106 protein-coding genes, 7 tRNA genes and 2 pseudogenes (2 of these 115 cut by a window edge) are annotated in these 112,132 nt (G+C 72.3%); 67 read left to right on the plus strand and 48 right to left on the minus strand.

The window, feature by feature from the left end; all coding sequences use genetic code 11:
- Together LO763_RS29840 and LO763_RS13465 are read right to left on the minus strand one after the other, a co-directional pair.
- Positions 1-451: the 5' end (the start) of a sensor histidine kinase gene (locus LO763_RS29840; RefSeq protein WP_230602928.1), read on the minus strand. Its footprint begins 728 nt before the window's first position; only the first 451 of its 1,179 coding nucleotides appear in the window; it begins with the start codon at positions 449-451; its stop codon lies beyond the left edge, outside the window.
- Positions 448-1,101 carry a response regulator gene (locus LO763_RS13465; protein WP_230602930.1) on the minus strand — a complete coding sequence of 218 codons (654 nt, stop codon included), beginning with the start codon at positions 1,099-1,101 and terminating at the stop codon, positions 448-450. The genes LO763_RS29840 and LO763_RS13465 overlap by 4 nt, the downstream gene beginning before the upstream one ends.
- 275 nt (positions 1,102-1,376) lie before the next feature.
- On the opposite strand from LO763_RS13465, the gene asnB reads away from it, so the two are divergent.
- Positions 1,377-3,326 carry an asparagine synthase (glutamine-hydrolyzing) gene (gene asnB / locus LO763_RS13470; RefSeq protein WP_230602932.1) on the plus strand — a complete coding sequence of 650 codons (1,950 nt, stop codon included), beginning with the start codon at positions 1,377-1,379 and terminating at the stop codon, positions 3,324-3,326.
- A 100-nt stretch (positions 3,327-3,426) separates the two neighbouring features.
- On the opposite strand, the gene LO763_RS13475 is transcribed toward asnB, so the two are convergent.
- The 6 genes and pseudogenes from LO763_RS13475 to LO763_RS13500 form a co-directional block, all read right to left on the minus strand.
- A complete protein-coding gene (locus tag LO763_RS13475) occupies positions 3,427-4,626 on the minus strand; it encodes a DUF418 domain-containing protein (protein ID WP_230602934.1) in 1,200 nt (399 codons plus the stop codon).
- A 410-nt stretch (positions 4,627-5,036) separates the two neighbouring features.
- Positions 5,037-6,260 (minus strand): beta-ketoacyl-ACP synthase II, encoded by a 1,224-nt coding sequence (gene fabF, locus LO763_RS13480; protein WP_255672432.1) that lies wholly within the window; start codon positions 6,258-6,260, stop codon positions 5,037-5,039.
- A gap of 5 nt (positions 6,261-6,265) precedes the next feature.
- Complete coding sequence (locus LO763_RS13485) at positions 6,266-6,502, minus strand: acyl carrier protein (RefSeq protein WP_030159099.1); 237 nt, start codon at positions 6,500-6,502, stop codon at positions 6,266-6,268.
- A 26-nt stretch (positions 6,503-6,528) separates the two neighbouring features.
- On the minus strand, positions 6,529-7,482 hold the full coding sequence (locus LO763_RS13490) for a beta-ketoacyl-ACP synthase III (protein ID WP_230602938.1): 954 nt from the start codon (positions 7,480-7,482) through the stop codon (positions 6,529-6,531).
- Between the two features lie 20 nt (positions 7,483-7,502).
- Positions 7,503-8,411 (minus strand): annotated as a pseudogene (locus LO763_RS13495) (ACP S-malonyltransferase); the annotation flags it as partial.
- Between the two features lie 93 nt (positions 8,412-8,504).
- On the minus strand, positions 8,505-9,674 hold the full coding sequence (locus tag LO763_RS13500; protein ID WP_230602942.1) for a PucR family transcriptional regulator: 1,170 nt from the start codon (positions 9,672-9,674) through the stop codon (positions 8,505-8,507).
- 113 nt (positions 9,675-9,787) lie between these two features.
- On the opposite strand from LO763_RS13500, the gene trxA reads away from it, so the two are divergent.
- Positions 9,788-10,174 carry a thioredoxin gene (gene trxA, locus LO763_RS13505; RefSeq protein WP_230602944.1) on the plus strand — a complete coding sequence of 129 codons (387 nt, stop codon included), beginning with the start codon at positions 9,788-9,790 and terminating at the stop codon, positions 10,172-10,174.
- Between the two features lie 112 nt (positions 10,175-10,286).
- On the opposite strand, the gene aceE is transcribed toward trxA, so the two are convergent.
- Positions 10,287-13,019 carry a pyruvate dehydrogenase (acetyl-transferring), homodimeric type gene (gene aceE / locus LO763_RS13510; protein WP_230602947.1) on the minus strand — a complete coding sequence of 911 codons (2,733 nt, stop codon included), beginning with the start codon at positions 13,017-13,019 and terminating at the stop codon, positions 10,287-10,289.
- Positions 13,020-13,387: 368 nt separating this feature from the next.
- Between aceE and LO763_RS13515 the strand changes: the two genes are divergently transcribed.
- The 3 genes from LO763_RS13515 to LO763_RS13525 all read left to right on the plus strand — a co-directional run bounded on the left by LO763_RS13515 (position 13,388) and on the right by LO763_RS13525 (position 14,960).
- Complete coding sequence (locus tag LO763_RS13515) at positions 13,388-13,804, plus strand: DUF3052 family protein (protein WP_230602949.1); 417 nt, start codon at positions 13,388-13,390, stop codon at positions 13,802-13,804.
- A gap of 58 nt (positions 13,805-13,862) precedes the next feature.
- Positions 13,863-14,327, plus strand: coding sequence for a peroxiredoxin (locus LO763_RS13520; protein WP_230602950.1), 465 nt, complete (start codon positions 13,863-13,865; stop codon positions 14,325-14,327).
- An 84-nt stretch (positions 14,328-14,411) separates the two neighbouring features.
- Entirely contained in the window at positions 14,412-14,960 is a 549-nt protein-coding gene (locus LO763_RS13525) for a hypothetical protein (RefSeq protein WP_230602951.1), read from the plus strand.
- On the opposite strand, the gene LO763_RS13530 is transcribed toward LO763_RS13525, so the two are convergent.
- Together LO763_RS13530 and LO763_RS13535 are read right to left on the minus strand one after the other, a co-directional pair.
- Positions 14,947-15,927, minus strand: coding sequence for a cation diffusion facilitator family transporter (locus LO763_RS13530; RefSeq protein ID WP_230602952.1), 981 nt, complete (start codon positions 15,925-15,927; stop codon positions 14,947-14,949). The genes LO763_RS13525 and LO763_RS13530 overlap by 14 nt on opposite strands.
- 36 nt (positions 15,928-15,963) lie before the next feature.
- Positions 15,964-16,542, minus strand: a complete 579-nt coding sequence (locus LO763_RS13535) for a TetR family transcriptional regulator (protein WP_230602953.1) — start codon at positions 16,540-16,542, stop codon at positions 15,964-15,966.
- Between the two features lie 93 nt (positions 16,543-16,635).
- Between LO763_RS13535 and LO763_RS13540 the strand changes: the two genes are divergently transcribed.
- A complete protein-coding gene (locus LO763_RS13540) occupies positions 16,636-17,484 on the plus strand; it encodes an SDR family NAD(P)-dependent oxidoreductase (RefSeq protein WP_230602954.1) in 849 nt (282 codons plus the stop codon).
- A gap of 16 nt (positions 17,485-17,500) precedes the next feature.
- Here LO763_RS13540 and LO763_RS13545 read toward each other — a convergent pair whose 3' ends face one another.
- Together LO763_RS13545 and LO763_RS13550 are read right to left on the minus strand one after the other, a co-directional pair.
- Complete coding sequence (locus LO763_RS13545) at positions 17,501-19,258, minus strand: ABC transporter substrate-binding protein (RefSeq protein ID WP_230602956.1); 1,758 nt, start codon at positions 19,256-19,258, stop codon at positions 17,501-17,503.
- A gap of 191 nt (positions 19,259-19,449) precedes the next feature.
- Positions 19,450-20,229 (minus strand): protein phosphatase 2C domain-containing protein, encoded by a 780-nt coding sequence (locus tag LO763_RS13550; RefSeq protein ID WP_230602958.1) that lies wholly within the window; start codon positions 20,227-20,229, stop codon positions 19,450-19,452.
- A gap of 118 nt (positions 20,230-20,347) precedes the next feature.
- Between LO763_RS13550 and LO763_RS13555 the strand changes: the two genes are divergently transcribed.
- Positions 20,348-20,776: a hypothetical protein gene (locus LO763_RS13555; RefSeq protein WP_230602960.1), complete on the plus strand. Its 429-nt coding sequence runs from the start codon at positions 20,348-20,350 to the stop codon at positions 20,774-20,776.
- Positions 20,734-21,099 carry a hypothetical protein gene (locus LO763_RS13560; protein ID WP_230602962.1) on the plus strand — a complete coding sequence of 122 codons (366 nt, stop codon included), beginning with the start codon at positions 20,734-20,736 and terminating at the stop codon, positions 21,097-21,099. Before LO763_RS13555 ends, LO763_RS13560 begins: the two co-directional genes overlap by 43 nt.
- Before the next feature lie 2 nt (positions 21,100-21,101).
- Here the strand turns inward: LO763_RS13560 and LO763_RS13565 are convergent, their stop codons facing one another.
- Positions 21,102-21,632: a sigma factor gene (locus LO763_RS13565; protein ID WP_230602964.1), complete on the minus strand. Its 531-nt coding sequence runs from the start codon at positions 21,630-21,632 to the stop codon at positions 21,102-21,104.
- Positions 21,633-21,986: 354 nt separating this feature from the next.
- Here LO763_RS13565 and LO763_RS13570 point away from each other — a divergent pair, with 354 nt between their 5' ends.
- Positions 21,987-22,379 (plus strand): STAS domain-containing protein, encoded by a 393-nt coding sequence (locus LO763_RS13570; RefSeq protein WP_230602966.1) that lies wholly within the window; start codon positions 21,987-21,989, stop codon positions 22,377-22,379.
- Entirely contained in the window at positions 22,376-23,344 is a 969-nt protein-coding gene (locus LO763_RS13575) for an anti-sigma factor RsbA family regulatory protein (protein WP_230602968.1), read from the plus strand. Before LO763_RS13570 ends, LO763_RS13575 begins: the two co-directional genes overlap by 4 nt.
- A gap of 7 nt (positions 23,345-23,351) precedes the next feature.
- Here the strand turns inward: LO763_RS13575 and LO763_RS13580 are convergent, their stop codons facing one another.
- On the minus strand, positions 23,352-23,987 hold the full coding sequence (locus LO763_RS13580; protein WP_230602970.1) for a hypothetical protein: 636 nt from the start codon (positions 23,985-23,987) through the stop codon (positions 23,352-23,354).
- 179 nt (positions 23,988-24,166) lie between these two features.
- Between LO763_RS13580 and LO763_RS13585 the strand changes: the two genes are divergently transcribed.
- The 3 genes from LO763_RS13585 (at position 24,167) to LO763_RS13595 (ending at position 27,153) form a co-directional block, all read left to right on the plus strand.
- Positions 24,167-24,898, plus strand: a complete 732-nt coding sequence (locus LO763_RS13585) for a MerR family transcriptional regulator (RefSeq protein ID WP_230602972.1) — start codon at positions 24,167-24,169, stop codon at positions 24,896-24,898.
- 111 nt (positions 24,899-25,009) lie between these two features.
- A complete protein-coding gene (locus tag LO763_RS13590; protein WP_230602974.1) occupies positions 25,010-26,527 on the plus strand; it encodes an alpha/beta hydrolase in 1,518 nt (505 codons plus the stop codon).
- Positions 26,528-26,676: 149 nt separating this feature from the next.
- Positions 26,677-27,153: a hypothetical protein gene (locus LO763_RS13595; protein ID WP_230602976.1), complete on the plus strand. Its 477-nt coding sequence runs from the start codon at positions 26,677-26,679 to the stop codon at positions 27,151-27,153.
- 38 nt (positions 27,154-27,191) lie between these two features.
- Here the strand turns inward: LO763_RS13595 and LO763_RS13600 are convergent, their stop codons facing one another.
- A complete protein-coding gene (locus tag LO763_RS13600) occupies positions 27,192-27,824 on the minus strand; it encodes an FMN-dependent NADH-azoreductase (RefSeq protein WP_230602978.1) in 633 nt (210 codons plus the stop codon).
- A gap of 124 nt (positions 27,825-27,948) precedes the next feature.
- On the opposite strand from LO763_RS13600, the gene LO763_RS13605 reads away from it, so the two are divergent.
- Positions 27,949-28,581 (plus strand): TetR/AcrR family transcriptional regulator, encoded by a 633-nt coding sequence (locus LO763_RS13605; RefSeq protein WP_230602980.1) that lies wholly within the window; start codon positions 27,949-27,951, stop codon positions 28,579-28,581.
- Positions 28,582-28,689: 108 nt separating this feature from the next.
- Here LO763_RS13605 and soxR read toward each other — a convergent pair whose 3' ends face one another.
- The 3 genes from soxR to LO763_RS13620 form a co-directional block, all read right to left on the minus strand.
- The gene (gene soxR / locus LO763_RS13610) at positions 28,690-29,145 is read right to left on the minus strand and encodes a redox-sensitive transcriptional activator SoxR (RefSeq protein WP_230602982.1); all 456 of its coding nucleotides are present in this window, start codon (positions 29,143-29,145) and stop codon (positions 28,690-28,692) included.
- A 26-nt stretch (positions 29,146-29,171) separates the two neighbouring features.
- The gene (locus LO763_RS13615; protein ID WP_230602984.1) at positions 29,172-30,653 is read right to left on the minus strand and encodes an MFS transporter; all 1,482 of its coding nucleotides are present in this window, start codon (positions 30,651-30,653) and stop codon (positions 29,172-29,174) included.
- A 348-nt stretch (positions 30,654-31,001) separates the two neighbouring features.
- Positions 31,002-31,076: transfer RNA gene (locus LO763_RS13620), tRNA-Val, on the minus strand.
- Positions 31,077-31,207: 131 nt separating this feature from the next.
- Here LO763_RS13620 and LO763_RS13625 point away from each other — a divergent pair.
- The 5 genes from LO763_RS13625 (at position 31,208) to LO763_RS13645 (ending at position 36,863) form a co-directional block, all read left to right on the plus strand.
- The gene (locus LO763_RS13625) at positions 31,208-31,924 is read left to right on the plus strand and encodes a DsbA family oxidoreductase (RefSeq protein WP_230602987.1); all 717 of its coding nucleotides are present in this window, start codon (positions 31,208-31,210) and stop codon (positions 31,922-31,924) included.
- Between the two features lie 72 nt (positions 31,925-31,996).
- Positions 31,997-33,163 carry a VLRF1 family aeRF1-type release factor gene (locus tag LO763_RS13630; protein WP_230602989.1) on the plus strand — a complete coding sequence of 389 codons (1,167 nt, stop codon included), beginning with the start codon at positions 31,997-31,999 and terminating at the stop codon, positions 33,161-33,163.
- Between the two features lie 213 nt (positions 33,164-33,376).
- On the plus strand, positions 33,377-34,792 hold the full coding sequence (locus LO763_RS13635) for an FAD-dependent monooxygenase (protein WP_230602991.1): 1,416 nt from the start codon (positions 33,377-33,379) through the stop codon (positions 34,790-34,792).
- 203 nt (positions 34,793-34,995) lie between these two features.
- Positions 34,996-35,910, plus strand: coding sequence for an endonuclease/exonuclease/phosphatase family protein (locus LO763_RS13640; protein ID WP_230602993.1), 915 nt, complete (start codon positions 34,996-34,998; stop codon positions 35,908-35,910).
- Positions 35,911-36,014: 104 nt separating this feature from the next.
- Positions 36,015-36,863 carry an endonuclease/exonuclease/phosphatase family protein gene (locus LO763_RS13645; protein WP_230602995.1) on the plus strand — a complete coding sequence of 283 codons (849 nt, stop codon included), beginning with the start codon at positions 36,015-36,017 and terminating at the stop codon, positions 36,861-36,863.
- Here the strand turns inward: LO763_RS13645 and LO763_RS13650 are convergent.
- On the minus strand, positions 36,844-37,923 hold the full coding sequence (locus tag LO763_RS13650) for an NAD(P)-binding domain-containing protein (protein WP_255672378.1): 1,080 nt from the start codon (positions 37,921-37,923) through the stop codon (positions 36,844-36,846). The two genes, LO763_RS13645 and LO763_RS13650, sit on opposite strands and share 20 nt — an antisense overlap.
- Before the next feature lie 68 nt (positions 37,924-37,991).
- Positions 37,992-38,447, minus strand: a complete 456-nt coding sequence (locus tag LO763_RS13655; protein ID WP_230602999.1) for a DUF3291 domain-containing protein — start codon at positions 38,445-38,447, stop codon at positions 37,992-37,994.
- Positions 38,448-38,618: 171 nt separating this feature from the next.
- On the opposite strand from LO763_RS13655, the gene LO763_RS13660 reads away from it, so the two are divergent.
- Both LO763_RS13660 and hepT read left to right on the plus strand, forming a co-directional pair.
- Positions 38,619-39,038 (plus strand): nucleotidyltransferase family protein, encoded by a 420-nt coding sequence (locus LO763_RS13660; protein WP_230603001.1) that lies wholly within the window; start codon positions 38,619-38,621, stop codon positions 39,036-39,038.
- Complete coding sequence (hepT, locus tag LO763_RS13665) at positions 39,029-39,460, plus strand: type VII toxin-antitoxin system HepT family RNase toxin (protein WP_230603003.1); 432 nt, start codon at positions 39,029-39,031, stop codon at positions 39,458-39,460. The genes LO763_RS13660 and hepT overlap by 10 nt, the downstream gene beginning before the upstream one ends.
- A gap of 276 nt (positions 39,461-39,736) precedes the next feature.
- Here hepT and acnA read toward each other — a convergent pair whose 3' ends face one another.
- Complete coding sequence (gene acnA / locus LO763_RS13670) at positions 39,737-42,457, minus strand: aconitate hydratase AcnA (protein ID WP_369431988.1); 2,721 nt, start codon at positions 42,455-42,457, stop codon at positions 39,737-39,739.
- Positions 42,458-42,837: 380 nt separating this feature from the next.
- On the minus strand, positions 42,838-44,301 hold the full coding sequence (locus LO763_RS13675) for an aminopeptidase P family protein (RefSeq protein WP_230603007.1): 1,464 nt from the start codon (positions 44,299-44,301) through the stop codon (positions 42,838-42,840).
- A 189-nt stretch (positions 44,302-44,490) separates the two neighbouring features.
- Between LO763_RS13675 and LO763_RS13680 the strand changes: the two genes are divergently transcribed.
- The 13 genes and pseudogenes from LO763_RS13680 to LO763_RS13740 all read left to right on the plus strand — a co-directional run bounded on the left by LO763_RS13680 (position 44,491) and on the right by LO763_RS13740 (position 55,305).
- Positions 44,491-44,793, plus strand: coding sequence for a hypothetical protein (locus tag LO763_RS13680; RefSeq protein ID WP_230603009.1), 303 nt, complete (start codon positions 44,491-44,493; stop codon positions 44,791-44,793).
- Positions 44,790-45,185, plus strand: a complete 396-nt coding sequence (locus LO763_RS13685) for a hypothetical protein (RefSeq protein WP_091028872.1) — start codon at positions 44,790-44,792, stop codon at positions 45,183-45,185. Before LO763_RS13680 ends, LO763_RS13685 begins: the two co-directional genes overlap by 4 nt.
- Before the next feature lie 29 nt (positions 45,186-45,214).
- Positions 45,215-45,685 (plus strand): PH domain-containing protein, encoded by a 471-nt coding sequence (locus tag LO763_RS13690; RefSeq protein ID WP_230603011.1) that lies wholly within the window; start codon positions 45,215-45,217, stop codon positions 45,683-45,685.
- A 349-nt stretch (positions 45,686-46,034) separates the two neighbouring features.
- Complete coding sequence (gene infC / locus LO763_RS13695; protein ID WP_230603013.1) at positions 46,035-46,643, plus strand: translation initiation factor IF-3; 609 nt, start codon at positions 46,035-46,037, stop codon at positions 46,641-46,643.
- A gap of 75 nt (positions 46,644-46,718) precedes the next feature.
- Positions 46,719-46,913, plus strand: coding sequence for a 50S ribosomal protein L35 (gene rpmI / locus LO763_RS13700; RefSeq protein WP_230603015.1), 195 nt, complete (start codon positions 46,719-46,721; stop codon positions 46,911-46,913).
- A gap of 51 nt (positions 46,914-46,964) precedes the next feature.
- Positions 46,965-47,348: a 50S ribosomal protein L20 gene (rplT, locus tag LO763_RS13705; protein WP_230603017.1), complete on the plus strand. Its 384-nt coding sequence runs from the start codon at positions 46,965-46,967 to the stop codon at positions 47,346-47,348.
- A 13-nt stretch (positions 47,349-47,361) separates the two neighbouring features.
- Positions 47,362-48,171 carry a TrmH family RNA methyltransferase gene (locus LO763_RS13710; protein ID WP_230603019.1) on the plus strand — a complete coding sequence of 270 codons (810 nt, stop codon included), beginning with the start codon at positions 47,362-47,364 and terminating at the stop codon, positions 48,169-48,171.
- A 276-nt stretch (positions 48,172-48,447) separates the two neighbouring features.
- The gene (gene pheS, locus LO763_RS13715) at positions 48,448-49,509 is read left to right on the plus strand and encodes a phenylalanine--tRNA ligase subunit alpha (protein ID WP_230603022.1); all 1,062 of its coding nucleotides are present in this window, start codon (positions 48,448-48,450) and stop codon (positions 49,507-49,509) included.
- A gap of 3 nt (positions 49,510-49,512) precedes the next feature.
- The gene (gene pheT, locus LO763_RS13720) at positions 49,513-52,008 is read left to right on the plus strand and encodes a phenylalanine--tRNA ligase subunit beta (RefSeq protein WP_230603024.1); all 2,496 of its coding nucleotides are present in this window, start codon (positions 49,513-49,515) and stop codon (positions 52,006-52,008) included.
- Positions 52,009-52,318: 310 nt separating this feature from the next.
- Entirely contained in the window at positions 52,319-53,731 is a 1,413-nt protein-coding gene (locus LO763_RS13725; protein ID WP_230603026.1) for a penicillin-binding transpeptidase domain-containing protein, read from the plus strand.
- A gap of 56 nt (positions 53,732-53,787) precedes the next feature.
- Entirely contained in the window at positions 53,788-54,135 is a 348-nt protein-coding gene (locus LO763_RS13730; protein WP_230603027.1) for a DUF4190 domain-containing protein, read from the plus strand.
- 260 nt (positions 54,136-54,395) lie between these two features.
- Positions 54,396-54,686, plus strand: a pseudogene (locus LO763_RS29850) (phosphatase PAP2 family protein); the annotation flags it as partial.
- Between the two features lie 178 nt (positions 54,687-54,864).
- Complete coding sequence (locus LO763_RS13740; protein ID WP_230603029.1) at positions 54,865-55,305, plus strand: DUF4190 domain-containing protein; 441 nt, start codon at positions 54,865-54,867, stop codon at positions 55,303-55,305.
- Here the strand turns inward: LO763_RS13740 and LO763_RS13745 are convergent.
- Positions 55,289-55,711, minus strand: coding sequence for a YrdB family protein (locus tag LO763_RS13745; protein ID WP_230603031.1), 423 nt, complete (start codon positions 55,709-55,711; stop codon positions 55,289-55,291). The genes LO763_RS13740 and LO763_RS13745 overlap by 17 nt on opposite strands.
- 115 nt (positions 55,712-55,826) lie before the next feature.
- On the opposite strand from LO763_RS13745, the gene LO763_RS13750 reads away from it, so the two are divergent.
- The 10 genes from LO763_RS13750 to argH all read left to right on the plus strand — a co-directional run bounded on the left by LO763_RS13750 (position 55,827) and on the right by argH (position 66,455).
- Positions 55,827-57,062 carry a sensor histidine kinase gene (locus tag LO763_RS13750; RefSeq protein WP_230603033.1) on the plus strand — a complete coding sequence of 412 codons (1,236 nt, stop codon included), beginning with the start codon at positions 55,827-55,829 and terminating at the stop codon, positions 57,060-57,062.
- Between the two features lie 188 nt (positions 57,063-57,250).
- Complete coding sequence (locus LO763_RS13755; RefSeq protein ID WP_230603035.1) at positions 57,251-57,892, plus strand: response regulator; 642 nt, start codon at positions 57,251-57,253, stop codon at positions 57,890-57,892.
- Positions 57,893-58,023: 131 nt separating this feature from the next.
- Positions 58,024-59,037, plus strand: a complete 1,014-nt coding sequence (argC, locus tag LO763_RS13760) for an N-acetyl-gamma-glutamyl-phosphate reductase (protein WP_369431989.1) — start codon at positions 58,024-58,026, stop codon at positions 59,035-59,037.
- On the plus strand, positions 59,034-60,188 hold the full coding sequence (gene argJ / locus LO763_RS13765; protein ID WP_230603038.1) for a bifunctional glutamate N-acetyltransferase/amino-acid acetyltransferase ArgJ: 1,155 nt from the start codon (positions 59,034-59,036) through the stop codon (positions 60,186-60,188). Before argC ends, argJ begins: the two co-directional genes overlap by 4 nt.
- A complete protein-coding gene (gene argB, locus LO763_RS13770) occupies positions 60,185-61,087 on the plus strand; it encodes an acetylglutamate kinase (RefSeq protein ID WP_230603040.1) in 903 nt (300 codons plus the stop codon). The genes argJ and argB overlap by 4 nt, the downstream gene beginning before the upstream one ends.
- Complete coding sequence (locus LO763_RS13775) at positions 61,084-62,364, plus strand: acetylornithine transaminase (protein ID WP_230603042.1); 1,281 nt, start codon at positions 61,084-61,086, stop codon at positions 62,362-62,364. Before argB ends, LO763_RS13775 begins: the two co-directional genes overlap by 4 nt.
- Positions 62,365-62,402: 38 nt before the next feature.
- Positions 62,403-63,320 (plus strand): ornithine carbamoyltransferase, encoded by a 918-nt coding sequence (gene argF, locus LO763_RS13780; RefSeq protein WP_230603044.1) that lies wholly within the window; start codon positions 62,403-62,405, stop codon positions 63,318-63,320.
- On the plus strand, positions 63,317-63,853 hold the full coding sequence (locus tag LO763_RS13785; RefSeq protein ID WP_230603046.1) for an arginine repressor: 537 nt from the start codon (positions 63,317-63,319) through the stop codon (positions 63,851-63,853). The genes argF and LO763_RS13785 overlap by 4 nt, the downstream gene beginning before the upstream one ends.
- Positions 63,850-65,055: an argininosuccinate synthase gene (locus tag LO763_RS13790; protein WP_230603048.1), complete on the plus strand. Its 1,206-nt coding sequence runs from the start codon at positions 63,850-63,852 to the stop codon at positions 65,053-65,055. The genes LO763_RS13785 and LO763_RS13790 overlap by 4 nt, the downstream gene beginning before the upstream one ends.
- Entirely contained in the window at positions 65,055-66,455 is a 1,401-nt protein-coding gene (argH, locus tag LO763_RS13795) for an argininosuccinate lyase (protein WP_230603050.1), read from the plus strand. The genes LO763_RS13790 and argH overlap by 1 nt, the downstream gene beginning before the upstream one ends.
- A 49-nt stretch (positions 66,456-66,504) precedes the next feature.
- On the opposite strand, the gene LO763_RS13800 is transcribed toward argH, so the two are convergent.
- From LO763_RS13800 to LO763_RS13835, 8 genes are all read right to left on the minus strand, one after another.
- Positions 66,505-66,990 carry a hypothetical protein gene (locus tag LO763_RS13800; RefSeq protein WP_230603052.1) on the minus strand — a complete coding sequence of 162 codons (486 nt, stop codon included), beginning with the start codon at positions 66,988-66,990 and terminating at the stop codon, positions 66,505-66,507.
- An 85-nt stretch (positions 66,991-67,075) separates the two neighbouring features.
- Positions 67,076-67,618 (minus strand): HdeD family acid-resistance protein, encoded by a 543-nt coding sequence (locus LO763_RS13805; protein ID WP_230603054.1) that lies wholly within the window; start codon positions 67,616-67,618, stop codon positions 67,076-67,078.
- A 114-nt stretch (positions 67,619-67,732) separates the two neighbouring features.
- Entirely contained in the window at positions 67,733-68,029 is a 297-nt protein-coding gene (locus LO763_RS13810; RefSeq protein ID WP_230603056.1) for a hypothetical protein, read from the minus strand.
- Positions 68,026-68,250, minus strand: a complete 225-nt coding sequence (locus tag LO763_RS13815; RefSeq protein ID WP_230603058.1) for a hypothetical protein — start codon at positions 68,248-68,250, stop codon at positions 68,026-68,028. Before LO763_RS13815 ends, LO763_RS13810 begins: the two co-directional genes overlap by 4 nt.
- 111 nt (positions 68,251-68,361) lie before the next feature.
- Positions 68,362-70,491: an MMPL family transporter gene (locus LO763_RS13820; protein ID WP_230603060.1), complete on the minus strand. Its 2,130-nt coding sequence runs from the start codon at positions 70,489-70,491 to the stop codon at positions 68,362-68,364.
- A gap of 195 nt (positions 70,492-70,686) precedes the next feature.
- Positions 70,687-71,361 (minus strand): response regulator transcription factor, encoded by a 675-nt coding sequence (locus LO763_RS13825; protein WP_230603062.1) that lies wholly within the window; start codon positions 71,359-71,361, stop codon positions 70,687-70,689.
- Positions 71,358-72,491, minus strand: a complete 1,134-nt coding sequence (locus tag LO763_RS13830) for a sensor histidine kinase (RefSeq protein WP_230603064.1) — start codon at positions 72,489-72,491, stop codon at positions 71,358-71,360. Before LO763_RS13830 ends, LO763_RS13825 begins: the two co-directional genes overlap by 4 nt.
- Positions 72,492-72,544: 53 nt before the next feature.
- Positions 72,545-74,875 (minus strand): Tex family protein, encoded by a 2,331-nt coding sequence (locus LO763_RS13835; protein ID WP_369431982.1) that lies wholly within the window; start codon positions 74,873-74,875, stop codon positions 72,545-72,547.
- 132 nt (positions 74,876-75,007) lie between these two features.
- Between LO763_RS13835 and LO763_RS13840 the strand changes: the two genes are divergently transcribed.
- From LO763_RS13840 to LO763_RS13850, 3 genes are all read left to right on the plus strand, one after another.
- Positions 75,008-75,080 (plus strand) — tRNA-Gly (locus tag LO763_RS13840).
- 24 nt (positions 75,081-75,104) lie between these two features.
- Positions 75,105-75,176, plus strand: a tRNA-Val gene (locus LO763_RS13845).
- A gap of 48 nt (positions 75,177-75,224) precedes the next feature.
- A tRNA-Cys gene (locus LO763_RS13850) sits at positions 75,225-75,298 on the plus strand.
- A 396-nt stretch (positions 75,299-75,694) separates the two neighbouring features.
- Here LO763_RS13850 and LO763_RS13855 read toward each other — a convergent pair.
- Positions 75,695-77,899 carry a heavy metal translocating P-type ATPase gene (locus tag LO763_RS13855; protein WP_230603066.1) on the minus strand — a complete coding sequence of 735 codons (2,205 nt, stop codon included), beginning with the start codon at positions 77,897-77,899 and terminating at the stop codon, positions 75,695-75,697.
- 427 nt (positions 77,900-78,326) lie between these two features.
- The gene (locus tag LO763_RS13860) at positions 78,327-78,647 is read right to left on the minus strand and encodes an ArsR/SmtB family transcription factor (RefSeq protein WP_230603068.1); all 321 of its coding nucleotides are present in this window, start codon (positions 78,645-78,647) and stop codon (positions 78,327-78,329) included.
- Between the two features lie 57 nt (positions 78,648-78,704).
- Between LO763_RS13860 and LO763_RS13865 the strand changes: the two genes are divergently transcribed.
- Positions 78,705-80,612 carry a heavy metal translocating P-type ATPase gene (locus LO763_RS13865; RefSeq protein WP_230603070.1) on the plus strand — a complete coding sequence of 636 codons (1,908 nt, stop codon included), beginning with the start codon at positions 78,705-78,707 and terminating at the stop codon, positions 80,610-80,612.
- Here LO763_RS13865 and LO763_RS13870 read toward each other — a convergent pair.
- On the minus strand, positions 80,609-82,015 hold the full coding sequence (locus LO763_RS13870; protein WP_230603071.1) for an MFS transporter: 1,407 nt from the start codon (positions 82,013-82,015) through the stop codon (positions 80,609-80,611). The two genes, LO763_RS13865 and LO763_RS13870, sit on opposite strands and share 4 nt — an antisense overlap.
- An 85-nt stretch (positions 82,016-82,100) precedes the next feature.
- Complete coding sequence (locus tag LO763_RS13875) at positions 82,101-82,460, minus strand: ArsR/SmtB family transcription factor (protein WP_230603073.1); 360 nt, start codon at positions 82,458-82,460, stop codon at positions 82,101-82,103.
- Between the two features lie 283 nt (positions 82,461-82,743).
- Between LO763_RS13875 and LO763_RS13880 the strand changes: the two genes are divergently transcribed.
- The 4 genes from LO763_RS13880 to LO763_RS13890 all read left to right on the plus strand — a co-directional run bounded on the left by LO763_RS13880 (position 82,744) and on the right by LO763_RS13890 (position 84,088).
- Entirely contained in the window at positions 82,744-83,028 is a 285-nt protein-coding gene (locus LO763_RS13880; protein WP_230603075.1) for a hypothetical protein, read from the plus strand.
- Between the two features lie 95 nt (positions 83,029-83,123).
- Positions 83,124-83,255, plus strand: a complete 132-nt coding sequence (locus LO763_RS28965; protein ID WP_255672384.1) for a hypothetical protein — start codon at positions 83,124-83,126, stop codon at positions 83,253-83,255.
- Positions 83,256-83,414: 159 nt separating this feature from the next.
- Positions 83,415-83,488: transfer RNA gene (locus tag LO763_RS13885), tRNA-Cys, on the plus strand.
- Between the two features lie 171 nt (positions 83,489-83,659).
- Positions 83,660-84,088 carry a hypothetical protein gene (locus LO763_RS13890; RefSeq protein ID WP_230603077.1) on the plus strand — a complete coding sequence of 143 codons (429 nt, stop codon included), beginning with the start codon at positions 83,660-83,662 and terminating at the stop codon, positions 84,086-84,088.
- A gap of 73 nt (positions 84,089-84,161) precedes the next feature.
- On the opposite strand, the gene LO763_RS13895 is transcribed toward LO763_RS13890, so the two are convergent.
- The gene (locus LO763_RS13895) at positions 84,162-84,653 is read right to left on the minus strand and encodes an Hsp20/alpha crystallin family protein (RefSeq protein ID WP_230603079.1); all 492 of its coding nucleotides are present in this window, start codon (positions 84,651-84,653) and stop codon (positions 84,162-84,164) included.
- A gap of 208 nt (positions 84,654-84,861) precedes the next feature.
- Between LO763_RS13895 and LO763_RS13900 the strand changes: the two genes are divergently transcribed.
- The 3 genes from LO763_RS13900 (at position 84,862) to LO763_RS13910 (ending at position 88,694) form a co-directional block, all read left to right on the plus strand.
- On the plus strand, positions 84,862-86,835 hold the full coding sequence (locus tag LO763_RS13900; RefSeq protein WP_230603080.1) for a TPM domain-containing protein: 1,974 nt from the start codon (positions 84,862-84,864) through the stop codon (positions 86,833-86,835).
- A 44-nt stretch (positions 86,836-86,879) separates the two neighbouring features.
- Positions 86,880-87,593, plus strand: a complete 714-nt coding sequence (locus LO763_RS13905; protein WP_230603082.1) for a PspA/IM30 family protein — start codon at positions 86,880-86,882, stop codon at positions 87,591-87,593.
- A gap of 126 nt (positions 87,594-87,719) precedes the next feature.
- A complete protein-coding gene (locus LO763_RS13910) occupies positions 87,720-88,694 on the plus strand; it encodes a phosphotransferase family protein (protein WP_230603084.1) in 975 nt (324 codons plus the stop codon).
- Between the two features lie 15 nt (positions 88,695-88,709).
- On the opposite strand, the gene LO763_RS13915 is transcribed toward LO763_RS13910, so the two are convergent.
- The 4 genes from LO763_RS13915 to LO763_RS13930 form a co-directional block, all read right to left on the minus strand.
- Positions 88,710-89,189, minus strand: a complete 480-nt coding sequence (locus tag LO763_RS13915; protein ID WP_230603086.1) for a DUF4188 domain-containing protein — start codon at positions 89,187-89,189, stop codon at positions 88,710-88,712.
- A 125-nt stretch (positions 89,190-89,314) separates the two neighbouring features.
- Positions 89,315-91,729 (minus strand): phosphoketolase family protein, encoded by a 2,415-nt coding sequence (locus LO763_RS13920; RefSeq protein WP_230603088.1) that lies wholly within the window; start codon positions 91,727-91,729, stop codon positions 89,315-89,317.
- A gap of 86 nt (positions 91,730-91,815) precedes the next feature.
- The gene (locus LO763_RS13925; RefSeq protein WP_230603090.1) at positions 91,816-92,061 is read right to left on the minus strand and encodes a hypothetical protein; all 246 of its coding nucleotides are present in this window, start codon (positions 92,059-92,061) and stop codon (positions 91,816-91,818) included.
- Positions 92,058-92,432, minus strand: coding sequence for an ArsR/SmtB family transcription factor (locus LO763_RS13930; protein WP_230603091.1), 375 nt, complete (start codon positions 92,430-92,432; stop codon positions 92,058-92,060). The genes LO763_RS13925 and LO763_RS13930 overlap by 4 nt, the downstream gene beginning before the upstream one ends.
- Before the next feature lie 108 nt (positions 92,433-92,540).
- Between LO763_RS13930 and LO763_RS13935 the strand changes: the two genes are divergently transcribed.
- From LO763_RS13935 to LO763_RS13950, 4 genes are all read left to right on the plus strand, one after another.
- Positions 92,541-93,212 (plus strand): GNAT family N-acetyltransferase, encoded by a 672-nt coding sequence (locus LO763_RS13935; RefSeq protein ID WP_230603092.1) that lies wholly within the window; start codon positions 92,541-92,543, stop codon positions 93,210-93,212.
- Complete coding sequence (locus LO763_RS13940) at positions 93,209-93,871, plus strand: GNAT family N-acetyltransferase (RefSeq protein WP_230603093.1); 663 nt, start codon at positions 93,209-93,211, stop codon at positions 93,869-93,871. Before LO763_RS13935 ends, LO763_RS13940 begins: the two co-directional genes overlap by 4 nt.
- A gap of 114 nt (positions 93,872-93,985) precedes the next feature.
- Positions 93,986-94,058 (plus strand) — tRNA-Gly (locus LO763_RS13945).
- Between the two features lie 66 nt (positions 94,059-94,124).
- Positions 94,125-94,221 (plus strand) — tRNA-Gly (locus tag LO763_RS13950).
- A gap of 37 nt (positions 94,222-94,258) precedes the next feature.
- Here LO763_RS13950 and LO763_RS13955 read toward each other — a convergent pair.
- The 4 genes from LO763_RS13955 to LO763_RS13970 form a co-directional block, all read right to left on the minus strand.
- Positions 94,259-94,906, minus strand: a complete 648-nt coding sequence (locus tag LO763_RS13955; protein WP_230603095.1) for a TetR/AcrR family transcriptional regulator — start codon at positions 94,904-94,906, stop codon at positions 94,259-94,261.
- Positions 94,907-95,001: 95 nt separating this feature from the next.
- Positions 95,002-96,492 carry an MFS transporter gene (locus LO763_RS13960; RefSeq protein WP_230603097.1) on the minus strand — a complete coding sequence of 497 codons (1,491 nt, stop codon included), beginning with the start codon at positions 96,490-96,492 and terminating at the stop codon, positions 95,002-95,004.
- Between the two features lie 250 nt (positions 96,493-96,742).
- Positions 96,743-96,925: a hypothetical protein gene (locus LO763_RS13965; RefSeq protein WP_230603099.1), complete on the minus strand. Its 183-nt coding sequence runs from the start codon at positions 96,923-96,925 to the stop codon at positions 96,743-96,745.
- A 117-nt stretch (positions 96,926-97,042) separates the two neighbouring features.
- Positions 97,043-98,710 (minus strand): serine/threonine-protein kinase, encoded by a 1,668-nt coding sequence (locus LO763_RS13970; RefSeq protein WP_230603101.1) that lies wholly within the window; start codon positions 98,708-98,710, stop codon positions 97,043-97,045.
- Positions 98,711-99,054: 344 nt separating this feature from the next.
- On the opposite strand from LO763_RS13970, the gene LO763_RS13975 reads away from it, so the two are divergent.
- The 3 genes from LO763_RS13975 to LO763_RS13985 all read left to right on the plus strand — a co-directional run bounded on the left by LO763_RS13975 (position 99,055) and on the right by LO763_RS13985 (position 103,946).
- Positions 99,055-100,200 (plus strand): citrate synthase/methylcitrate synthase, encoded by a 1,146-nt coding sequence (locus LO763_RS13975; protein ID WP_230603103.1) that lies wholly within the window; start codon positions 99,055-99,057, stop codon positions 100,198-100,200.
- A gap of 470 nt (positions 100,201-100,670) precedes the next feature.
- A complete protein-coding gene (gene pta / locus LO763_RS13980; protein WP_230603105.1) occupies positions 100,671-102,725 on the plus strand; it encodes a phosphate acetyltransferase in 2,055 nt (684 codons plus the stop codon).
- Positions 102,726-102,761: 36 nt separating this feature from the next.
- Positions 102,762-103,946: an acetate/propionate family kinase gene (locus LO763_RS13985; protein ID WP_230603106.1), complete on the plus strand. Its 1,185-nt coding sequence runs from the start codon at positions 102,762-102,764 to the stop codon at positions 103,944-103,946.
- A gap of 170 nt (positions 103,947-104,116) precedes the next feature.
- Here LO763_RS13985 and LO763_RS13990 read toward each other — a convergent pair whose 3' ends face one another.
- Positions 104,117-104,551, minus strand: coding sequence for an SsgA family sporulation/cell division regulator (locus tag LO763_RS13990; RefSeq protein WP_091028717.1), 435 nt, complete (start codon positions 104,549-104,551; stop codon positions 104,117-104,119).
- Positions 104,552-104,936: 385 nt separating this feature from the next.
- Here LO763_RS13990 and LO763_RS13995 point away from each other — a divergent pair, with 385 nt between their 5' ends.
- From LO763_RS13995 to LO763_RS29400, 3 genes are all read left to right on the plus strand, one after another.
- Positions 104,937-105,605 (plus strand): O-methyltransferase, encoded by a 669-nt coding sequence (locus tag LO763_RS13995; protein ID WP_230603110.1) that lies wholly within the window; start codon positions 104,937-104,939, stop codon positions 105,603-105,605.
- 107 nt (positions 105,606-105,712) lie between these two features.
- Positions 105,713-106,879 carry a glycosyltransferase gene (locus tag LO763_RS14000; RefSeq protein WP_230603112.1) on the plus strand — a complete coding sequence of 389 codons (1,167 nt, stop codon included), beginning with the start codon at positions 105,713-105,715 and terminating at the stop codon, positions 106,877-106,879.
- Positions 106,880-107,435: 556 nt separating this feature from the next.
- The gene (locus LO763_RS29400; protein WP_230603114.1) at positions 107,436-108,428 is read left to right on the plus strand and encodes a glycosyltransferase family 9 protein; all 993 of its coding nucleotides are present in this window, start codon (positions 107,436-107,438) and stop codon (positions 108,426-108,428) included.
- A gap of 234 nt (positions 108,429-108,662) precedes the next feature.
- Here LO763_RS29400 and LO763_RS14010 read toward each other — a convergent pair whose 3' ends face one another.
- Positions 108,663-109,481, minus strand: coding sequence for an SDR family NAD(P)-dependent oxidoreductase (locus tag LO763_RS14010; RefSeq protein ID WP_230603116.1), 819 nt, complete (start codon positions 109,479-109,481; stop codon positions 108,663-108,665).
- Between the two features lie 119 nt (positions 109,482-109,600).
- Here LO763_RS14010 and LO763_RS14015 point away from each other — a divergent pair, with 119 nt between their 5' ends.
- Positions 109,601-110,911, plus strand: coding sequence for a sensor histidine kinase (locus LO763_RS14015; protein ID WP_230603117.1), 1,311 nt, complete (start codon positions 109,601-109,603; stop codon positions 110,909-110,911).
- A 61-nt stretch (positions 110,912-110,972) separates the two neighbouring features.
- On the plus strand, positions 110,973-111,614 hold the full coding sequence (locus tag LO763_RS14020; protein ID WP_230603119.1) for a response regulator: 642 nt from the start codon (positions 110,973-110,975) through the stop codon (positions 111,612-111,614).
- Positions 111,615-111,680: 66 nt separating this feature from the next.
- On the opposite strand, the gene LO763_RS14025 is transcribed toward LO763_RS14020, so the two are convergent.
- Positions 111,681-112,132, minus strand: partial view of a TetR/AcrR family transcriptional regulator gene (locus LO763_RS14025; RefSeq protein ID WP_230603121.1) — the 3' portion only. It continues 112 nt past the right edge of the window; only the last 452 of its 564 coding nucleotides appear in the window; the start codon falls outside the window, past its right edge; the stop codon is at positions 111,681-111,683.

Genomic DNA, 112,132 nt, shown 5'->3' on the forward strand with positions numbered 1-112,132 from the left:
CCATGACCGTGTAGGAGAGCACCAGCCGCAGGAAGGGCTCGACGGGCGTGACATGGAAGTGCAGCTGGTCCAGGGCCTCGTCGAGCGGCAGCCGCCACGGGCCCAGGAACAGGTGGTAGAGCTGCGTTCCCTGGAGGACGAAGCACACCGCCAGCATCGCCGTGGCGAGCAGCGGCGGCCACATGCGCCGCGACTGGCGGGTGAGCGTGTACAGCGCGATCATCGACGCGACCTTCTCGAACACCATGAACGCCGCCGGCAGCGTGATCAGGAAGACCAGGAACGGCCACCGCCTGCGGAACACCAGGACCGCGACGCCGATGACCGCGAACGTCGCGACCGGCTGGTTGGCGATGTCGATGACGAACAGGAGGTGGGCGACCGCCAGGACCATGGCCCCGGCGTCCCAGGCCCACTGCGGCACCCGCTCCAACCGGTCCGACCAGATCACTCGCCGTCCCTCTTGAGCAGGCCCGCGTCGTGCGCGGCCAGCGCCGCCTGCACCCGGTTGGACACCTGGAGCTTGGTGAGGATCGAGCTGACGTGGTCCTTGACCGTGCCCAGCCCCAGGAACAGCTCCGCCGAGATCTCCCCGTTCGACTTGCCCTCGGCCAGCAGCAGCAGGATCTGGAGCTCCCGCTCGGTGAGCCGCTCGACCCGCGGGTTCGGCCTGTTCCCGGCCGAGCGCTCCAGGTACCCGGCCACGACCGCCCGCGTGACCTTCGCCGAGAGCACCGCGCCCTCGGTCACCAGCGCCCTCACCTGGTAGGCCAGGTGCTCGGGCTCGGTGTCCTTGAGCAGGAACCCGGCCGCGCCCAGGCGCAGCGCCTCGTGCACGTACTCGTCGGTGTCGAACGTGGTCAGCGCGGCGGTGATCGGCGGATGCGAGAGGTTCTTGAGCCGCTTGAGGACCGTGAGCCCGTCGACGTCCGGCATCCGGATGTCCAGGAGCACCACGTCCGGGCGCAGGGACAGGACGCGGTCCATGGCGTCGGCGCCGGAGACGGCGTCCACGACCTCGATGTCCGCCGCCGCGCTCAGGATGTGGGTGAACCCCGAGCGGATGAGGGCCTCGTCGTCGACGATCAGCACTCGGATCACGTGGACCTCCAGGTGGCCTATTCGTTATATGAGGGCCCATCATCCATGCTCGCCCCCGACCGGCCGACCGGGGGGTCGACAGGCATCCGATCGGCGGGTGTGCGACCCCGACCGACGGCAGTGAGATTCAGGACCATCGGTGGCCCCAGGGCTAGTCCATCGGTCCTTTTCGGAGAGGGACCTCCACCGGACCGGTTCCGGCGGTTCGAGGGAGGCGGGGCCGCCCCGCGCACGCGAGGCTTGACTCCCACCCGAACCACGCCCCTGGAGGCACCATGTGCGGCTTCACCGTCCGCGCCGGAACGAGCGCCGGGTCCGACGCCGAGCGGTTCGCCGCGTCTCTGGAGCTCCTGGCCCACCGCGGCCCCGACGAGACCGCCGTCCACGCCTCCGGCGAGCGCGTCCTCATGGGCTTCAAGCGCCTCGCCGTCGTCGACCTCGAAGGCTCCCACCAGCCGATGCGCCGCGGCGACGACGTCGACCCCGAGCGCTACGCCATCGTCTTCAACGGCGAGATCTACAACTACCTCGAACTGCGGGAGGAGCTCTCCCGCGTCCACGGCGAGACCTTCACGACCGAGGGCGACACCGAGGTCCTCCTCGCCGGCTACCGGCACTGGGGCCCCGACGTCCTCCACCGCCTCCGCGGCATGTTCGCGTTCGTCGTCCACGACCGCGTCGCCGACCTGCTCTTCGCCGCCCGTGACCCCTTCGGGATCAAACCCCTCTACTGGACCCAGTGGGACGGCGGCACCTGGCTCTCCAGCGAGAAGAAGGCCCTCCCCGGCCTGTCCCACCCCGACCTCGTCGACCCCGACCAGGCCGCCCACTACGCCACCTTCCAGTACGTGCCCGAGCCCGCGACCCTCCACCGGCACGTCCACCGCCTCGAAGCCGGCCACTTCGCGCTCTTCCGGCCCGGCGACAAGCCCCGTCAGCAGCGCTACTTCCAGCCGATGTTCCGGCCCCGCCCCGTCGACGACGCCGACCGCCTCGGCGCCGAGATCCTCGCCGCCCTGCGCGACTCCGTGCGCGTCCACATGCGCTCGGACGTGCCGGTCGGGGCGCTCCTGTCCAGCGGCATCGACTCCACGGCGGTCGTCGCCCTGGCCCGCGAGATCAACCCGGCGCTCCTGACGTTCACCGCCCAGTTCACCGACCCGGGGCTGTACGACGAGCTCGAGGTGGCCGCCGCCTCCGCCGCCGCCCTCGGGGTGCGCAGCATCGCCGCGCCCGTCTCGGTCGAGGACGTCATGGCCGAGCTGCCCAGGATCATCTGGTACCTCGACGACCCGGTCGCCGACCCGGCCCTGGTGCCGCTGTACTTCGTGACGAAGAAGGCCGCCGAGCACGTCACGGTCGCCCTCGGCGGCGAAGGCGCCGACGAGCTGTTCGGCGGCTACACGATCTACCGCGAACCGCACTCCCTGCGCCGCCTCGAAGCCCTCCCCGGATCCGCGAAGGGCCTGCTGCGCAAGGCCTCCGCGGCCCTCCCCGACGGCGTCAAGGGCAAGAGCTTCCTCGAGCGGGGGACCGCCGAGCTCCAGGAGCGGTTCGTCGGCAACGCGAAGATCTTCACCGGCGAGGACAAGCGGCGCCTGCTCCACCGCGAGGTCGCCTCCTTCCGGGAGGTCACCGACCCGTTCTGGGAGGAGACGGCGCACCTCGACCCGACCACGCGCATGCAGTACCTGGACCTGAACACCTGGATGAAGGGCGACATCCTCGTCAAGGCCGACCGCATGTCCATGGCGCACAGCCTGGAGCTGCGGGTGCCGTTCCTCGACCGCGCCGTGTGGGAGGTCGCCTCCCGCGTCCCGGTCGAGCACCGGCTGCGCGGCGCGCAGACGAAGACCGCGCTGCGCCGGGCCGTCGCCGGCATCGTCCCGCCCACCATCGTCGAACGCCCCAAGCTCGGGTTCCCGACCCCGCACCGGCAGTGGCTGGCCGGGCCCATGTTCGACTGGGCCGACCACGTCATGGCCACCGTCGGCTGCGGGCACCTGCTCGACCTCCAGTACGCGCGCGGGCTGCTGCACGCCCACCGGGCCGGGGAGGCCGACAACGCCCGCAAGGTGTGGGCGGTCATGGCCTTCTGCCTCTGGTACGGCCAGCTCGAGCGCCCGCCCGCCGGCGTCGAACTCGTCCGCCCGCCCCGCATTGCACAGGCCCCGGCACCGGTCCCGGGACCGGGCCCGGCCGCGCACGACCTCGCCACCGCCTGAGCGGTTCCGGAGACGCCGCCGGGGCCCGTGCCGATCCGACGGACCCCGGCGCGGACGCGGCGACGCCCCCGCACCGAAGGCGCGGGGGCGTCCGCCGACGTCAGGCCCTGCGGGGCCCGTAGGTGAGCCGGCGCAGCAGGACCTCGAAGGGCCCGCGCCTCCCGGCCCTGTCGAGCATGACCGCGATCCCGACCGTGACCAGCCAGGTCCCGAACGCGACGCCGAACGCCGCCAGGTAGCCCATGTCCTCGCCGAGGCCGAAGCCCCAGGCGGTGAGCAGCGGGGCCATGATGATCGACTGGAGCAGGTACGACGTCAGCGACCGCTCGCCGACCGCCGCGAGCGCGCCGGGCACGCCGCGGCGCCCGAACCGCCGCAGCCGGTGCGCCAGGAGCGCGAACCCGCAGATGTAGCCGAGCCCGGCGTACATGCCGCCCAGGAGCGTCAGGTAGATCGAGGAGACGTACGGGACCGTCGACGGCTCCCACGTGCCGAGCGCGACGAGCGCGTACGGCAGCGAGCTGAGCACGTTCACGGCCATGCCGGTGACGAAGACGCGCTTCAGCCCCGGCAGGTGCCGCTCGGGGTGGTCGATCCAGCCCGAGCGCTGGAGCACCATGCCGGCCGCGACGAGCGGCAGGAACATGGCCAGGAAGACGCTCACGAGCATGACGGTGATCGAGGCGGACGCGCCCATGATCATCTGCTCGGCGTAGAGCGGCAGGTCGCCCATGGCGGGCGGGGCGCTGCCGCCGCTGTAGGCGTAGGCCAGGAGCGGGAGCCCGATGAGGACGAGGTAGAGCGAGGAGCCCCACAGCCACTTCTTGAGCGCCTGGTCCGAGAGGTGCACGAAGAACAGGGCGATGAGGCCGGTGATGCCGTAGGGGGCGAGGATGTCGCCGAAGAACAGGAACGTCGCGTGCAGGAAGCCGAAGGCGACGAGCCACCAGGAGCGGCGGCGCAGGACCTTGCGGACGCCCTTGGGGTCCATGCCGCGCGCGAACATGCGCGAGGCCATGACCGCGATGCCGAAGCCGTACAGGATCGCGAACATCGGCCGGGAGCGCTCGGCGATGACGAGCTGCTCGATGAACAGCGCGATGTGGTCGGCGGTCGACTGCCCGGTGTTGTGGTTGTACTGGTCGGTGGTCATGCCCCACAGGTGGATGGGGACGTTGGCGAGGGCGATGAAGAGCAGCATCCCGCCCCGCGCGATGTCGGGGGCGAGGGAGCGCTCGGCCTTCGTGATGGACGCGGGCGCGCCCGGCGGGCGGGCCGCCTGCTGCGTGGCCGTGGACATGAGGGGACTCCTCTGCGGTGATGAGCGGGTTCTGGTGGTTTCCGCCCTCAGTGTAGGCAGTTTCGGCACTTTCCACGGTGACGCCGACTCCCGATGAGCGCACCCGCCCGTGGTGCCGTCCGACTCGTTCCGAGGGAGGATCACGTTCGGAAGGACGTCGTACCCCGGGGGTATTTTTAAGCCAGGGGTCCCTCTTGTGTCCGTTTTATGGTAGACGCGCCGAGGCGCTCCGTGAACCTCCCGAAACGACGAAGGGCCCCACCGCTTTGCGGTGGGGCCCCTCGAACGTCTTCGTCCTGCTCCGGTTACGCCTTCGTACTGCGCTTCAGGTCCACTCCGGCTACGCCTTCGTGCTGTCCTTCACGTTCACTCCGGCTACGCCTTCGTGCTGCGCTTCAGGTCCACTCCGGCTACGCCTTCGTGAACAGCAACGCCGCATTGTGGCCGCCGAAGCCGAACGCCGTGTTGAGCGCGGCGTTCAACTCGACCTTGCGGGCCTCGTTCGCGGCCACGTCCAGGTCCAGGGCCGGGTCGGGGTTCTCCAGGTTGATCGTCGGCGGGATGACCCCCTCGACGATCGCCAGGATCGCCGCGATCGACTCGACCGCGCCCGCCCCGCCGAGCAGGTGCCCGGTCATGGACTTGGTCGCGGTGAGCACCACGTGGTCGCCGACCTCGCGCTTGATGCCCTTGACCTCCGCCATGTCGCCGACCGGCGTGGAGGTGGCGTGGGCGTTGACGTGTCCGATCTCCTTCGGGTCGATGCCGGCCTGCCGGATCGCCGCCGCCATCGCCCGGCCGCCGCCCTCGCACTCCGGCTGGGGCTGCACGATGTCGAACCCGTCGGAGGTCAGGCCCGAACCGGCCACGACCGCGTAGATCCTCGCCCCGCGCGCCTCGGCGTGCTCGCGGCGTTCCAGGATCAGCGCGCCCGCGCCCTCGCCCATGACGAACCCGTCGCGGTCGCGGTCCCAGGGCCGGGAGGCGTGCTCGGGGTCGTCGTTGCGGGTCGACATGGCCTTCATCGAGGAGAACCCGGCCATCGGCAGGCCGCCGATGACCGCCTCGGCGCCGCCCGCGACGACCACGTCGGCGCGGCCGACGCGGATCATGTCGGCGGCCCAGGAGATCGCCTCGGCGGAGGTGGCGCACGCGCTGGTGGGGGCGTGCACGCCGGCCTTGGCGTGGAACTCCAGGCCCACGACGGCCGCGGGGCCGTTGGGCATGAGCATGGGGACGGTGAACGGGGAGACCCGCCGGGCGCCCTTCTCCTCCAGGATGTCGTCCTGTTCGAGCAGTGTGAGCGCCCCGCCGATCCCGGAGCCGAAGACGACGCCGAGCCGTTCCGTGTCGAGGTCGTCGCTCAGCCCCGCGTCGTCCCACGCCTGCTGAGCCGCGACCAGCGCGATCTGCTCGGAGCGGTCGAGGCGGCGCAGCCGGACCCGAGGCAGCACCTCGGAGGGCTCCACCGCCAGCTCGGCGGCGATACGGCAGGGGAGTTCCCGCGCCCACTCGTGCTCGAGCAGGTGCACGCCCGACCGTCCGGCCACGAGTGCCTCCCAGGTCGACGCCACGTCCCCGCCGAGGGGAGTGGTCGCGCCGAGCCCGGTCACGACTACCTCAGTCACATTCAGCCCTTTCAGCCCTTTTCGATGTAGGAGACGGCGTCGCCGACGGTCTTCAGGTTGGCGACCTCGTCATCGGGGATCTTCACGCCGAACTTCTCCTCGGCGGCCACGACGACCTCGACCATGGCGAGCGAGTCGACGTCCAGGTCGTCGGTGAACGACTTGCCGTCGGCGACGTCGTCGGGGTTGACGCCCGCGACCTCTTCGAGAATGTCGGACAGGCCTTCGCGGATCTCGTCACGAGACAGAGCCATGAGTTATTTCCTCTCGATAGTTACGGGCAGCGGATGACCTGCCCGGCGTAGGTGAGCCCGCCGCCGAATCCGAACAGGAGGATCGGAGCGCCGGAGGCCACCTTGCCACTTTGTACCAACTTCGACAGCGCCAGCGGCACCGATGCCGCGGAGGTGTTGCCGGAGTACACGATGTCCTCGGCGACGATGCAGTCGTCGCTGAAGTCGAGCCGCTTGGCGATGCCCTGGATGATCCGCAGGTTCGCCTGGTGCGGCACGAACGCCGCCAGCTCCGAGATCTTGACGTCGGCCCTCTCGGCGACCTTCTCGATGAGCGGGGCCAGCTGGGTGGTCGCCCAGCGGAAGACGGTCTGGCCGGCCTGCTTGATGTACGGGACGTCCTCCTCGATGCGGATGACGTCGGCCATGGACGGCTCCGAGCCCCACACGACCGGGCTGATCGCCAGCGCCGGGTCGTCGGTGCCCTCGATGACGACCGCGCCCGCGCCGTCGCCGAACAGGACGCACGAGGAGCGGTCCTCCCAGTCGGTCACGGCGGTGAGCTTCTCGGCGCCGACCACGATGGCGCGCTTGGCGCTGCCGGTGCGGATGGCCATGTCGGCCTGGGCGACGGCGTACTCGAAGCCCGAGCAGGCGGTGTTGACGTCGATGGCCGCCGGCACGCTCAGGCCGAGCGCCTCGGCGACGCGGCAGGCGGTGTTGGGACACACGTCCTTGGCGGAGACCGTCGCGACGATGACCATGTCGATGTCGCCGGGGCCGTAGCCGGAATTGGCGAGGGCCTGGCGGGCGGCGTGGACCGCCATGTCGGCGACCTTCTCGTCCGCGGCGGCGATGCGGCGCTCCTTGATGCCGACCCGCGAGACGATCCACTCGTCGCTGGTGTCGACCATCTCGGCCAGCTCGTCGTTGGTGAGGATCTTCTCCGGCTGGTAGTGGCCGACGCTGACGACCCGCGATCCGTTGACGCTCACTCGACTCCTTCGATGCTTGCGAGTTCGGCGGCGGCCGCGAGGTCCCCAGGGGTGTTCACGTTGACACGCTCGACGCCCTTGAGTGCACGTTTGGCCAGCCCGGTGAGCGTCCCCGCCGGCGGCAGCTCGGTGACCGCCGTGACGCCCAGTTCTCCAAGCGTACTCATGCACGCGTCCCATCGGACCGGTGAGGTGACCTGAGCCACAACCTGCTGCAAGGCGGCGGCGCCGCTGGTGACGGGCTTCCCGTCCCGGTTCGACAGGAGGGTCCGCACCGGGTCGGCGGGCTCGATCGCGGCGGCGGCCGCCTCGAGGGCCTCCTTCGCGGGGGCCATGTGCGGGGTGTGGAACGCCCCGGCGACCTTGAGCGGGATGATCCGCGCCTTGGCGGGCGGGTTCCCGGCGAGCTTCTCGACGGCGGCCACGGGCCCGGCGGCGACGATCTGGCCGGCGCCGTTGCGGTTCGCGGGCCAGGCCCCGGCGCTCTCGATCGCGGCGAGGACCTCGTCCTCGTCCCCGCCGAGGACGGCGGCCATCGTGGTCGGCTCGATGCCGCAGGCCTCGGCCATCGCGCGGCCGCGGACGGCGGCGAGGCGGACGGCGGCCTCGGGCTCGAGGACCCCGGCGATGGCGAGCGCGGTGAGCTCGCCGACCGAGTGGCCGGCGACGGCCGTGTACCGCTCGGCCGCGGCGGCGTCGGCGAGCAGGTGCTCGGCGGCCAGCAGCCCGGCGGCCACCAGCAGCGGCTGCGTGTTGGCGGTGTCGGTGATCTCGTCCTGGCCCGCCTCAGTGCCGAGGCGGACGAGGTCGAGGTCGATCAGGTCGGACCAGTCGCGGAGGCGGCGCTCCATCGCGGGGTCGGACTCGATCCACGGCGAGAGGAACCCGGGCTTCTGCGAGCCCTGCCCGGGAGCGAGAATGGCAAGCACAAGAGAACTTTCGCATCGGCGGCATGGGATACGGGAGCCGTCAGGGGACTGAAACCCCGTTCGGTTCTTGTAGGGAATCTACAATACTCGTTGTCAACTGCGGGAACGCCGGGCGGCCGGTGCGTTCTCCAGGCGCCCTATGGTCAACCCCACACGCAGGACGAAAGCTTCATGGGGATCGGTGGGGGAGAAACCGGTCACCTCCTGGATGCGGCGGAGCCGGTACCGGACCGTGTTGGGGTGGACGTACAGCTCCCGGGCGGTGCCCTCCAGGACGCCGCCGGAGGCGATGAACGCGTCCATGGTCTCCAGCAGCTCGCCCCCCGCGCGGCGCAGCGTCATGAACACGCCCTCGCGCAGCCCCTGGCGGGCCGCCTCGTCCCCGGCGATCGCCCGCTCGGGCAGCAGCTGGGTCGCGGTCACGGGCCGGGGCGCGTCCGGCCAGGCCGGGGCCGACCGGTGGCCCGCGACGGCCGCCAGCGCCGACGCCGAGGCCTCGGCGAGCCCGTTCACGGTGGGGCCCACCACGATCGGGCCGTCACCGAACTGCCCGGTGAGCTTCTCGACGATCTCGACCGGCTCCTTGACGCCCCCGAGCAGCAGCACCAGGCGGGCGCCGTGGACGCCCGCGAGGATGTCGAGCCCCAGGCGCCGGGCGGCCCGCTGGACCGAGTGGAGGACGAGCGTGGCCTCGCCGCCGGGGGTCGCGCCGCAGACCACGGTGATCGTCTGCGTCTCGGACCAGCCCAGGGCCGCGGCGCGGCTGATGAGCTCGTCGGAGTTGTCGCCGCGCAGCAGCGCGTCCACGAGCATCGCCTGGAGGCGCGCGTCCCAGGCCCCGCGGGTCTCGGCGGCCCGCGCGTACACGCGGGCCGCCGCGAAGGCGATCTCGCGGCTGAAGCGCAGCACCGACTCGCGCAGCTGGTCCTCCTCGCCGTCGGCGGCGAGCTGGGGGACCTGCTCCTCGACGACGTCGATGACGACCTGGATGAGGGCCACGGTGTGCTGGAGGCTGATGGCGCGGGCCAGCTCCACGGGGGCGGCCTCGAACACCATGTCCGAGGAGCCGAGGTCGTCGCCGGAGTGGCGCAGCCATTCGAGGAACTGCCGCACCCCGGCCTGGGCCACCAGCGTGACCATGGAGCGCTGCTCGGCGGGCAGGTCGCGGAACCAGGGGAGGCGCTCGTCCATCCGCGTGAGCGACTGGGTCGTCAGCGCCGACGAGGAGCGCTCGATGTTCTGAATGGTGGTGGCCAGGTCCATGCCCTATAGCCTGCCAGACGTGGCGCGCGCCGCGCACCGACGTCTGACGGAATACCGGGGCCGCCACTACTGTTGGCCCCAATAGCACCGAAAGTCGACAGAGAGGCGGCCACATGGCCACGGTTGAACTGACCAAGGACAACTTCGAGGAGACCGTGACCGGCAACGGCATCGTGCTGGTCGACTGGTGGGCCGACTGGTGCGGCCCGTGCAAGATGTTCGCGCCGACCTTCGAGTCCGCCAGCGAGCAGCACGCCGACGTCGTCTTCGGCAAGATCGACACCGAGGACCAGCAGGAGCTCTCGGCCGAGGCCGGCATCCAGTCGATCCCGACGCTCATGGCGTTCCGGGACGGCATCCTCCTCTACAGCCAGCCCGGCGCCCTCCCGGCGGCCGCGCTGGAGGAGATCATCGGCAAGGTCAAGGAGCTCGACATGGACGAGGTCCGCAAGCAGATCGAGGCCGAAGAGGCCGGCGACCACGACGGGCACCAGCACTAGACCCGGTCACACGGCCTTCGAGGGGCGGGACGCGCGGCGTTCCCGCCCTTCGCCGTCCCCGGGGACGGCGAAGGGGGCCGCAGGCGAACGCCTGCGGCCCCCTCTCCGCTGCTTACGAGTCGCCGCCCGCTTCGCCCGCCTCGGCGGCCGTCGGGTCGGTGATCTGGTACTTCGCGGCCGCCTGCGCGGCCAGCTCCGGCTTGACCTCGCCGCGCGCGGCGAGCTGCTGGAGCGCGGCCACCGCGATCGACTCGGCGTCGACGTTGAAGTGGCGGCGCAGCGCCCCGCGGGTGTCGGAGTGGCCGAAGCCGTCCGTGCCCAGCGAGGTGTAGTCGCCCGGCACCCAGCGGCTGATGAGGTCCGGCACGGACCGCATGTAGTCGCTGACGGCGATGAACGGCCCCTCGGCGCCCGAGAGCTTCTCGGTCACGTACGGGACGCGCTTCTCGGCCTCGGGGTGGCGCAGGTTCTGCCGCTCGGCCTCGACCGCGTCGCGGTTGAGCTCCGACCACGAGGTCACCGACCACACGTCGGCGGCCACGCCCCAGTCCGAGGCGAGCAGCTCGACGGCCTTCTGCGCCCACGGCATGCCCGAGCCCGACGCGAGCAGCTGCACTCGCGGGCCCTGCGCGTCCGAGGCCGAGACCCGGTGGAGGCCCCTGAGGATGCCCTCCACGTCCACGCCCTCCGGCTCGGCCGGCTGCACGATCGGCTCGTTGTAGACGGTCAGGTAGTAGAAGACGTGCTCGCCGTCGGCGTACATCCGCTTGAGGCCGTCCTGGACCAGGTGCCCGATCTCGTAGCCGAACGCCGGGTCGTAGGAGACCACCGCCGGGTTGGTGTGCGCGATCAGGATCGAGTGGCCGTCCTCGTGCTGGAGGCCCTCGCCGTTGAGCGTGGTCCGCCCGGCGGTCGCGCCGATGAGGAACCCGTTCGCGAGCTGGTCCGTGGCGGCCCAGATCGCGTCGGCGGTCCGCTGGAACCCGAACATCGAGTAGAAGATGTAGAACGGGATCATCGGCTCGCCGAGCGTGTCGCCCGAGGTGCCCGCCGCGGTGAACGCGGCCACCGAGCCGGCCTCGTTGATGCCCACGTGCATCAGCTGGCCCTGCTCGGACTCCTTGTAGGACAGGAACAGGTCGCGGTCCACCGACAGGTACTGCTGGCCGTGCGGGGACCAGATCTTCGCCGTCGGGAACATCGCGTCCATGCCGAACGTGCGCGCCTCGTCGGGGATGATCGGGACCCAGCGCTTGCCGATCTCCTTGTCCCGCATGAGGTCCTTGAGCAGGCGCACCAGCGCCATGGTGGTGGCGACCTTCTGCTTGCCCGAGCCGCGCTTGGCCGACTTGTAGGCGTCGTCGCCGGGCAGGTCCAGCGGGACCACCGTGTTGCGGCGCGAGGGGATCGAGCCGCCCAGGGCGCGGCGGCGCTCCTGGAGGTACTCGTGCTCGGCCGAGCCGGGCTCCGGCTTGATGTACGGCGGCAGGTACGGGCTCTGCTCGAGCTGCTCGTCGGTGACGGGCATGTCGAGCGCGTCCCGGAAGCCCTTGAGGTCCTCCAGGGAGAGCTTCTTCATCTGGTGCGTCGCGTTGCGGCCCTCGAAGGTCGAGCCGAGCTTGTAGCCCTTGACGGTGTGCGCGAGGATCACCGTCGGCTGGCCCTCGTGCTCCATCGCGGCCTTGTAGGCGGCGTAGATCTTGCGGTCGTCGTGGCCGCCGCGGCGCAGGTCCCAGATCTGGTCGTCGGTGAGGTTCTGGGCGAGCGCCTTCGTGCGCGTGTCGCGCCCGAAGAAGTGCTCGCGGACGAACGCCCCGGACTCGGCCTTGAAGGTCTGGTAGTCGCCGTCGGGCGTGGTGTTCATGAGGTTCACCAGCGCGCCGTCGTGGTCGGCGGCGAGCAGCGGGTCCCACTCGCGGCCCCACATGACCTTGATGACGTTCCAGCCCGCGCCGCGGAAGTACGACTCGAGCTCCTGCACGATCTTGCCGTTGCCGCGCACCGGCCCGTCGAGGCGCTGGAGGTTGCAGTTGACGACGAACGTCAGGTTGTCGAGCTCGGCGCCCGCCGCGAACTGCAGCGCGCCCCGCGACTCGACCTCGTCCATCTCGCCGTCGCCCAGGAACGCCCACACCTGCTGCCGCTTGGTGTCGGCCATGCCGCGGTCGTCCATGTAGCGGTTGAACAGCGCCTGGTAGATCGCGTTGATCGGGCCCAGGCCCATCGACACGGTCGGGAACTGCCAGTAGTCGGGCATCAGCCGCGGGTGGGGGTAGGAGGGCAGGCCGCCCTGCGGGCGCGACACCTCCTGGCGGAAGCCGTCCAGGTCGTCCTCGCTCAGGCGCCCCTCGATGAAGGACCGGGCGTACATGCCGGGGGAGGCGTGGCCCTGGAAGAAGATCTGGTCGCCGCCGCCGGCGTGGTCGCGGCCGCGGAAGAAGTGGTTGTAGCCCACCTCGTACAGGTTCGCCGCGGAGGCGTACGTGGAGATGTGGCCGCCCACGCCGATGCCGGGTCGCTGCGCGCGGTGCACGGTCATCGCCGCGTTCCACCGCACGAAGCTGCGGATGCGTTGCTCGACGGCCTCGTCGCCGGGGTAGTGCGGCTCGGCCTCGACCGGAATGGTGTTCACATAGTCGGTGCTCGTGGACGCCGGGACGCCGATCTGGCGGTTGCGGGCGTGCTCGAGCAGCCGCTGGATGACGTAGCGGGCGCGGCTGCGCCCGCCGGCGTCGAGGAGGCCGTCGAGGGATTCCAGCCACTCGCTGGTCTCCCCCGGGTCAGTGTCCGGTACTTGGGTCGGCAATCCGTCACTGATGGGCGGCCGGTTCTGTTCCGTGGTCACGGGCGATCCCTCGTTCTAAGACTGCGGCTTTGCAGGGTTTCTCGTATGGCAGCAGAGTGTCATCGTTTTCTACCATCCTCCCTTGAATCTACCGCGAGCGTCGCCGACCCACCCGGGTTGATGCGACCGCGCCCACACTCCCCGCGACCTCGAACGCCGCTCACCTGCGCCCCCGCGCGTCAAGCGCTATCAGAAGAGATGACGGCCACGTGAACGTGTGCTCATCTCCGCGTTCGGAGGCCGTGCGGTCCTTCCTCCGCGCGTGCGCGCGCGGGCGGCGCATATGCCGCACCGCATATGCCGTACCTCATATGCTGTGCAGAGCAGGGCGGTACGCTCTGGCCAGTCGACACCCATGGAGGGACGAATTGAACGCTCCGAGCAGCCAGGTGGACGTCTCCAGCGTCGTGCAGCGACTCGGGCTCGACGGTGTCGAATCCGTGATGGAGATCGGGTTCGACACGGACGTCGACGCGACCCTGCGCACCGCCGTCATCGACGCCGTCGGCGAACTCCTGGGGGAGGACTCCGACGAGATCGTCGGGGCCGTCCTCCTGTGGTGTCGCGAGGAGGACGGCGACCTCGTCGACCTCCTCCTGGACGCCCGCGACCCCCTCGCCGACGACGGCGTGGTCTGGCTCCTGACCCCCAAGGCCGGGCGGAGCGGCCACATCGAGCCGGCCGACGTCGAGGAGTCGGCGGCCCTGGCCGGCCTCAAGTCGACCAAGACGCTCAACGCCTCCCCCGACTGGGTCGCCTCGCGGATGGTCGTCGCGCGGCGCTAACGTTCAGCGCGTCCGACCACCGAGGCCCTCCCGCGAGGGCCGCACCCAAGGAGCGCAGATGCCGATCGAGACCGGAACCAAGGCCCCCGGCTTCACCCTGAAGGACCAGAACAACCAGGAGGTCGCCCTCGCCGACTTCGCCGGCGAGAAGCACGTCCTCCTGGTCTTCTACCCGTTCGCGTTCACCGGCGTGTGCGAGGGCGAGCTGTGCGGCATCCGCGACAACCTCGACGCCTACCAGACCGACGAGGTCCAGGTCCTCAGCGTCTCCGTCGACTCCCCGTTCGCCCACAAGGTCTGGGCGCAGCGCGAGGGCTTCGAGTTCCCGCTGCTGAGCGACTTCTGGCCGCACGGCGAGGTCGCCCAGGCCTACGGCGTGTTCAACGCGGAGAAGGGCATGGCGAACCGCGGCACCTTCGTCATCGACAAGGCCGGCGTGGTCCGCTTCGCCGAGATGAACCTGCCCGGCGAGCCCCGCGACCAGGGCGCCTGGCAGAAGGCCCTGGCCGAGCTCCAGGCCTGAGACCGCACGGGGCGCAGCGGCCGGCCGCCGCTGCGCCCTTGGCGTTCAATGGGTTGAACGCCCCCCCCACGATCGGATCAGCCCGTGCGCCACCGCCTCGCCGCCCTCGCCCTCCTGCCGCTCGCCGCCGGCTGCTCCCTGATCGGCGGGCAGGAGGAGGACCTCGACTTCGACGCCTACGCCGGCGACCTCACCGACATGCACAACGAGGGCGTCCGACTGGACCGGGAGCTGACCGCGGCCGAGGGCCGGATCATCCAGGACTGCCTGGAGGACCGGGGCTTCGGCGGCTGGGAGCCCCACCGCGGGCACCTCCGCGTCCACGACTACCTGTTCGAGGCCGGCGAGGCCGGGCACCCGTACCACTCCTTCGAGGGCGGCGGCGGCGCCTGGCCCGACCCTCCCGAGGACGTCCCGGACGCCGACGACGCCCAGGGCTGGCTCGACTTCGAACGCGGCACGGCCGTCCGCATCGCCGAGTGCGGCGACGAGACCGGCTACCGCGAGGCTGCCGGGCACGCCTGGGAGCAGGCGCAGCTGCGGTACTACCTCGACATCGAGCAGGAGACGTACGCGTGGCAGGAGGAGATGCGCCGCCACCTCGAGGCGGCCCAGGAGGTCATCGAGGGCTGAGGCCCCCGTCGCCGCGCTCCAGCGGGGCGGCGCCCCACGGGCTCAGGAACACGAACCGGATCATCGGGAACCGCTCGCGCAGCCGCGCCTCCACGGCCCGGCTGGTGCGCTCGATCGCCTCGCCGCTCGCGCTGTCGCGGTAGTCGATCTTGGCGGCGACGAGCACCGACTCCGGCCCCAGGTAGAGCGTCAGGAGCTCCTGGACGGCCGCGATGTCCTCGCCCGCCTCGATCTCCGCGAGCACCGCCCCGCGGAACCGCGGCGGCAGGCTCCGTCCGATCAGGAGCGAGAGGTTCGCGTGGCCGAGCAGGACCGCCACGATCAGCAGCAGCACGCCGATGAGGACGGACGCGCCGCCGTCGTAGAACGGGTCCCCGGTGATCTCGGTGAGCGCCAGGCCGGTCGCCGCCAGGATCAGGCCGGTGAGCGCGGCGAAGTCCTCCAGGAACACCGCCTTGACGCTTGTGTCCGCGGTGTGGCGCAGGAACCGGCCCGGCCGCACCTTCCACTTGCGGGACTCGTCGCGCAGCTGCACGATGGTGCGCGTGAACGAGACGCCCTCCAGCACGAACGAGATCGCCAGGACGATGTAGGCGACCAGGTAGTTCGACTCGGTCCCGCCGTGCATCGAGTGCACGCCGTGGGTGATGGAGAACAGGCCGCCGGCGACGAACGTGAACGCCGCGGCGAGCGCCGCCCACATGTAGGCGGTGGAGCCGTAGCCGAACGGGTGCGCCTCGTCGGGGGCCTTCTCGCTGTTGCGCAGCGCGATGTACAGCATGAACTGGGTGACGGTGTCGGCCGCGGAGTGCGCGGCCTCCGAGACCATCGCGGCCGATCCCGACAGGAGCCCCGCGACGAGCTTCGCGATCGCGATGCCCAGGTTCATCAGGCCCGCGACGATCACGGTGAGGATGCTCTCCGCGTTCGCGGGTTCCTCCGGCTGCGCTTCGGCCGCTTCGCTCACGCCCTCGAGCTTAGCGAGGCGGGGCCGGTCGCCGGTTCAGTTCGGGCGGAGCGCCGCGAACGCCTCGTCCACGAGTGCCGGGAGGTCCTCGCGCCCGCCCCCGGCAGTCCACCGGTCGGCGGCCAGCTCGACGCAGGCGATCGCGGCCGCGGCGAGCACGCCGTCCCGCAGCGAGGCCTCGCCGCGGCCCGCCCGCTCGGCGAGCACGGCGGCGACCAGCCGCTGCCAGGAGTGCTGGTGCTCCATCCGGCAGGCGGCGAGCGAGGGGCTCTCCCTGACCATGCGCGCCAGCGCGAGCGCGCGGTCGGCGTCTTGGCGGAACTCCTCCACGAAGCCGTCGACGCTCTGCCGCAGGGAGACCCACTCGTCCTCGCCCGCGGGCCGCGAGCGCAGGGCGTCGGCGAGCTCGAAGCCCTTCGCCTCCAGGGCGCCCAGGACGGCGTCCTCCTTGGTCTTGAAGTAGCGCAGGAAGGTCGAGCGGGAGACGCCCGCGGCGGCGGCGACGTCGTTGACCGTGGACCGGTCGAAGCCCTCGCGGTTGAAGACCTCCAGGGCGGCCTCGGCCAGCTCGGCGCGCACGGCGGCGCGGGCGATGTCGCGGGTGCCTCGGTTCACGGGGCCGATCCTACCAATCCTCGCTCCGGGGTTGTCATATGTGAGACTCAGGCTCTAACATGAGACTGAGTCTCATAAAGAGGAGTTGATTCCATGAGCGTTCAGGGAGCCCCTGACCTCGACGGGAGGACCGTCGTCGTCACCGGCGCCAGTTCGGGCATCGGCGCCGCCGCGGCCCGCCGCTTCGCCGCGCTCGGCGCCGAGGTGGCGGTCGTCGGCCGCGACCCGCGCAAGACCGCCGCGGTCGCCGATTCCGTCGGCGGCCCGGCCTTCACCGCCGACTTCGCGGACCTCGGCGACGTGCGCGCCCTCGCCGCCGACCTGGCCGACCGCTTCCCGCGCATCGACGTCCTCGCGAACAACGCCGGCGGCTACCGCCCCGAGCGCGTCCTCACCGCCGACGGCCACGAGTGGACCTTCCAGGTCAACCACCTGGCGCCGTTCCTGCTCACGAACCTGCTGCTCGACCGCCTCGCCCGGAGCCCCGACGCGCGGGTGATCTCGACCGGCAGCATGGCCTACCGCGGCGCGGCGCTCGACCTCGACGACCTCGACGCCGCCGAGGGCAGGTACCGCCCCATGAAGGTCTACGGCGCCGCGAAGCTCGCGACGATCCTGTTCACCCGCGAACTGGCCCGCCGCACCGAGGGCACCACCGTGACGGCCTCGGCGTTCCACCCCGGCGGCGTCGCCAGCGACGTGTTCCGCGAGAAGCAGGTCCTCAACCGGCTCATCGGCTCGCCCCTGGGCCGGCTCCTGCTCACCCCCGAGCAGGGCGCCGAACCGCTCGTCATGCTCGCGACCGCGCCGGAGGCGGCCGACGGCGCCTACTTCCACCGGCTCAGGCGCGAGTCGCCCCGAGGCCGGCACGCGACCGACCCCGGCCTCGCCCGCGCGCTGTGGGAGCGCTCGGAGCGGATGACCGGGGTCGCGGCGCGCTGACGGAGGCGCCGGTCCGCTACGACTCCTCGGCGAAACCCCACTCGCCGACGTTGTAGAACACCCGCATCGTGGTCGCCCAGTTGTCGCGGACGTTCACGACGTCCTCGTTCAGCATGACCAGCGCCGGGGTCCACGCGAGCGGCAGCTGCACCGACTGGTCCAGGGAGATCTGCGCGGCCCGGTTGTTGAGCTCGGCGGCCCGGTCGCGGTCCATCGTGGTCGCGAGCTCGTCCACGATGGCGTCGACCTCGTCGTCACGGAACCCGGTGTGGCCCCCCTCGCCCCAGTAGTCGGCCGCGGAGGAGGCGAACAGCGGCGTCTCGATCCAGCTGAACTGGACGAGGTCCCAGTCCTTCGCCTCCAGGACCGAGTTCAGCTCGCCCGCCGGGATCGGGTCGGCCTCGACCTCGATGCCGATCCCCTCGAGGTAGGTGATGACGAGGTCCTGGATGATCGGCGTGAAGGCGTTGCCCTCCAGGCCGGTGCGGTAGCGCAGGCTCACCGGCTCGCCCTCGGGGGTCAGCAGCCGCCCGCCCTCCCAGGTGTACCCGGCCCCTTCGAGGATGCCGCGGGCCGCGTCGGCGTCGCCCGAGCCGAGGCCGCCGTCCCCGATCTGGTCGGTCCAGTACGCCGAGCCGGGGCGGAACAGCACGCTCCGCATCGTCTCGACGTCCTCGTAGGCCGTGCCGTAGGCGCGCTCGTTGATCTCGTCGGCGTCGATCGCCGTGAAGACGGCCCGGCGCAGCGGTTCCTCGGCGAGGAACGGGTTGTCGAAGTTCGCGTCGATGTGGGACCAGCCCGACTGGGGCGCGACCGAGTACTTCAGGTGCTCCTCGCCCGCGATCCGGTCGAGCACCTCGGGGTCGAAGCTGGAGGGCGCGCCGCCGTCGACCGTGCCCTGCCGCAGCTCGGTGGCCATGGCGTCGGCGCCCTCGATGTACTTGAGCGTCAAGGAGTCGAGCGTGGACCGCTGGGAGCCGGTCCACTCCTCGTTCGGCACGTACTTCGCGTAGACCCCGAGCTCGCCCTCGACCATCCGGAACGGGCCGGCGCTGTAGTCGAGCGGCGGGTTCTCGGAGAAGTCGGCGACGGAGGCGGCCATCGCGACCGGGTCGGTGCGCCAGTCCGGGTGGCCGCGGGCCTCGGCGATGTGCGCCGGGTGGGTGATGACCCCGGCGGCGTACCACTCGGCGTCGAGGTAGCCCTCCTCGTAGGTCACGACGATCGCGCCGTCCTCGGCCTCCTCGATGCTCGCGACGTGGGAGCCGTAGTCGCTCGCCGGGGCGCACTCGGCGCACCGGGCCTGGTCGCCGGAGGTCGCGTGCCAGTGCCAGACGAAGTCGTCGATGCCGATCGGGGTGCCCTCGCCCCAGGTCGCGTCGTTCTTGAGGCGGTAGGCGACGGTGAGCGGCGCTTCGGCCAGCAGCTCGGGGGCCTCGGCGTAGATCCCGTCGTTGTAGTGGATCTCGCCGTCCTGGTCGAAGGTGAGGACCGAGGGCCGCAGGGGCTGGTTGATGATCGAGGTGGCCAGGCTGGAGCCGTAGACGTCGGCCTGGCCCCAGGCCTCCCACTTGCCGTCCACGGCCCACACCAGGTCGCCGCCGTCGGCGCGCTCCCCGGCGTTGCAGGTGGTCGGCTCGGTCGCGCAGTCCTCGAAGCCCGCGTTCGTGTCGGCCGCCTCGCCGCCGCACGCGCCGACCGCCAGGGCGAGGGCGGCCGCGACGGCGGCGAGGGATCTCGGTGCGCCGCGACCGGGCGCCTTGGGCTGGGGCATGGCAGTGCCTTTCGCGAAGTCCGGGGGAAGTGCCTCGTGGGCACGCCCCACAACGTAGTGCCGCGGCCGAAGAAAGTCAACTAAAACGATAGGATTACTCGTCTATCTCGCGTCGGCGGTTCGCGTCGGTCGCGGACCACAGCGGAGGCGTCCTCGCGGTGCCGTCCGTATGGGATGAATCCTCCCGTATCCTACCGGAATCCGAGGTGGACGCCGGTCGCGTCGTCATGGGGCTTGGCGGAGGCCATGGCGACCGGGTCGCCGCGCTCGTGCTCGCGGACCAGGGCGCACAGCGCCGCCACGCCCTCGCGCCCCGCGCGGTCCAGCAGGTGCTCCCACCGGTGGCCGTAGCGCTCGGTCAGGCGCGTCAGCCCGTCGGTGCACAGCATGGCGTCCCGCAGCCCCGCGGCGTCGACCTCGCCGGTGAGCGCCTCGGCGGCCGCGCCCGGATCGGCCGAGGCCACCCAGAAGCCGTGCGGCCGGTTGCGCACCGCCGCGATGTAGCCGACCGGGTAGCGGCGGTACCCGCCGACGTCCTCGACCGCGGGCGCGCCCGTCAGCCGGGCCAGCCGCTCGTCCGAGACGGCCCGCACCGCCCCGCCGCCGTCGCGCCACGCGACGGCGCTGTCGCCCAGCACCAGCCACGCCAGGCGCCCCGCCGAGAGGCGCACCATGGCGACCGTCGCACCGGGGGTGACCGGGTTCGCCAGGTCGCAGCCGCGGTGCCCGTCCGCGGTCGCCTCGATGGCCCCGCCGAGGACGGCCCGCAGACCGAGCGCCCGGTCGCCGATGCGCGCGGCGATCGCCGCGCCGAGCCGCTCCACGTACCAGGGCACGTCGTGGACGCAGCCGTCGTCCGGGTAGCGGGTGATGCCGTCGAGCACGAGGGCCCAGGCGTCGCCGGTGCGGTAGTGGTCCTCGTTGGGGCCCGCGCCGCCGGGCGCCGAGTCGGCCGAGATCCGGATCGTCATGCCTCCAGTGTGGCCGCGGCCGCTCGCCGACGGCGTGCCCGGTCGCGGCGGCGCGGGCCCGACCGGCGCCGAACTCCTCACCGCCTTCGCCCGGGACCGGCGCGGCTGAGCTGCCGCCATGCCGAACTCCTCATACCTCTGCTCGACCGACCTGCGGTCCCTCTACCCCTCGACCACCGACCGGGGCTTCGACCCGGCGAAGGGCGTCGTCGCGTTCGACGTGCGCTGCGTGCCCCTGCTGTGGCTCGCGATGTTCCGCCCGGCCGACCTCTCGACCCAGGCCGTCACGGTCGAACCCGACCCCGACGCCGTCTTCTTCGCGTTCGACGAGGGCGGCGGCGACCTCGTCGAGGCCGAGGCGCCCCGGAGGAGACCGAGACGCAGGTCGTCGAGGCGACCGCGCCGCTCGTCGCCAAGGACCGCGCGCTCGCCCAGCTCGACGCCGCCGTCCCGGTGCTCGGCCGGCTCTTCGCCGCCGAAGGCCTCCTCGACGAGCATGCGGCGATGCTGCGCCGGGCGGCCGCCGCCGCCCCGGGCGCGCACCTGACGATCGAACTCGACGAGATCGAGGGGCTGTGGGAGCCGGGCGCCTTCCAGCCCGCGCTCCGCGCCGCGCCGGCGAGCCTGGACGGCGGGACCGACCCCGAGGCCGACCGGGCCCGCCTGGTCGAACTCGCCCAGCTGCGACCCGGCAGGCCCTTCCCGGCGGCGCGGCTGCTTTTTGACGACGGCGGTGCCGAGAACGGCGCTGTCGAGAACGGCGCTGTCGAGAACGGCATCGTCGAGGACGACGACTACTGGAACCTGGTCCGTCTGCTGGGCGCGAGCTTCAGCGCCGAGGTCCCCTGGGAGCCCTCCGCGGCCGGATGACGCTACGGCGCGCCGGGCCCCGGCTCGTCGAGCGCGACCGCCCGCTGCGCCGGGCCGTCGCCCGCCGCGGCGTCGGATCCGGCGCCGAAGTGGTCGGCGAGCTCCTCGTCGGTCGGCAGCCGGCCCAGCCGGCGCGCGAGCGCCGCGCGCACCTGGCCCAGCGCCGGCCGCGGCGTCCGGAGGGGACGCCGCGTCCGCGCCGGCCACGTGGTGTCGCGGAAACGGCGCCGGACCTCCGCCGAGATCGTCGGGATCGCGAAGGACAGGAAGTCGGCGCCCTGCGCCGGGTCGAATCGGTCGATGGCGTGGATCAGGCCGACCGAGGCGATCCGAAGGAGGTCCTCGTCCGCGAAGCCGGTGACGGCGTACCGCCGGGCGAGGTGCCCGACCAGCGGCAGGTATCCGACGATGAGGCGGTCCCTGATCTCGGAGCGCCGGGGCTCGTCCACGTCGAGGCCGCTCATCTCGGCGAACAGCGGCGCCAAGTGCCCGTACTCGTCGGGTCCGCCGCTCGGCGGGGTCGGGTCTGTCATGCGATCGCCGTTCTGCAGGGCCGGCGCCGCCGATGGGCCTCCGACCGCCTGGTCCGCGGTCCGACCGCGTCTCACGTACCGATAGTGCAGCGTCCCTGCCGCGTTCCAACGTGTGCCCAACGTAGCAGCATCCGCAGGCGGCGTCACCCGTCGCATGCGCTGATGATTTTCGAACGCGCATATGATGGTCTCCCCGGCCGCGACGGCCGGGCCGCCGTCCGGATCTTCTGCTTATAGTGGGAGCCCTTGTCGCGTCATCCGCGATTCGGCGGGCGGCATCCGCCGCGAGAGCGCACCAGCGGCGGCGGCCCAGGGGCGTGTGAGTCGGGATCGACGCCGCACGGAGGTGGAGCGATGGCAGCGATCGAGGACGACGGTGCGCGGGAGACCGACGCCCCGTCCGAGCCGCTCGAGCCAGGGCCGCCCGAGGGGCCGCTGCGCGCGACGGAGACCACGGGGCCGCTGCCGGTCCTGCACGTCTCCGGATCGGTCGACCTCAACAGCCACGACGACTGGGGGCGGGTGCTGCGGCAGGCGACCGTCAGGCACGGGGAGCTGCACGTGGACCTCGCCGGACTGGCGTTCATCGACATGCGGGGCGTCAGCGTGCTCGTCGACGTCGCGCGGGGACTCCCCGAGGGGGCCCGGGTCGTGGTCCACCGCGCCCCGCCCTGCATGCGGCGCATGATGGAAGTGCTCTGGCCCGCGGGCCTGGACGCGATCACGATCAAAGGAGACGCGCGATGACCGCAGCTCCCGGCCGCGAGGCCGAGGATCCGTTCGACCACCCCGCCCTGCACTACTCCGGCGACCGGGAGTACCTCGACGGCACGCTCCCGTTCATCGAGCAGGCGCTGGCCGCCGAGGGGCCGGTCGCGGTGGCCGTTCCCGGACCGAACCTGAAGCTCCTGCGGGACGCCCTGGGCGAGCGGGCCGGGCGCGTCCTCATGCTCGACATGACCGAGGCGGGCGCCAACCCCGGGCGCATCATCCCCGGCGTGCTGCGCGCCTTCGCCGACGCGCACCCCGACCGCCGCGTCCGCATCGTCGGCGAACCGGTCTGGCCCGCCCGCACCGAGGACGAGTACCCCGCCTGCGCTCAGCACGAGGCGCTGATCAACCACGCGTTCGCCGGCCGCGACGTCGCCATCCTCTGCCCGTACGACCTCGACGGGCTCGACGCGCGGGCGATCGACGACTCCCTCGCCACGCACCCGGTCCTCATCGACCGCGCCGGGCGCCGCGCCAGCGACGGCTACGACCCCGACCGCATCGTGGCCGAGTACAACCGGCCGCTCGAGGCCCCGCCGCGGACCGCCATCGAGCGGGAGTTCGACCGCTTCACGATCGACAACGCGCGCTGGTTCGCGACCTCTTACGGGCGCAAGACCGGGCTGACGGCCACCCAGCTCGTCGACTTGGAGATCGCCGTCACCGAACTGCTCACCAACAGCGTCTGCCACGGCGGGGGCGCCGGGACGCTCCGGATCTGGGCCGAGGAGGACCGGCTCCTCTGCGACGTCAGCGACGCCGGCCGCATCGCCGACCCGCTCGCCGGGCGCCGCCCGGCCGACCCCGACCGCATCGACGGGCGCGGCCTGCTGCTGGTCAACCACGTCGTCGACCTCCTGCGCACGCACACCGGCGCCCGCGGGACCACCATGCGGATCCACATGCGCCTGCCGCGGCGGCGCCCGCCGGCGGGGGAGTGACCCCGCCTCAGACGTTCGTCCAGAGCGTCTCGAGGTCGACGAGCCTGTTGTGGCGGAACGTGAGGACCCGCTCGACGGCGGCGGCCGCGCCCGCCAGGACCAGGGCGGTGTCGAGCCACCACGGCAGCCGGACCGGCGAGGTGAACGTCCCGAACCGCTCGGCGACCCTCGGCAGCTCGGTGACCAGCTCCAGCGCCTGGGGCGCCGCCACCGCGAGGTTCACCAGCAGGACCGCGACCGCCGCCCGGCCGATCATCCGACTCCAGCGCGGGTGGCGGCGCGCGAAGCGGCCGCGCACGTCCTCGAGGGTCCCGCGCACCGGCGCGAGCCGCCGCTCCCGGCCGTCGGCGGACACGAAGTGGACGCGGCTGATCCCGTAGAGGGAGGAGTCGACCTCGATGGCCCCGCCGGGGACGGCGAAGCGCGCGGGCAGGTCCTTCCCGCCCACGCGGCGCCCGTCCGCGTACAGGACCGCGCGCCAGTCCGCGGCCGCGTCGACCTCGGCCGTGTACCGGACGGGCGCGCCGTCCCCGCCGGGGAGGTCGATGCAGTAGAGCGCCCGGTGCAGCACCTCGTAGCGGCGGAACGGCCGCAGCCGCTCCCCGGTCCGGTCGGATTCGCAGGTGTCGTCGAGGTCGGTCACGGCGCTCACTCCTCGGGTGCTCCGGCGGGCTCTCCGCCGCCTCCCATCACAGACCATGCCGCAGCGGCATGCTCAAGGTCGTTCCGGCGTGATATGTCCCATAGAGGGCGTCATGCCGCCGCGGCATGGTCTTGACTGGGGGCCGCGGCGCGAGGGCGCCGGGGAACGAGGTGACGACGATGGCATGGAGCACCCGCGAGATCGCCGAGCTCGCCGGCACCAGCCTCCGGGCGGTGCGCCACTACCACGAGGTCGGCCTGCTCGAGGAGCCCGAGCGGCTCCCCAACGGCTACAAGCAGTACGGCGTCGCCCACCTCGTCAAGCTGCTGCGGATCAAGCGCCTGTCCGACCTCGGCTTCTCCCTGCCCCAGATCGCCGCCATGGGCGAGGAGGACGACCACCCCGAGGAGGCCCTGCGCGCCCTCGACGCCGAACTCGCGGCCACCATCGAACGGCTCCAGCGCGTCCGGGCCGAGGTCGGCGTGCTCCTGGACCAGTCGGGGCCCACGGACCTGCCCCTCGGGTTCCCGGCTGCCGCCGCCGACGCGGAGCCCTCCGACCCGGGCCGCTCCCTCGTGGTGGTCCTGACCCGGCTCCTCGGCCCCAGGACCATCCAGGCGTACGCCGACATCCTGCGCGACCCGCCCGCCGAGCCGGCGAACGACGAGTTCGAGCGCCTGCCCGCCGACGCCGACGAGGCGACCCGCGCCGCGCTGGCCGAACGCCTCGCGCCGTTCGCGCGCGACCTCCACGAGCGGCACCCGGAACTGAACGACCTCACCGACGCCCCGCGCGGCGAGGCGTTCGTCAAGCGCTCGATCGGCAAGGCCCTCAAGGACCTCTACAACCCCGCGCAGCTCGACGTCATGCGGCGCGTCCACGACCTGATCGTCCGGCCGCCGACCGACTGAAGCGGTGTGATCCCGTTCACCAAAGCGCGGAAAACCTTGACCGTGCCGCTGCGGCATGGCCTGGACTGTGCCCCATAACCCCCCAAAGGGGGCGACAGGGAAGGGAACGAGATGCGACTACGACGAATCATCGGGCGCAGCCTGGCGCTGACGGCCGCGGCGGGACTCGGCGCCTCGCTGATGACCACCCCGGCGCTCGCCGCCGACGACGCGGCAGGCACCGTCGACTGGGGCGCCTGCCCCGAGGACGCGGCGGCCGCGCCCGACCTCGAATGCGCGACCATCGCCGTCCCGCTGGACCACCGCGCACCCGAGGGCGACACCATCGACGTCATGATCTCCCGGCTCACCGGCGCGAACCCCGAGGAGCGCCGCGGCGTGCTGCTGCTCAACCCCGGCGGACCCGGCGGATCGGGACTGGCGCAGCCGGGCCAGATGCGGGACCTCGGACTGCCGAGCAGCGTGCTCGACGCCTACGACCTCATCGGCATGGACCCGCGAGGCGTCGGCCACTCGACCCCGGTGAGCTGCGGCTTCACCGTCGAGCAGCACTACCGCGGCAACCTGCCGCCGTACGCGGTGGACGAGGCGGCCGTCGCCGAGCAGGCCGAGGCCGCCGAGGCGGTCGCCGACCAGTGCGCCGCGAACGACCCCGAAGGCCTCATGCCGCACATGACCACGGCCAACACCGCGCGCGACATGGACGTCATCCGCGAAGCCCTCGGCGAGGACGCCATCAGCTTCTACGGCGCCTCGTACGGCTCCGCCCTGGGATCGGCTTACGCCTCGCTCTTCCCCGAGCGGAGCGACCGGATCGTCCTCGACAGCAACCTCGGCGACACCGCGCTCGGCTACGAGCAGCAGCGCCTGTGGGGCCCCGGCTTCGAGGACGGCTTCCCGGCCTTCGCGGCCTGGGCGGCGCAGCGCCACGACAGCTACGGCCTCGGCGAGACCCCCGAGGAGGTCGAGGAGCACTACTTCGCGCTGGCGGAGCGGCTCGACGAGGAGCCGCTCGCGGAGTTCGACGGCCCGCTGTTCCGCTTCCTCGTGTTCGGCGGTCTCTACAGCGAGGCCTCCTACGGGATGACGGCCGGGATCTGGCAGTCGCTGGCCGCCTCCGACGAGCAGGCCGCCCGCGAGCGGTTCGAGGAGCACGACCTCCCCGCGGCCGCCGGGCAGGACGCCTCGGGGCTCTCGCCGTACGACAACGCCTGGTCCTCCTACCTGGCCGTCGCCTGCAACGACACGGACTGGCCGGAGGACCTCGCGACCTATCAGGCCGCGGTCGCCGAGGACCGCGAGCGGTACCCGAAGTTCGGCGCGGCGGGCGCCAACGTCTCGCCGTGCGCGTTCTGGCACAACGACCCGGTCGAGCCGCAGGTCCCGATCAGCGACGAGGGCCCGCGGAACGTCCTCATCGTGCAGCACCTGCGCGACGCGGCGACCCCGTACGAGGGCGCCCTCGCGGCCCGCGAGGCCTTCGGCGACCGGTCCCGCCTGGTCACCGTCGACGGCGACGGCCACGGCGTCTACGTGTACGGCGACAACCCGTGCGCCCTGAACACCACGACGCGGTACCTCGTCGACGGCGAGATGCCCGAGTCCGACGTCTTCTGCGAAGCCGCCTGACACCGCAGGTCCGCCGGGCCGGGGCCGACGCCCCGGCCCGGCGGCCGTGCCCGTTCCAGCTCGACCGTCGCGTCCTCACGGACCTGGTGGCGAGCATCCCAGGGGCCGGGCGTTGCGGCAACCGCTCACGGAGCGGTTACCGTTCAAGAATGAACTACCGTTATCTCCGCGACGATGAGGCCGAGGCCGTCGTCCGCTCCTCCTATCCGCAGGCGCAGCGGCTCCCCGCGCTGTCGGACCTGCTCGAGGGCGACCTGCTGTGGGACGGCCCGGCCCGGACGATGGTGTACCTCGTCGACGCCTGGATCGAGGGCACCGGTTACGGGCGCCGCCTGCACACCTGCGCCGCCTGGAGCGTCACCGGCGACAACGACCTCGCCTACGGCTTCTCCCGGGCGTCCAAGACCGCCGATCCCGCGCTCGTCAGCGCGGCCGCCGACGAGATCCTCGACATGGTCACCGCCGGTGTGACGGCCGCCGACGACGCCGCCGCGTCGATCGCGATCACCGCGGTCCTCCACGGCGGCCTGGCCGAGTCCCCTTCCAGGAAGCCGATGTTCACGGCGCTCCGGGCCCGGCAGGCCGAGCGGACGCCCGCGGCGGCCGCCGACCCGAAGCGCCGATAGCGGGAGCCCGCCGGGCCGCGGCCCGGCGGGCCCCGTGATCAGTTCCCCGCGATGGCGCGGCCGGCCTCGCGGCCGGCGGCCAGCGCCTGCCGGTGCTGCTCGGCGGCGAGGTCGCGCAGGCCCTCCATGCCCGGCGTGGTCGCGGCGAGGGTGAGCTCGCGCTTGACCACCGTGAGGTCGGCGCCCCAGATGTCGCCCAGCACGCGCTCCAGGTACGGCGTGGAGTGGTCCCAGCCGTGGCGGGGCGCGCCGGGGCCGTAGCCGCCGCCGAGCGAGGTGACCAGGACGGTGGGCGTGCCCTTGAGGACCGGGGTGGTCGGGCCGGCGCCGGAGATGACCAGGTCGGTCCAGGTCTTGAAGTGCTGCGAGACGCCGTAGTTGTAGAGCGGGACCGCCAGGATGGCCGCGTCGGCGCTCTGGAGCTCCTCGGCCAGCGCGGCGGCGAGCTCGAGGGCCCGCCGCTGCGCCTCGTCGTGCTGCTCCTCGGGCGCGAACCCGGCGAGGGTCGCGTTCGTCCAGGCCTCGGCGGGCAGCGGGTCGGTGCCGAGGTGGCGGCGGACGACCGTGCCGCCGGGGTGGGCCGCGGTCCACTCGGCCTCGGCGAGGTCGGCGATCTCGGCGCTGGTGGAGGCGCCGGGCAGGATGCTGGCGTCCAGGCGGAACAGGTTCATGGATGAAGCTCCTCAAGCGGTGGACCGCGGTCGCGGTCGCGGGTGGGCGGGTCGCGTCGGCGGGACCCTCGCCCTCATAAACGGACTTCACCCCGTTTATATTTCCGGCGGGTAGATTGCATTTGTGGAACGACCGCTCGTGCCCTTGGGCAGACCCCGCGCCGAACGCGCCGACGCCAAACGAAACCGATTGCGGCTCTTGGCAGTCGCTCGTGAGATGGTCGCCGAGCACGGCACCGCGAATGTGACGATGGACGCACTCGCCGAGCGGGCCGGACTGGGCAAGGGCACGGTCTTCCGCCGCTTCGGCACCCGCGCGGGGATCTTCAAGGCCCTGCTGGAGGACGAGGCGAGCCGGTTCCAGGAGCTGGTGCTGGCCGGCCCGCCCCCGCTGGGGCCCGGCGCCGGGCCGGCCGAGCGCCTGATCGCCTACGGCCGCGTGCGCATCGAGTTCCTGATCGACAACCTCGCCGTGGCGCAGGCCGCGATGGAGCGCGACCGGGGGCTCCCGGTCGCCGAAGTGGACATGACGCACACCCACTTCCGGATGCTCCTGGCGCGGGCCGACCTCGGCATCGCCGACCTGGACAGCCTCGCGCTCCAGCTCAGCGCCGCCCTCGAAGGGCCGCTGCTGCTCTTCCTGTCCTCGCCGCAAGACGCCGAGCCGCCCGCCGCCGAGATCGAACGGCGCCTGGCCGACGCCTGGCAGGCCCTGATCGAACGGCTCTTCCGCATGGACGCCCCGCCGGAGTCCTGAGCGGCATGGCCGCCCAAGCCGTCCGAAGTATCGGCGCCACCGCCTCGACCGCTGTGCGACCGGCGAACGACCCGGCGGTCGGCCCCGCGAGCGCGGGGCCGACCGGGTTCACGCCTCGTCGGCCTGGAGGCGGACCGGGCCGGGGCCTCGGCCGCGCAGGGCGTCGTCGGGGTTGAGCAGGAGGCAGGCCTTCATGGAGAGGCAGCCGCAGCCGATGCAGCCGGTGAGTTCGCGTTCGAGCTGCTCTATGGCGAGGCGGCGCTCCTCCAAGTGGCGCTTCCAGATCCGGGACACCTGCTGCCACTCTTCGTGCGTGGGGGAGCGGTCGAGGGGAAGGGCGGCGAAGACGCGGCCGACATCGCCGAGGGGGACGCCGAGCCGCTTGGCGACGATGATCAGCGAGATGCGCCGGAGCATGTGCCGGGGGTAGCGGCGCTGGTTGGCACCGTTGCGCCGGCTCGCGATGAGACCCTGGCGCTCGTAGAAGTGGAGCGCGGAGGCGGCGACGCCGGTACGGCGGCCGACCTCGCCGATCGTCAGTTCGTCGTCGGGACTGAACTGCATCGCCCTCGCCTCCTTCCCCGCCGGGCTCATTCGGCCCGGCGTGCTCCAGTCTTCCCTCCGAAGATCAGGAGCGCCACGATGATCGCGAGCACCAGGCACAGCAGTCCGACGCCGAGCTGCGTGACGCGCCACGACCACGTGAACGCCTCGAGTTCCGAGGCCCGCCCGTCGGCGGAGGTCCGACCCGCGCTGACGGCCGCCGCCCGCGCCCCGTCGCCGAGCCGACCGGTGAGGAGTCCGATGAGGGAGGCGCTGAACGCGGCGATCACGAGCGCTTCGGCCGCGCCGCGCAGCGTGTTGATGAACCCGGCGGCCATGCCGACCGATTCGGCCGGCACGAGGGCCATCGCCTGCCCGTCGGTGATCCCGAACGACGCGCCCATGCCGATCCCGATCAGCAGCAGCGGCACGGCGGCTGTCGCAAGCGCCCGCTCGGAGTCGAGGGCCGTGAGCCACAGGTTGCCCGCGGTGACGAACGCGAGTGCGAGGGTGATGAGCAGGCGCGCTGAGACGCCGCGGTTGACCAGCCCGGAGGCGGCGAGCGGGGCGGCGAGCACCGGTGCGGTGAGCAGCAGCATCGCGGTGCCGGAGAGCGCGGGGGACATGCCGCCGGCGGCCTGGAGGTAGGTGGGCAGGAAGACCAGCACCCCGAGGAAGCCGATCGAGGTGGTCAGCGTGGCCATGCTCCAGCCCATGAAACCGCGGTTGGCGACCAGGGACGGCGCGAGCACGGGTGCGGCGCTCCGGCGCTGCACGAGGGCGAACACCGCGAGGGCCGCGAACCCCGCGACGGCGGTCGCCAGGACCGCCGGGTGCGTCCAGCCGAGCTCGGGGGCTTCGATGAGCGCGTACATGAGCAGCGTCAGCGCGGCGACGAACAGTCCGCTGCCGAGCCGGTCGGTGCGCGAACCGCTCGCCCGCGACTCGCGGATCCTCGTGCCGCCGAAGACGATCAGCAACCCGACGACGGTGAAGACCGCGAAGCCGCCGCGCCATCCGGTCACCGCGATGAGCAGGCCCGACAGCGTCGGCCCGATCGCGATGCCCACGCCCGCCATGGTCCCCATGAGCGCGAACGCGCGGTTGCGCGCGGCCCCTTCGTATTCGGACGCGAGGATCGCGCCGCCGGCGGCCATGATCCCCGCGCCGCCCGCGCCCGAGACGATCCGTGCGATGTCGGTGAGCACGATCGACAGGCTCGCCGCGGTGACGGCGAACCCCGCGGCGAACACGAGCGCCGAGAACACGAAGACGCGCCGCCGCCCGATCCGGTCCGCAGTGGACCCGGCGACGAGCGTCATGGCCGCGAACGCCAGGTTGTACCCGGCGACCACCCAGTTCAGCGGTGATCCCGACGCCCCGAGGTCGCGCCCGATGCTCGGCAGCGCCACCGCCGTGCCCGAGATCGACATCGCCACCAGGACGACGCCGACCAAGACCACCGGCAGGGTCAACGGGGAAGTGCGCTGCGCCGCCTCGGGCGCAGCATCGGGAACGGTGAGGTCCATGAAAGCCGCTTTCTGAACGGAAGAACTGGTCATGGCCACCACACCACCTCAACCGAAGTTGAGGTCAACCCCCGATGTCCCACATCACAGCGGCGGAAGGCGGCAGCGGCCTTGAGGCGGGGCCGATCCGCCTGGTGACCTCGCTCTGCGCCTCGTCGACGGCAAGGCCGCCGAGGGCCGCGGCGGTAGAAGCGACCACGATGGGGTCGCCTCCAGGGTCAGGCCCAGGCGCGGACGTGTCCACGCTGAACCGGAGGCGGAATCGCCGAGAGGCTCAAGATGCGGCCGGTGGTCTCGGTCGTGACCCGGCACGGATCTGTCATGAAGTGTCACGGCCTGAACGGCCGTTGGTGGGTGCTACAGGGATCGAACCTGTGACCACCTCCTTGTAAGGGAGGTGCTCTACCGCTGAGCTAAGCACCCTGGGGCGCGTTGCGGGCGCTCCGAGCCTGAGAAAGGGTACCTGAACGGGGGCTTGGGCGCGAGTGCAGGGTCTCGCGGCTGAGCTGGGGCGGCGCGGGAATTCAGGTGAAGCTTCAAGTGTTCGCAGTGGGGTGACGAAACTTCGAGTCGACATCTGGTCCGACATCGCCTGCCCGTGGTGCTACGTGGGGAAGGCCCGCTTCGACAAGGCCGTGGAGGGCCTGGAGGGGAAGGTCGACGTCGAGGTGCGGCACCGCTCCTTCGAGCTGGACCCGCACCGCGACCCCTCCGACGTCGTCCCGGTGGTGCCCATGATCGCCCAGAAGTACGGCATCAGCACCGCCCAGGCCCAGGCCAACGAGTACAAGCTCGGCGACCTCGCGAAGCTCGAGGGCCTGGAGTACCGGACCGAGGGCCGCGACCACGGCAACACCCTCGACCTGCACCGGCTGCTGCACCTGGCTTCGGAGCGGGGCCTCGAGGCCGAGGTCTGGCGGGCCTTCTACGCCGCGAACTTCGCCGAGGAGGCCTCGGTCTACGGGCGCGAGCGCCTCGTCGAGGTCGCGGTGGGCGCCGGGCTCGACCGCGCCGAGGTCCTCGCGGTGCTGGACGACCCCGAGGCCTACCGCGAGGCCGTCCGCGCCGACGAGGCCGAGGCCGCCGCGCTGGGGGCCACCGGCGTCCCCTTCTTCGTCATCGACGAGAAGTACGGCGTCTCCGGCGCCCAGCCCACTGCGTTGTTCACTGAAGTCCTCGAAAAGGCTTGGGGCGAAAAGAAACCGACCCTCACCACCATCGACGGCACCGAGGGCGGGGAGGCCTGCGGGCCCGACGGCTGCCCGATCTGAGTCAAACCCTCACGAGCGGGCAACGCCGGGAATATCCTGAGGCGAATTCCGCTCAACGAGGAGGCGATAGCCATGCCGATGGACCGCGAGACGCAACTGAGGCTGGTGAACCTGCGCGACGAAGCCGGCGTGCTCTCGCTCTACGTCAACGCCGACCCCCGGCAGGAAGGTTCGACACCGCCCTGGAAGACCCGGCTCGACCAGGGCCTGAAGCAGCTCCTCGAGGCCGTCGACAACGGGACCCGGTCCCTGCTCGGCCGGCGCGTCGAGGAGATGAAGCTCGACCTCGAGCAGCTGGTGCGGCCCGGCGCCCCCGGGATCGGCCGCGCCCTCTTCACGGCCCTCGCCACCGGCGAGACCTACACCGTCGAGATGCAGACCCCCCTGGTCGACCGCGTCGCCCTCGCCCCCCGCTCCCACATCGTCCCGATGCTCGGCGCCTGGGCCGAGGGCTCCCCGGTCGGCGTCGCCGTCGTCGACGGCAAGGGGCTGCGGCTCCTCGACAGCCGCTTCGGCCGGTGCGAGGAGGTCTCCGGGCTCTCCTTCTCGCTGGACACCGCCGAATGGCGGGTCATGAAGGGCCCCGCCGCCGTCCGCAGCGCCTACGGCAGCCGGGACGGTTTCATCTCCTCGAACCAGCAGGACTTGTTCGACTACCGGGTCGCCGAGCACCTCCAGAAGTTCCTCGCCGCCGCCCACTCCACACTGGAGGAGCACGTGAGGGCCTTCGGCTGGGAGCTCCTGGTGGTCACCGGCGAGCCCGAGCTGGTCGAGGCCGCGTCGAAGTCGCTGGGCAACGGCCTGAAGGCCGACGTCGTGGCCTCGCAGCTGGTCCTCAGCCAGTCCACGCCCGCCCAGATCCAGCAGGCCCTCGCGCCCGAGATCGCGGCCGCCAGGCGCGAGCGCGATGAGCGCCTCGTCGCCGACTTCGCCGAGTCGCCGCGCAAGACCGCCGCCGGTTCGGAGGCGGTGCTCGACGCGCTCCAGGGCGGGCGGGTCGACCGCCTGCTCATCGAGCGCGACTCGGTGTGGAGCGGCCGCCGCATCCCGGCCGGCGCGGTCCTCGCCGACGCCATCGCGCCCGGCGAACCGGAGGTCGCCGCGGCCGTGGCGGACGCCCAGCTCGGCGAGGCGATGATCGAGATGGCGCTGGCCTCGGACGCCCGGGTGTCGATCCTCAGCGACGGCACGTGCCTGGACGAGGAGGCCGGGGGCGTGGGGGCGTTCCTGCGGTGGTGAGCCACCGCTTGAGCGTGAAGTTAGGTTATGCTAACCTTTCTTCGGCAGTACGATTCAGGGCCGCGGGCTACTCACCTCCCGCGGCCCTGAGGCCTTTCCGGGCCTTGGTCTCCGTCACATTCGGTCGCAGGACTTCCCTTCGCGCGAAATTCACCGTACATTGAATTCATCAAGTGATGAATTATTCGCCTCGGCCACTCCAGGGAGACCACCATGTCGGACCAGCAAGCCGAAGTCGTCATCGTCGGCGCCGGGCCCACCGGCCTCATGCTCGCCGGCGACCTCGCCGAAGCGGGCGTCGAGACGCTCGTGCTCGAGAAGCGCGGCGCCGGGATCTCGAACCTCTCCCGCGCCTTCGGCGTCCACGCCCGCACCATGGAGATGTTCGACGCCCGCGGCATCGCCGAGGAGCTCCTGTCCCGCGGCGGCGCGCGGCTGCCCGGGATCCGCCTGTTCAACCGGGTCTCGCTCCACCTCGCCGAACTCGAGACCCGCTTCCCCTACCTGCTCATGGCCCCGCAGTACGACGTCGAGCGGGTCCTGCTGCGCCGCGCGACCGACGCCGGCGCCCGAATCCGCTACGACTGCGCGGTCACCGATGTCGAGCAGGCCGACGGACGCGTCGCCCTCACCACCGGCCGGGGCCGCTTCACCGCGGCCTACGCGGTCGCCGCCGACGGCGTCGGCTCCGGCGTGCGCAAGGCCATCGGGATGCCCTACCCCGGCGAATCGGTCCTCGAGTCGATCATGCTCGCCGACGTGCGACTCGCCGAGCCGCCCGCCGAGAGCCCCGCGATCCACGGCGTCAACGGCGCCTTCTGCTTCGTGGCCGACTTCGGCGACGGGTACTGGCGCGTCTTCGCGTGGAACAGCGCCGACCAGCGCGGCGACGACGAGCCGGTCGAACTCGACGAGCTCAAGGAGGCGGCGCGCCTGGCGTTCGGCACCGACTTCGGCATGCGCGACCCGCGCTGGATCTCCCGCTTCCACTCCGACGAGCGCCAGGTCCCCGAATACCGCGACGGCAACGTCTTCCTCGCCGGCGACGCCGCGCACTGCCACTCGCCCGCGGGCGGCCAGGGCATGAACACCGGCATCCAGGACGCCGCGAACCTGTCCTGGAAGCTCGCCGCGGTCCTGCGCGGCGCCGACCCGGCCCTGCTCGACACCTACCACGCCGAGCGCCACCCCGTCGGCAAGGCCGTCCTGCGCTCCAGCGGCGCGATGATCCGCCTCGCCGCCGAGCGCTCGAAGCTCAAGGCCGCCATCGGCGGCCTGGCCGCCGCTGCCGCCCTGAGCGTCAAGCCGATCGAGCGCAAGGCCATGGGCATGATCAGCGGCGTGGGCATCCACTACGGACACGGGAAGGACGAGGACGCGCTCGTCGGCACGCGCGCCCGGGACACCGCCCTCGCCGACGGCACCCGCCTCTACGAGGCCCTGCGCCGCGGGCGGTTCGTCGTCCTCGACAGCGCCGAGGCGGCCCCGGCCGCCGCCGTGGGCGCGGCCTCGGCCGCCCCCGACGGCCTCGCCAGGGTCGTCCGCCCCGACGGCTACATCGGCTGGGCCGGCCCCGACGACCCCGCGGCGATCCGCGACTACCTGGAGACCCGCACGGGCGAACGCTGAACACCACCACCACGGCGGCGGGCTCCGGCCCGCCGTCCCTCAAGGGCCCCAACCGCATCGCCGCCTGCTTCAGTGCGCGTCCGGGGCGGGCGCCCGCGCCCCGCGCGAATTCACCCGGGGTTCACGGCGTGTCGGTTGTCCGAAGGCGGCTTTTGTCGTGAACTTGCTTTCCACCCGGTTTCCTCCTTCGGTATAGAGGTTTCATGTCAAACGTCCTCAGTCGACGCAACGTCCTCGGCGCGGGCCTCGCGGCCGGTGCCACCGCCATCGCCACCGGAGCCCTCTCCGGCACCGCGCACGCCCAGGAGACCCTCGGCGGGCCGCTCATCGGCGCCCCCCGAGGCGACCAGCTCCACCTGCTCACCTTCAACATCCGCTACGAGGGCGGCGACGCCTCCCCGCACACCTGGGACGAGCGCCGCCCGCTCGTCGCCGGGGTCCTCAAGCGCGAGAAGCCCACCGTCCTGTTCACCCAGGAGGGCCTCTACGGCCAGAACCAGGACCTCCTCGAGGACCTCGACGGCTACGACTGGATCCACCTCGGCCGCCTCGGCGGCTCCAGGAGCGAGGCCACCGCCGTCTTCTGGAACGCCAAGCGCCTCAAGGCCCTCGAGTACGACCACCAGTGGCTCTCCGACACCCCGCTGCTCATCGGCTCCAAGGGCTGGGGCAACAACGTGGTCCGGATGCTCACCTGGGTCCGCTTCGCCGACCTGCGCACCGGCAGGGAGTTCTACGTCGTCAACAACCACTTCGACCACCAGTCCGAGGAGTCCCGCCAGAAGGGCGCGCAGATGAACCTCGACGTCATCGAGCCCTGGACGGCGCCGGTGATCCTCGCCGGGGACTTCAACAACACCCCCGACACGCCGATCTACCAGATCTTCGCCGACGGCGGCCTCGTCGACACCCTCATCGAGGCCGAGGAGCAGGTCACGCCCGTCTACGGCAGCTGGAACGGCTGGGACCCCGTCCCCACCGAGGCGGAGCGGCGCATCGACTGGATCCTGTCCACCCCGGACGTCCGGACCCTCAAGGCCGGGGTCAACACGTACGCCGAGGACGGCCTGACGCCCTCGGACCACTGGCCGGTCCAGGCCCTCGTCGAGCTCCCGTAGCCCGCCGGGCGGCGATGCCCCTGCACGTTCGAGCGGCGAGGCCCCTGTGCATTTTGGTCGGCAAAGCCGAGCGGGACGGCGGACCCGGGTCTAACCTCGCGTTTGTGAGCCAGACTGCGACCGCCGTCCCCGACCTGCCGCTCATCGGCCCGGTCGAACCCCCGTTCGTCCAGGTCATGACCTACAACCTCAAGTCGGCCTCTGGCCGGGCCCCGCACTCGTGGTGGAAGCGCCGCCCCCTCGTGGAGGCCGTGCTCCGCGCCGAGCAGCCCACCGTCCTGTGCACCCAGGAGGGCCGGTTCCGCCAGCTCGTCGAGTTGCGCGAGGAGCTCGACGGCTACGACTGGATCCACCTCGGACGCGGCGGCGGCTCCCGCTCGGAGTCCACCGCGATCCTCTGGGACGCTTCGCGCCTGGCCCCGATGGAGTACGACCACGTGTGGCTCTCCCGGCGCCCCAGGGTGATCGGCTCGCGCGCCTGGGGCGCGGGCACGGTCCGGATGCTCACCTGGGTCCGCTTCGAGGACAAGGCCACCGGCAAGGACTTCCACGTCGCGAACGTCCACCTCGACCACCGCTCCGAGAAGGCCCGCCGCAAGGGCGCCCGGATGTGCCTCGAGCTCATGCGCGGCTTCCTCGGCCCCGCCGTGCTCGCCGGGGACTTCAACAGCGGGCCCGGCGACGAGGCCCACAAGCTGCTCACCGGCGGCGGCCTGGTCGACGCCTGGAGCGCCGCCGAGGAGCGGGTCACCCCCGACTGGTCCACGTTCAACCGCTGGCGGACCCGGCCCGTCGAGGGCGGCGACCGCATCGACTGGATCCTCGCGAAGTCCGGCGGCCGCCGCCAGGAGGTGCGGGTCCACCGGGTGGGCGTGAACGCCCACAGCGAGTTCGACCTCGCGCCCTCCGACCACTGGCCCGTGCAGGCCGTGCTCACCGTCGGCCGGCGCTGACCGGATCGTCCCTCTTCAGCAGCTCCCGGATCTCGCGGACGGCCGCGCGCCCGGCGCGGTTCGCGCCCACGGTGCTCGCCGAGGGCCCGTAGCCGACCAGGTGGACGCGGGGATCGGCCGCGACGCGGGTGCCGTCCATGACGATCCCGCCGCCGGGCCCGCGCAGCCGCAGCGGCGCGAGGTGGTCGAGCGAGGCCCGGAACCCCGTGGCCCACAGGATCGCGTCTACGGATGCGAACCGGCCGTCGTCCCAGCGCAGGCCTCCGGGCTCGATGCGGTCGAACACCGGCAGCCGCTCCAGGACCCCCGCCTCCCGCGCCGCCCGGATCTGCGGCGTCTGCGGGATCCCGGTGACGCTGATGACCGACTGCGGGCGCAGTCCCCTGCGGACGCGCTCCTCGACCATGGCGACGGCCTCGCGGCCGCGGTCGGGGTTGAACTCGCCGTCGCGCCACTGCGGAGGGCGGCGGGTGACCCACGCGGTCGCGGCGGCGAACGGGTGGATCTCCATCAGGTGCTGGATCGCGGAGATGCCGCCGCCGACCACGGCGACGCGCTCGCCCGCGAACTCCCGCGGGCCCCGGTACTGCGCGGTGTGGAGCTGGCGGCCCGCGAAGGACTCCTGGCCGCTGTAGCGAGGCCAGAAGGGGCGCTCCCAGGTGCCGGTGGCGTTGACGAGCGCCTTGGCGACCCATGCGCCGCGGTCGGTGCCGACCTCGAGGCGCCCGTCCGGCAGGGACCGGACGGAGCGGACCGAGACGGGCCGCTGGACGCGCAGGTCGAACTCGCGCTCGTAGGCGGCGAAGTAGTCCGAGATGACCCCGGCGACGGGTGTGGACGCCTCGGGCTCGGGCACGGCCATCCCGGGGAGCTGGTAGACGCCGTTGACCGTGGCGAAGGTGAGGGTGGGCCAGCGGAACTGCCACGCGCCGCCCGCGTGCGGGGCGTGGTCGAGGACGGCGAACCCGGTCCCGGGCTCGTAGAAGCGGCGCAGGTGGTACGCGGCCGCGAGACCGGCCTGACCGGCGCCGACGACCACGACTTCCACTTCGCGCACCATGCCGGGTGCAACGGTCCCGCCGAGGCGGGGATTCCGCGAGGTGAGGCCGCTCACCGGGCCGCGGCGCCCTACGCCGGCGGCGGGAACGGCGCCTTCATCGTGAACGCCTCCGCGGTCGGGCCCTTCTCGCGCAGGAGCGTCAGGCGCTTCTCGCCGTCCTGGACCGCGGGCCGCTCTCCGGCGGGCACCCACCACAGGGCCGTGGCCGCCTCCGCGAGGTGCTCGAACCACTCGCGCCGCCGCTGGAGGAACGGCCGGTGAGCGGGACCGAACACGTAGGCCCTGAACGCCTCCGCGTCGGTCCACACCGACATGTTCACGATGATCCACTCGTCGCCGTAGAACCGGAGCGCGGTCGCGTTCGCCCCGCCCTCGTCGATGAGGCGCCACACGAACCCCTCGGCCGCTTCGGCGGCGGCGTTGACCGCGTCGAGGTTGTCCATGAAGTCCTTCATCACCGGCGAGTCCAGGGGCGCCCGCATCCGGGCGATGTTCACCTGTGCCAGTTCGTGAGCCGCAGTCATGCCCCGAGCCTGCCAGCGGGCCCGGCCGCCCGTCAACGCCTGCGCCGCAAACCCAGTCGACCCCAGTCGACTGGGTTTTCCCGAACCAGGCGGGCCCGGTTCCACGCCGAGGTGCAGCTCGAGCGGAAAACGCTGCGACCCGCACGGGGCACTGCGGGTATAGTTTCGGCGATGGACGACCAGCGTCGCGCCTACCGGCGGCTCAAGGAGATGGCCGGGAACGGCCGCCTCCAGTCGCTGTGCGACGAGTACGGCATCGAGCTGCTCGTGGTCTTCGGCAGTGCGGTGCGAGACTCCGGACGCCCCGCCCGCGACCTCGACCTGGCTTTCCGGCTCCGGCACGAGCCCCAGAGCCGCCTCCTCGGCTTCATCGACGCCCTCACGCAGGCCACGGGGACCGATGCCCTCGACTTCATGAACCTCGACCAGGCCGCGCCCGTGGCACGCGAACAGGCGCTCGCCTACGGCGAAGCGCTCTTCGAGCGGCGCAGGGGCGACTTCGCGCGAGCGCAGATGACCGCGATCAGCGCCCGCATGGACACCGAATGGGTTCGCGAGCTGCAGCGAAGGCAACTGACCCAATGGCAGTGAACCCCGACATCGTTCACGAGCGACTCGTCCTCATGCGGGAGATGCTGGAGGCCCTCGACGCGATCGGCCCCGTGACGCTCGATCGCCTCCAGAGGGACATCACGGTGCGCCTCGCGACCGAGCGCGTCTTCACCCAGCTCGTCGAACTGGCGGTCGCCGTCAACAATCACCTCATCGCGCAATCCGGCAGCGTCATCCCGAAGTCCTATCGCGAGACGTTCCCGAAGACCGCCGAACTCGGCGCCATACCGGAAGACCTCGCCGCCGAACTGGCGCCCAGCGCGGGGCTTCGCAACATCCTGATCCATGACTACGTCGCCGTGGACCGCAGGTTGTTCGCCGAGGCGATGCCGATAGCGGCGGACTTGTACAAGCGCTATGTCGCCGCGATCGCCTCGTACCTGAGCGAGCACGCGGACTGACCATGGCCTTGACCCGGTCGACCGGGTCTTCACCAGCCCAGTGAGCTCCGGCGGCCTGGGCGCCTCGGTCATGCCCAGCACCTCGACGTAGAAGGCGCGGGCGAGGTCCTCGCACCCGGGCCGGACGGCGAGCTGCACGTGGTAGCCCGTACCCGAAGGGCGAGGCCCCGCGGGGGTCGCGGTAGCGGGCGGCTGCCGTGGTCCGCTCCGATTTCGCTCGCGGGCGGTTGAAGAGGGGCGGGCCGCAGACGGCCCGCCCCTCTGTCGAACCGGTGCCTACTTCGCGAGCAGGCCGCGCAGCACGTACTGGAGGATGCCGCCGTTGCGGTAGTACTCGGCCTCGCCCGGGGTGTCCAGGCGGACCACGGCCTCGAAGGTCTTCTCGGACCCGTCGGGGCTCACGGCGGTCACCGTGACGGTGGCCGGGATGCCGTCGTTGATCGCGGTGACGCCCGAGATCGAGACGGTCTCCTCGCCGGTCAGCTCCAGGCTCTGGTGCGACTCGCCCTCCGGGAACTGGAGCGGCAGCACGCCCATGCCGATGAGGTTCGAGCGGTGGATGCGCTCGTACGACTCGGCGATGACGGCCTTGACGCCCAGCAGGGTCGTGCCCTTGGCCGCCCAGTCGCGGCTGGAGCCGGTGCCGTACTCCTTGCCCGCGAACACGACCAGCGGCGTGCCCTCGGCGGCGTAGTTCTGGCACGCGTCGTAGATCGTCGTCACCGGGCCGCCGGCCTGCGTGAAGTCGCGGGTCCAGCCGCCTTCGGTGCCCGGCGCGAGCTGGTTGCGCAGGCGGATGTTCGCGAAGGTGCCCCGGACCATGACCTCGTGGTTCCCGCGGCGCGAGCCGTAGGAGTTGAAGTCCGCGGGCGAGACGCCCTGGGCCTTGAGGTACTCGCCCGCGGGCGAGTCGGCCTTGATGGACCCGGCGGGGGAGATGTGGTCGGTCGTGACCGAGTCGCCCAGCTTCGCCATGACGCGCGCGCCCGCGATGTCCTCGACGGCCGCCGGGGCCGCCGGCATCCCCTCGAAGTACGGGGCCTTGCGCACGTAGGTGGAGGCCTGGTCCCACTCGAAGGTGTCGCCGGTCGGGATCGGCAGGGACTGCCAGGTCTCGTCGCCGTCGAAGACCGAGGCGTACTCGGTGAGGAACATGTCGCGGCCGATGTGGCCGTCGACGACCTCGCGCACGTCCTCGGAGGAGGGCCAGATGTCGCGCAGGTACACGTCCTGGCCGTCCTTGCCCTTGCCGATCGGGTCGGACGTGAGGTTCACGTCCATCGACCCGGCGAGGGCGTACGCCACCACGAGCGGAGGACTGGCGAGGTAGTTCATCTTGACGTCGGGGTTGATGCGCCCCTCGAAGTTGCGGTTGCCCGACAGGACCGCCGCCACGGCGAGGTCGCCGGTCTGGACCGCCGCCGAGGTCTCCTCGGGGAGCGGACCGGAGTTGCCGATGCACGTGGTGCAGCCGTAGCCGACCAGGTTGAACCCGAGCTTGTCGAGGTACGGGGAGAGCCCGGCGCGCTGGAGGTAGCCGGTGACGACCTGCGAGCCCGGCGCGAGCGAGGTCTTCACCCACGGCTGGGACGCCAGGCCCGCCTCGACGGCGTTCTTGGCGAGGAGCCCGGCGCCGACCATGACGTACGGGTTCGAGGTGTTGGTGCACGAGGTGATCGCGGCGATCACGACCGCGCCGTGGTCGAGCTCGAACTCGCCGTCGTCGTTCTTGACGGTCTGCGGGTTGTGCGGGCGGGCCCCGTTCGGGGACTCCGCGGGCGCGTCCGAGCCCGGGAAGGACTCGAGGCCGGCCTCGTCGGCGACGTAGTTCGCCACGTCGCGGCGCCACTGCGAGTCCGCCCGGTCGAGCTGGATGCGGTCCTGCGGGCGCTTGGGCCCGGCGATCGAGGGCACCACCGTGGAGAGGTCGAGCTCGAGGTACTCGGAGTACTCGGCCTCGCGGGAGGCGTCGTGCCACAGGCCCTGGGCCTTGGCGTACGCCTCGACGAGCGCGATCTGCTCGTCGGTGCGCCCGGTCAGGCGCAGGTAGTCCACGGTGCGGTCGTCGATCGGGAAGATCGCGCAGGTGGAGCCGAACTCGGGGCTCATGTTGCCGAGCGTGGCGCGGTCGGCCACGGGCACGGCCGAGACGCCCTCGCCGTAGAACTCGACGAACTTGCCGACCACGCCGTGCTCGCGGAGCATCTCGGTGATGGTGAGGACCAGGTCGGTGGCGGTGGTCCCGGCGGGGAGGTCCCCGGCGAGCTTGAAGCCGACGACGCGGGGGATGAGCATCGAGATCGGCTGGCCGAGCATCGCGGCCTCGGCCTCGATGCCGCCGACGCCCCAGCCGAGGACGCCGATGCCGTTCTCCATGGTGGTGTGCGAGTCGGTGCCCACGCAGGTGTCGGGGTAGGCCACCCCGTCGCGGGTCATGACGACGCGGGCCAGGTGCTCGATGTTGACCTGGTGGACGATGCCGGTGCCGGGCGGGACGACCTTGAACTCGTCGAACGCGGTCTGGCCCCAGCGCAGGAACTGGTAGCGCTCGCGGTTGCGCTCGTACTCGCGCTCCACGTTGCGCTGGAAGGAGTCCGGGCGGCCGAAGAAGTCGACGATGACCGAGTGGTCGATGACCATCTCGGCGGGCGCGAGGGGGTTGATCTGCGACGGGTCGCCGCCGAGGTCGCGCACGGCCTCGCGCATGGTGGCCAGGTCGACCACGCACGGGACGCCGGTGAAGTCCTGCATGATGACGCGGCCGGGCGTGAACTGGATCTCGGTGCTCGGCTTGGCGGTCGGGTCCCACGAGCCCAGGGCCCGGACGTGGTCGGCGGTGATGTCCGCGCCGTCCTCGTTGCGCAGCAGGTTCTCGAGGAGGACCTTGAGGCTGTACGGCAGCCGGTCGTGTCCCTCGACCCTGTCGATGCGGAAGATGTCGTAGTCGTGTTCGCCGACCCGCAGCGTCCCGCGGGCGCCGAAGGAGTCCGTACTCACCATGAGAGCTCCTCGATTCTGAACTGCGTCAGTCGGTCTCAGTCTGCCGCGACCGGAAGGGTCGTGCACCGGGGTCGGGCAGAGCCGCCGACTTCTAAACAGTACGTCCGTCTTATTTAACGGTTCCAACTGTAGCACTCGGCTTCCCGCGGGCACCGCTTAGCCGAGCCTAAGGAGCGGCCGGCGGGCGGCGATGATTCGAGGAGGTTCGCATCCGGGCCGCGGCGAGGGGTTTGAAGGCCGGCGGCGGCTGGCGGTTGTGTGCGGTGATGCTCGCCGCCGCCGGCCCGGTGCGGTGGATATAAGTCTTAATTCGGACTATACGCGGTGGGCGTCCAGGACCTTCACCGGCCCTGCGACATCCCTCGCGAACTGCGGTTTCACGCCGGCAGCGCGAGACGGGGCCCCGCCTCGCGCTGCTCGCCCAGCCACGCCTCGACGTCCTCGGCCGAACGCGGCAGCCCCGCCGAGAGGTTCTCGCAGCCGTCGGTGGTCACCCGCACGTCGTCCTCGATGCGGATGCCGACCCCGCGCAGCTCCTCGGGCACCAGCTCGTCGTTGGCCTGGAAGTACAGGCCCGGCTCGACGGTGAGCACGAAGTCCTCCTGCACCGCGCCCTTGTAGTAGTGCTCGGGGCGCGAGTTCGCGCAGTCGTGCACGTCGAGGCCGAGCATGTGCCCGAACCCGTGCAGGGTCCAGCGCCGGTAGATCAGCGAGTCCTTGTCGAGCGCCTCCTCCACCGAGCCGGGCAGCACCCCCAGGTCCTTGAGCCCCTCGGCCAGGACCCGCATGCATGCCTGGTGGATGTCCTGGAACCCGGCGCCCGGCCTGACGGCGTCCATGCCCGCCTGCTGCGAGGCGTGCACGATGTCGTAGACCTGCCGCTGGAGCGGCGTGAAGGTCCCGCTCACCGGCAGCGTCCGCGTCACGTCGGCGGTGTAGAGGTGGTCGTTCTCCACCCCCATGTCCATGAGGATGAGCTCGCCCGGCGCCGTCGCCCCGTCGTTGGTGATCCAGTGCAGCGTCGTGGCGTGCGACCCGGCGCCCACGATCGAGTCGTAGCCCAGGCCGTTGCCCTCCACGCGCGAGCGCGCGGCGAACACGCCCTCGAGCACCCGCTCGGGGATCGGCCCGTCCGCGGGCAGGACGCGCGCGACGTCCTCGAAGCCGCGCACCGTGATGTCCACGGCGTCCTGGAGCTGCGCGAGCTCCCACGCGTCCTTGACCAGGCGCAGCTCCGAGAGCACCGCGGCGAGCTCGCCGTCGCGCGAGAGCCCCCCGTCGGCCTCCTCGGCGGCGAAGCGCCCGTCGAGCGCCGCGTCGAAGCCGCGCAGGACCCGGGCCTTGCCGCGCTCGACGCCCGTGAGCTCGCCCTCGAGGCGGTCCACGTCGCGGACCTCGACGCCCAGGCGCACGCTGGTCTCCTCCAGGGAGTGCTTGCGCCCGATCCACAGCTCGCCGTACTTCGCGGAGCGGAAGAACTCGTCGGAGTCGGTGCCCTTGCGCGGGCGCCGGTACAGCACCGCGTCGTGCCCGGCCCCGTTCGGGTGGAGCACGAGCACGCCCTCGGGGTCGAGGTCGCCGGTGAGCCACGCGAAGTCCGAGCCCGCGCGGAAGCGGAAGAACGTGTCGTTCGAGCGGGTCTTCTCGGCGCCGGACGGGACCACGACCGTCTCGCCGGGGAAGGCCGCGGAGACCGCCTCGCGGCGCCGGGCGGTGTAGGCCGCCTGGGGCAGCTCGGCCACGTCCAGGTCCGAGGCGCCCCAGCCGGTGCGCATGAAGTCCAGGAACTTCTCGGGGAACTTCGGGTCGTGGGGCCGCTCGCCGGACTTCTTCTCAGCCATCACAGGTCCTTCCAGGCAACGGTTGCGGATGCTCGGCCGACGCGCGGTTCGCGTGCGCCGCCGAGAGTGAGGACGCGCCTCACCACGAAGGTACCGCAGCGCCCTTTTACGGCTCGCAAGCTTCGCCGAGACGCGGCGGACCGACATGGCGGCTCCACTCCGCGGCCCCCGCCCGCTACGCTGAGAATCGTGACCGATCGCGCCAATTCGTCGCTCAACCCGCCCGCCGCCGGGTCGGGCCCCCCGCGTTCGGGCGTCACCCTCTCCGGCACCCAGCTCGAGCAGATACGCCGCCTCGTCGCGGTCGGCCGCGCCTCGTCCGTCGACGAGTACGTCGAGGCCGCCGTCGCCGAGCGCCTCGAGCGGGACCGCTCGCTCACCGAACTCCAGGACCTGTTCGAGCGCAAGGGCCACGCCCCCAGCGCCGAGCACCTGGCGTGGGCCCGCGAAGTCCTCGGCGTGGACGACCGAGAAGGAGAGGGCAAAGCGTGATCGGAGGCCGCATCCTGGACGTCTCGGCCATCGTCGGTTTCGCCACCTCCATGCCCTACCCCCAGGCAGTGGTGTTCACCGCCCTCGAGCAGAACGTGGTCCTCGCGATCCCCTCCGGCGCGCTCACCGAGGCCTGGTCCCAGGCCCGCCGCCGCGACCGCGACGCCCTCCTGGTCCTGCTGGGGCTGCCCGTGACCGTCATCATGGACCTCGACCAGAAGTCCGCCCGCGACGTCGGCCTCATGCTCTCGCGCTCGCGCCAGCACGGCAACATCGCCGCCGGGCACGTCGCCTGGTGTGGCCTGAACCGCCCCGGCTGGCCCATCGTGACCGGCGAACCCAAGACGCTGCTTGCATTCGACTCGAGTCTCGAGATCGACCAGCTGCCGTGAGAGCCGGCGACCGACGATAGGGGAGCAGCGTGACCGCCCTGCAGGAGCAGACCATGACCGAGATCGGCAAGTTCGAGTACCAGCCGCGCAAGTCCCGCATCGGGGCCTGGATCGGCGCCGTCGTCGCCTTCGGCGGCTTCACCGCCCTGTCGTTCACCCTCGGCTCCCAGACCGCCGAGGGCGGCGCCGTCACCTGGGCCGACCAGGCGGGCATGATCGGCCTCGGCGTCATCGGCGCCGGGATCGCCCTCAGCTTCCTGCGGCTGCGCGTGCGCGCCGACGAGAAGGGCATCGAGGTCGTCAACGTCACCGCCAAGCGCTACTTCCCGTGGCAGATCGTCACCGCGATCAACTTCACCGACAAGATGACCTGGGCCACCGTGGAACTCGCCGACGACGACGAGATGTCGATCATGGCGATCCAGGTCAGCGACAAGGAGCGGGCCGTGGCCGCGATCAAACACCTGCGAGCGCTCATGGAGCAGTCGCGCAAGTCATAGGCACCTTGTGAGGGGCCTCCTGTAGCACATAGCTATACTTGCGAACTGTGCGCTCGCTACGCGACGCACCCGCAAGCGGAGTCCAGCTCCCACCCTCAGCCGGGTCCTTCACCGGATCGACTGGCGAACGGGTCAACCCACGGCGAACGCGTTCGCCGTGCTTTGGAGTGGACCCCAGCCTAGGCCGGGGTCTTTTCTTTTGGGGACCTCTACCTGTGAGGCCTGCTGGGTCACGCTTGCGCGACGAGCCGCCGGAGCACCCGCCCCGGCGACGCCCACAGCCACAGGGGCGCCGATGCCCGCATCGGCGAGAATCGCGAACCAAGGAGGCCCCATCAGCGATTTGCGCGTGAACGACCAGATCCGGACCAAGGAAGTGCGCCTGGTCGGCCCGCAGGGAGAGCAGGTCGGCATCGTGTCGATCGACAAGGCCCTGCAACTGGCCGCCGACGTCGACCTGGACCTGGTCGAAGTCGCACCCACCGCCCGTCCGCCGGTCTGCAAGCTCATGGACTACGGCAAGTACAAGTACGAGTCCGCCCAGAAGGCCCGCGCCTCGCGCCGCAATCAGCAGCAGACCGTCATCAAGGAGATGAAGCTCCGGCCGAAGATCGACAAGCACGACTACGAGACCAAAAAGGGTCACATCGTGCGGTTCCTCACGGCCGGGGACAAGGTCAAGATCACCATCATGTTCCGCGGCCGCGAGCAGTCGCGCCCGGAGCTGGGCCGCCGCCTGCTGGACAAGCTGGCGGAGGAGCTCGCCGACCTCGCGGTCATCGAGTCCGCGGCGAAGCAGGACGGCCGCAACATGATCATGGTCGTCGCCCCCATCCGCCCCAAGGGCGAGATCAAGGGCGGCGGGCGCAAGAGCGGGCGCGACCGCGGCGAGGCCGCGGCCCCCGCCGAGGAGGTCCCGGCAGCGGCCGAGGCCCCCGCCGAGACGCCCGAGTCCTAGACCGAGCACGACCCGGCCCGGAGCGGGCGCCCGCGCGCCCGCCACGGCCGGGATTGAACACATAGGAGAACCACGATGCCGAAGATGAAGACCCACAGCGGTGCCAAGAAGCGTTTCAAGGTCACCGGCTCGGGCAAGCTGATGCGCCGCAAGGCCGGCAAGAACCACCTGCTGGAGCACAAGACCTCCAAGCTCAAGCGCGGCAAGGACGGCCGCACCGAGGTGGCGCCCGCCGACGTCAAGCAGGTCAACAAGCTGCTGGGCCGCTAGCCTCGCCCCCCGTCTGACTTCCATCCGCCTTTAACGCAAGGAGACTGAACTGTGGCACGCGTCAAGCGTTCGATGAACGCCAAGAAGAAGCGCCGCGTCGTACTCGAGGAGGCCAAGGGCTACCGCGGCCAGCGCTCGCGCCTGTACCGCAAGGCCAAGGAGCAGCTGCTCCACTCGTACACCTACTCGTACCGCGACCGGAAGGCCCGCAAGCGCGAGTTCCGCAAGCTCTGGATCACCCGCATCAACGCCGCGGCCCGCCAGAACGGCATCACCTACAACCGCTTCATCCAGGGCCTGGCCCTGGCCGAGGTCGAGGTGGACCGCAAGATCCTCGCCGAGCTGGCCGTCTCCGACCCGGCGGCGTTCACCGCCCTGGTCGACGTCGCCCGCAAGGCCCTCCCCGAGGACGTCAACGCCGCGGTCGAACAGTAGAGGCGAGCAGTAGATGACCGCTGAGACCCCCGGGACGGGCGTGCTCACCGCGCGATCGTCCCGGGTCGTCGCCGCCCGGAAGCTCCAGCGCCGCCGCGGCCGCGACAAGGCCGAGCGGTTCCTCGCCGAAGGCCCCCAGGCCGTCCGCGAGGCCGTGGCCGCCGGCGCGGTCGAGGACCTGTTCTACGACCTCGACGCCGACACCCGGCACTCGGAGCTCATCGACACGGCCGTCGCCGCGGGCGCCCACGTGCACCCGTGCGCCGACGAGGGACTCGCCGCCCTCGCCGAGACGGTGACCCCGCAGGGGCTCGTCGCCGTCTGCCGCTACCTCGACCAGCGGCTCCCCGAGGAGGCGAACCTGGTCGCGGTGCTCCACGGCATCACCGACCCGGGCAACGCCGGGACCGTGCTCCGCGCGGCCGACGCGGCCGGGGCCGACTGCGTGGTCTTCGGGACCGACTCGGTCGACCCGTACAACGGCAAGTGCGTGCGCTCCTCCGCCGGGAGCCTGTTCCACCTGCCGGTGATCCGCGCGGCCGACACCGCCGACATCCTCGACGTGTTCCCGCACGCCCAGATCCTGGCGGCCGCCGCCGGCGGGGAGGACCTGTACGCGCTCGACGCCGCCGGGGACCTCGCCGCGCCCACGGTGTGGCTGCTCGGCTCGGAGGCGCACGGCCTCGACGAGGCCACGGCCGCGCTCGCGCACCGCAAGGTCGGCGTCCCGATCTGGGGGAGGGCCGAGAGCCTGAACCTCGCCGTCGCGGCGGGCGTGTGCATGTACGCGAGCGCAGCCGCGCAGCGGCGAGCAGTGTCATGAGCGCGGCTGCGAGCGCAGCCGCGCGGCGGCGAGCAGTGTCATGAGCGCGGCTGCGAGCGCAGCCGCGCGGCGGCGGTCGTGAGCGCCGCCCGCCATATGGAGGCGACCGGCCGCACCGGCGGCCGGTACCATCGAGTCATGTCTCACGGCTATCGCGAATTTATCCAGCCCGCCGGGTGCGGGCTGTGGCCTTAGCCGTCCACATCCTCCTGGCGGGCTGCGGCCGAGCCGCGCGCCTTCCTTAGACTCCTACAGGTCCCGCCAGGAGAGAAGACGATGAACGCAGAGAACGAGGCTGGCCTGCTCCAGCCCGAGGCCCTCGCCAGGGCCGTCAAAGACGCCGCCGCGGCCGTCGAAGCCGCCGCGAACCTCGGGGAGCTCGCCGCCGCCAAGACCGCCGTACTCGGCGACAAGGCCCCGGTTTCCTTGGCCCGCAGGGCGATCGGTTCGATCCCCGGCAAGGAGCGCGGCGAGGCCGGGCGCAACGTGAACGCCGCCCGCACCGAGATCACGGCCGTCTACGAGGCCCGCAAGGAGCTCCTGGAGGCCGCCGAGGCCGCCCGGGTCCTCCGCGAGGAGACCGTCGACGTCACCGCCCGCACGCCGCGCCGCCGCCAGGGCGCGCGCCACCCGATCAGCGTCCAGATGGACCGCATCGCCGACCTGTTCACGGCCATGGGCTACCAGATCGGCGAGGGCCCCGAGGTCGAGCTCGAGTGGTTCAACTTCGACGCGCTCAACATCCACCCCGACCACCCGGCCCGGACCATGATGGACACGTTCCACATCGCCGACGGCGAGGGCGGGTACGGCTCGAACATGGTGCTGCGCACCCACACCTCGCCCGTGCAGATCCGCACCATGCTCGCGCAGGAGCCGCCGATCTACACGGTCGCGCCCGGCCGCGTGTACCGCACCGACGAGGTCGACGCGACGCACTCGCCGGTGTTCCACCAGACCGAGGGCCTCGTCGTGGACCGGGGCATCACCATGGCCGACCTCAAGGGCACCCTCGACCACTTCGCGAAGTCGGTCTTCGGGCCCGGCGCGGTCACCCGCCTGCGGCCCTCGTACTTCCCGTTCACCGAGCCCAGCGCCGAGGTGGACGTCTGGTTCGCCGCGCACAAGGACGGCGCCCGCTGGATCGAGTGGGGCGGCTGCGGCATGGTCAACCCGCGCGTGCTGCGCGCCTGCGGGATCGACCCCGACGTCTACTCGGGCTTCGCGTTCGGCATGGGCGTCGAACGGGCGCTCATGCTGCGCCACGGCATCACCGACCTGCGCGACATCATCGACGGCGACGTCCGGTTCCCGGCCGGACTGCGAGTGGAGGAGTAACCGATGAGGATTCCCGTCTCTTGGCTCGCCGAGTACGCCGCGCTGCCCGCCGACCTGACCACCGAGGCGCTCGACGCCGCGCTGGTCGAGGCCGGCCTCGAGGTCGAGGAGGTCGACGACCTGCGCGGCCGCGTGACCGGTCCGCTGGTGGTCGGCCGCGTCGCCTCGATCGAGGAGCTGACCGAGTTCAAGAAGCCGATCCGCCACTGCTGGGTCGAGGTCGGCGAGGCCGAGCCGCGCTCGATCATCTGCGGCGCGAGGAACTTCGCCGAAGGCGACCTCGTCGTGGTCGCGCTGCCGGGCGCGGAGCTGCCCGGCGGCTTCCAGATCGCCTCCCGCAAGACCTACGGCCGCCTCTCCGACGGCATGATCTGCTCGGCCCGCGAGCTCGGCGTCTCCGACGACCACGAGGGCATCATCGTCCTGCCCGAGGGCACCGTGGGCGAGGATGCGCGGCCGCTGGTCGGCCTCGACGACGTCGTGTTCGAGCTGGCGATCACCCCGGACATGGGCTACTGCTTCTCGGTGCGCGGCGTCGCCCGCGAGGTGGCGCACCGCCTCGGCACCGCCTTCACCGACCCGGCCGCGAAGGCCGCCGAGCCCGAGGCCACCGAGTACCCGCCCTACCCGGTGCGCGTGGAGACCGACGGCTGCACCCGCTTCACGCTGCGCGAGGTGCGCGACGTGGACGCGAACGCCGAGGCGCCCGAGTGGATGGCCAAGCGCCTCGTCCAGGCCGGGATGCGCCCGCTGGGCCTCGCGGTCGACGTCACGAACTACCTGATGCTCGAGCTGGGCCACCCGCTGCACGCCTTCGACCGCGACGCGCTCGAGGACGTCCTCGTGGTGCGCCGCGCGAAGGCCGGCGAGACGCTGCGGACGCTCGACGACGTCGACCGGATGCTCGACCCCGAGGACATGGTCATCTGCGACGGGACCGGACCGCTGTCGCTGGCCGGCGTCATGGGCGGCCAGACCTCCGAGGTCGGGCCCGCCACCCGCAACGTGCTCATCGAGGCGGCGCACTGGGACCCGGTCTCGATCGCCCGCACCTCGCGGCGGCACAAGCTGACCTCCGAGGCCTCGAAGCGCTACGAGCGCGGCGCGGACCCGGCGCTCTCGCTGCTCGCGGCCCAGCGCGCGGCCGACCTGCTGGTCGAGTACGGCGGCGGGACCCTCGTCGCGGAGGTCGCCGACGTCGACCGCCGCGAGCCGGTTGAGCCGGTCGTGATGCCGGTGGACCTGCCGTCGCGGACCATCGGCGTCGAGTACGACCGCGACCTGGTCGTGGCGATGCTCGAGGCGGCCGGGTGCGAGGTCGTGGGCGGCAAGGTCAAGGAGGGCACGGTGGAGGGCGGCGACGTCCTGACCGTGGTGCCCGCGTCCTGGCGCCCCGACCTGACCGACCCGGCCGACCTGGTCGAGGAGGTGGCCCGGCTCCACGGCTACGGCCACATCCCCTCCAGCGTCCCGCGGGCGATCGCCGGGACCGGCCTGACGTCCGCGCAGCGGCGCCGCCGCCGGGTGGCGCGCGCCTTGGCGGACAACGGGTTCACCGAGGCCTACACGTTCCCGTTCGTCTCCCGCGAGCGCGCCGACGAGTTCGGCCTGGACGAGAAGGACCCGCAGCGCGAGGCCGTCGCCGTGCTCAACCCGCTCGACGACGCCGCGCCGCTGCTGCGCACCACCGTGCTGGCGACCCTGGTGAACGCCGTCAGGACCAACCTGGCGCGCGGCGCGAGGGACCTCGCGGTGTTCGAGGAGGGCCTGGTCTTCCAGCCCGCCGAGGGCTGGACCGGGCTGGACGCCGTGGCGCTGCCGGTGTCGCGGCGGCCCGAGGACGAGGACATCGCCGCCGCCGTCCGCCGCCTGCCGGCGCAGCCGCGCCATGTGGCCGCCGTCCTGTGCGGGCAGGCCGTGCCCGCCGGGGTCGACGCGCCCGGCCGGGCCGTGGACTGGGCCGACGCGGTCGAGGCCGCCGAGGTCGTCGCCGAGGCCTCGGGCGTGAAGCTCGAGACGGCCCAGGGCGAGGCCGCGCCGTGGCATCCGGGGCGGTGCGCGGAGCTGCGCGTGGGCGGCCTGCCGGTCGGCCACGCGGGGGAGCTGCACCCGGAGGTCTGCGACCGCCTGGGCCTGCCGAAGCGCACGGTCGCCATGGAGCTGGACCTGACGGCGCTGCCGCTGCCGGACCTCGCGCCCGCGCCGGTGATCTCGCACTTCCCGGCCGTGCTCATCGACGTCGCGGTCGTGGTGGCCGAGGCCGTCCCGGCCGGCGAGGTCGAGGCCGCGCTGCGCGAGGGCGCCGGGGAGCTGCTCGACGGCCTGCGGCTGTTCGACGTCTACCGGGACGCGAAGCTCGGCGAGGACCGCAAGTCGCTGGCGTTCAAGCTGGAGCTGCGCGCGGCCGACCGGACGCTCACCAACGAGGAGGGCGTGGCCGTGCGCGACGCGGCCGTCGCCGTCGCGGCCGACCGCTTCGGCGCCGCGATCCGCGTCTGACACTGCGCGAACCCTTGGGGCGCAGCCGCACACCCGTGCGGCTGCGCCTTTTCGCATTGTCCGTGTCGCCCGGTGACACACGGTAGGGCCGGAGCCGCGGCTTGTCGTATGGTCCGCGCCTTTTAAGGTACGTGGTGTGAATAACGGGAACCCCTCTCACGTTGGCAGGCGGCGGGGGCGGACCGGCTCCGAGGGCGGACCCCCGCCCGGCAGTCACCGGGCCGGTGCCCGCGGCTCCTCGTACAGCGGCAAGCGGCGCGCGGGGCCGGCGCTCCCCTTCGCCGTCCCCCTCCCCGGCCGGCTCGGCGACGTGCGCTTCAACAAGCTGCACCTGGCCGTCGCCGGGGCGGTGAGCCTCGTCGTCGCCGTCGGCGTCTCCATCGTCCTGGGCAACCTCCCCGAGGAGGCCTCCGGCTCCGGCGGCGAGGAGCACGCCGCGCTCCTGTACGCCGACGGCCAGGCCCTCCCCGCCGACTTCGCCGACACCCACCCCGCCCTGGCCGCCGGCGTCCACGCCGAACTCGCGGCCCGCTACGGCCTGGACCCCGACGAGCTCTACGACGCGGCCGCCCGCCCGGACGGCCCCCGCGTCGTGCTCACCCTCGACCGGGCCCTCCAGGAGGCCGCCGAGGAGACCTCCGGCGAAGCCGGGGTCGTCGCCGTCGAACCCGGCACCGGCGCCGTCCGCTGCTACTACGGGGCCGAGGCCGAGACCGGCGCCGACCAGCTCGGCCCCGACGCCCCGCACCCGCCGTCCTCGGTGTTCGACATGGTCACCGCCGCGACCGCGCTCGAAGCGGGCGCCTCCCTCGAGTCCTGGTGGAGCGACGCCGAAGCCGACGTCACCCTCGTCCAGGCGGTCCGCGAGTCGCGCACCGCGGCCATGGACGCCGTCGCCGCGGAGTACGGCGTCGCCGAGGTGCTCGAGACCGCCGGCGCCATGGGCCTCACCGCGATCGCCGACGACGAGGGCGTCCTCCGCGACGTCGCCGCGGGCGACTTCGACGGGCTCGACGCCGCCGGCCTCGGCAGCTACCCCGTCAGCGTGGTCGACATGGCCGGCGTCTACGCGACCATCGCCGCCGACGGCGTCCACGCCGACACCCACTTCATCGAGCGGGTCGTCGACGGCGAGGGCCGCACCGTCGAACCCGCCCAGGGCATCCGCACCGATCAGGCCATCGCCGAGACCACCGCCCAGGACCTCCAGTTCACCGGCCTCGGCGAGAGCGAGGCCATCGAGGACCGCGACTTCTTCGGCGTCGCCGCCGACTTCCACGGCGAGACCACCCAGTCCTGGTTCGTCGGCGCCATACCGCAGCTGAGCGTCGCCGCCTGGGCCAACGGCTCGGCCGCCTCCGAAGGCGGCGTGCCCTTGTGGCGCAACGTCATCGACACCGCCATCGAGGTCAACGACTACGAGGCCGAGGAGCTGCCCGGCGCCTCGGGCGCCGGCGACGACCTGACCGACGGCATCGCCGACGAGGACGGCCGGATCGACCCCGACAGCGAGTACTGCCAGGCCAACCCCGACATCGAGGGCTGCACCGAGGCCGAGTCGCCGAGCGAGTCGCCGACCGAGACCGAGCAGGAGGAGGAGACCTCCGAGGAGCCCGAACCCGAGCCCGACCCGACCACCTCCTCAGAGGAGGAGCCGGACCCGCCCACGACCTCCTCCGAAGAGGAGACCACCACTGAGGACTGCGGCTGGCCTTGGTGCTGATCGCCGCCGACCGCGTGGGCTACCATGCGACCACACCCTGACCGAGGAGGACCCGCATGTCCGCTCCCGACCCGTACCAGCAGCCCGTGCCGCCGCCGCCCCCTCCACCGCCCGGACCGTACTACCAGCCGTACCAGTCCGGCCCCGAGATCAACGGCAAGGCCGTGGCGGCGCTCGTGTGCGGCATGCTGTTCGTGGCCTCGCCGCTGGGCATCATGGGCCTCGCGTTCGGCAAGACCGCCGAGCGCCAGATCGACGCCGGCATGGGCATCGGCCGCCCCCTCGCCAAGGCCGGGCGCGTCCTGGGCTGGGTCTCGGTGGGCTTCACGGTCTTCTGGGCCCTCTACTTCCTCATCGTGATCATCGCCGTCATCGGCGCCGCCAACGCCGCCTCGAACCTCTAGCCTTGACGCCCAACCGCTTCCCCGCCTCCCGGACCGCGCTCGCGCTGGCGGTCCTCGTCCCGCTCGCCGTGCTCGGCGACGCCCTGTGGATCCGGGCCGACCCGGCCGGGCCGCCCTGGCAGGCCATGGACGACGGGTGGAACGGCCTGGTCGGCGGCCCCGACTCGGGCCTGTGGTGGCACCTCGCCGAGGGCCTCAACCGCTTCGGCGCGGAACCGGGCCTCGCCGTCCTCGCGGTCGGCGTGGTCGTCCTCCTGCTCATGCGCCGCTGGCGCTCGGCCGTCTACGCGTGCGCGGCGGTCGCGGCCACCTCGCTGGTGGTCGACGTGGTCAAATCCGTCCCCGAGCGCCCGCGCCCGGCCGACATCATGGTCGACACCGCCTCCTTCGCGTTCCCCTCCGGGCACAGCGCCCGCATGGCCGCGTTCGTGGTGATCATCGCCGTGGTCGCGATCCCGGCCCGGCGCCTGCGGCTCTGGTGGCCCGCCGCGGTGCTGCTCACCATGGCGATGATGTGGGCCCGGACCTGGCAGCACGCCCACTGGCTGAGCGACACGATCGCCGGGGCCGCCCTCGGCTGGGCCGTGGCGACGCTCCTGTGGCGGGTCCTGTCGCCGCTGCTCGACCGCGAGCGCGCCCTGCGCGAGTCCGCGCCGACCGGCCAGGACCCCGGGGCGGGCACCGGCCGCTTAAGCTGGTGGGGCCCGGACCTCCCGAAAGGTTGCCCCCATGTCGACGCCCGACCCCGACCACCAAGAGCCCCAACCGCAGCAGGTGCCGCCGCCGTACGCGCCGTACCCGCCCTACGGGTACCCGTACATGCCGCCGCGGCCCACGAACGGCCTGGCGATCGCCGCGATGATCATGGGCATCGTCGGCGTCTGCAACCCCATCTCGATCCTGGGCCTCATCTTCGGCATGATCGCCAAGCGCCAGATCGCCGAGCGCGGCGAGCAGGGCGAGGGCTTCGCGACCGCGGGGATCGTGCTCGGCTGGATCGGCGTCGCCTCGGTCGTGTTCTGGGCGATCTACCTCGTGGCCGTCATCGGGCTCTTCAGCACCGCCGTCAACGAGATCGAGGACTGGCCCACCGGCTACCCCACCGACGACCCGACCTGGTCGATCGAGCTGATCGGCGCCCTGCTCCGGCAGCTCAGCGCGGGCGCCTGACGTAGGCCGCCACGGCGGTGTTCGCGACCGCGACCACCGCGAACGCGATCGCCGCCGCCGGGAGGCCCAGGTCCCACAGCGCCGCCGTCCCGGCCCCGAACGCGATCGCCTTGACCGCCAGGGACCCCCACAGCGGCAGCGGTATCCGCGCCTTCGGGGCCGCGAACGCGCCCCACAGGACCACCAGTGCGCCCACGGCCGCCGCCGCGACGAGCAGGCGCGCCCACCAGCCGTCGAGGTCGAGCTCCAGGGCCCACCAGGCGACGAAGACGAGCATGGCCATCTCGAGCGCGAACGCCAGCAGCGCGTTCAGCATCACGAAGGTCCGCAGGACGCCCGAGTACCGGTCCCATTCCGGCCGGTCGTGGGAGGGGCTCGCAGCCGAGGATTGCTTCGGTTCGTTCACGGGACCATGATGGTCCCTCGCCCGCGGCGCCCGCAACGGGGTGCGACGAAAGTCGGAGGGCCCCTTCCGCACCAGGACTGAGGCCGCCGCGCCCCGGACGTGATGGGATGGGGGCATGAGCCGCCCGCCCCGCCGCATCGACCGCGTCAAGCGCGCCGACGTCGTCGCCGCCGTTCTGCTGTTCGCCGCGGGGTCCTCGCTGTTCGCGCTCGGCAGCTACGAGCGGTTCGGCATCGAGGTGCCGCACCTCGTGCGGTACGTGCCGCTGGCCCTGGTCTGCACCGGCGTGGTGCTGCGCCGGGCCTGGCCCGGCGTGACCCTCGCCCTCGGCACCGTGGGCTTCGGCATCGAGATCGCGATCGGCTTCTCGATGGCGGTCGTGTTCGTCTACACCGACAACCTGTACGCCTACGCCCGCTACGGGTCCCGGCGCGGGCTGCGGATCATGGTGCCGGTCGTGATCGCGTTCGTGCTGGCGACCGGGGCCTACATCGGGATCATGGACGGCAGGGCCGCGGCGGTGATCACCATGCTCGCGATCGCCGCGCTCGTGCTCGTCTCCCCGGTGTTCACCGCGATCATCGTGCGCCAGGGCCACGACCGGGCGATGCTGGAGGCCGAGCGGGCCGAGCAGGCCGTGCGGCTGGCGGACGTGCGCCGCCGCGAGGCGGTGCTGCGCGAGCGGACCCTCATGGCGCGCGAGCTGCACGACACCGTCGCCAACTACCTGTCGGCGATCGCCCTCCAGTCCACGGCCCTCCAGGCCCGCAAGGACCTCGACGCCGAGACGATGCGGAGCTCCGTGGCCGCGATCCGCTCCTCCAGCGTCGAGGGCCTGGCCGAGCTGCGGCGCATCATCGGCCTCCTGCGCGCCGCGGACAACGGGACCGGCGAGGGGGAGGAGCTGGCGTCCTTCCGACTCGACCAGGTGGCCGGGCTGGTCGAGCGGATGCGCAAGGCCGGCCTCGTCGTGGACTTCGCGGTCGACGGGCCGGCGCGGCCGCTGCCGGGCGAGGTCGAGCTCACCGCCTACCGGGTGGTCCAGGAGGCGCTGACGAACGTGCTGAAGCACGGTTCGGACGCCGCCGTCGCGATCCGCTACGAGGAGCGGCGGGTCGTGGTCGAGGTCGAGAACGCGGTGCGCCCGGGCGGCGGCCACGTACCCGGCGGGGGAGCGGGGCTGGTCGGGATGACCGAGCGCGTCCGGCTCCTGGGCGGCGACGTGCGGGCGGGGCCGGAGGGCCGCCGCTGGCGGGTCCGCGCCGAGATCCCGACCGGCGGCCTCGACGATCCCGCACCGCAGCCCGGGCCCGCCGCCCACCGCTTCCCGAACCGGAGTGAGCACCGATGACCCGCACCCGTCGCCCCGCCCAGCCGGCTCGCTGCGCTCGCCTTCCCCGAACCGGAGTGAACGCTGTGTGGTCCGCACCCGTCGCGCCCACCCGTCGCCCGCCGCCGCCCGACACCGAAGGCGCACCGCGCCTGCTGCGGCCAATCCGGCTCGCTGCGCTCGCCTTCCCCGAACCGGAGTGAACACTGATGATTAGGGTCCTGCTCGCCGACGACCATGCCGCCGTTCGCGCCGGCCTGCGCATGCTGCTCGACAGCTCCGAGGACATCGAGGTGGTCGGGGAGGCCGCCGACGGCGTCGAGGCGGTCGACCTCGCGAGGGAGCTGTCCCCGGACGTGGTCGTCATGGACGTGCGCATGCCCCGCAAGGACGGCATCGCCGCGGCCGCCGAGCTGCGCGGCACCGCCGACGTCCTGGTCCTCACCAGCTACGGCGAGGACGGCTTCGTGTTCGACGCCCTGCGCGCCGGCGCCAGCGGGTTCCTGCTGAAGGACGCCGACGCCGAGACCCTGGTCGAGGCGGTGCGCACCATCGCGCGCGGCGACGGCCTCATCTCCCCGGCCGTCACCCGCGGCCTCATCGCCGAGTTCGCGCGCTCGCGTCCCGCGTACGCCCCCATCAGCGTCGACGACGCCGGCCTCGCGAGTCTGACCCCGCGCGAGACCGAAGTCCTCGCCCTCATCGGCGAGGGCATGTCGAACGCGGAGATCGCCGCCGAGCTGGGGATGGCCGAGGCCACCGTGAAGTCCCACGTCACCCGCGTGCTCGCCAAGCTCGGCCTCGCCAGCCGCGTCCAGGCCGCCATCTTCGCCCGCGAGCAGGCGCGCTGAGAGCAGTACTTCCGGTGGCCGACGACCACGAACAGGGGCGACAGTCACATCCCACACACCGGAATATCGCTTCCGGCCTTCCATTGAATGCTGATACAGTTCTCTGCATAGTCATTCAAATGGAGGTTCCAGTGACGTACCAGGTCGCCGTGGCGGGCGCCAGCGGCTACGCGGGAGGCGAGGTGCTGCGGCTGCTCGCCGACCACCCGCAGCTCGACGTCGTCGCCGCGGGCGCGCACAGCAACGCCGGTGAGCACATCACCGCAGTCCACCCCCACCTCACCGCTTACGGCGACCGACGCTTCACCCCGACCACCCCGGAGGCCTTCGCCGAGGCCGACCTGGTGATCATGACCCTCCCGCACGGCCAGTCCGCCGCGCTCGCCGCCCAGCTCCCCGCCGAGCAGAAGATCGTCGACCTCGGCGCCGACCACCGGCTCGAGGACGCCGCGGCCTGGGAGGCCTACTACCCCGGCCCCCACGCCGGGACCTGGACCTACGGCCTCCCCGAACTGCCCGGCCAGCGCGAGGAGATCGCCGCCGCGACCCGGGTCGCCGCGACCGGCTGCTACGCCGTCGCGACCATCCTCGGCCTCCGGCCGCTCCTGGACGCCGGGATCGCCTCCCCCGAGGACGTCGTGGTCGTCGCGGCCTCCGGCACCACCGGCGCGGGCAACGCCCCCAAGAAGCACCTGCTCGCCTCCGAGGTCGCCGGGTCGATCAGCCCCTACAAGGTCGGCGCCCACCAGCACGTCCCCGAGATCAAGCAGGCCACCGGCGCGACCTCGCTCTCGCTGACCCCGCTGCTGGCCCCCATGCCGCGCGGCATCCTCTCGACCGTGACCGCCAAGGCCGCCGGCGAGGCCACCGCCGCCGACGTGCGGGCCGCGCTCGCCAAGGCCTACGACGGCGAGCACTTCGTCCACGTCCTGCGCGAGGGCCAGTGGCCCGCGACCGCCTCGACCCTCGGCACCAACGCCGTCCAGCTCCAGGGCGCCGTCGACAAGGACTCCGGCCGGATCATCGTGACCGCCGCGATCGACAACCTCGGCAAGGGCGCGGCCGCGCAGGTCGTCCAGTGCGCCAACCTCATGCTCGGCCTCCCCGAGGCCGCGGGCCTCACCGTGAACGGAGTGGCCCCGTGACCGTCACGACTCCCAAGGGCTTCCAGGCCTCCGGCGTCACCGCCGGGCTCAAGCCCTCCGGCAGGCCGGACGTGGCGCTGGTCGTCAACGACGGCCCGCTCCAGGTCGCCGCGGGCCGCTTCACCGGCAACCGCGTCAAGGCCGCCCCCGTCAAGTGGTCCCAGCAGGTCCTCACCTACGGCCGGCTCAAGGCCGTCGTCCTCAACTCCGGCGGCGCGAACGCCTGCACCGGCGCCGAGGGCTTCCAGAACACGCACGCCACCGCCGAGAAGACCGCCGCCCTCCTCGGCTGCGGCGCGGCCGAGGTCGCGGTCTGCTCGACCGGCCTCATCGGCGAGCAGCTCCCGATGGACAAGCTCCTGCCGGGCGTCGAGGCCGCCGCCGCCGCGCTGGCCGCCGACGGCGGCGAGGCCGCCGCGACCGCGATCATGACCACCGACACCGTCGCCAAGAACGCGGTCGTGACCAGCCCCGCGGGCTGGAGCGTCGGCGGCGTCGCCAAGGGCGCCGGGATGCTCGCCCCCGGCCTGGCGACCATGCTCGTCGTCCTCACCACCGACGCCGTGGTCGACCACCCGCTGGCCGACACCGCGCTCGGCACCGCCTGCCGGTACTCGTTCGACCGGCTCGACTCCGACGGCTCGATGTCCACCAACGACACCGTGCTCCTGCTCGCCTCCGGCGCCTCCGGCGTCGAAGCCGAGGCGGACGAGTTCATCACCGCGCTCACCGACCTGTGCAAGGACCTCGCGCACCAGCTCCTGAGCGACGCCGAGGGCTCCACGAAGGACATCGCGATCACCGTCTCGGGCGCCGCGACCGAGGACGACGCGGTCGAGGTCGGCCGCTGCGTCGCCCGCGACAGCCTCGTCAAGACCGCCATGTTCGGCGGCGACCCCAACTGGGGCCGCATCCTCGCCGCCGTCGGCGTCGCCAAGGCCCCCTTCGACGCCGACGAGGTCGACGTCGCCGTCAACGGCGTCCAGATCTGCAAGGCCGGCGCCGCCGGGGAGCCGCGCGACCTCGTGGACCTGAAGGACCGCGCCGTCGCGATCGACATCGACCTCCACAACGGCGCGGCCTCGGCCACGATCTGGACCAACGACCTGTCCCACGACTACGTCCACGAGAACTCGGCGTACAGCACATGAGCGCGATAGACGACCTCGCACCGAACCTCCAGAAGGCCCTCGGGAAGGCCGAGACCCTCATCGAGGCCCTCCCGTGGCTCCAGCGCTTCACCGGCTCCATCGTGGTGGTCAAGTACGGCGGCAACGCCATGATCAACCCCGAGCTCCAGGCCGCGTTCGCAGCCGACATGGTGTTCCTGCACTACGTCGGCATCAAGCCGGTCGTCGTGCACGGCGGCGGCCCCCAGATCTCCTCCATGCTCGCGAAGCTCGACATCGCCTCCGAGTTCAAGGGCGGCCTGCGGGTCACCACCCCCGAGACCGCCGACGTGGTCCGGATGGTCCTGGTCGGCCAGGTCGGGCGCCAGCTCGTGGGCCTCATCAACAACCACGGCCCCTTCGCCGTCGGCATGTCCGGCGAGGACGCCCAGCTGTTCACCGCCAAGCGGCGCTGGGCCGAGGTCGAGGGCGAGCGGGTCGACGTCGGCCGCGTCGGCGACGTCGCGTCCGTCAACACCGCCGCCGTCGACGACCTCATCGCCGCCGGGCGCATCCCCGTGGTCTCCACGGTCGCGCTCGACCACGACGGCATCCTCTACAACCTCAACGCCGACACCGCCGCGGCCGCGCTCGCCGAGGCCCTCGGCGCGCAGAAGCTCATCGTCCTCACCGACGTCGAAGGGCTGTACGAGAACTGGCCGGACAAGGACTCGCTCCTGCGGCAGATCTCGACCGACCGGCTCGCCGAGATGCTGCCCTCCCTCCAGGCGGGCATGGTCCCGAAGATGGAGGCCTGCCTGCGCGCGGTCAAGGGCGGCGTCCCCCAGGCGCACGTCATCGACGGGCGCGTCCCCCACTCGACGCTGCTGGAGATCTTCACCTCCGACGGCGTCGGCACCATGGTCATGGAGGAGCAGTGAGTTACTCCCAGCAGCTCAAGGACCGGTACGCCAAGGCCCTCATGGGCAACTACGGCCTGCCGCCCGTCGCGATCCGCGAAGGCGAGGGCCGCACCGTCACCGACGTGGACGGCAACACCTACCTCGACATGATCGGCGGCATCGCCGTCTCCAGCCTGGGGCACGACCACCCCGCGCTGGTCGAGGCCGTCGCGGGCCAGGCCGCGCGGCTCGCCCACACCTCGAACCTCTTCCTGCACGAGAAGGAGGTCGAGCTCGCCGAGAAGCTCCTCGAGCTGTGGGGCCACCCCGGCCGGGTCTTCCTGTGCAACTCCGGCACCGAGGCCAACGAGGCCGCGCTGAAGCTCGCGCTGCTCCACGGCAACGCCTTGGGCCGCACCAGGATCGTCGCCACCGAGAACGGCTTCCACGGCCGGTCCCTCGGCGCCCTGTCCATCACCGGGAAGGCCGCGATCCGCGAGCCGTTCGAGCCGCTGGGCCGCGACGTCGTGTTCGTGCCCTACGGCGACGCCGACGCCCTCAAGGCCGCCGTCGACGACTCGGTCGCCGCGGTGTTCCTCGAACCGACCCAGGGCGAGACCGGCGTCGTGCCCTCGCCCCCCGGCTACCTCGAGGCCGCGCGGGAGCTCACGACCGCGAGCAACGCCCTGCTCGTCCTCGACGAGATCCAGTCCGGCTTCGGCCGCACCGGCGCCTGGTTCGCCCACCACGCCGAAGGGATCGTCCCCGACGTCGTGACCCTCGCCAAGGGCCTCGGCGGCGGCGTCCCGATCGGCGCGGTCCTCGCCACCGAGGAGGCCGCCGCGCTGTTCACCAAGGGCGTGCACGGCTCCACCTTCGGCGGCAACCCCATCGCGTGCGCGGCGTCCCTGGCCGTGATCGACACGATCGAGCGCGAGCACCTGTTCGCGAACGTCCTCGCCCTCGGCGAGCACCTCGACGCCCGGCTCGCCGCCGACCCGCGGGTCACCGAGGTCCGCGGCCAGGCCCTGTGGCGCGGCATCAACCTCGCCGAGCCCGTCGCGGCCGAGGTGGTCGGCCACCTCATCGGCCTCGGCGTGCTCGCCAACGCGCCCCGGCCCGACACGGTCCGGATCGCCCCGCCGCTCACCATCACCCGGCCCGAGCTCGACGCGTTCTGCGACAAGCTCATCGAAGCCCTCGACGCCATCGTCCCGCACCCGTCGCCCCGCCCGCCGGCGCCGCTTCGCGACGCCTCTCCCCGAACCGGAGGGGCTGCGCCCCACGGAGCTCCGCACCCGGGAGGTCGACCGTGACTCTCAACGCAGCTCAGCAGCACCAGGCTCTACCGGGCGTGAGGCACTTTCTCAAGGACGACGACATCACCCCCGCGCAGCAGGCCGAGATCCTCGACCTCGCCGCCAAGATGAAGGCCGACCGCCACGCCCACCGCCCCCTCGCGGGCCCCAAGTCCGTCGCGGTCGTCTTCGAGAAGCCCTCCACCCGGACCCGGCTGTCGTTCGACGTCGGCATCGCCGAGCTCGGCGGCCACTCCGTGGTCATCGACGCCCAGTCCACCCAGCTCGGCCGCGGCGAGTCCGTCGCCGACACCGCCCGGGTCCTGTCCCGGTACGTCAGCGCCATCGTGATCCGCACCTTCGGCGACGACCGGATCGCCGAGCTCGCCGAGCCCGCCACCGTTCCGGTCGTCAACGCGCTCACCGACGGCTGGCACCCCTGCCAGCTCCTGGCCGACCTCCAGACCATCGCCGAGCACCGGCCGCTCAAGGGCACGAGCATCGCCTACCTCGGCGACGCCGCCTTCAACATGGGCAACTCCACGGTCATCGCCTCCTCCCTCGCCGGGATGCACGTCCGCGTCGGCGCCCCCGAGGGCTACCAGCCCGCCGCCGAGGTCCTCGAGCGCGCCGCGCGGATCAACGCCGCCACGGGCGGGTCGGTCACCGTCACCGCCGACCCCGTCGAGGCGGTCGCGGGCGCCGACGTGGTCTCCACCGACGCGTGGGTCTCGATGGGCATGGCCGACAGCGCCAAGCGCTTCGGCGAACTGCACGCCTACCAGCTCAACGCCGGCCTGCTCGCCCACGCCGCCGACGACGCGATCGTGCTGCACTGCCTCCCGGCCCACCGCGGCGAGGAGATCACCGACGAGTGTCTAGACGGCCCGCAGTCGCGCGTGTTCGACCAGGCCGAGAACCGCCTCCACGCCCAGAAGGCCCTCCTCGCGTGGCTCGTGAAGGAGTCGCAGTGAACCAGCCGACCACCAAGGCCGCCAGGCAGGCCCGCATCGTCGAGCTGATCTCGACCCGCGCGATCCGCTCCCAGACCGAGCTGGCGAACCTCCTCGCCGCCGACGGCATCGAGGCCACCCAGGCGACGCTCTCGCGCGACCTCGAGGAGCTCGGCGCGGTCAAGGTCCGCGGCACCGACGGCGGCTCCGCGGTCTACTCGATCTTCGCTGAGGGCGAACGGCCCCTGCGCGACGCCGAGGCCGCCCCCGACCGGCTCCAGCGCCTCCTGCGGGAGCTGCTCGTCGGCGCCGACCACTCGGCCAACATGGCCGTCCTGCGCGTCCCGCCCGGCGCGGCCCAGTACCTCGCCAGCGCGATCGACCGATCGGGCCTGGCCGACGTCATCGGCACCATCGCAGGGGACGACACGATCGCCGTGATCGCCCGCGACGGCGTCACCGGCGGCCAGGTGGCCGAGCAGATGCTTCATTGGGCCGGCAAGGCGCCAGACCCCTACACGACCACCCAGGGAATAAAGGAGAACCAGCAATGACCGAGAAAGTAGTGCTCGCCTACTCGGGCGGCCTCGACACGTCCGTAGCGATCCCGTACCTGGCCGAGCAGCTCGACGCCGAGGTGATCGCCGTGGCGATCGACGTCGGCCAGGGCGGCGAGGACATGGACGTCATCAAGCAGCGCGCCCTGGGCTGCGGCGCCGTCGTCGCCGAGGTCGTCGACGCCCGCGAGGAGTTCGCCGCCGACTACTGCTTCCCGGCCGTGGCCGCCAACGCGCTCTACATGGACCGCTACCCCCTGGTCTCCGCCCTGTCCCGGCCGCTCATCGTCAAGCACCTCGTGGCCGCCGCCGAGAAGCACGGCGCCACGATCGTCTCCCACGGCTGCACCGGCAAGGGCAACGACCAGGTCCGCTTCGAGGCCGGCCTCGCCGCCCTCGCCCCGCACCTCAAGGTCGTCGCCCCCGCCCGCGACTTCGCCTGGACCCGGGACAAGGCCATCGCGTTCGCCGAGGAGAAGGGCCTCCCGATCGACGTGACCAAGAAGTCCCCGTACTCGATCGACCAGAACCTGTGGGGCCGCGCCGTCGAGACCGGCTTCCTCGAGGACATCTGGAACGGCCCCATCGAGGACATCTACGACTACACCCAGGACCCGGCCGAGGCCCGCGAGGCCGACGAGGTGGTCGTCACCTTCATCGGCGGCAGGCCCGTCGCCCTCGACGGCGTCGAGAAGTCCGCGTTCGACCTCGTCAAGGAGCTCAACGAGCGCGCCGGCGCCCAGGGCATCGGTCGGATCGACATGGTCGAGGACCGGCTCGTGGGCATCAAGTCCCGCGAGGTCTACGAGTCCCCGGCCGGCATCACCCTGATCGCCGCCCACATGGAGCTCGAGAACGTCACCGTCGAACGCGAGCAGGCCCGGTTCAAGCGCACGGTCGACCAGCGCTGGGGCGAGCTCGTGTACGACGGCCTGTGGTTCTCGCCGCTGAAGCAGAGCCTCGAGGCGTTCATCGCCGACGCCCAGACCCACGTCACCGGCGAGGTGCGGCTCTCGCTCCACGCGGGCAAGGCCACCGTCACCGGCCGGCGCTCCGAGACCAGCCTCTACGACTTCGACCTGGCCACCTACGACGAGGGCGACGCGTTCGACCAGTCGAACGCGCGCGGCTTCGTCGAGCTGTGGAGCCTCCCGGCCAAGCTCGCCGCCGCCCGGAACGAGCGGGCCAAGGCCGAGTAATGGCGAAACTGTGGGGGGGCCGCTTCACGGGCGGCCCCGCCGCCGCCCTCGAAGCCCTGAACGCCTCGATCGGCTTCGACTGGCGGCTGGCGCCGTACGACCTCAAGGCCTCCAAGGCCCATGCGCGCGTGCTCCACCGCGCGGGGCTGCTGGACGCCGGCGAACTCGCCGCGATGCTCGGTGCGCTCGACGCCCTCGGCGAGGACGTCGCCTCCGGCGCGTTCACCGGGACGATCAGCGACGAGGACGTCCACACCGCGCTCGAGCGCGGCCTCGTGGAGCGCCTCGGCGACCTGGGCGGCAAGCTCCGCGCGGGCCGCTCGCGCAACGACCAGATCGCCACGGACCTGCGCCTGTACTGCCGCGACCACGCCCGCGGTCTGGCCGCCGACGTGGCCGCGCTGGTGCACGCGCTCGCCGAGCAGGCCGCCGCGGTGGTGGACGCGCCCGCGCCAGGCATGACCCACCTCCAGCACGCGCAGCCGGTCACCCTGGGACACCAGCTCCTGGCCCACGCGCAGGGCTTCCTGCGGGACCTGGAGCGCCTGCGCGACTGGGACCGGCGCGCCGCCGTCTCGCCGCTCGGGTCGGGCGCCCTGTCGGGCTCCTCGCTCCCGCTGGACCCGGTCGCCGTGGCCGAGGAGCTCGGCTTCGACGCGCCCGCGGCGAACTCGATGGACGGCGTCTCGGACCGCGACTTCGCCGCCGAGCTGCTGTTCGCCTGCTCGATGATCGGCGTGCACCTCTCCCGCCTGGGGGAGGAGGTCATCCTCTGGTCGAGCCACGAGTTCGGCTGGGTCGTGCTCGACGACGCGTTCTCCACGGGCTCCTCGATCATGCCGCAGAAGAAGAACCCGGACGTGGCCGAACTGGCCCGCGGCAAGGCGGGCCGCCTGGTCGGCAACCTGACGGGCCTCCTCGTGACGCTCAAGGGCCTGCCGTTCACGTACAACAAGGACCTCCAGGAGGACAAGGAGCCGGTCTTCGACTCCCTGGACAACCTGGCGCTCCTCCTGCCCGCCGTCACGGGCATGGTCGAGACCATGCGGTTCAACGCGGAGGTGCCGCGCGCGAGCGCCCCGAAGGGCTTCAGCCTGGCCACGGAGATCGCGGACTGGCTGGTGCGCAAGGGTGTTCCGTTCCGCAGCGCCCACGAGACCGCGGGCGCGTGCGTGGCGCACTGCGAGGCGCGGGGCATCGAGCTCCACGAGATCGCGGACGCGGACCTGGCGGCCATCTCGGCCGACCTGGACCCGTCGGTGAAGCAGGTGCTCGACGTGGACGGCGCGCTCGCCGCCCGCACCACGCCGGGTTCGACGGGCCCGAAGGCCGTCGCCGACCAGCTCGCCCGGGTCCGCGAGCAGGTCGAGGCCTGGAACGACTGGGCCGCGCAGCGCTGAGACGCAGCGGAGCGGCCCGCGCCTTCGCGCGGGCCGCTCCGCGTCGCCGCTAGGAACCCGGCTGGAGCAGGACGGGCTCGTCGCAGACCTCGACGGGCCCGGTGCCGAGGTCGTCGGTGAGGCAGACGGCCACCGTCACGTAATCGATCGACGCGCCCGCCTCGGCGTTCAGCTCGAAGTCGAACGCGAAGGACGACTCCGTGTCAGGCAGCGCCACGCGGTGCTCGGCCACGGGCCAGTCGTGCGAGTGGGCGGTGAACCGGACGTGGCGCGGGAACGGCACCACGTCGAGGCAGGGCCGGTCGTCGGCGATCGTGGTCGAGGCCTTGCCGGTGATCGCCACGGTCGGCTGGACGACGAAGTCGGGCCACTCGGCCTCCCCGGTGGCCTCGTAGAAGGTGCAGTAGTCCTCGCCGGTGTCGCTCACCGTGAAGGGGACCGGTGCGGCCGCCGCCGGTGCGGCGGCCGCGAGCGCGAACAGGACGCCCGCGACGAGCGCGATGGCGCCGCGCAGCAGGCTGGGAAGTCGTGTCATGGGACTCCGATCAGGGGTGTGCGGAGCCGCGCCCAACCTCGCGCTCCGTCGCCGGACATTTACAAGAGTAAATATCCAGGAAGCCTTACCACGCGTCAAGCTCCTTGGCGAGCCTGCGGAGCCGCACGCTCGTCATGACGGTGATGATCCCCCAGATGATCGCGAAGAACCCGATGGTCACCACGAGCGCGACCGCCCCCGAACCGGGATCGGCGAGCAGCAGGATCCCGAGCACCACGCCGGCGAGCCCCGAGAGGATGAAGAGCCAGCGCCCGCCCGCATCGCGGGAGAGCCCGAGACCGGAGACGATCGAGCCGACGCCGGTGACGATCGCCCAGATCGCGATGACGTACAGGAGCACGAGCGCGGTGATGTCGGGCCAGAGCAGCGCGACCAGCCCGGCGATGATCCCGAGGGCGCCGACGACGATGAGGAATCCGCGCCCGGAGGACCGCCGCAGGCCCATGGCCAGGATGCCGGCCCCGTCCACGATGGCGTAGGCGCCGAACAGGATGACGAGGGCGACCAGCGTGATCTCGGGCCAGAAGACCGCGAGGGCCCCGAAGAGGACGGTGAAGATACCGCGGGCCAGCACCCAGGCCCAACTCCGAGCGAGCAGTTCGAGCACCGCAACCACCCCGTTCCACCTGCGATAACACTATGCATCCGAGGCTAGCCCCAACACGACGAACCGACGCGGTTTCCTTGAAAACCCGACACGATGCCGCACACTCGAAGCGGGTCAGGCGAGCTTGGCGGACAGGATCACCCGGCAGACTTCCACGGGCCCGGCCTCGGCCTGGCCGAGGTGATCGCCGAGTCCGTTGGTGGGGAACGCCGTCACATGCCCTGGGCTGATCCAGGCCGGCTCGGGCGTCATGACCTGGAGCGAGCGCGGCGCCGAGTTCGCGAACTCCAGGGAGGCGATCAGGGGAACGACCAGGACGCGGCCGGGAACGATCTCTCCGGTGGAGAGAATGACGACGCGGCGGCCGGGACGGTCGCCGCGCTCGTAGATCGCACCACGCTCGAAGATCACTCTCGGCCCTCGCCGTCCAGGGCCGCGACATCGGCGTCCCATTCGGCCGTGAAGCCGACGGCGTCCGCCGCGGCTTGGACGGCCGCGGCGTCGGCGAGGTAGGCCTGGAGATTCGCCTCGACGAGGGCTTGGCGGATGTGCTCGGTGACAGGCACGCCGTGCGCCTCGGCTATGCCCTTCGCTCGGTCGTACTCGTCCTTGGGTATGCGTACTGAGATCATGTCCATACTGCTTTTGTAGCATGCAATTCTGTAGGCGAACAACGCCTACAGAATTTGATGCGGTGTTATCAAGGCCCCGGCGCGCTGCGCCGGGGCCTCGCTGTCTCGGGTTTAGCGGACCGCGGCCGGTTCGCGGCCGGTCTCCGTCCGCTCCGGCTCGGGTTCCACCGTCACGTGCGGCAGGACCCTGTCCAGCCATTTCGGGATCCACCACGCGCCCCGGCCCATGGCCTTCATCAGCGCCGGGACCAGCAGGCAGCGGATCACGAACGCGTCGATGAAGATCGCCGCGGCCATCCCGATCCCGAACTGCTGCATCATCCGCGACTCGCTGAACATGAACGCCCCGAACACCGCGATCATGATCGCCGCCGCCGCGGTCACCACGCTCCCGGTCGACGCCAGCCCCTTGCGCACCGCCTCGACGGCGTCGCCGGTCCGCACCCACTCCTCGCGCATCCGCGACATCAGGAACACCTCGTAGTCCATCGACAGCCCGAAGATGATCGCGAAGCTCATCACCGGCACGAACGCCTCGATCGGCCCCGGCTGCGTCCCCAGCAGCCCCTCCTGGAAGATCCAGGCGACCAGGCCCAGGCTCGCGCCGATCGTCAGCAGGTTGAGCACCGCGGCCTTGAGCGGGATCAGGACCGAGCGGAACACCGCCATCAGCAGCAGCATCGACAGGCCCACCACGATCACCAGGAACAGCGGCGCCCGCTGCTCGATGATGTCGCTGAAGTCGATCGCCGCGGCCGTCGGACCGCCCACGAGCTGGACCCCCTCGACCCCGTCGAGGTCCTCGCGCAGCTGGTGCACCAGGTCCACCGTCGCCTCGTCGCTCGGCCCGCCCGTGCCGATCACGAACGACATCCACAGCTGCGGCGCGACCTCGACCGCCGGGGAGGCCTGCTCCACCGCGTCGAGCGCCCCGACCGCCTCGTACGCGGCCGCCGCCTCGGCCTCGGTGCCGTCCGTGACCACCATGAGCGGGCCGTTGAAGCCCTTGCCGAACCCGTCGCTGAGCATGTCGTACGCCTGGCGGCTCTGCAGCTCCTCGGACTCGGTGCCCGCGTCGGCGAAGCCCAGCCGCAGCCCCGTCAGCGGCGCCGAGAGCGCCACCAGCCCGACGGTGACCAGCACGATCGCCAGCCAGGCGCGCTTCTCGACGAACCGCGACCACGCGTTCCAGCGCCGCCCCGGCACGCCCTTCGCCTTCGCGGCGTGCCTCCGGACCCGCTTCTCGATCCGCTTCCCGAACAGCGCCAGCAGCGCCGGCAGCAGCGTCACCGAGGCGATCATGGTCACCAGGACCACCAGCGCCACCGCGATCGCGACCGATTGCAGCGCACCGAGACCCAGCGCGTACAGGCCGATGAGCGCGATGATCACCACGGAGCCGGCGAACAGGACCGAGCGCCCGGCCGTGTCCAGCGCGGCGGCCGCCGCGGCCCTGCGGCTCGCGCCGCCCAGCAGCTCGGAGCGGAAGCGCGCGAAGATGAGCAGCGCGTAGTCGACCCCGACGCCCAGGCCCACCAGGAACAGGATCGGCGTCAGGAAGGTCGGCAGCGTCACGACGTGCGAGACGAGCACGGCCAGGCCGAACGTGGTCCCCACGGCGAACACCGCGGTGATGAGCGGCAGGCTCGCGGCCAGGAACGACCCGAACATGAGCACGAGGATCACCAGCGCCGCGAGGATGCCGACGCCCTCGGCGGCCCCGCCGCCGCCCTCCTCGACCTCGCGGATCGGGTCGCCGCCCAGCGCGACCTCCAGGCCGTCCCCGGAGGCCTCCTCGGCGAGCGGCAGCAGCGCCGCGGCCTCCTCGGCGGTGCCGTCGAAGACCGCCGTCGCGTACCCGACGGTGCCGTCCTCGCCGATCGCCCCGTACTCGGCGTACGGGTCGTTCACCGACGCGACCCCGGGCATCCCGGCGATCTCGGCCAGGAGCGCGTCGACGCGGTCCCGCTCGGCCGCGACGTCGTCGGCCGCGAAGACCACCTGCACCGAGACGTCGTTCGCCTCGGGCGCGCGCTCCTCGAGCAGGTCGGCCAGCTCCTGGGACTCGGTCCCGGGCATGGAGAAGTCGTCCTCGAAGGCCGAGCCGACCGCGCCGGAGGCGCCGATCGACGCGCCGAACACGAGGACCCAGAGGAGGATCGCGATCCAGGGGCGCCGCTGCGTCCAGTGGGACAGCCGGGCCATCGCCGAACGCGGTTGTGAGGCAAGGTGTGGTTCCATGCGGTCCACTGTCGGCGCGGCGAACGCCCGGCCGCATCACCTTCACGGGGCGACCGCCGTACGCCCGGGGGACCACACCCGGGCCGGGCGACTACACCCCCGGTCGCACCGGCCCGCCGGCGAGCTGCGGCGCCGGCTCCGAGGAGCGCCCGCCGAAGGCCCCGCCCTTCTGCGCGGCCGGGCCCTCGACCGGTCTCAGGACTCCCCGTCGGTCCAGGTCGGACGGACCAGGCCCGACTCGTACGCGGTCACCACCAGCTGCGCGCGGTCGCGCGCCGACAGCTTCGACATGATCCGGCTGACGTGCGTCTTCGCCGTCGCGGGCGACAGGAACAGCGTCCCGGCGATCTCGTCGTTGCTCATGCCCGTCGCCACCAGCTTGAGCACCTCGGTCTCGCGCTCGGTGAGCGCGTTCAGCCTCGAGCTCGGCTCGGGCCGGGCGACGCGCCCGGCGAACTCGCCGATGAGCCGCCGCGTGACCTTGGGGGAGATGAGCGCCTCGCCGATCGCGACCACCCGGATCGCGTGCAGGAGCTCGTCCGGGTCGGTGTCCTTGAGGAGGAATCCGCTCGCGCCCGCGCGCAGCGCCCGGTACACGTAGTCGTCCTCGTCGAACGTCGTCAGGATCACCACCTTGACGCCGTCGAGCTTCGGGTCGGCGCCGAGCCGCTCGGTCGCCTCCAGGCCGTCCATGCCGGGCATCCGGATGTCCATGAGCAGCACGTCCGGGCGGTGCCGCCGCGCCAGCTCCAGCGCCTCGCGCCCGTCGCCGGCCTCGGCGACCAGCTCGATGTCCTCCTCGTCGCCGAGGATCGAGGCGAACCCGGCCCGCACCAGCCGCTGATCGTCCACCAGCATCACGCGGATCACTCGACCACCTCCAACGGCCATGTGGCCTCCACGGTGAAGCCGCCGTCGTCGAGCGGCCCCGCGTAGAAGGTACCGCCGAGCCCCTCGGCCCGCTCGCGCATCCCCATGAGGCCGTTCCCGGGAGCCTTGGCGCCCTTGGCGACCCCGTCGTCGACCACTGAGACCGCCAGTGTCGACGTCCCGGTCACCACCTTCACCTGGACGCGCTTCGCCTTGGCGTGCCGCAGCACGTTCGTCAGCGACTCCTGCACCACCCGGAACGCGGCCGCGTCCACCGTCGCCGGCAGCTCGGCCCGCCCGTCCACCCGCAGGTCGACCTCCAGGCCCGATTCGCGCGCGGCGTCCACCAGCGACGACAGCTGGTCCAGGCTCGGCCCCGGCCCGGTCGGGGCGTCCTCGCCGGGATCGCGCAGCACCCCGACCAGGGCCCGCAGCTCCCGCAGCGACAGCCGGCTCGTGTCGGCGATGACCTGGAGCGTCTCATGCGTCGCGAACCCGGGGTCGCGCCGCAGCCTGCGCAGCGCCGCCGCCGTCTGCACGTTGATGAGCGACAGGTGGTGGCCCACCGCGTCGTGCAGCTCCCGGGCGATCCGCAGCCGCTCCTCGGCCACGCTGCGCCGCTGCGTCTCGGCGAGCGCCACGGCCGTCTCGGCCCGGTACCGCCGGTGGTGCGCCACGACCGCGCCGATCGCCGGGATCGCGATGATCCAGCCGCCGAGCATGAACGTCTCGCTCGCGGTGATGTGCGCGAAGTCGGCGATGACCTCCGAGACCACGATGATCAGGAACGTGCAGGCCGCGATGATCCCCGCCGCGACCACCCGGCCCAGCGCCGCGAGCGTGTACAGCGCGATGGCGAAGCCCATGAGCGTCGGCCCGTCGATCGACGAGGCCGGGAAGTACACCAGGGTCGCCACCAGCGTCACGAGCGTCACCGTGAGCGGGAACGAGGAGCGGAAGAACACCGCCGCGACCGACACCGCGAGCATCGCCCACGCCAGGTCCTCGTTGAGCCCCTCCGTGTCGTTCCGCTTCACGGCCCACTGGATCAGCGTCCACGTCAGGACGATCACCGCGTTGACGGAGCCGACGATCAGGTCGACGGCGCGCACGGAGTAGCGGTTCAGCACGCCTCCCAGCCTAGGCAGGAGCGCCCGGCCGCGGCCGGGCGCTCCTCGGTCCGCTACTTCGTCAGGCCGGCCCGGCGCAGCGCCTCGGCCATCGCGCTCTGCGGCGCGGCCTGCTGCCCGCCGCGCTGGCGCGGCTGCTGACGGCCGCCGTTCCCCTTGCCGCCCTTGCCGCCGCCTTGCTGCTGCCCACCGCGTCGGCCTCCACCGGCCTCGGGCTCGTCCTCCAGCCGCATCGTCAGCGAGATCCGCTGCCGCTGCAAATCGACGCTCAGCACCTTCACCTTGACGACGTCGCCGGGCTTGACGATCTCGCGCGGGTCCTCGACGTAGCGGTTCGCCAGCGCCGAGATGTGCACCAGGCCGTCCTGGTGGACGCCGATGTCGACGAACGCGCCGAAGGCCGCGACGTTCGTCACGGCCCCTTCGAGGAGCATCCCCGGTTCGAGGTCGGCGACCTTCTCGACGCCCTCCTTGAACGCGGCGGCCTTGAACTCGGGCCGCGGGTCGCGGCCGGGCTTCTCCAGCTCGGCGATGATGTCGGTGACCGTCGGCACGCCGAAGCGCTCGTCGGCGAAGTCGCCCGGCCTGAGCCTGCGGAGCGTCTTCGCGTCCCCGACGATCCCGCCCACCGTGGCCCCGGTGGCCGCGAGGATCCGCTCTACGACCGGGTACGCCTCGGGGTGGACCGCGGAGGCGTCGAGCGGGTTGGCCCCGCCCGGCACCCGGAGGAACCCGGCGGCCTGCTCGAACGCCTTGGGGCCCAAGCGGGGCACGCCGAGCAGCGCCTTGCGGTCGGCGAAGCGGCCGTGCTCGTCGCGGTAGGCGACGATGTTCGCGGCGACGCTCTCGGAGAGCCCGGAGACCTGCGACAGGAGCGGCGCCGAGGCGGTGTTGAGGTCCACGCCGACGGCGTTCACGGCGTCCTCGACGACCGCCTCGAGCGAGCGGGTGAGCTTGGACTCGGTGAGGTCGTGCTGGTACTGGCCGACGCCGATGTGCTTGGGCTCGATCTTGACCAGCTCGGCCAGCGGGTCCTGGAGGCGGCGCGCGATGGAGACGGCCCCGCGCAGGGACACGTCCATGCCCGGGAGCTCCTTGGTGGCGTAGGCGGACGCCGAGTAGATCGACGCGCCGGCCTCGGAGACGACGATCTTCGACAGCTCGGCGGTGCCCGCGAACGCCTTGACGAGGTCGGCGGCGAGCCGGTCGGTCTCGCGGGAGGCGGTGCCGTTGCCGATGGCGACGAGCTGCACGCCGTGCTTCTTGACGAGCGCGCCGAGCACCGCCAGCGCGTCGTCCCAGCGGTTCTGCGGCTGGTGCGGGTAGATCGCGGTGGCGTCGAGCACCTTCCCGGTCGCGTCCACGACGGCGACCTTGACGCCGGTGCGGTACCCCGGGTCCAGGCCGAGGACGGCCTTCGGGCCGGCGGGGGCCGCGAGCAGGAGGTCCTTCAGGTTCGCCGCGAAGACCTTCACGGCCTCGTCCTCGGCGAGCTGCCACAGCCGCATCCGCAGGTCCACGCCGAGCTTGACGAGGATGCGGGTGCGCCAGGCCCACGAGACGGTCTTGGCCAGCCACGCGTCGGCGGGCCGCCCGGCGTCGCGGACGCCGAACTTGGCGGCGATCACGTCCTCGCAGTCGGCCCCGTCGGCCTCGGTCTCGCCCGGCTCCAGCGCGAGCGAGAGCGCCTCCTCCTTCTCGCCGCGGAACAGCGCGAGCACCCGGTGCGAGGGGAGCGTGGTGAACGTCTCGGCGAAGTCGAAGTAGTCGGAGAACTTCGCGCCCTTCTCCTCGGCGCCGTCGCGGACCCTGGAGACGATCCTGCCCTTGCGCCACATGCGTTCGCGCAGGTCGCCGATGAGGTCGGCGTCCTCGGAGAACCGCTCGGTGAGGATCGCGCGCGCCCCCGCGAGGGCGGCGGCCGCGTCGGCCACGTCCTTCTCGGGGTCCAGGTACGCCGCCGCGGCGGTCTCCGGGTCCTGTGAGGGATCACTCAGCAGGAGGTCGGCGAGCGGCTCCAGGCCGGCCTCGCGGGCGATCTGGGCCTTGGTGCGGCGCTTGACCTTGAACGGCGCGTAGAGGTCCTCGAGCCGGGCCTTGGTGTCGGCGGCGTCGATCTGCGCGGTGAGCTCCGGGGTGAGCTTCCCCTGCTCGCCGATGGATTCGAGCACGGCCTTGCGGCGGGCCTCCAGTTCCCGCAGGTACCCGAGGCGCTCCTCGAGGGCGCGCAGCTGCTCGTCGGAGAGGCCCTCGGTGGCCTCCTTGCGGTATCGGGCGATGAAGGGGACGGTGGAGCCGTCGTCCAGGAGCGCGACGGCCGCGCGGACTTGATGGGAGCCGACCGAGAGTTCTTCGGCGATGCGTTGATCGATAGCTTGAGCCACGGGAGGATTCTGCCAGAGCGCTGCGACAACATGGCCCCAAGCCGGTAGCCCCCACCCCCCGGTGGACGCTTGGTTCGGCATTGGGTAAAGTTCTATCCCGTCGCCAGGGAATGAAAAACCCCTGGAAGACATGCGGACGTAGCGCAGTTGGTAGCGCGACACCTTGCCAAGGTGTAGGTCGCCGGTTCGATCCCGGTCGTCCGCTCGGAGCTCGAAAGAGCGCCTTCCCGGACGATTAGCTCAGCGGGAGAGCACTCCCCTGACACGGGAGAGGTCACTGGTTCAATCCCAGTATCGTCCACCGCAGTGAGGGCCCAGGCTCACAAGGCCTGGGCTTTTCTCGCATCATGGTGGGTTGGCCGAGTGGTTAGGCAGCGGCCTGCAAAGCCGTCCACACGGGTTCGACTCCCGTACCCACCTCCATCGATATGTCAGAGGATCAGAGCCCGGGCGACCGGGCTCTTTCCGCACCCACGCAAGCTTCGTCCGGTCCGTGAGGCGCAGGGTCTTGTAGGTTTCAGGCTGCCACGACGAACGCCCAGCTCAGCAGACATGTCACCTGATCGGTGAAGATTGATTCAGGTCTCTCGGGTGCCAGCTCTCTTCCAGCGCGGCACTGGCGCCCCCGGACGCAGGTGAGACCTCACCCCATTGAACTGCGAAAATGCGAGATCGATCGGCCAAAACGCCCATACCTGCGCAGACCGGGTACGCCGGGACGCCCGCGGCGAACCGGCTGCGGCAGCGCGACGACATCCAGGGCTGTTGGCGCATTGCGGTGAGGGCCGCAGACCGTCGCGGTCTGCGGCCCTTCGCCTTCTAGGATTCCGGTGTCAGCCGGACGCGGCGCAGGAGTTGCGCGTTGAGGGCGACCACGATGGTGGAGGCGGACATCAGCACGGCGCCGACCGCCGGACTCAGCGTGAACCCGGCCCAGGCGAGCGCACCGGCCGCGAGCGGGATCGCGACGATGTTGTAACCCGCGGCCCAGCCGAGGTTCTCGATCATCTTGCGGTAGCTCGCCTTCGAGAGGCGCCGGACGCCGCCGACGCCGCGCGGGTCCGAGGAGGCCAGGACCACCCCGGCGGACTCGATCGCCACGTCGGTGCCCGCGCCGATCGCGATGCCGACGTCGGCCCGCGCGAGCGCGGGTGCGTCGTTGACGCCGTCGCCCACCATGGCGACCCGCAGTCCGCGGGCCTGGAGATCGGCGACGGCCTGGTCCTTGTCGGCGGGTAGCACCTCGGCGAAGACCTCGTCGTCTTCGGTGAAGCCGAGATCGGCGGCGACGGCCTCGGCGACCGCGCGGGCGTCGCCGGTGATCATCGCGATCTTCTGCACGCCTTGGGCCCGCAGGTCGGCGATGGCCTGCTCCGCCTCGGACCGGACCTCGTCCTCCAGCGCGATCGCACCGAGCACCTTTGCCTCGCCTTCGAGGGCGATGAGGTGGAGGACGGTGGCGCCGCGCCCCGACCAGGCGTCGATGTCGCCCTCCAGCTCGCTCGGCGGCGCGACGCCGAGTTCGCGCAGCAGGGCCGGCCCGCCCACCGCGTAGCGGTGGCCGTCGACGGCGGCCTCGACGCCCTTGCCGGTGCGGGAGCGGAAGTCGGTGGCGTGCGCGCCTTCACCGTGCTCGTGGCCGTGGTGGGCGACGATCGCCCGAGCCAGCGGGTGCTCGGAGTCGGACTCGACCGCCGCGGCCAGGCGCAGCACCTCGTCGCCGTCGACGCCTTCGGCTCCACTGACGCCGGCGACGGTGTGCTCGCCCTTGGTCAGCGTGCCGGTCTTGTCGAACAGGACGGCGTCCACAGTGCGCATCCGCTCGATGGCGAGCCGGTCCTTCACCAGGATGCCCGCCTTGGCCGAGACCGCCGTGGTGATCGAGATGACCAGCGGGATGGCCAGGCCGAGCGCGTGGGGGCAGGCGATGACCAGCACGGTCACCGTCCGGACGACGGCCGAGGCGGTGTCGCCGAGGAGCGACCAGACCGCGAAGGTGACCACGGCGGCGGCCATGGCGACGTAGAACAGCATGGCAGCGAACCGGTCGGCCAGGACCTGGCCCCTGCCTCGAGACTGCTGCGCCTGGGAGACGAGGCGCTGGATGCCCGCGAGGGCGGTGTCGTCGCCGACCGCGTCGATGCGCACCCGGATCGCGGAGTCGGTCGCGACCGTGCCCGCCACGACCCGCTCACCTGGTTCCTTCGGCACGGGCCGGGACTCGCCGGTGATCATCGACTCGTCCATCTCCGCGGCGCCGTCGGTGATCTCGCCGTCGGCGGGGACGCGGGAGCCGGAGCGGACCAGCGCCGTGTCGCCGACCGCGAGGGCGCTCGCGGGGACGGTCTCGGTGGAGCCGTCGGCGCGGACGCGCTCGGCCTCGTCGGGCAGCAGCGCCGCGAGGGCGGCGAGGGCCCCTCGGGCCTGGCCGATGGCCTTCATCTCCTGCCAGTGGCCGAGGAGCATGATCGCGACCAGCGCGCCCAGCTCCCACCAGAAGTCGAGGTCGAACACCCCGAACGCGGTCGCCAGCGACGCCGCGAAGGCGACGGTGATCGCGGTGGCGATCAGGAGCATCATGCCCGGGGCGCGGTCCCGGATCTCGCGGACGCCGCCGACGAGGAAGGGCCAGCCGCCGTAGAAGAACACGAACGTGCCCAGTACAGGCCGGACGAGGTCGATGCCGGGGAAGTCCAGTGTGTACCCGAACCAGTCCATGACCATGTGACTGGTGGCGACCAGGGGGATCGTCAGGACCAGGGTGAGCCAGAACTTGCGGCGGAACGCCTCCGGGTCGTGCCCGGCGTGCTTGTCATGACCACCGTGGTCTTCATGTGCGTCGTGGCCGCCGTGCGCTCTCTCCGCGCCGTGGGCTCGACCTGAGGGTTCTGCGTTGGCGGCGGCCGCGCCGTGTCCGGCGTGGTCCGTGTGTTCGTCATGAGCGGGGGCGCCGCTGTGGCCGCCGTGGTCGTGGTGGTGCTCGTGGCGCCTCGCGTCGTCACCGTGGGCGTGGTGGCCGCTCATCGGAGGCTCCTTCCATATCGTTGGCCGTCGCAATGACCATATACCCCTGGGGGGTATGTGGGCAAGCGGATCCAACGCCGTCGTCCGCTCCGGTATTCCCCGCCGCGCTCGAATGGAACGAGCAGTCGGTCCTCGCTGAGCGAACTGGTCGCAGTCCCCAGGTCTCCGCGGTGCGGGCCGGTGACCACCGGCCCGCGCCGCGGGGCGGAGGGCTGCAACCGGGCTTGGAGTTCCCGCGGCGTCGCGATCTCGGCGGTCCGCGTCTCGATGATCGTGCGATCGGCTGCGGCAAGGCATGCGCATCGGCGACGGCCTGATCGCGCACGCCCCGAACTCCCGCATCGTCGTCAAGGTCGTCGAGCTCGACCACGGCAACGTCTGGTGCGGCGCGACCACCGTCCTCCGCTAGGACACTGACACGTCTTTCTCAGCGCCTGGTCGTGCTCGCGTGGCCGAAGGCCTCCTCGATGAGGGGCCTGAGGTGGGCGTCGGCGACGGAGTAGTAGACGAAGGTGCCTTCGCGGCGGGTGGTGACCAGTCCGGCCAGGCGCAGTTTCGCGAGGTGCTGGCTGACGGCGGTGGGGCGGGCGCCGGTGAGGTCGGCGAGGCAGGCGACGTTCTCCTCGCCCTGGAGCAGCGCCCACATGAGTTTGAGGCGGGTGGGGTCGGCGAGCATCCGCAGTGCGTCGGCGGCGGCCTTGACCTGGTCGTCGTCGGGCATCGTGAAGTCCGGGATGCTCTCGTGCATGGGGCCGAGCTTACCCTGGCTTGATACCTTCGCAATTGCGAAGATACGATCATGCGCATGTTCACACGGATGTTCCGGCTGTCCGACGTGCGCTGGGCCGCCGCCGCCCTCGCGCTCTTCGCCCTCGGCGCGGCCGCGCAGTTCGGCGGCGCCCCCGCGTGGGCGTGGATCACCGCCTACGCCGCCTGCTACGTCGCGGGCGGCTGGGGCCCGGCCTGGGAGGGCGCCAGCGCCCTCGCCAAGCCGCGCTTCGAGGTCGACTTGCTCATGGTCCTGGCCGCGCTCGCGGCCGCCGCGATCGGGCAGTGGTTCGACGGGGCGCTGCTCATCGTCATCTTCGCGACCTCCGGCGCCCTGGAGGCGGTCTTGACCGAGCGGACCGCCGAGTCGGTGCGGAGCCTGCTCGAACACGCGCCCGAACGGGCGGCGCGGCTGGTCGACGGCCGCGAGGAGATCATGGACGCCGCCGCACTCGCTCCCGGGGACCTCGCGCTGGTGCGACCTGGCGAGCGCGTCCCGGCCGACGGCACCGTCGAGGGCGGCGAGTCCGAAGTAGACGAGTCGACCCTCACCGGGGAGGCTCTGCCCGGCCGCAAGGCGCCCGGCTCGGCGGTGCTGGCCGGGACGCTCAACGGCACCGGGGCGCTCGAGGTGCGGGTGGCCCGCTCGAGCGGGGACACGGTGCTGGCCCGGATCGCCCGCCAGGTCGAGGAGGCCTCGGAGGCGAAGTCGAAGACCCAGTTGACGATCGAGAAGGTCGAGCAGCCCTACTCGCTCGCGGTCGTCGGCGCCACGCTCGCGCTCATCGCCGTCCCGCTCGCGTTCGGGGCCGCGTTCGAGTCGACCCTGCTGCGGGCCATGACCTTCATGATCGTCGCCAGTCCGTGCGCGATCGTCCTCGCCACCATGCCCCCGTTGCTGGCCGCGGTCGCCCTCGCCGGCCGCCACGGCGTGCTCGTCAAGAGCGCCTTGATGATGGAGCGCCTCGCCGAGGTCGACGCGGCGGCCTTCGACAAGACCGGGACGCTCACCAACGGCGAACCCGAGGTCGAACGCATCGAGGTCCTCCGCGGCGACGAGGCCCGGCTGCGGAGGCTGGCGGCCTCCGTCGAGGCTCGCAGCGAGCACCCGATCGGCCGTGTCCTGGCCCGGATCGAACCGGTCTCGCCGGTCGCGCGGTTCGAGGCGGTCCCGGGGCGCGGGGTCCGCGGCGCGGTCGACGGCGTCCTCGTCGAGGTCGGCCATCCCGTGCTGCTCGATGCCGACGACGACGCCCATGGGACCGTCGCCGCGTTCGAAGCCGAGGGCCTGACCGTCGCCGTCGTGCTCGCTGACGGGCGTGCGATCGGCGTCATCGGCCTCACCGACGCGGTGCGGCCCGAAGCCGCCGCGGCCGTCGCGGACCTGAAGGCCCGCTTGGGGACTGAGCCGCGCCTGCTCACCGGCGACCATCCTGCCGCGGCCCGCCGCGTCGCCGACGCGGTCGGCATCGGCGCCGTCGAGGCCTCGCTCCTGCCCGGCGGCAAGGCCGACCGCCTCGCAGGGACCCGGGCCCTCTACGTCGGCGACGGCGTCAACGACGCCCCCGCCCTCGCCGCCTCGCACGTCGGCGCGGCAATGGGCGGCACCGCCTCGGACCTGGCGCTCCAGGCCTCGGACGTCGTCCTGGTCGGACGGCGCCTGACCGCGCTCCCGGCCGCGGTCGACCTGGCCCGCCGCGCGCGGCGCGTCGCCCGGGTGAACCTGGCCTTCGCCGCGGCCGTCATCCTCGTGCTCGCGGCCTGGGACCTGTTCGGCACCCTGCCGCTCGTCCTCGGCGTCGCCGGCCACGAGCTCTCCACGGTCGTCGTGGGGCTCAACGGCCTCCGGCTCCTGAGCCGCCGCCACTGGAACGAGCGCCGGACGCCCGCCGAGCGCGCCGTCGCCCCGCTCGCCGCGGCCCGGTCCGGGGCAGACGTCCGTTAGGAGCGGGTCGCGGCCGCGCTCGACGCGGCCGGGACCTTCCTCTCGGCGTCGCGCGGCTCCGGGGAGTCGCGCGCGGGCCAGCGCCGGTGGAGGCCGTCGATGACGAAGGCGTGCTGGTGGACCCAGCCGGACCCGACGGGATGGGCGCCGGTGAGGTGCGGGTCGTCCGGGCCGAGTTCGGTGTGGACGTGCTCGACGGCGGTGGTGTCGCTGGAGGGCCAGACGAGAAGTCCGGTGACGGCGGCGGCGACGGCGACCGCGGCCAGCGCCCCGGCGGCCGCTCCCGTGCCGGCCTGGGCGGCGAGCCAGCCCGCGGCCGGGTAGGTGATGAGGAACCAGCCGTGGGAGAGGGAGAACTGGGCGGCGAAGGCGGCGGGCCGGTCGTTCGGGGTGGACGATGCGGTCACGATCCGCCCGGTGGGGGTGAGGATCGCGCCGGTCGCGATGCCGAGGACGGCCCACAGCGCGAGCAGGCCCGCCCAACCGAAGGCGCCGGCGGCGAGTGCGGCGGTGAGCGCGACCAGGCCTGCGGCCAGCGTGAACGCGGCGGGGACCATGACGGCGCGGTCCTCGACCCGCCTCAGCAGCCGCGGCAGGGCGAGCGCGGCGGCCATCGAACCCACGCCGTAGGCGCCCAAGGCGATAGCCACGTCGCCGCTGCCGCGCCCGAGGACGTCCTGGACGAGGACCACGGTGTCGACCACGACCATCGCGGTCGAGGCGGCCACGGCCAGGTGCATCAGCAGCAGGCCCCGCAGCCGGGGCGTGGCCGCGTACAGGCGGAACCCGCGGGTGGTCTTCGCCCACCGGTCCTCGTCGGCCTCGGCGGGAGTGCGCTTCGGCAGGACGACCGAGACGACCAGGACCGCCGAGGCGAGGAACCCGGCGGCGGTGCCGGTGAACAGCCAGTCGTAGGACACGAGCGACAGCAGCGCCGCGGCCAGCATCGGGCTGCACAGGTTCTCCAGGTCGTAGGCGAGGCGCGAGAGCGACAGCGCCTTCGTGTAGTCCTCTTCGCGGTCGAGGACGTCGGGGATCGCGGCCTGGAACGTGGGAGTGAACGCCGCCGAGGCGGACTGGAGCACCAGCACCAGGACGTAGATCTGCCAGACCTCGGTCACGAACGGCAGCGCCAGCGCCACCGCCGCGCGCGCCGCGTCCATCGCGACCATGAGGGTGCGGCGTGAGAGCCGCTCGGCGAGGGCGGTGGCGACGGGCCCGATGAACAGGTACGCGAGCATCTTGACCGCCAGCGCCGTGCCGAGCACCGCCCCGGCCCGGGCCCCGGCGAGGTCGTAGGCCAGGAGGCTGAGCGCCACCGTGGCGAGGCCGGTGCCGACGAGGGCGATGGCCTGGGCGGCGAACAGGTGGCGGTAGGTGCGGTGGCGCAGCACGGAGAGCACGGCGGGATCCTCGGGCAGAGTGCGATGACACCCTGACCGTAACATACATGTGCGCAGGTGCGCACATGTCGACTATATTCCTGGGCTACTGGTGCCAGGGCTCCCCGGTGACCTGGTGGTCGGCGCGGCTGAGCGCTTCGGTCACGAGTCGGCGCAGGTGCCCGTCGGTCAGCGAGTAGACCGCGCGCCGCCCTTCCCGCCGCGGCTGCACGAGCCCGGCGAGCCGCAGCTTCGCCAGGTGCTGGCTGACGGCCGGCCTCGCCGCCCCCGTGGCCTCGGCCAGCGCGGTCACGTCGGCCTCTTCCTGAGCGAGGACCCACAGCAGGTGGAGCCGGGTGGAGTCGGCCAAGAGCGCGAACACCGAGGCGGCGTTGGCGAACTGCTCGCCCGAGGGGGAGGCGTGGTGCAAGGTCTTTGCAGGAGCCGGTGTTTCGCGTTCGGGCATGGCCCCATTCTACGTGCGGCATCGTCGCCGGACCCTGAGCTGCACTGCACCGCTCTCGCATCCGTGTGGGGCCGCGCTCGGATCCGTGGTGGTGCGGTGGCGGGGACGACGACGGGGAATGAGCGGGTCCGCTTGGCGGCGTGCGGTTCAGCCACGGCCCCGTCGACGAGCGCAAGCTCCGCATGACCCTGGACTCGATCCGACCCATCGGAGCGTGAAGTGCAGTACCTGCTGCCGCTGCTCGGCTGCGCAGCCGTCCTGCTGCTGATGCCGGGATCGACGGGTGGCCGCGAGCGAGTTGCGTGCTGAACTGTCGTTCTTCCGCGACCGGGATGGTCGTGAAGTCGACTTCGTCCTCGAACGGCGCGACGACGCGTTCAAACACCTGCGGTGGATGAAAGAACGCCTGGGGGACCGGTTCAAGGCCGGGTACGTCGTCTACCTCGGCGACCAGATCCGGCCTTTCGGCCCGGACCTGACCGCGCTTCCGCTCTCGGCGCTCTGGGCGGCGCGTCACTCTAGCGAAGGCCACCGCCGGTGTAGTGGGCCCGCGACCGCGGCCATTTGATCGGGTCGCTCATGACTCCGCGGCCTCCTTGGGCTCGACCGCCTTCGCGAGCTGCGCGTGGAGGCTGGAGATCTGGCCGAGGAGGTCCGGGCTCGGTGAACCCGAGCGCGGCGATGTCGATGCCCGCCAGGGTGCTCAGCGGTGCCGGCGGAGCGTTCGACGCCAGCGTGGACGGCGGTGAACCGGTCGCCCTTCTTGCGGTGGCGCAGCTTGACGTAACCCATTGACCGGGAACGCTACTGCTGCACGGGGTGGTTTGCTCCAGTTCGGTCCTCAAGACCGAAGCGGCGGTCCCGCCTGATGCGGGAGAGGTACTGGTTCAATCCCGGTATCGCTCACCGCGGTGGAGGCCCAGGTTCACGAGGCCTGGGCTTTTCTCGCATCATGGTGGGTTGGCCGAGTGGTTAGGCAGCGGCCTGCAAAGCCGTCCACACGGGTTCGACCCCCGTACCCGCCTCCACAGGTACCTCACCGGATCAGAGCCCGGGCGACCGGGCTCTTTCCGCATCCCCTGAACGCCACCCGCTCCGCCGACGGCGCGCAGGCCGCCGCATCGGCGGCAATCCGATGGCAAGTGCGCCCGCATAGCGTGTCCGACGACGCGTGCTGCCCACATCTGCGGGAGGAACCCATGACCACTGAACCCACGCGCAAGAACACCGCCGGTCTCGGTTCTCTGAGCGCGGCCGGACTCGTCGCGGCACTCGCGCTCGCCGGATGCTCCGGCGGCGGGGAGCCCGGAGGCGACGAGTACGTGCTCCGCGACGGCTCCACCATGAGGGTCCTCACGGTGGACGGCGTGGACATGATCGCCGAGACCATGGACTGCGGGGAGGAGCGGGACGAGGACCGCAGCGAAGGCAAGATGAACGAGTCCCGCACGTACGTCTCATGGCACGTCGAGGACGGCGTCTACAGCGCCGACGACGACATCGAGTTCAGCGCCGACGACGAGACGCTGACGTTCGCGACCAGTCGCGGAACGAAGGTGTACTTCCAGGACGGCACGGACCTCGCCCAAGTCGAGTGGGACGAGTGGACGGAGCGGTGCGCGGAGTAGCGGCGCACGCGAAAGGCCCCGGATCGCTCCGGGGCCTTTCGCATCGCAGTAAGCGAAGCGGCGGTCGCCGCTCCTACTCGTCGCCGTCCCGGGCCTCGGCGGTCTCGGCCTCGATCACGGGCTGGGCGCCCTTGACCTCGATGGCCTGCGCCTGCGGCGCGGGCTTGACGGCGTTCGCGACGCGGACGGTCAGGAGCCCGTCGGCGACCTCGGCGCTCACCTGCGCCGCCTCGGTCCCCTCCGGGACGGTGAACTCGCGGCGGAACGTGCCCGCCGTGAGGCCCCGGACCAGGTACCGGTCGCCTTCGGCCGCCTCGCGCTCGCGGCGCTCGGCGGTCACGGAGAGGCGGCGCCCCTCCAGGGTCACGGTCACGTCCTCGGGGGCGATGCCCGGGACGGCGGCGGTGATCACCGCGTCGGGGCCTTCGGTGTAGACGTCGGCGCGAAGCGACGGCTGGGCGGCGGCGCGGCCGAAACCGCGGCGGACGAGGCGCTCGAACTCACGGTTGAACGTGCGGTCGAACTGCCGGAACGCCGCGTAAGGGTGCTGGTAGCGAACGATCATGGTGGCGGTCTCCTTCCTCAGGATTAGCACTCGAGCCTTGAGAGTGCTAACGACCTGTATGACGCCCGGCCGCCTCCGAATATTTCAGGAGTGAGGCGGGACACTCCGCCTCACCGCTGCGGGCAAATCCCCGAACGCCCCCTGCGACCTGGGGCTCGCTCCTAGACTGACAGCGTTTTCGAGCTACGGGGGTGCGCGGATGCGGTCGGTGCGGACTTCGCTGGCGGTCCTGGCGGCCGCCGCCCTCGCCCTGGTGCCCGGCCCCGCCTCGGCCGCGGCCCCGCTGCTCCTCTCCGGCCCCGTCACCGACCGGGCCGGCGCCGTCGGCGACCGCGAGGACGACGTCCTGGCGGCGATCGGCGACCTCGAGGAGGACACCGGCATGGGCCTCTACGTCGCCTACATCGACGACTTCGGCGGCTACGACCCCCAGGACTGGGCCGACACCACCGCCGTCGACAGCGACCTGGGCACCGACGACCTCCTCCTCGCCGTCGCGATCGACGAGCGCCGCTACACCTGGTCGGTCGCCGCCGGATTCCCCTTGACCGACAGCCAGCTCAACCGGGTCGCCGCCGACCGGATCGCCCCCGAGCTCGCCGACGGGAACTGGGTCGAGGCCGCCATCGGCGCCGCCGAGGGCTATCGGGCCGCCTACCGCGGCGAGGGCGCCTCGGGCGGCTCGTCCTTCGTCTGGATCCTCGTGCTGCTCCTGGCCGCGGCCGCCGCGATCGGCCTCTACCTGTGGTTCAGGAATCGCCGCCGCGGCGGTGGCGCTGCCGCGCCCGTGCCCTCGCCCGCGAAGCGGCAGAAGATGACCACCGAGCGGCTCAACGCCGAGGCCAACCGCCTCCTGGTCGAGACCGACGACGCGATCCGCACCAGCGAGCAGGAGCTCGGCTTCGCCGAGGCCGAGTTCGGCGCCGAGCACACCGCCGCCTTCACCGCCGCGCTCGCCGCCGCCAGGACCGGCCTCACCGAGTCGTTCAAGATCCGCCAGGAGCTCGACGACGACGTCCCCGAGACCGAACCCCAGCGCCGCCAGATGCTCTCGGCGATCGTCGACCGCCTGGTCGAGGCCAACCGGGAGCTCGACGCCAAGGCCGACGACTTCGACCGGCTCCGCGACCTCGGCCGCCGCGCCCCCGAGGCCGTCGCCGCGCTCAAGGAGCGCGGCGGCGCCCTGCCGCCCCGGATCGCCGAGGCCCGCGCCGCGCTCACCTCCCTCCAGGACCGCTACGCCGAGTCGGCGTCCGCGACCGTGCGGGACTTCCCCGACACCGCCGAGGACCGGCTGCGCTTCGCGCAGACGAGCCTGAACGGCGCCGACCAGGCCGTCGCCGCCGACGACCGGGGCCGCGCCGCGCTGCTCCTGCGCGCCGCCGAGGAGGCCACCGCCCAGGCCGAGCAGGCCGTCGACGCGGTCGCCCGCCGCTCCGGCGAGCTCGACGCGGCCGCCGCCCAGCTCGGCGCCGTCCTCGACGAGGCCGAAGCCAACGCCGGCGAGGCGGGGCGGGCCGCCGCGGGGGCCCCGGACGGCGAGGCCGTCGCGGCGCAGGCCGCGCACCTCGAGGCGGTCGTCGCCGAGGTCCGCGCCGCCGAGGGCCCCGTCGACCCCCTGGCGGCCACCGCGCGCGTCGAACGCGCCGCCGCCGAGCTCGACCGCGGGCTCGAGGCCCTGCGCGGCGCGGTCGCCGGCGCGCGCCGGGCCCGCGCCCAGCTCGACCAGGTGCTGCTGAGCGCCCGGAGCACCACCGCGGCCGTCGAGGACTACGTCAACACCAACCGCGGCGCAGTCGGCCCCGAGGCCCGCACCCGCCTCAACGAGGCCAGGATCCAGCTGGACCGGGCCCTGGCGCTCCAGGAGGACGACCCCGCCCGGGCCCTGCCGCTGGCGCAGCGCGCCGACGAGCTCGCGAACGCGGCCGCCGCGGCCGCGCAGCAGGACGTGCAGGGCTACCTCGCGCCGACCTACACGGGCGGGGGCGGCTCGCCCCTGGGCGGCAGCGCCGGCGCCATGCTCGGCGGCATCCTCCTGGGCGGCATGTTCGGCGGCGGCGGGGGCGGGGGCGCCTACCGTCCCGGAGGTTTCGCCGGCGGGGGCCGCCGGCGCAGCGCGGGCCCGGGGTCGTTCGGCGGCAGCGCGACCCGCGGACGGCGAGGGGGCGGCGGCCGATTCTGAACCACCACCGCGACCGGGAACCGCATCGAACCAAGGAGTGACCAATGACCAAGAAGCAGTCGATCTTCGGGCGCATCAGCCAGCTCGTGAGGGCCAACGTCAACGACGTCATCGACAACGCCGAGGACCCCGAGAAGATGCTCGCCCAGATGGAGCGCGACTACAGGAACAGCATCGTGGACGCCGAGAACTCCATCGCCGAGACCATCGGCAACCTGCGGCTCATGGAGGACGACCACGAGTCGGACCGCCAGGCCGTCGAGGAGTGGGGCACGAAGGCGCGCAACGCGAGCCAGAAGGCCGACCGGCTGCGGGCGGACGGGAACGACGCCGAGGCCGACCGCTTCGACAACCTCGCCAAGGTCGCGCTCGGCAAGCAGATCGGCTTCGAGAAGGAGATGAAGGCCAGCGAGCCGGTCATCGCGGGCCAGCGCGAGGTCGTCGAGAAGCTCAAGCAGTCGCTCGCGACGATGAAGGACAAGCTCGAGGAGCTCCGCTCCAAGAAGGCGAGCCTGACCGCCCGCCAGAAGACCGCGCAGGCGCAGCAGCAGGTCAACGAGGCGCTCGGCGCCGTCGACGTCATGGACCCGCTCAGCGAGGTCAACCGCTTCGAGGAGAAGGTCCGCCGCGAGGAGGCGAAGGTCCGCGGGCAGCAGGAGCTCGCGATGTCCTCCCTGGACCGGCAGTTCGAGGACCTCGACAGCCTCGGCGACGAGGCCGAGATCGAGGCCCGCATGGCCGCGCTCAAGTCGCAGTGAGCCCCGCCGGACCGCCCGCCCGGCCGGCGGTCCGGCGGGAGCCCCTGCCGCCTCCGCGGGCCGCGAGGGCGCGGCCCCGGTGGATACCCTCTTGCGGGAGCGCCCCCCAGCGGCCACACTGGCGCGATGGAGATCGCCATCCGCCCCAGGCTCGACCGCGCCGACGTCGAGGCCCTCGTCCGCGACCGCCTCGGCGGCGACCTGGAGTTCACCGGCCACGAGGAGTTCACCGACGGGTTCTTCAACGCCGCGCACGGGCTCGACCTCGCCGACGGCCGCCGCATCGTCGTCAAGGTCGCCCCCGACAAGGGCCTGAAGCTCCTCACGTACGAAGTGGACCTCATGGCCACCGAGATCGAGTGCTTCGAGCGGGCGATCGCCGTCGGCGTCCCCATGCCGCGGCTCTGGCACGGCGACGCCGAGCACGGCCTCATGATCATCGACCGCCTCGCCGGCCACTCCCTGCCGAGCGTCCGCGACGACATCCCCGCGGCCGAACGCCTGGCCCTGCGCCGGGAGATCGGGGCCATGAGCGCCCGCTTCGCGCTGGCGACCGGCGAGCGGTTCGGCTACCCCCGCGCGAGCGGCCGGACGGCCGCCGACACGTGGGGCGAGTCCTTCCTGGCCATGGTCGGCGACGTCCTCGACGACATCGCCGGGCAGGGACTGGTCCTGCCGCTCCCGATCGGCGAGGTCGCGGCCCTGTTCGCGGCCGAACGCGGCCTGCTCGACGAGGTCGACCGCCCCGCCCTCGTCCACTTCGACCTGTGGGACGGCAACATCTTCGTCCACCGCACCGGGACCGGCTGGGGCGTCGAGGCGTTCATCGACGGCGAGCGCGCCTTCTACGGCGACCCCATCGCCGAGCTGGTCTCCCTCCAGCTCATCCCCGAAGAGGAGTTCCCGGCCGTCGTGGACGGCTTCCTGGGCCGCGGCCTGACCCCGGGGGAGGAGCGGCGGCTGGCCCTCTACCGCATGTACCTCATGTTCATCCTCATCGCCGAGTGCGGCGTGCGCGGCTTCGACGCCGAGCTGACCGAGCACCAGACGACCTGGGCCACCGAGACCCTCGTGCGGGAACTCGCCCGGTTCACCGCCTGACCGCGCGGCGCGGGGTCAGTGGACCCCGTGGTGGTGGTCGTGGTCGTCCGGGTCGGTGCGCGTCGCGTCCTTCTCCTTGGTGGCGCGCGCGAGCCCGTAGGGCGGCATGTTGACGTAGGAGGTGTCGTACTCGCCGGCGCGGACCTTGTACAGCTCGTGCCACAGGCCGACGTCGCCGTTGCTCTTGACGTTGCGGTTGAACCACTTCCAGAAGCCGCGGTGCGCGTGGGCCTGGGAGTGGGCGTACCGCTCCAGGTGGTCGTCGCTGCGCCAGTACTGGACGACCATGACCACCCTGCCGCCCACCACGGTGCGCGAGTCCAGCAGGCCCAGCTCGGGGTCGGCGGCGAGCTCGCGGAGCATCCGCGGCAGCGAGGCGAGGACCGGCCACCACTTGTGGACCTTCCAGAACCTGTTGATCCGCATGCCGACCGTGAAGACCACGAGGTCCTCGTCGTGGTCGACCACCACGCGTCCGGGTCTGACCTTCGCCACGTGCAGTCCTCCCAGGGGTCGCGAGTAAGGCTCCCCTAAGAGATTAACGAAGCGCACGCGTGTCGCGCCACAGCGGCGGCCGGAACCGTCTAGGGCGCCTTCGACTGCGCCCCAGGCGGTTCGTCCTAGCCGGGCCAGCTCCAATCGGCCACGTCGGGCAGGTCCTCGCCGTACGCGCGGGTGTGCTCGCGGGCGGCGTGGCGGGCGTCGACCATGCGCTGGCGCAGGCCCGCGGCGTTCGCGCCCAGGCCCGGCACCCGGTCGATGACGTCCATGACCAGCCGGTACCGGTCGAGGTCGTTGAGCATGACCATGTCGAACGGCGTGGTCGTGGTGCCCTCCTCCTTGTAGCCGCGCACGTGGATGTTGTCGTGGTTGGTGCGCCGGTAGGTCAGGCGGTGGATGAGCATCGGGTAGCCGTGGTAGGCGAAGATCACCGGCTTGCCGGTGGTGAAGACGGTGTCGAACTGCCGGTCGCCCAGGCCGTGCGGGTGCTCGCTCTCGGGCTGGAGCCGCATCGGGTCCACGACGTTGACCACCCGGACCTTGAGCCGCGGCAGCGTCTGGCGCAGCAGGTCCGCGGCGGCCAGGACCTCCAGGGTCGGCACGTCCCCGGCGCAGGCGAGCACCACGTCCGGCTCGGCGCCGTCGTCGGTGGAGGCCCACTCCCAGATCCCCAGGCCCCGTTCGCAGTGGCGCACCGCCTCGTCCATGCTCAGGTACTGGAGCGCGGGCTGCTTCCCGGCCACCACCACGTTCACGTACTGCCGCGACCGCAGGCAGTGGTCCATCGTGGACAAGAGGGTGTTGGCGTCCGGCGGCAGGTACACCCGCACGACGTCGGCCTTCTTGTTCATCACATGGTCGATGAAGCCCGGGTCCTGGTGCGAGAACCCGTTGTGGTCCTGGCGCCACACATGGCTCGACAGGAGGTAGTTGAGCGAGGCGATCGGCCGGCGCCACGCGATCTCGTCGGTCGACTCCAGCCACTTCGCGTGCTGGTTGAACATCGAGTCGACGACGTGGATGAACGCCTCGTAGCTGGTGAACAGGCCGTGGCGGCCGGTCAGCAGGTACCCCTCCAGCCAGCCCTCGCACTGCTGCTCCGACAGCACCTCCATGACCCGCCCGTACGGCGCCTGGTGCTCGTCGGTGGGCAGGATCTCGGCCCCCCACTGCCGGTCGGTGGCCTCGAACGTCGCGCTGAGCCGGTTGGAGGCGACCTCGTCGGGCCCGAAGAGCCGGAACCGGTCGGGGTTGCGCTCGATGACGTCCCGCAGCCAGGTGCCGAGCACCTTCGTGGCCTCGCCGACCGTGCGGCCGTGGCCCTCGACCGCGACCCCGTACTCGCGGTAGTCGGGCAGGACCAGGTCCCGCAGCACGAGGCCGCCGTTGGCGTGCGGGTTGGCGCTCATGCGCGCCTCGCCCTCGGGGTGCAGGCCGCGGAGCTCGGCCGCGGGGGCGCCGGTGGCGTCGAACAGCTCCTCGGGCCGGTACGAGCGCATCCACTCCTCGAGCTGCGCCAGATGGTCCGGATTGGACCGCACCTCGGCCAGCGGCACCTGGTGGGCCCGCCAGGTGCCCTCGACGGGCACGCCGTCCACTTCGGCGGGTCCCGTCCAGCCCTTCGGGGTCCGCAGGACGACCATCGGCCACCGCGGCCGCGTCGGGGCGCCGTTCGCGTTCCGGCGGGCCTCGGCGCGGATCTCGGCGATCCGGTCGAAGCACGCGTCCAGCGTCGCCGCCATCTGCTGGTGGACGCTCGCCGGATCGTCGCCCTCGACCACGTACGGCTCGTGGCCCACGCCCCGGAAGAACGAGAGGAGGTCCTCCTCGGGCAGGCGCCCGAAGATGGTCGGGTTGGCGATCTTGTAGCCGTTGAGGTGCAGGATCGGCAGGACCGTGCCGTCCGAGGCGGGGTTGAGGAACACGTTGGACAGCCACGAGCCCGCGAGCGCGCCCGTCTCGGCCTCGCCGTCGCCGACGACGCAGGCGACGGTGAGGTCCGGGTTGTCGAACGCCGCCCCGTAGGCGTGCGAGAGCGAGTAGCCCAGCTCGCCGCCCTCGTGGATCGAGCCGGGCACCTCGGGCGCCACGTGCGAGGGGATGCCGCCGGGGAAGGAGAACTGGCGGAACAGCCGCCGCATCCCCTCCTCGGAGTGGTCCACGGACGGGTACAGCTCCGGGTAGGTGCCCTCCAGCCACGTGTTCGCCACGATCGCCGGGCCGCCGTGGCCGGGCCCGGTCACGTAGATCATGTCGAGGCCGCGGGCCTTGATGCAGCGGTTGAGGTGCGCGTAGATCAGGCTCAGTCCGGGACTGGTGCCCCAGTGGCCGAGCAGGCGCGGCTTGAGGTGCTCGGGGCACAGGGGCTCGCGCAGGAGCGGGTTGTCGAGCAGGTAGATCTGGCCGACGGTGAGGTAGTTCGCGGCCCGCCAGTAGGCGTCGATGCGGGCGAGCTCCTCGTCGGCGAGCGGAGCGGCGGCCGGGTCCGGCCGGGCGGCGTCGTTTCGGGCAGAGTCTTTTCGAGACGTGTCCATGCGTCAGAGAGTGCCGTATCGGGCACGGTATAACCGCGATTCGGAAGAATTCCTCGCGCCCGCCGGACCACGGGGGCGCCGCCCGCTCACTCGACCTCTCTGAGCATCCGCTCCACCGACGCGAGGCGGCCCTTGATCTCGATGAGCGAGGCCTTGATCTCGGCCGCGTCCAGACTGGCCTTCTCCGCCAGCGCGCGGTAGTTCGCCTCGCGGGCCGCCGACGCCTTCGCCTTCGAGGCGGAGGCGAAGACGATGATCGAGACGATGATGATCGCGGTGATCAGCAGGAGGAATCCGAATGCGAAGAGCATTCCGGCCTGTCCCATGTTCATTGCTCGGTCTCCTTCTCGTCGTGGTCGGTGCGCTCGGCCGTCTCGGGCAGCGTCGGCAGCGACGCCTTGACGACCTGCGGCGTGATCTCCAGTGCGAACGGGACCGCCTCGAAGTACTTGACGGCCCGGCCGTCCTCCGAGAGCTCCAGTTCGCCCCGCACGAGACCCGCCGCCTGGAGCTTCTGCAGGTGCATGTGGAGCAGCGGCCGGCTCATCCCCAGCTGGCGGGCCAGCAGGCTCACGTACTGCCTGCCGTCCGCCAGGGCGCCGAGGATGCGCAGCCGGTGCGGGTTCGCCAGGGCCGAGCAGGCCGCGAGCAGCGCCGCGCCCGTCGGCCCCTCGGCGGTGGAGTCCTCCGGCATGTCAACCATCCCTATATCGTGTAAGAAAAACCTTACATATGAAACCGAAGCCTGTCGACACCGGCCCGGCGGTGAAATCCGATTGCCGCGGGCGCGGCCCGCCTCCAGAATCGAGACATGCTCGCCGACCACCTGCCGATCCTGCGGCTCCGACTGCGCACCGACCGCCTCGAACTGCGCCTGCTCGCCGACTACGAGGAGCTGGGCGCCCTCGCCGACGCGGCCGCCGCGGGCGTCCACGACCCGGACTTCATGCCGTTCTCGGTCCCCTGGACCGAAGGCGGGCCCGCCGAGACCGCCCGCAGCGTCGCCGTCTGGTACCACCGCGCCCTCGGCCGCTGGGACGAAGAGGACTGGGCCGTCCCCTTCGTCGCCTTCCACGAGGGAGCGCCGATCGGCGTCCAGGTGATCGGCGGCAAGCGGTTCGCCGTCGCCCGCGAGGTCGACTCGGGCTCGTGGATCGGCCTGGCCCACCAGGGCAGGGGCCTCGGCACCGAGATGCGCGCGGCCGTGCTCCACTTCGCGTTCGCCGGACTCGGCGCCGAGACCGCGAAGAGCGGCTCGTACGACGGCAACGACGCCTCGGAGCGCGTCTCGCGGCGCCTCGGCTACCGGCCCGACGGCGAGGAGTTCCACGTCGTGCAGGACCGGCGTCGCCACCTGCGGCGGTGGCGCTTGAGCCGCGAGGACTGGGAGGCGAACCGCAAGCACGAGGTCGCGATCGAAGGCCTCGACCAGGAGGTCCTGGCGATGCTGGGCCTCGGCACCGAGGAAGGCGAGGCGCGATGATCACCGACTACCTGCCGGTCTACCGGCTCCGGCTGCGCACCGAGCGCCTGGAGCTGCGGATGCCGGACTTCGACGACCTGGTCGCACTGGCCGACCAGGCGGCCGCGGGCGTCCACGACCCGGCGTTCATGCCGTTCGTGGTGCCGTGGACCGAGGCCGAACCCATGGAGCGCGGCCGCGCCACCGTCCTGTGGCAGATGCGCGCGATCGCGGTCTCGACGCCGGAGGAGTGGACGCTGCCGTTCGTCGTCGTCCGCGACGGCGAGGTGATCGGCATGCAGGAGGTCGCCGGCAAGGAGTTCAAGGCCAGCCGCGAGGGCACCACCGGTTCGTGGCTCGGCCTCGCCCACCACGGCAGGGGCCTCGGGACCGAGATGCGCGCCGCGGTGCTCGACTTCCTGTTCAACGGGCTCGGCGCGGACTACGCCCTCAGTGCCTCGTTCGACGGCAACGGCCCGTCGCAGGGCGTCTCGCGCAAGCTCGGCTACCGGGAGGACGGCATCGTGCACCACGTGCTGCGCGGCGAGCGCCGCGTCGACCGGCGGTGGCGCTTGAGCCGCGAGGACTGGGAGGCGAACCGCAAGCACGAGGTCGCGATCGAGGGCCTCGACGAGGGCGTGCTGGCGATGCTCGGCCTCGGCGAGGACGCGGGGGAGTGAGCGCGAGGGGCGCGGCGCGGGCGTGAGCCGCGCCCCAATCGGGCCCAAGGCCCCAGAAGGCGCCGATGAGCGATGCGATACAGTAATCCTCGTTCAGGGGGCAACCTCGTGAATGCGGACGTAGCGCAGTTGGTAGCGCGACACCTTGCCAAGGTGTAGGTCGCCGGTTCGATCCCGGTCGTCCGCTCAGGTGGAGAAGGCCCGGCGGTGACGCCGGGCCTTTCTCGTGCCCGGGTACGGGGGTCGTCTCGGGGCGGACGTAGCGCAGTTGGCAGTGCTCATGCAGCGCTGCGCGCTGGTGCGACACCTTGCCAAGGTGCAGGTCGCCGGTTCGATCCCGGTCGTCCGCTCAGACGGAGAAGGCCCGGCGGTGACGCCGGGCCTTTCCTAATCCTCCTTGGCGCTCCTCGGGATCCAGCGCGCGCCCATCTCCTCGTCGGACACCGCGCTCCCCGGCAGCGGACCCGCGCCCGGGGCCCGCAGCGCCTCCAGGTACAGCTCGAGCGCCCGCAGCCGCACCGCCCTCGTCCGCTCGGCGTCCCCGATGTCGATCGACGAGAGCGACTCGGTGACCATCTGGAGGTCCCCGTTCTCCACGTCCTCCCGCAGCACCCCCGCCGACTTGAACCGCTCCAGCATGGCCCGGTTCATCGCGTCGCCCTCGACGGCGGCCTGGAACATCTCGGGGCTCGGCGTGAACGTCCCCGCCAGCCGCACGGTGATCGACGGCGTGTCCGCCACCACGACCCCCCTCATGAAGTCCCGGAACGCCTCCCAGGCATCGCCCTCGGCCTCGACCGCCTCGCGCACCAGCTCCAGGTACCGCCCCAGGCCGTCGGCGCAGAGCTTGCGCAGCAGGTCCTCCTTGCTCGGGTAGCGCCGGTACAGCGCGCTGATGCCGACCCCGGCGCGCTTGGCGACCTCGGCGATCGGCGCCTCCGGGTTCGCGACGAACACCTCGTGGGCGGCTTCGAGGATGAGCTTGTCGTTGCGGGCGGCCTGCGCCTTGCGCCCGCTGAGCGGCTTGTCGGTCATGATCGCATCCTAACGGGAACAGAACGATTCCTTCTGCAACGGCCTCGGCCGGCCGGGCCCGCGCGGGCCCGGCCGGCCGAGGCCGCCGTCGAACCTCAGTGCTCGGCCTTGGCCTGCTTCGGCAGCCCGAAGACCACCAGGAACGCCACGACCGTCAGGCCCACGGTCAGGCCCGTCACCAGCTGCGCCGCCTCCATGGCCTCGGCCGCGCCGCCGCCGATCGCGAACCCGCCGAAGAACACCGTTCCGAGCCCGGCCACGCCCAGCGCCGACGCCCCCTGCTGGAACGACTCCAGGAGCCCCGAGGCCGAGCCGACCTCGCGGTCCTCCAGCTCGCCGACGATGATCCCGAACAGCGGCACGAAGATCATGCCCATCCCGATCCCGAAGACCAGCAGCGCGGGCGACATCGACCAGGTGCCCGGAGCGGCGGCCGCGCCGAACTGGAGCCACAGGACCGCCAGGCCCAGCACCATCGTGGCGAGTCCGAGGTGGAGGACGCCGCGGCCGAGCTTCGGGGACAGCCCGGCGCTGGCGCCGGAGCCGATGAACGCGCCGACGGCCCAGGCGGCCATCGCCAGGCTGGCCTTCAGCGGGCTGAAGCCGAGGCCGAGCTGGAGGAACAGGCCGACCGCGAGCGAGAAGCCGGTGACGGCCCCGAAGAAGACCACGCAGAAGGCGACGCCGGAGACGTAGGAGCGCTTGGTGAAGACGCTCAGCTCGATGAGCGCGGACCTGCCCGAGCGGGCGCGCTTGACCTGCGTGAAGGCGAACAGGCCCAGGACCGGGACGGACGAGGCGAGCATGACCAGCGACCAGGCGGGCCACCCGGCCTCGCGGCCCTCCACGAGCGGGTAGAGCAGCAGGCCCATGCCGGCGGCGGCGATGAGCGCGCCGCCCAGGTCCAGTTTGAGGCCCTTGGCGATCGGCGCTCCGGCGGGGAGGATCTTGACGCCGAGGACGAGCGCGGCGAGACCGAGCGGGAGGTTGATCAGGAAGATCGAGCGCCAGCCGCTGCCGAACAGGTCGGCTTCGACGAGGACGCCGGCCAGGATCGGGCCGCCGATGGAGGCGAGGCCGATGAGCGGGCCGAAGACCGCGTAGGCCTTGCCCATGTCCCGGCCGAACATGTCGCGGATGAGCCCGAAGCACTGGGGGATCATCACCGCCGCGAACGCGCCCTGGACGACGCGGGCGGCGAGGAGCAGCTCGATCGACCCGGCCGCGCCGCAGGCGAGCGAGGCGGTGAGGAAGCCGACGAGCCCGATGACGAGGATCCGCTTGCGGCCGAACATGTCGCCGAGGCGTCCGCCGGTGAGCAGCCCGACCGCGAGGGCGAGGGTGTAGCCGGCCGCGAGCCATTGGATGGTCGCGGCGGTGCCGCCGAGCTCGGTCCGGATGGCCGGGGCGGCGACGTTGACGATCGAGGCGTCGAGCAGGTTGAGGAGGGTGGCCGCGAGGATCGCGATGAGGCCGAGCCAGCGCCGCGGGAAGGGCGCCGGAGCGGTTGCTTCAGCTGGGGCCGAAGCGGTTTCGGAGCGGCCGGCGGGAGCGCCGGTTGCGGGGGTGTCGACTGCGATGGCCACAGCTGCCTCCAGGGAATCCGAGTTTCTTTGGAACGGAACGCTTGATTCCACTATAGCAGACCGGAATGATCTGTTCCATTAGAAGGGCCGAATTTTCCGAGCTCGCTTCGAAGGCTTCCGAGCTGCGGAATCCCGGAGCGGCCGGTCGGGAGCCAGGAGTCGAACCGAGTGAAAGCGTGTAAAACGGGCACTCGAAGCCGCCCCCGGATCAACCATGCCGCGAGGGTGCGACGAAAGAGGCCGGCCGCGCTCAGGCCTGCTGGCCCGCGTTCAGGTAGCCGAAGATGATGATCATCGCGACCGCGACGATCACCAGCCACAGCGTGGCCTTGCGGAACTTGTGGCGGGCGCCGGGGGAGAACCACATGACCGCCGCGATGATGAGCAGCACTCCGACCACCACACCGGGCGCCGAACTGATTCCTTCGTCCACCTTGCTCCCAATCCCGTCAGGGGCCGATCGTGCCTCGACCTTTGTACCGGTCGCCCACTCCATCATTCAGGCCGGGGCCCGACCGGTCAACCCGCGCAGCGGGACCGGCGGTCCCGGTCACCAGTCGCAGGCCGTCCCCACGGCCTGGCGCTCGTGATAGGACACGCTGATCTGCTCGGCGTAGTCGACGGTCTGCCCCGCCCGCGGGCTCTGCATCATGACCTGGCAGTGCTCGGGCTCGGGGTTGAAGTAGTAGTAGCCCACGTTCGCGACGACATTGGTGAACCCCTCGGCCTCCAGCGCGTCCCTGGCCTCGAAGGTGGTCATGCCGGTGACGCTCGGGACGGTGCCGCTGCCCTCCTTGACCTGGTCCCCGGTGTCGCCCTCGTCGCCCTCATCCGATCCGCCGTCCTCGGCGCCGCCCTCGTCGGTGCCGCCGCCGTTCGCCTCCCCGCCGCCGTCCTCGGCGCTGGTCTCCTCTTGGGCCGCAGCCGATTCGGTGGCGGTCTCGCCGGCCGTCGGGCTGTCCGAGGGGCTCGGCTCCCCGGTGGTCGCCGCCGCCGACGACTCGGCTGCGGAGCTCGCGGTGTCGCCTTCACCGGCGTTCACCGGGCCGTCGCCGCCCCAGGGGTTCCAGAACGCGACCGCCAGCACCGTCAGCACCACTACGAGGGCCGCGCCCACCACCATCAGGCGGCGCCGCCGTGAGTTTCTCTCCGGCGCGCCGGGAGGCGTCGGCTCGGACGCCAGCAGGGCCGCGTCCGGGGCCCTGAACGGCGGGTTGACCGGCCCCTGGTCCAAGTCGACCGTGCTCACCTCGTCGGCGGGTGTTCCGCCTTCGCCCTCCTCGACCCGGTCGACCTGCCCGTTCGGGTCGTCCGACGCCGCGGTCGGGTCCCCGTTCGCCGCAGAGCCCTCGGCCCCCGCCTCCGGCCCGGCCTCCGCTGCTGCCACCGGGTGCTCCCCGGTCGTCGCGGCCCGGCAGGCGGCGGCCAGGACCTCACCCGAGGGCCACCGCTCCTCAGGGGCCTTCCGGAGGGTCCTCGTGACCACCCCGGCGATCGCGGCCGGGACGTGCCCGGGCAGCGCCGGAGGCTCGGAGTACAAGTGGCCGTGGATGATCGAAGCCGGGTCCGCCGCGTCGAACGGCGGCGCGCCCGTCAGGCACTCGTACGCCACGGCCCCCAGCGAGTACAGATCGGACGCGCCCGTGACGCCCTTGTCCCGCAACTGCTCCGGCGAGACGTACGGCGCCGTCCCCAGCACCCCGTCGGTCGGCGTCAGCCGCGGGCGGTGCGCGAGCAGCGAGATCCCGAAGTCCACCACCCGGACCCGGTCGTCGGCGTCGATGAGGATGTTGCCGGGCTTGACGTCCCGGTGCACGATCCCGCGCTGGTGCGCCGCCGCGAGCGCCTCGGCCGCCTCGGCCACGATCCGCATCGTCCGGGCCGGGTCGAGCCGCTGCTCGCTGTGCAGCAGCTCCGCCAGCGAGACGCCCTCGACCAGCTCCATCACCAGGTACAGCACGTCGCGGTCGCCGTCGGCCTCCTCGCCGAAGTCGTAGACCTCCACGCAGCCGGGCCCCTTGAGGCTCGCCAGGGCCTTCGCCTCCCGCTCGAACCGGTCCTTCGGGCGCTGGGCGCCGTCGAGGCCGGGGTGGAGGACCTTGACGGCCACGTCGCGTTCCAGCCGCTCGTCCTGGGCCCGCCACACCGAGCCCATGCCGCCGGAGGCTATGACGCGTTCGAGCCGGTAGCGGCCGGCGATGAGGGTTCCGGAGTCCACGTTGCGAGGTCCTCGTTCAGGGTGTGCTGCGGCGCCGGTGACCGGATGATCCGCGGGCCGAGGCGAACGGGGTCCGGCGGCTCGCGTGCGGGCGCTGCTGTCGGGCAGGGTCCACTCCGGAGCCGCCCCGGCGAAGCCGGGGAGTGCTCTGGAGAACGGTTCTGAACCAGTGTGACCTCCCGCCCCGCGGGGCGCGCTCCCGGGGCACCGTTCGGACGTTTCGGGCGCGGGGTCCCGTAGGCTGTCAGGCGAACCGGATCGGCGATCTTGACAGGTCCTGCCAGTCAGTGACGTGTGATCGCGCCGCCCCGCCGGTCCGACGGCCCCGTCGAGGAGGAGCACCAATGACCGAATTCATCGAAGTCCCCAAGGGCCTGGACCGCGTCATCGTCGCCGACACCGAGATAGGCGACGTCCGCGGGGAAGAGGGGTTCTACCACTACCGGCAGTACAGCGCCGTCGACCTCGCGAAGACCTGCTCCTTCGAGCAGGTCTGGTACCTCATGACCCACGCCGCCCTGCCCACCCGCGACCAGCTCGCCGAGTTCAAGGCCCAGGTCGCCCCCCACCGCGCGCTCACGCCCCTGCTGCGCGAGCTCCTGCCGCACCTCAAGGGCGCCTCGCCGCTCGACGGCCTGCGCACCGCCCTGTCCGCCGCGTGCGCCGCCCGGCCCATGCGGCCGGTCCTCGACATCGACGAGGCCGCCCGCGCCGACGACGCCCTGTTCGCCTGCGCCGTCACCCCCACGATCCTCACCGCCATGTGGCGCGTCAGCCAGGGGCTCGAGCCCCTCGACCCGCGCGACGACCTCGGCTACGCCGCGAACTACCTGTACATGACGACCGGCGAGGTCCCCTCCGAGCAGGCCGCGCGCGCCATCGAGCACTACCTGATCCTCACCGTCGACCACGGGTTCAACGCCTCCACGTTCACCTCCCGGGTCATCGCCTCCACCGGCGCCGACGTCGGCGCGTCCCTCGTCGGCGCGATCGGGGCGCTCTCAGGGCCGCTGCACGGCGGCGCGCCCGCGCGGGCGCTCGACGCCCTGGACGCGATCGGCGGGCCCGGCAACATCGACGACTGGATCCGCGGCGAGCTCGAGGCGGGCCGGCGCATCATGGGCTTCGGGCACAACGTCTACAAGACCGAGGACCCCCGCTCCAACCACCTGCGGGACGTCGCCACCGAGATGGGCGGCGACATCGTGGACTTCTCCAAGACCGTCGAGCGCCGCGTGGTCGAGATCCTCGCCGAGGTCAAGCCCGGCCGCAAGCTCTACACGAACGTCGAGTTCTACGCGGGCGTGGTGATGGAGCTGGCGGGCGTGCCGCGCCCGATGTTCACGCCCACGTTCACCACCAGCCGCGTGGTGGGGTGGAGCGCCAACATCCTCGAGCAGGCCCGCGACTCCAAGATCATCCGCCCCCGGGCCCGGTACGTGGGCGCCCCGCCGCCGCAGCCGGTCCCCGAAGGCGGCTTCGCCGGCTGAACCGGAGCGGCTCGGCGGCCGGCCGCGGCCCCGACCCGCTCCGACACGGCCCTCGCCTCCCCGGCGAGGGCCGCTCGCGTTCTACGACCCGTCGCTCGGCGGCGACGCTCTCGCCCCGCCGGCGAGGGCCGCTCGCCGCCGTTCACGCCTTCGGGTGACACGGCCGCCGCGGGCCGGCGTTCTTGTCGGACCCGCGGGGAAGGATGGCCCTACCTTTCCCCGGGAGGGCGGGGGTCAGGGACGGTAGTCCCGGCCTCCACCCCAGGTTTTCCGCTTCGCAGCGCTGCTCCCCCCCGGGCGGCGGGCCCGCGGCCGCCGTCTTCGGCGGCGCCGTCTACATGCGCCCCTCCCCGCCCCGCGCGACACGCCCCGCCTCACCCTGCGCAGCGGACCCGGACGGGCCCAAGCTCACAGGTGAGCCGCCGCGCAGATCGGCTGCGCGCCGGGCATGGGGTGGATAGCGTTGAGCCGTGGCTCAAAGTCTCTATCTCGCCAGCCTGGACCCCAACAGCGGCAAGTCGACCGTCGCGGTCGGCGTCATGGACCTGCTCACCCGGCGCGCCGGCTCCGTCGCCGTCTTCCGCCCCATCGTCCGCGACGCCGACACGGCCGCGGGCGACCCCGTCATCACCCTCCTCCGCGACCAGTACCGCCTCCCCGACCCCTACGAGGCCTCCGTCGGCGTCACCTACGCCGACGTCCGCGCCGACGCCGACGCGGCCCTCAGCCGCATCGTCGAGCGCTACCACGCCCTCGCCGACCGGCACGACGTCGTCCTCGTCGTCGGCTCCGACTACTCCGACGTGGCCGCCTCAGTGGAGTTCACCTTCAACACGCGCGTCGCCGTCAACCTCGCCGCGCCCCTGCTCCTGGTGGTCACCGGCTACCGCAAGACCCCCGCCGACATCGCCGCCGCGCTGCGCTTCGGCGTCGCCCAGGCCGAGGCCGACCACGCCACGGTCCTCGGCACCGTCGTCAACCGCGTCGACCCCGCCGACGCCGACCTCGTCAAGGCCGCCCACCCCGGCACCGGCGTCATCGCCGACGACCCCGCCATCGAGGCCCCCACCGTCGGCGAGCTCATCGCCGCCGCGGACGCGACCCTCATCTCCGGCGACGCCGAGGTCCTCACCCGCACCGTCGGCGACGTGGTCGTCGCCGCCATGACCCTCCCCAACCTCCTCACCCGCCTCGCCGACGACAAGGCCGTGATCCTCCCCGGCGACCGCTCCGAAGTCCTCCTCGGACTCCTCGCCGCCCACCAGGCCGAGGGCACCCCGAGCCTCTCGGCGGTCTTCCTCACCGGCGGCATCCGCCCCGAGCCGCAGATCCTCGACATCGTCGCCGGCCTCGACTCGCGCCTCCCGATCGCCCTGGTCCAGCACGACACCTTCGACATGGCCAACCTCGTCGGCGATGTCGCCGGGTCCCTCGCCGCCGGCGGGGCCGGCAAGATCACCCGCGCCCTGGAGGACTTCGCCGCGGGCGTCGACGGGGAGGACCTCCTCGACCGGCTCGCCCTCGCGAAGCCCACAGTGGTCACCCCCATCATGTTCGAGCACTCCATGCTCGGCCGCGCCAAGGCCCTCGACAAGCACATCGTGCTGCCCGAGGGCGCCGAGCCGCGCATCCTCAAGGCCGCCGAGATCCTCATCCGCCGCGACGTCGCCCGCCTCACCCTCCTCGGCGAGGAGTCCGAGATCCGCTCCCAGGCCGGCCAGCTCGGCGTCGACCTCGCCGGCGCGAACATCCTCAACCCCGGCGACCACGAGATCCGCGAGCGCTTCGCGAAGGAGTACGCCCGGCTCCGCGCCCACAAGGGCGTCACCGCCGACCAGGCCTACGACACCGTCGCCGACGTCTCCTACTTCGGCACCATGATGGTCCACACCGGCATGGCCGACGGCATGGTCTCCGGCGCGGTGCACACCACCGCCCACACCATCCGGCCCTCCTTCGAGATCATCAAGACCAAGCCCGGGGTCGCCGTGGTCTCCTCGGTGTTCTTCATGTGCCTCGAGGACCGCGTCCTCGTCTACGGCGACTGCGCCGTCAACCCCAACCCCGATGCCGAGCAGCTCGCCGACATCGCGCTATCCTCTGCTGACACCGCCACCGAGTTCGGCGTGGAACCGCGGGTGGCGATGCTCTCCTACTCCACCGGCACCTCGGGCAGCGGCGAAGCCGTCGACAAGGTCCGGGCGGCCACCGAGATCGTCAGGTCCCGCCGGCCCGACCTCCCGGTGGAGGGACCGATCCAGTACGACGCCGCCGCCGACGCCGGCGTCGCGGGCACCAAACTGCCGCAGTCGCAGGTGGCGGGAAAGGCCACCGTCTTCATCGTCCCCGACCTGAACACCGGCAACAACCTGTACAAGGCCGTGCAGCGCTCGGCAGGGGCGATCGCGGTCGGCCCGGTCCTCCAGGGCCTGCGCAAGCCCGTGAACGACCTGTCTCGGGGCGCCACCGTGCCCGACATCGTCAACACCGTCGCGCTGACCGCCATCCAGGCGAGCCGGGCCTGAGCGGGCCCGGCGCCGCGCCGTAGAGGGAGAAGTTCCATGAGCGCACCGGTCCTGGTGATCAACTCCGGGTCCTCGTCGATCAAGTACCAGCTCGTCGACGGCGACACCCCGGAGGCCTCGACCTCGGGCCTGATCGAGCGTATCGGCCAGTCCGAGTCGATCCTCACCCACCGGCACGCGGGGGAGGAGCACGAGCGGCGCGAGCACCTCGCCGACCACGCCGCCGGCCTGGAGGCCGTGGTCGCGGCCTTCGAGGAGCACGGGACGCCGCTGGGCGGCACCGGCCTCATCGCCGTCGCGCACCGCGTCGTCCACGGCGGCGAGCGGTTCGTGCAGCCGGTGGTCGTCGACGACGAGGTCGAGCGGGCCGTCGAGGACCTCTCGGACCTCGCGCCCCTGCACAACCCCGCGAACCTGGAGGGCATCCGGGTCGCCCGCAAGCTCTTCCCGCGGCTGCCGCAGGTCGCCGTGTTCGACACCGCCTTCCACGCCACGATCCCCGAGCGCGCCCACCTGTACGCGGTGCCGACCGCCTGGCGCGAGGAGCACGGGGTGCGCCGTTACGGCTTCCACGGCACCTCGCACGCCTACGTCTCCCGCAAGGCCGCCGAGCTGCTCGGCAGGAGCCCCAAGGCCGTCAACGTGATCGTCGCCCACCTCGGCAACGGCGCCTCCGTGACCGCCGTCGAGCGGGGCCGCTCCATCGACACGTCGATGGGCCTCACCCCCCTCGAAGGCCTGGTCATGGGCACCCGCTCGGGCGACATCGACCCCGCGATCGTCTTCCACATGCACCGGCGCACCGGCGCCTCCTTCGACGACCTGGACGCGGCCCTCAACAAGGAGTCGGGGATGCTCGCCCTGGCCGGCGCGATCGACATGCGCGCGGTCGAGCGGGCCGCCCGGGGCGGGGACCGGGCGGCGCAGACCGCCCTGGAGATCTACTGCTACCGCATCCGCAAGTACATCGGCTCCTACATCGCCGCGCTCGGCGGCGCGGACGCGATCGCGTTCACCGCCGGGATCGGCGAGAACTCCGCGGAGGTGCGCGCGGGCGCCCTCGGCTCGCTCGTGGCCCTGGGGGTGCACCTCGACGAGGCCGCGAACGCGGCGGGCGGGCCGGTCATCTCCACCCCCGACTCGCCGATCACCGTGATGGTCATTCCCACCAACGAGGAGGGCGAGATCGCCCGCCAGACCGCGAACCTGCTTCGCAGCTGACCGGCCATCACAGGCGTGTCCCGGCAAAAAGGACACACGATGGGCCCCCGGCGACAACCCTGACATCAGGGTGCGACAACAACGCGGCGATGGTCGTTCGCGGACATGTGAAGGGCGGACCGGGTCTCCCCGGTCCGCCCTGCGGCTCGCTGGTATGGCGTTCCGGGCGGCTATACGCCCCCGGCCAGGAGCTTCGTGAGGGTCGTGTCCATGTCCACATAGCCCGACTCGCGGCCGCGCGGCACCAGGCTGTAGGCCCGGCGGAGGAATCGCTGCACGACGCCGCGGTTGATCTCGAAGAGGGCGTTCCCGTCCGGCGAGGACAGCGCCAGAGCCACCGACTCGCCGCGCGGCGTGGTCCACGGCCACACGCGCACGTCGCCGATGCCCGTGGGCTCCTCGAGCCCCTTCGCGAGCAGCTCGCGGGAGAAGGACCAGGCGACCTGGTCGGCGTCGGACCCGTCGGGGTGGAACATCACGCACACCGCGTACGGGTCGTCCGGGTCGTAGCGCAGGCTCGCCCGCACGCTCACCGTGGCGAAATCGGGCGCGACGAGTCGCATGGTGGTCCCGATATCGACGGTCGCCGATCGTGCCATGCTCATAGCGATACCCCCCAGTGTGCGGCCCGCTCCCCCCGAAGCCGGCCGTCGTCCCAGTGCGCCGCCGCACCGGCGGACCGGAGATTCGGCGACGAACAAGTCGTTATTCAGGTCTATCATTCAAGCCGTTGCGTCGTACGAGGATCGGCAAGACCGAGCCCGGCGCGTTCCCCTGATTTAGGTGCAAAAACTGACAAAATCACCCGGGTGATCCTCTGTCCATGTCGTAATTACAACAGCAACCTTCACCCTTTAGCGGTACCATTCCGCGGCCCCTCCGACAGGAGCGGCCGACGCCCGCCGCGCACCGGAATCGCGCGAGTGCGCGCGGCCCCCGCGGTGATAGCGTTTCACCCGATGTCCTCGGACTCCCCGGAAGGAGCGAACAATGGGCCAGGCGCAATGGACCGAAGTCGACGGATTCCTCGGATCGCTGCTCGTCGGCGAGGACCCGGCGCTCGCCGAGGCGACCGCCGCGGCCCAGCGGGCCGGGCTCCCCCCGATCTCCGTCTCGCCCGCGCAGGGCAAGTTCCTGTACCTGCTCGCCAAGACCCTCGGCGCCCGGCGCGTCCTGGAGATCGGCACCCTCGGCGGCTACAGCGCCATCTGGATGGCGCGGGCCCTGCCCGCCGACGGCCACCTGGTCAGCCTCGAGTACAGCCCGCGGCACGCCGAGGTCGCCAGCGGCAACATCGCCCGCGCCGGGCTCGTGGGCACCGTCGAGATCCGCGTCGGCGACGCGCGCGAGCAGCTCCCCAAGCTCGCCGCCGAGAGCGCCGACCCGTTCGACATGGTCTTCATCGACGCCGACAAGGGCGGCTACCCCGCCTACCTCGAATGGGCCCTCAAACTGACCCGGCCCGGGTCGCTGATCGTGGCCGACAACGTGGTGCGCGGCGGCGCCGTGGCCGACGGCCTCAGCCGCGACCCGAACGTGCAGGGCGTGCGGTCCTATCTGGAGCAGGTCGCGGCGCACCCGCGACTGGAGGGCACCGTCATGCAGACCGTCGGCGTCAAGGGCTACGACGGGCTCTCCATCGCCCGCGTCCTCGAGTAGCGCCCGCGGACCTCCTGGGCGGCGGACGCGCGTCCGCCGCCCTTGCGCTGCGCGCCCCGCGCCCGCGGCCATGGTTGGTGCCCGCGCTTCCGGGGTACCAGCCGGGCATGAGGATCGCGATCGTATCGGTGCACGCCGACCCGCTGCGGGACGACGGCGGCTTGGACATCCATGTAGGACAATCGGCCGCGGCGCTGGTGCGGCAGGGCTGCGAGGTGACGGTCTACACCCGGCGCGACCGGCCCGACCTCGAGGCCGCGACCGAGACCCCCCAGGGCTACGCGGTCGTCCACATCGACGCCGGTCCCGCCGAACCGGTGCCCAAGGAGGGACTCATGCCCTACATGGGGCGCTTCGGCGAGCGGCTCGGCGAGTCGTGGGGCATCGAGCGGCCCGACGTCGTGCACGCCCACTACTGGCTCTCGGGCCTGGCCGCCCTGCGCGCGGCGCTCCCGCTGGAGATCCCGGTCGTGCAGTCCTTCCACGGGCTCGGCGCCGCCGAACGCCGCCACCTCGGCTCGGCCGACCCCAACCCCCGCGAGCGCGTCGGCATCGAACGCGAGATCGCGGGCACCTGCGGCGGCGTCATCGCGGCCTGCGAAGCGGAGGCGGCCGACCTCGCCGAGATCGGCGTGGCCGCCGACAAGGTCACGGTCGTCCCCGGCGGCGTCGACCTCAACCTGTTCTGCCCCGTCGGGCCCGCCGCCGGCAGGGACGGCTGGACCCGACTCCTCGTCCCCGGCAACCTCATGCGGCGCAAGGGCGCCGACGCCGCGATCCTCGCGCTCCAGCACCTGCCCGGGACGGAGCTGATCATCGCCGGGGGCCCCGAGCACGGCCAAGCGGAGGACGACGCGGAGGCCCGCCGCCTCCGGTGGGTGGCCGAGGAGGCCGGCGTCTCGGAGCGGGTGCTCATGCCCGGCCGGGCCGCCCACGACGCCATGCCGGCGCTGTACCGGGCCTCCGACGCGGTCGTGTGCACGTCCTGGTACGAGCCGTCCGGAGCGGCGGCGCTGGAGGCCATGGCCTGCGGCGTGCCCGTCGTGGCGGCGGCGGTCGGCTGCCTGAAGGACCTGGTGGTCGACGGCGTGACGGGGCGGCTCCTGGACGAAGCGTCCGCCGAGGCGGTCGCGGCGGCCGTGGAACCGTACCTGAGCGACCCGGCGCTGGCCGAACGCGCGGGCCTCGCGGGCCGGGCGCGGGCCTGCGGCAGGTACTCGTGGGAGTCCGTGGCGGCCGAGACGGTCAAGGCCCTCGAACGCGCCGTGGCGTGAACGCGGCGGCGCTCCGCGCGGGGGAGTCCCTCCGTGATCGGCTTCAAGGCCGCGGTCGGCATCGGCGGTGCTCCGTGCGGGGAACTGCTACTGCTCACGCCCGGCTCCGGGGACGTGTACGGCGCGGCGCTCTGGTCCTCGGCCGCGAGGCGGGCGGCGAGGAGGCGGCGCTCCGCACGCGGGGAGCTCCACGAGGGAGCCGAGCGGACACGGCGAACCGGGAGGGCGGCGCTCCGCGGGGGCTCCGGTGGTGAACGAGGTCGCGCATGCTGTTCTCTCGGCGGCGCTCGGCACGGGAGGGCTCGGCAGCCGCCGAGGCCGTACCGGTCGTACGGGCCGAAGCGGGCGGCGGCGCCGTTTCCGGCGCAGGGACGATCCCGCTCGCGGCGATGGGAAAGACCCCCGGTTTCGATGGTGCCCGCGGGGTACGACGATCCGGCTCCGGCGGCCCCGCCGCCGGGCGCATGACATAGGTGAGGTTTGCCACTCTTGTCACCGGGTAGGCGAATAGTACTGGTCGGTGCGCGAGTACCCCAGCCGAACCCGGGAGGCCACAGTGAACTCATGGAACGGAAACCCCACCCCCGAGGCCACTGACGCCGCCGCGACCGCGGACGGCACCGTCCTCGTCCTGCGCGCCCGCGGCGTCGGCGACCTGCTCACCGCCGTCCCCGCCCTCCGGGCCCTGCGGAAATCCTTCCCCGCCAAGCGGATCGTGCTCGCCGCGCCCGAGCACCTGCGATCGCTCGCCGACCTCGTCGAGGCCGTCGACCGGCTCCACCCCACCACCGGCGTCGACGACCTCCACTGGCACAGCGAGGCCCCCGACCTCGCCGTGAACCTCCACGGCCAGGGCCCCGACAGCGTCCGTGGCCTCCTCGGCACCGGAACCGACGAGATCATCGCCCACCGCCACCCCGAGGTGCCCGGCGTCGCCGGGCCGCACTGGCGCCCCGAACTCCACGAGATCGACCGCTGGTGCCGCCTGCTCGACGACAACGGCATCACCGCCGACCCCACCGACCTGCTGCTGGCGCCGCCCCCGCGGCCCACGCCGCACGTCGGCACGGTCGTCGTCCACCCCGGCGCCTCCTCGGCGGCCCGGCGCTGGCCCGCCGACCGCTTCGCGTGGGTCGCCGGGCGGCTCCAGGAGGACGGCCACGAGATCGCCGTCACCGGCCGCGCCGAGGACCTGGGCCTGGCCCGGGCGGTCGCCGCCGCGGGCGGCATCGCGCCATGGCGGGTCCTGGCGGGCCACACCGGCCTCGACGAGCTCGCGGCCGTCGTCGCCTCCGCGCGGCTGGTGCTGTGCGGGGACACCGGCGTCGCGCACCTCGCGACCGCGTTCGGGACGCCGTCGGTGGTCCTGTTCGGGCCGACGCCGCCCACGCTGTGGGGCCCGCCGCCGTGGCGCCGCCGCCACCGCGCCCTCTGGGCCGGCCTCACCGGCGAGGCCCTCGCCGAACGCCCGGCGCCCGGCCTCCTCGAACTCGACCAGGAGCAGGTGCTGGGAGAGGCCCGCCGGCTCCTGGAGCGCTACCCCTTCTGACGCGCTCGCGAGCCGGGGCCCGCGGCGCTCGTCGCCTGGCCGCGACGCCGGTTCGCCCACCCGCGTCACCGGTTCGGGTGAACGATCGGCCCCGGGCCCCGATTTCTGTCGTACCCGCGCGGGAGAGTGGGGGCTACCTTCTTTCCCCCTCGGGAGGGTGGGGGTTAGGGATGGCAGCCACCTTTAGCTGCGGAACGCGGGCCGCACCTGCTCCTCCTCCGCCCCGCCCTTGCCTCAGCGGTCCTGGTAGTCCGCGAAGCGCCGCAGCACCAGCCCTATCAGCCGCGTCATCAGCCTCCGGGGCCGCCTCGGCAGCAGGTGCGCCTCCGGCCAGTTCTTCGCGTCCGGCACCGTGTACCCCCGGTTCCGGTCGAGCGCCCGCAGCGACTGCCGCACGATCTGCTCCGGCTCCGCCAGCAGCCAGCCGAGCTTGCGCCGGTTGTACTTGATCCCGTTCGCGATCGGGAACCCCGTGTCCACCGGCCCCGGGCACACCGCCAGCACCCGCACCCCCGTCCCGCGCGCCTCCTCCCACAGCCCCAGGCTGTAGTTCACCACGAACGCCTTCGTCGCCGCGTACAGCGCCATGTACGGCTGCGCCTGGAACCCCGCCATCGACGCCACGTTCACCACCGACCCCGAACCGCGCGCCACCATCCCCGGCATGAACCGCTTCACCAGGCCCGTCACCGCCACCACGTTCAGCATCACCGCGTCCCGGCCGTACTCGGCGGCGATCTCCACGTCCCGCCCGAACTTCCCGATCCCCGCGTTGTTCACCAGCACCTCGACCTCGACCCCCGCCGCGTCGACCGCCTCGCCGACCCGTTCGGCCGCCCCCGGCTCCGCCAGGTCCCGCGCCACCACCAGCGCCTCGGCCCCGTGCCGCGCCCGCAGCTCCCCGGCCAGCGCCTCCAGCTTGTCCGCCGACCGCGCCACCAGCACCACGTTCATGCCCCGGCCCGCCAGCTCCCGGGCGAACACCCTCCCCATGCCCGACGACGCCCCCGTGACCAGCGCCCACGGCCGCGCCGCCGCCGATTCCGCACCCATGACCGGTCCCTCCGTAGCCGAGCACCACCCGCCCAGCCTACCGATCCGGCCACCCCGGACAGTCGAACCGCAGGTAGGGGCCGGGGCCTCGGCGAAGCTGCGGGTACGCTTGCCGCACCATGTCGATGCCTACCAACCCGATCACGCGACGGCTGGCCCTCCCCGGCTGGTCGGTCCTCCGCTTCAGCCTCACGCTCGTCGCCGCCGCCCTCCTGGCCGCCGCGATCGTCACCGGCGTGCTCGTGGTGTTCTGGATCGGCATCCCCGTCGCCGTCGCCGTCTTCCTCGCCATCCGCGTCTGGGCCAACGCGCAGCGCCGCGTCATCGGCGAGCAGCTCGGCGTCCACATCCCCGTCCCCTACCGCGCCCGCCCCAAGGCCCGCATCGACCAGCAGGCCCTCTGGCTCGTACGCGAGGCCGCGACCTGGCGCGACGTCGCCTGGCTCGCCATCGACGCCACCCTCGGCTTCATGGTGAACCTCCTCTACCTCGGCGTCTTCGGCGTCGCCGTCTACTACCTCGTCCAGCCGCTGCTGCTGGTCACGATCTTCCACGCCGCGCCCATCCCCATGGCCGTCAACAACTTCGGCTTCTTCGACTTCGACACCCCCGCCAAGACCCTCCTGCTCGTGCCGCTCGCCCTCGGGTGCGCGGCCGCCTGGTGGCGCTGGGGCGAGCTGTTCCTGCGCTGGTACTCCCACCTGGGCGTCCTCCTCCTCGGCCCCACCGCGAAGGCCCTGCTCACTGAGCGCGTCACGGAGCTGCGCCAGGCCCGCGACCAGACGGTCGACCACGCCGCCTCCGAACTGCGGCGCATCGAGCGCGACCTGCACGACGGCGCGCAGGCCCGCATCGCCGCCCTCAGCCTCACCCTCGGCATGGCCGAGGAGCTGCTCCACCACGGCCGCCCCGACCAGGCGGTCGCGCTCGTCGGCGAGGCCCGCCAGGCCTGCTCGGACGCGCTCGAGGAGATCCGCCAGCTCGTCCGCGGCATCCACCCGCCGGTGCTCGCCGACCGCGGCTTCACCGGCGCGCTCCAGGCGATGGCGCTCGACCACCCGCTGCCGGTGTCGGTCGTCGACCGGCTCGGGGACAAGCTGGCGCCGCCGCTGGAGGCCGCCGTCTACTTCGCCACCAACGAGGTCCTCACGAACATCACCAAGCACGCCGAGGCGACCCAGGTCCACGTCGTCGTCGGCCGCGAACGCGACCGGGTCGCCATCGAGGTCTGCGACGACGGGCGCGGCGGCGCGGTCGTCGCCCCCGGAGGCGGCCTCGACGGCGTGGCGCGCCGCCTGGCCGCCTTCGACGGCACGCTCGACGTCTCCAGCCCCGAAGGCGGCCCGACCGTCGTCACCATGACGGTCCCCGCCGCCGTGGTCGTCCGCGGCGGCGCCGATAATGCGCCTGACCGCGCCGCACCGCGCTGAACACCCCAATTCCAGACAGACCTCCGAGCCGAGCCGCGGCTCGAGACACCAAGGAGCCACGATGGACGTCGTCCTCGCCGAAGACCACTCGCTCCTGCGCGACGGCCTGACCCGCATGCTCGAGGCCCACGACTGCACCGTGGTCGAGGCGGTCGACAACGGACCCTCCCTCACCGCGGCCCTCCTCAAGCACCGGCCCGACGTGGCCGTGGTCGACATCCGGCTCCCCCCGACGTTCAAGGACGAGGGCCTGCGCGCCGCCATCGAGGCCCGCCGCCACATCCCGGCCCTGCCGATCCTCGTGCTCTCCCAGTACGTCGAGCAGCTCTACGCCCGCGAACTCCTCGGCGACCGCCGCGGCGGCGTCGGCTACCTGCTCAAGGACCGCGTCTCGAACGTCGGCGAGTTCATCGAGGCGCTGCGCCGCGTCGCCGCGGGCGGCACCGCCATGGACCCCGAGGTCGTCGCCCGCCTCCTCGGCAAGCAGCAGAACCGGCTCGACGCCCTGACCCCGCGGGAGCTGGAGGTCCTGGGGCTCATGGCGGAGGGGCGCACGAACGCCGCGATCGCCGCGAGCCTGTACGTCACCGAGAAGGCCGTGGGCAAGCACTCCGCGAACGTGTTCCGCAAGCTCGGCCTCGGCCAGTCCGAGGACGACAACCGCCGCGTCCTGGCCGTCCTCGCCTACCTCGACGGCAACTAGCCTCATACGCCGCGCGGGCGCCGCCGAACCGCCGTGTCCGCGGAGGCCGCGGTACGGCTCGGCGGCTCAGGCCGGTTCGTCGCCGGAAGGCTCGGCCAGCGCCGGGGCGATCCGCGCGAGGAGGCGCATCACGGCGGCCAGGTCGCCGTCGGCGACGCTCCAGGGCGCGGCGCTGGCGCCGATCACGACCAGATGCGGGACCAGGGCGGCGATCCTGGCCGTTTCAGCGCCGGGGAGGAGCCTGGTCCACACTTCCTGGAGCGCCTCCAGCCGCGCCCGGTCGATCCCGGCCACGACCCGCTGCGCATCGTCGTCGTGCCTCGCCCAGGCGCGCAGGGCGGTTTCGATCCGGGCGTCGTAGAGGCCGTCGAACGCGCCGACAAGCGCCTCGATCCGTTCGAGACCCTCGCCGGGCGCGTCCGCGACCGTCCGCCGCATCGCCTCGACCGCCCGATCCCCGTAGCGCTCCAGCATCGCCCGGCGGTAGGCGTCCGCGCCGTTGAAGTGGTGATGGAAGG

Origin of the sequence: Glycomyces amatae (genome assembly GCF_020991375.1) — a bacterium.
GTDB lineage: Bacteria > Actinomycetota > Actinomycetes > Mycobacteriales > Micromonosporaceae > Glycomyces > Glycomyces amatae.

Excerpts from the sequence above, each read along its gene's own strand:
- LO763_RS13985 (WP_230603106.1), top strand. The coding sequence starts at position 102,762 with ATGAGCGCACCGGTCCTGGTGATCAACTCCGGGTCCTCGTCGATCAAG.
- LO763_RS13995 (WP_230603110.1), top strand. The coding sequence starts at position 104,937 with ATGGGCCAGGCGCAATGGACCGAAGTCGACGGATTCCTCGGATCGCTG.
- LO763_RS13575 (WP_230602968.1), top strand. The coding sequence starts at position 22,376 with ATGACCGCAGCTCCCGGCCGCGAGGCCGAGGATCCGTTCGACCACCCC.
- LO763_RS14000 (WP_230603112.1), top strand. The coding sequence starts at position 105,713 with ATGAGGATCGCGATCGTATCGGTGCACGCCGACCCGCTGCGGGACGAC.
- LO763_RS13925 (WP_230603090.1), bottom strand. The coding sequence starts at position 92,061 with ATGAACATGGGACAGGCCGGAATGCTCTTCGCATTCGGATTCCTCCTG.
- LO763_RS13710 (WP_230603019.1), top strand. The coding sequence starts at position 47,362 with ATGACCGCTGAGACCCCCGGGACGGGCGTGCTCACCGCGCGATCGTCC.
- LO763_RS13545 (WP_230602956.1), bottom strand. The coding sequence starts at position 19,258 with ATGCCCCAGCCCAAGGCGCCCGGTCGCGGCGCACCGAGATCCCTCGCC.
- LO763_RS13585 (WP_230602972.1), top strand. The coding sequence starts at position 24,167 with ATGGCATGGAGCACCCGCGAGATCGCCGAGCTCGCCGGCACCAGCCTC.
- LO763_RS13800 (WP_230603052.1), bottom strand. The coding sequence starts at position 66,990 with ATGACACGACTTCCCAGCCTGCTGCGCGGCGCCATCGCGCTCGTCGCG.
- soxR (WP_230602982.1), bottom strand. The coding sequence starts at position 29,145 with ATGCAGTTCAGTCCCGACGACGAACTGACGATCGGCGAGGTCGGCCGC.
- LO763_RS13755 (WP_230603035.1), top strand. The coding sequence starts at position 57,251 with ATGATTAGGGTCCTGCTCGCCGACGACCATGCCGCCGTTCGCGCCGGC.
- LO763_RS13875 (WP_230603073.1), bottom strand. The coding sequence starts at position 82,460 with ATGCCCGAACGCGAAACACCGGCTCCTGCAAAGACCTTGCACCACGCC.
- LO763_RS13550 (WP_230602958.1), bottom strand. The coding sequence starts at position 20,229 with ATGACGATCCGGATCTCGGCCGACTCGGCGCCCGGCGGCGCGGGCCCC.
- LO763_RS13595 (WP_230602976.1), top strand. The coding sequence starts at position 26,677 with ATGAACTACCGTTATCTCCGCGACGATGAGGCCGAGGCCGTCGTCCGC.
- LO763_RS13955 (WP_230603095.1), bottom strand. The coding sequence starts at position 94,906 with ATGACCGACAAGCCGCTCAGCGGGCGCAAGGCGCAGGCCGCCCGCAAC.
- LO763_RS13750 (WP_230603033.1), top strand. The coding sequence starts at position 55,827 with ATGAGCCGCCCGCCCCGCCGCATCGACCGCGTCAAGCGCGCCGACGTC.
- LO763_RS13975 (WP_230603103.1), top strand. The coding sequence starts at position 99,055 with ATGACCGAATTCATCGAAGTCCCCAAGGGCCTGGACCGCGTCATCGTC.
- LO763_RS13555 (WP_230602960.1), top strand. The coding sequence starts at position 20,348 with ATGCCGAACTCCTCATACCTCTGCTCGACCGACCTGCGGTCCCTCTAC.
- LO763_RS13660 (WP_230603001.1), top strand. The coding sequence starts at position 38,619 with ATGGACGACCAGCGTCGCGCCTACCGGCGGCTCAAGGAGATGGCCGGG.
- hepT (WP_230603003.1), top strand. The coding sequence starts at position 39,029 with ATGGCAGTGAACCCCGACATCGTTCACGAGCGACTCGTCCTCATGCGG.
- LO763_RS13910 (WP_230603084.1), top strand. The coding sequence starts at position 87,720 with ATGGAGATCGCCATCCGCCCCAGGCTCGACCGCGCCGACGTCGAGGCC.
- LO763_RS13865 (WP_230603070.1), top strand. The coding sequence starts at position 78,705 with ATGTTCACACGGATGTTCCGGCTGTCCGACGTGCGCTGGGCCGCCGCC.
- LO763_RS13615 (WP_230602984.1), bottom strand. The coding sequence starts at position 30,653 with ATGGACCTCACCGTTCCCGATGCTGCGCCCGAGGCGGCGCAGCGCACT.
- rpmI (WP_230603015.1), top strand. The coding sequence starts at position 46,719 with ATGCCGAAGATGAAGACCCACAGCGGTGCCAAGAAGCGTTTCAAGGTC.
- LO763_RS13790 (WP_230603048.1), top strand. The coding sequence starts at position 63,850 with ATGACCGAGAAAGTAGTGCTCGCCTACTCGGGCGGCCTCGACACGTCC.
- pheT (WP_230603024.1), top strand. The coding sequence starts at position 49,513 with ATGAGGATTCCCGTCTCTTGGCTCGCCGAGTACGCCGCGCTGCCCGCC.
- LO763_RS13570 (WP_230602966.1), top strand. The coding sequence starts at position 21,987 with ATGGCAGCGATCGAGGACGACGGTGCGCGGGAGACCGACGCCCCGTCC.
- LO763_RS13860 (WP_230603068.1), bottom strand. The coding sequence starts at position 78,647 with ATGCACGAGAGCATCCCGGACTTCACGATGCCCGACGACGACCAGGTC.
- LO763_RS14010 (WP_230603116.1), bottom strand. The coding sequence starts at position 109,481 with ATGGGTGCGGAATCGGCGGCGGCGCGGCCGTGGGCGCTGGTCACGGGG.
- LO763_RS13600 (WP_230602978.1), bottom strand. The coding sequence starts at position 27,824 with ATGAACCTGTTCCGCCTGGACGCCAGCATCCTGCCCGGCGCCTCCACC.
- LO763_RS13820 (WP_230603060.1), bottom strand. The coding sequence starts at position 70,491 with ATGGAACCACACCTTGCCTCACAACCGCGTTCGGCGATGGCCCGGCTG.
- LO763_RS13630 (WP_230602989.1), top strand. The coding sequence starts at position 31,997 with ATGCCGATGGACCGCGAGACGCAACTGAGGCTGGTGAACCTGCGCGAC.
- LO763_RS13890 (WP_230603077.1), top strand. The coding sequence starts at position 83,660 with ATGACCACTGAACCCACGCGCAAGAACACCGCCGGTCTCGGTTCTCTG.
- LO763_RS13920 (WP_230603088.1), bottom strand. The coding sequence starts at position 91,729 with ATGGACACGTCTCGAAAAGACTCTGCCCGAAACGACGCCGCCCGGCCG.
- LO763_RS13590 (WP_230602974.1), top strand. The coding sequence starts at position 25,010 with ATGCGACTACGACGAATCATCGGGCGCAGCCTGGCGCTGACGGCCGCG.
- argB (WP_230603040.1), top strand. The coding sequence starts at position 60,185 with ATGAGCGCGATAGACGACCTCGCACCGAACCTCCAGAAGGCCCTCGGG.
- LO763_RS13640 (WP_230602993.1), top strand. The coding sequence starts at position 34,996 with ATGTCAAACGTCCTCAGTCGACGCAACGTCCTCGGCGCGGGCCTCGCG.
- LO763_RS13650 (WP_255672378.1), bottom strand. The coding sequence starts at position 37,923 with ATGGTGCGCGAAGTGGAAGTCGTGGTCGTCGGCGCCGGTCAGGCCGGT.
- LO763_RS13675 (WP_230603007.1), bottom strand. The coding sequence starts at position 44,301 with ATGGCTGAGAAGAAGTCCGGCGAGCGGCCCCACGACCCGAAGTTCCCC.
- LO763_RS13905 (WP_230603082.1), top strand. The coding sequence starts at position 86,880 with ATGACCAAGAAGCAGTCGATCTTCGGGCGCATCAGCCAGCTCGTGAGG.
- LO763_RS13740 (WP_230603029.1), top strand. The coding sequence starts at position 54,865 with ATGTCGACGCCCGACCCCGACCACCAAGAGCCCCAACCGCAGCAGGTG.
- asnB (WP_230602932.1), top strand. The coding sequence starts at position 1,377 with ATGTGCGGCTTCACCGTCCGCGCCGGAACGAGCGCCGGGTCCGACGCC.
- LO763_RS13940 (WP_230603093.1), top strand. The coding sequence starts at position 93,209 with ATGATCACCGACTACCTGCCGGTCTACCGGCTCCGGCTGCGCACCGAG.
- LO763_RS13930 (WP_230603091.1), bottom strand. The coding sequence starts at position 92,432 with ATGGTTGACATGCCGGAGGACTCCACCGCCGAGGGGCCGACGGGCGCG.
- LO763_RS13815 (WP_230603058.1), bottom strand. The coding sequence starts at position 68,250 with ATGATCTCAGTACGCATACCCAAGGACGAGTACGACCGAGCGAAGGGC.
- LO763_RS13520 (WP_230602950.1), top strand. The coding sequence starts at position 13,863 with ATGCCGATCGAGACCGGAACCAAGGCCCCCGGCTTCACCCTGAAGGAC.
- LO763_RS13895 (WP_230603079.1), bottom strand. The coding sequence starts at position 84,653 with ATGATCGTTCGCTACCAGCACCCTTACGCGGCGTTCCGGCAGTTCGAC.
- LO763_RS13855 (WP_230603066.1), bottom strand. The coding sequence starts at position 77,899 with ATGAGCGGCCACCACGCCCACGGTGACGACGCGAGGCGCCACGAGCAC.
- LO763_RS13560 (WP_230602962.1), top strand. The coding sequence starts at position 20,734 with ATGCTGCGCCGGGCGGCCGCCGCCGCCCCGGGCGCGCACCTGACGATC.
- LO763_RS13730 (WP_230603027.1), top strand. The coding sequence starts at position 53,788 with ATGTCCGCTCCCGACCCGTACCAGCAGCCCGTGCCGCCGCCGCCCCCT.
- LO763_RS13500 (WP_230602942.1), bottom strand. The coding sequence starts at position 9,674 with ATGGACCTGGCCACCACCATTCAGAACATCGAGCGCTCCTCGTCGGCG.
- LO763_RS13635 (WP_230602991.1), top strand. The coding sequence starts at position 33,377 with ATGTCGGACCAGCAAGCCGAAGTCGTCATCGTCGGCGCCGGGCCCACC.
- LO763_RS13935 (WP_230603092.1), top strand. The coding sequence starts at position 92,541 with ATGCTCGCCGACCACCTGCCGATCCTGCGGCTCCGACTGCGCACCGAC.
- LO763_RS14020 (WP_230603119.1), top strand. The coding sequence starts at position 110,973 with ATGGACGTCGTCCTCGCCGAAGACCACTCGCTCCTGCGCGACGGCCTG.
- LO763_RS13565 (WP_230602964.1), bottom strand. The coding sequence starts at position 21,632 with ATGACAGACCCGACCCCGCCGAGCGGCGGACCCGACGAGTACGGGCAC.
- trxA (WP_230602944.1), top strand. The coding sequence starts at position 9,788 with ATGGCCACGGTTGAACTGACCAAGGACAACTTCGAGGAGACCGTGACC.
- pheS (WP_230603022.1), top strand. The coding sequence starts at position 48,448 with ATGAACGCAGAGAACGAGGCTGGCCTGCTCCAGCCCGAGGCCCTCGCC.
- LO763_RS14015 (WP_230603117.1), top strand. The coding sequence starts at position 109,601 with ATGTCGATGCCTACCAACCCGATCACGCGACGGCTGGCCCTCCCCGGC.
- argH (WP_230603050.1), top strand. The coding sequence starts at position 65,055 with ATGGCGAAACTGTGGGGGGGCCGCTTCACGGGCGGCCCCGCCGCCGCC.
- LO763_RS13655 (WP_230602999.1), bottom strand. The coding sequence starts at position 38,447 with ATGACTGCGGCTCACGAACTGGCACAGGTGAACATCGCCCGGATGCGG.
- LO763_RS13990 (WP_091028717.1), bottom strand. The coding sequence starts at position 104,551 with ATGAGCATGGCACGATCGGCGACCGTCGATATCGGGACCACCATGCGA.
- LO763_RS13540 (WP_230602954.1), top strand. The coding sequence starts at position 16,636 with ATGAGCGTTCAGGGAGCCCCTGACCTCGACGGGAGGACCGTCGTCGTC.
- LO763_RS13475 (WP_230602934.1), bottom strand. The coding sequence starts at position 4,626 with ATGTCCACGGCCACGCAGCAGGCGGCCCGCCCGCCGGGCGCGCCCGCG.